The following is a 94,565-nucleotide window of genomic DNA, read 5'->3' as shown; positions in this document are numbered from 1 at the left end:
CCGACTCTATCAGACCGTTTCCGTATCCGATTTCCTCGGTGCTTTCCAGGTTCCCGCTTCCGCGTTTCCCTTTCCGGCGAGTCCGACTCTATCAGTGCTTTTCCTTCTCTCTGACCGCCGTCCCGCAGACATGCGGAACGAGACCCCGAGATAGGATCTGACAAGTTGGGTGCTGCCGGGCAACGACGCTTGGTCACGCCGCTCAGCCTCAAGCAGGGGTCCGACTCTACACGGAGGTCGGGAGCAGGCGCAAATCGTTTGCCCTGTGCCCTACGGCCGCGAACCGTGATCTCTCGTGCGGAAGCGGCACTTCATATGACATACCCTGCTCAAAAGTGTGCCGTCCGGGACAGGCAGTGACGGCCCATATAGATCTCCACCCCTGGGAGGCTTCCCATGACCACAGTGACGTCCCCTCTTGCAGGACGCGCCATCGGACTTGCCGCGGTACCGGACCCCGTGTTCTCCGGGGCGATGGTCGGCCCCGGCACGGCGATCGACCCCGTGCGTGAGCCTTCGGAGGCTGTCGCTCCTGTGGACGGAGTGATTGTCTCGCTCCACCCGCACGCGTTCGTCGTCGTCGACAACGAGGGCCACGGCGTGCTCACGCACCTGGGCATCGACACCGTGCAGCTCAATGGCGAGGGCTTCGAGCTGCTCGTCAACAAGGGGGACACCGTGACGCGCGGCCAGAGCGTCGTGCGGTGGAACCCGGCCGCCGTAGAGGCCGCCGGCAAATCCCCGGTGTGCCCGATCGTGGCCCTCGAAGCCACGGCGGACTCTCTCTCCGACGTTCGCGAGGACGGCGATGTGAAAGCCGGCGACGAGCTCTTCGGCTGGCAGTGACATCAACGCTGTCGTAGACAGCGCGTTCGACAAACCATCACGGCGGCGGACCCGCCGCACTATCGGAGACGGGTGAGATGGAGACAACGCTGCGAGGCGTCGGCGTGAGCCACGGTGTGGCGATCGGCGAGGTTCGGCACATGGGAACGGCGGTTCTTGAACCGCCGGCCAAGCAGATCCCTGCGGAGGACGCGGAGCGCGAACAGGGGCGTGCCCGCAAGGCCGTGGAGGCTGTGGCAGCCGACCTGATTGCGCGCGGCAATCTGGCGGGGGGCGAAGCCCAGGCGGTACTCGAGGCCCAGGCCATGATGGCCCAGGACCCCGAGCTGATGGCCGATGTGGAACGGCGGATCGCCGTCGGCAGCACGGCCGAGCGTGCGGTCTACGACGCGTTCGCCGCGTACCGGGCGCTGCTGGCCGGCGCCGGTGAGTACCTCGCCGGACGTGTGGCCGATCTCGACGACGTGCGGAACCGTATCGTCGCGCGGCTGCTGGGCGTGCCCATGCCGGGCGTCCCGGACAGCGACGAGCCCTACGTACTCATCGCGCGTGACCTCGCGCCGGCCGACACGGCGCTGCTGGACCCGACCCTGGTCCTCGGCTTCGTCACTGAGGAGGGCGGGCCGACCAGCCACAGCGCGATTCTGGCGCGTGCGCTGGGTGTACCGGCCGTCGTGGCACTCCCCGGCGCCGGTGAGCTCGCCGAAGGCACCGTGATCGCGGTGGATGGCAGCACGGGTGAGATCTTCGTGGAGCCGAGCACGGAGAAGAAGGCGCAGATGGCGTCCGCGGCGGCCGAGCGCAAGGCGGCACTCTCCGCCTCGACGGGACCCGGTGCCACCTCCGACGGGCACAAGGTGCCGCTGCTCGCCAACGTCGGCGGTCCTGCGGACGTGCCCGCGGCCGTGGAGGCCGGTGCCGAGGGCGTCGGTCTGTTCCGTACCGAGTTCCTCTTCCTCGACGACAGCAAGCAGGCGCCGTCCGAGGAGAAGCAGGTCGAGGCATACCGACAGGTGCTCGAGGCCTTCCCGGAGGGCCGGGTCGTGGTCCGGGTCCTCGACGCGGGCGCGGACAAGCCGCTAGACTTCCTGACTCCGGCCGACGAACCGAATCCCGCGCTCGGTGTCCGGGGTCTGCGTTCGCTGCTCGACCACCCCGACGTGCTGCGTACGCAGCTCACCGCCCTCGCGAAGGCTTCGGAGGGGCTGCCGGTCTATCTCGAGGTGATGGCTCCGATGGTCGCGGACCGCACGGACGCCAAGGCGTTCACGGACGCGTGCCGTGCGGCCGGGCTGCGGGCGAAGTTCGGCGCGATGGTGGAGATTCCGTCGGCCGCGCTGCGGGCGCGGTCGATCCTGCAGGAGGTCGAGTTCCTCTCCCTGGGGACCAACGACCTCGCGCAGTACACGTTCGCCGCCGACCGGCAGGTGGGCGCGGTGTCCCGTCTGCAGGACCCGTGGCAGCCGGCGCTGCTCGACCTGGTCGCGCTGTCCGCCGAGGCGGCGAAGGCCGAGGGCAAGAGCTGTGGCGTCTGCGGTGAGGCAGCGTCGGACCCGCTGCTCGCCTGTGTGCTGACCGGTCTGGGTGTCACCTCCCTCTCGATGGGTGCTGCGTCGATTCCCTATGTACGGGCCACGCTGGCCAAGTACACGCTGGCCCAGTGCGAGCGCGCCGCCTTGGCCGCACGTGCCACAGACACGGCGGAAGAGGCGCGCACCGCGGCCCAGGCGGTGCTGTCCGGCGAGTAGCCCGTCCCCGCCGTCGACCCCGGCGGCGTCGTTGGCGGTAAAGCGGTAAGCGGTAAGAGGGGCGCTCCATCCACGGATGGGGCGCCCCTTTAGCGTTCAGTGCGTGTGGCCTGTCCCCCTTGCCTCGTCTCCCAGGTCGGGCGGTGCGCAATAGTCGACGCCCGATTCCGGGGAGACCAGGTCGCCGGATTCGACATCGGTGCAATAGGCGTCGAACACCTCCGCGGCGGTGAGGGGCTCCAGGCAGTCGCCGCGCAGACGCCATCCGTAGACGTGGTCGGTGGTGTCGGGTGTGGTGGTGCGCATGACGAGGCCACCGGCGCTCCGGGTGGCGATGCCGAGGGCCAGAACAGTGGTGAATTCGAGGGCTTCGGATTCGTCGAGGCGCGTGGCACCTTCGGCGGGTCCCTCTGCTCGAAGCACGGCGACGAGTGTGTCGGGTGCTGTCGAGACGCTGCATACGAGGTGGAGGTCTCCAGGCCTCGCGGTGTCGACGATGCGGGTCAGCAGCTGGGCGGCTCGGATGAAGGAGGCCCGTCCGATGTCCTCTCCGCAGGTCGCGCAGGTGCCGATGCGGGCGAGGAGTGTGGTCGCGTACTCCCAGGTGGCTCGTCGGACCGCTTCGTCGACGAGATCCGGGACCAGCTGGTCGAGGGGCTGTCCGTCGTAGGGAACGGTGGGGCCGTTCGCTGCCAGGAGCGCGGTGAAGCGGGTTCGGCTGGCCGGGGCGTCGGGTTCCAGGCCGCTTTCGGCGCAGAATTCGGCGTACTCCTCGGGGTCGAAGAGGGCCACCGTGGTGTGGCTGCCCTGGGCGGCGAGGGTCCTGAGGAGGGCTTCGACCTGTTGGAGATAGGTCGTGTGGTCGTCGAAGGCGAAGGTGCGGTAGCGCCGCATCGCCCGGAAGTCCTGTTCGTCGGTCAGCAGGCCGATGGTGCCGGCGATCTCGCGGCGCAGGACGCGTCGCATGGTGTGGTGCTGGGTGTGCGCCATTTTTCCCCCTGTGCACAGTCGATCAATGCTCACTCACAGTAACGGGCGGCACTGACAATGCGGGGTGGGAGAGCCGGTCACGCACGACGCGATGCTGAAACAGGCAGGTCAAAGCTATGGTCGCGCCGAAGAGGGGCCAACCGAGGGGGCCGGCGGCGATTGCCGCGGTGACGGCGAGTGGTCCGAGGCTGCGTTGCACGGCCTGGGCCAGTCCGTGGACGCCGAGGTAGGCGCCCTGTGCGGTGTCGGGGGCCAGAGCCACGGAGAGCTCCCAGGAGACGGTGGCGTGCAGCATCTCCGCCACGGTGAAGGCCGTGGCCGCTGCGGTCAGGAAGAGGGTTGCGGTCACGACTCCCCCCGTCGCGGAGAGTGCCATCGTGAGGCCTCCGATGGCGAAGACGGCGGAGAGCGGGATGAGCAGTGCCCGGGCCGCGGTCGTGGTCGCGCCGAACCGGGCCAGGGGGACCTGGAGGGTCACGACCATCACGTTGTTGAGGACCATCAGCAGAGGTGCGAGGCCGTGGGGTGCACGGTCGGAGTGGGCGATCCACAAGGGCAGTCCGACCTTGAACACGGCGTCGTCGAGGAAGAGGACGGTCTCGGTGGCCACGTAGGCGAGGTACGTGCGGTCGCGCCAGGGACTGGCCGGTCGCGTCGCGGGGGCGGAGTCCTTCGATGTGGCGATCGTGCGGGTGGCCGAGGGCGGTTCGCCGCAGCGGGCGGTCGCGAGGGCGACGGCCACGAACGAGACGGCGTCGCCCGCGAGCAGCCACTGGTACGCGGCGGTGGTGCCGATGGTGAGGGCCCCGGCCGCGACGAGGCCTCCGAGGGCCCAGCCGGCGTTGGCGACGGTTCGGTTGACCGCTTGGTAGCGGACACGGTCGGGTCCCGAGACGCGGATGGCGTAGAGCTTGGTGAGGACGTTCGCGGCACGGTCGCCGAGGCTGCCCGCGGCGGAGAACGTCAGGAGGAGGGCGTAGTTGTCGGTGGTCAGCAGCGCGAAGGAGGCGAGGGCGCGCAGGAGTTGGAGCGCGATCAGGACGTGGGTGAGCGGCAGACGGTCGGCGAGGCGCCCGCCGAGGGGTGCGCCCGCTATGCCGACGGCTCCGGCCGCGGCGACGAGGGTGCCGATCTGCGCGACCGAGAGACCGGTGACGTAAGTGAAGTACAGGACGGAGACGGATGCCCACAGGCCGCTGCCGATGCGGTCGATCAGGGCGATCCAGAGCATTCTGCGGCCGTCGGGGCCTCCTGGAATTCGTGTCGACCATGCGGCTGCGTGGCGCATCGGACTCACTGCTCCCCCTTGCCTCAGATTATGTATTGATACATACTCAGCAACGTGGCAACACAATATAGGATCAGTGGTACGACGGCCAAGGGAATTGCCGCGTCCGTCGAACGAGGCGTGGCTGAAGGTGCTTTGGAGCCGGGCACGGCACTGCCTCCGGTGCGGATCCTGGCCGAACGGCTCGGCGTGAGCCCGGGGACGGTCGCGACGGCGTACAAGGAACTGCGGCGGCGCGCGATCGTGGTGACCCGCGGGCGCGGCGGGACCGTGGTCGCTGCCGCGCCCGCGGTGGCGTCACGGCGTCCGCCCCGTGTGCCCGACGGGCTGCGCGACGTGGCGGGCGGGCATCCGGACCCCGAACTGCTCCCCCGTCTGGTTCCGCCGTCGCGGCTCTCTCCCGGTGCGCGCTCGCATCGCGGCACACCGCGTCTGGAGCGGTTGGAGCAGGCGGTGCGCGCCTGGCTGGAGCCGGACGGAGTGCCGGCGGAGCACGTGACGTTCGCTCATGGTGCGCTGGATCTGATCGGGCGGCTGCTGTCGGTGGAGTTGCGTCCGGGGGACGCGGTCGCGATGGAGGACCCCGGCTATCACCATCTGCTGGATCTGGTCACGGCGCTGGGACTGCGCACCGTTCCGGTGGCCGTGGACGACCAGGGCGTCCGCCCCGAGGCCCTGCGTGCGGCCCTACGGGCGGGAGTACGCGCGGTGGTGTGCAGTCCGCGAGCGCAGAATCCGTACGGCGGCAGCTTCTCGAGGGCACGGCGGGACGCCCTCGTCGAGGTGCTGCAGGAGGAGCCCGATGTGCTGGTCGTGGAGAACGATCACGCGTCGTCGGTCGCCGACGCGCCGCTGCACACCCTGACCGCGGGCGGCCTGACGCGCTGGGTCCATGTGCGGACGGTGAGCAAGTTCCTGGGGACCGATCTGCGCTGGGCGGCCGCGGCGTGCGATCCCACGACTCTGGCCCGGCACGACGGTCGCCTGCTGTTGACGTCGGGCTGGGTCAGTCATCTGCTGCAGGAGACGGTGCACGGGCTGATGACGGACGAGGGCACGCGCGCGTTGGTGGCGCGCGCCCAGGAGACGTACGCGCTGCGCCGCGGTGCCCTCGTCCGTGAGCTCGCCGACCGCGGCATCGAGGCCCACGGCGTGAGCGGACTGAACGTCTGGGTACCCGTGCGGGACGAGTCGGCCGTGGTGAACGGGCTGCGTTCGTACGGATGGTGGGTCGCGGCGGGTGCGCGCTTCCGGACCTCGGCCGCGCCCGGCGTACGCATCTCGGTCGCGGAGCTCACACCCGCCGACGCCCTGCGCCTGGCCTCGGACTTCGCCGCGGTGCTCGGCGAGTCCGAGGCCACCTACGGAGGCTGATCAGCCGCGCTTGCGGGCCAGCTCCTCGTAGAAGCGCAGGAGCTCGACGTTGTCCACGGAGCCGACGTTGACCGCCTTCTCCATGGGGGCGCCCTGGAGAAGGCGCTTGACCGGCACCTCGATGCGCTTGCCGGTGAGGGTGTGGGGCACTCCGGGTACCTCGATGACCTCGTCCGGGACGTGGCGCGGGGAGAGCTGCTCGCGGATCGTCTGCTTGATGCGGTTCAGGAGCGCCTCGTCCAGGACGGCTCCGGGCGCGAGATGGACGAACAGGGGCATCCAGTAGCCGCCGTCGGGCTGCTCGATGCCGATGACGAGCGATTCCTTGATCTCGGGGAGTCGCTCGACGGCTTCGTAGATGTCGGCCGAGCCCATGCGCACGCCCTGCCGGTTGAGCGTCGAATCGGAGCGGCCGTGGATGACGACCGAGCCTCGGGAGGTGATGGTGATCCAGTCGCCGTGGCGCCACACTCCGGGATACGTGTCGAAGTAACTGTCGTGGTAGCGGCTGCCATCGGGGTCGTTCCAGAAGCGGATCGGCATCGAGGGCATCGGGTTGGTGACGACCAGCTCGCCGACCTCGTCGATGAGGGGCTTTCCGCTGGGGTCCCAGGACTGGAGGTCGGTGCCGAGGCCGGCGGCCTGGAGTTCGCCGACGTGGACCGGGAGCGTCGGTACCGCTCCCGCGAAGCAGGAGCACACATCGGTGCCACCGCTGACTGAGGCGATCCACAGGTCGTCGCGGACCTCGTCGTGCAGCCAGCGGAATCCGTCGGGCGGCAGGGGCGAGCCGGTGGTGGCGACACACCGCACGCGCGCGAGGTCGAAATCGCGCGAGGGGTGGACGCCCGCCTTGCGACAGGCCATGACGTAGGCGGCGGACGTGCCGTAGAGGGTCGCTCCCGTGCGTTCGGCGATGCGCCACTGGGCGCCCGTGTCCGGGTACCCGGGGCTGCCGTCGTACAGGACGATCGTGGTGCCCGTGAGCAGGCCGGAGACGAGGAAGTTCCACATCATCCAGCCGGTGGACGTGTACCAGAAGAAGCGGTCCTCGGGGCCCAGGTCGCAGTGCAGGCCGAGCTGCTTGAGGTGCTCGACGAGGATGCCGCCCTGGGACTGGACGATGGCCTTGGGGAGGCCGGTCGTCCCGGAGGAGTAGAGCACCCACAGAGGGTGGTCGAAGGGGACCGGTTCGAAAACGGGCTCCACGTCGGCGGAGGTCAGGGCCGACCAGTCCAGGGCGCCTTCGGGTGCCTCGGTGCCCAGCAGCGGGATGTGCACGACGGCGCGCAGGGTGGGCAGTTCACGGCGCAGTTCGGCGACCGCGTCGCGGCGGTCGTGCTCCTTGCCGCCGTAGCGGTAGCCGTCGACGGTGAAGAGGACCACGGGTTCGACCTGCTGGAAGCGGTCGAGGACGCTGCGGGCGCCGAAGTCGGGGGCGCAGGACGTCCAGACACCGCCCACGGCGGCTGTGGCCAGCAGGGCGACCACGGCCTGGGGGATGTTCGGGAGATAGCCGCTGACGCGGTCTCCCGGGCGTACGCCGAGGGTGCGCAGCTCGGCGGCCAGGGAGCCGACCTGGCGGCGCAGGGCGGACCACGTCACGGGGACGGACTCGTGGCTCTCGTCGACATACAGCAGGGCCGGTTCGTCGGCCCGGGTCTCCGCGGCGCGCAGGGCGTGCTCCGCGTAGTTGAGGGTCCCGTCTGGGAACCATGCCGCGCCGGGCATGGAGCGGTCGCCGAGTACGCGCGCGTAGGGGGTCGAAAACCGTACGTCGAACCACTCGGTGACGGCTTTCCAGAAGGTGTCCAGCTCATCGACCGACCAGCGGTGCAGGGCCGCGTAGCCGCCCTCGGACGGGGCTCCGTGCCGTTCGGCCGCCCAGGCCTGGAACTTCGTGATCTGCGCCTGGGCGATGACCTCATCGTTGGGCTGCCAGAGCGGTGCGGGCTGGGTGGACATGGGGCGGCTCCCGGACTGTGCGCGTCGTGTGCGTCGGTCGCGCACGAGCGGGGGTGTGCGCGTCACGCGGCTGACACGGACGATGCCATGTGATCGACTTCTGCACCAGGGCACGCCACACATAGTCCGCCACATGAAGATGTGGCGTCGCTACAGGTGAACGGCAGTTGAACGGCTCACTCATCGGGCGCCGATAGTGGCAGGGTGAGCAGCATGGACGGTCGTGACCTGGTGCGTTCGGTGAAAGCGGTCGGCTCGGGGGGTGCCACTCAGGGGTTGCTCACAGTGCGGGCCGCGTGGCGTAGGAGGCGTGCCGACGCCACCGGGTTGCCGCAGCGGGGCGCCGAGCGGGCGCGGGTGCCCGGGCCGGTGCTCGGGGTGGAGCCGGGCCCCGGCGGCGGAGTCGTCCGCTTCACGCGGTCGGAGCTGCGGATCACGGTCGCGGTGGGCGGAGCGGTGTTCTGGGGCTGGGACGCGGTGGCGCCGGAGCCGTCGTACGCCCTCGCGGGCCGCTGCCCCGAGCCGGACCCGAGGGCTGTCCTGGAACCGGACAAGGACGGCGGCTGGCGGGTCGTGGCCGAGCGGGTCACGGTCGTGGTCTCACGGCACGGCGAGGTCCAAGTACTCACCCCCGGAGGGGTGACCCTGCGTCGCGATCTGCCGCCCCGGTGGTGGGAGCCCGTCGACGGCGGCGCGGCCCGCTGGATGCAGCGCTCCGAAGTGGCGGCCGACGCCCGTTTCTTCGGTCTGGGCGGGCGAGCGGCGGGTTCCCGGCTGCGCGACGGGACGTACCGGTTGTGGAACACGGACCCCGGGCAGGCCTTCGGTCCTGGCGACGATCCGCTGTACATCACGATGCCCGTGCAGATGGTGGTCGCCGACGCGGCCACGCACCTGGTGTTCCACGACACCACGTGGGACGGCACCGTGACCTTGCGCGAGGGCAAGGAGGGCGCCGGCTCCGGGCACGACCGGGCCGGATCGTGCGAGCTGCGCATGGACGGCGGCCCGCTGCGCTGCTGGGTGATGGTGGGGACTCCCGCGCGCGTGCTGCACGCCTGGGCGTCGCTGACCGGCCCGGCCGCGCTGCCGCCCGCATGGGCACTGGGGCACCAGCACGCACGGTGGGGCTTCGGCACCGAGCAGGAGGTGCGGCGGATCGTGGCGGGCTACCAGGAGCGCGGCCTGCCGCTGGACGCCGTGCACCTGGACATCGACCACTACGACGCCCATCAGGTGTTCACCGTCGATCGCGACAACTTCCCGAAGCTTCCCGTGCTTGCTGAGGAACTGCGGCGCGACGGAATCCGTCTGGTGTCGATCATCGACCCGGCGGTCAAGGCCGAGCCGGGCAACGCCGTGTACGACAGCGGCCTGGCCGAGGACGCCTTCGTGCGGGATGCCTCGGGGCAGCTCGTACGGGGGGTCGTGTGGCCCGGAGAGTCCGTCTATCCGGACTTCACGCACGCGGGGACTCGTGCGTGGTGGGGCGGGCTCTACAAGGAGCGGCTCGCGCAGGGGTTCGCGGGGTTCTGGCACGACATGAACGAGCCGACGTCGTTCACGGCCTTCGGGGAGTCGACGCTGCCGCGTTCAGCCCGGCACTCCCTGGAGGGCCGCGGCGGTGACCACCGTGAGGCGCACAACGTGTACGCGCTGGGCATGGCCCGGGCCGCCTACGAGGGGCTGCGTGAACTGGTGCCCCAGGAGCGGCCGTTCCTCTTCTCGCGCTCCGGGTGGGCGGGACTGCAGCGCTACGGAGGGACCTGGTCGGGGGACGTGGCCACGGGCTGGCCGGGGTTGCGGGCGTCGTTGTCCCTGGTGATGGGGCTCGGGCTGTGCGGGGTGCCCTATTCGGGACCCGACGTGGGCGGCTTCGACGGCAGCCCGTCGCCCGAGCTGTATCTGCGGTGGTTCCAGCTCGGGGCCTACCTCCCGCTGTTCCGTACCCACGCGAGCCTGCGGGCCGGGCGCCGGGAGCCCTGGGAGTTCGGGGACGAGGTTCTGGAGCACGCGCGCGTGGCGCTCGTCGAACGGCGGCGGCTGCTCCCGTACTTCATGACGCTGGCGCACATGGCGCGCCGCACGGGTGCCCCTTATGTCCGGCCGTTGTGGTGGGGTGCGCCTGAGGACCGGGCGCTGCGCGACTGCGAGGACGCCTTCCTGCTCGGCGACAGCCTCCTCGTGGCACCGGTACTGGACCATGGGGCGGACCGGCGGGCGGTGCAGCTGCCGCGGGGGCGTTGGTACGACACGGCCACCGAGGAGGCGTACGAGGGGGCGGGGCAGGTGCTGATCGACGCCCCCCTGTCGCGGATTCCGGTGCTCGCGCGGGCCGGTACCGTCCTGCCCGTCCGCGGTGGGGACGGTGGGCTGGAGCTGGAGGCGTGGGCTCCCGCGCGCGGGCGCAGCGGAGGTGGGCTCGTCGTACCGGACACGGGCGACGGTTGGGAGGAATCCGAGGCCGAACGCTACGTGACCCGTTGGGAAGGGGATGAGGTGGTGGTGCGACGGGCCGGCGGCCAAGGGGGCCTCAGCGAGCCGCCGTATCCCGTACGAGTGCGGGGGCTCGGGGCACACTGACCGTCAGATGTACCGCCCCTCGAACCAGGCCCGGGCCGCCAGCGTGTGGAGCGGGAAGGCGAGTTCGGCCGGCCTGCGCAGCAGATGCCAGCCTTCCGTCTCGTCCGTGCCCGCGGACTGCGGCAGTTCGGCGGCGGGGCGTTCCGGGAGGAGCCCGAAGAGCAGGAGATGGCCCGCGGGAGAGCTCATGGCGTCGGCGAGCCGCACTTCCCTGCTCGGCGCGTCGATGCCCGTCTCCTCCTTGAGTTCACGCACGACGGCGTGCCGCCAGTCCTCCCGGTGGTCGATGAACCCCCCGGGCAGGGCCACTCCCCCGCGCGCGGGAGGGATGGTCCGGGTGATGACGACCAGGGCGGTGCCCCGGTCGTCGTACACGGGCTGGAGGGCCACGGCGACCGGCAACGGATTGCGGTAGGCCACCGTGCCGCAGGCGGCGCAGGTGCGAGGCCAGCCGGAGATGCCCTCGCCGTAGCGGGCGCCACAGCTCGAGCAGTGTGAATCGGGCGCGAAGTCGGCGGGTGGGTGCGGGGTTGCGGACACGCCGCGGACTGTAGCCGATCACCGGACGGACGTCTTCAGGACGGCCGGAGAACGGTCGTCATCGGGGTGGCTCGGACGAGGTGGCCGGAACCACCCCCGTGCGCCCCGGCCGTCCCGACGGGTACTGAGACGCCGCGCGGCTCCCGTTCGTTCGCCCCGGCGGCCTGGAGCCCTGCCGTCCTGCCCTGCCCAATTCTCGTTGCCCGTGGCACACTTCTGACGTCCCGTCAGATCCAGTGTCGTGGAGGGATTTTGTCGCGCACACGCACACCCGTGGTCGCCGGATGGTTCACCGGCGAAGGGAACGACTTCCGTCTGCTCGGCACCCGTTGCTCGATGTGCACCTCGGTCTTCTTCCCCCGCGAGGACGCCTTCTGCCGCAATCCGGGGTGTCCGGGCGATGAGCTGGCCGAGGTGGCACTGTCCCCCCGTGGCCGCGTCTGGTCGTACACGGACAGCCGGTACCGACCCCCGTCACCCTATGTGACCGATCCGGAACTCTCCTGGAAGCCCTACGCGTTGATCGCTGTGGAGCTGGAATCCGAGCGCCTCGTGGTCCTCGGCCAGGCGGCTCCCGGGATCACTGTCGCCGACCTGGCGGTGGGCATGGAGGTGGAGGTCGTCCCCGGTGTGCTGCACGAGGACACGGAGACGACCTGGACGACTTGGCACTGGCGGCCGACCGGGGTGACGGCATGAGGGACGCGGGGCGGACGGGGGTGGCGGCGTGACCGGTGATGTGGCGGTGCTCGGCGTGGGGATGCACCCGTGGGGCAAGTGGGGGCGGAGTTTCGTCGAGTACGGGGTTGTGGCGGCGCGCGCGGCACTGGCCGACGCGGAGATCGACTGGCGGGACGTCGACTCGATCGTGGGCGCGGACACCGTGCGCGGAGGCTATCCGGGGTACGTGGCGGGGGCGACGTTCGCGAAGGCGCTCGGTTGGCAGGGAGCGCGCGTCGCGAGCGTGTACGCGGCATGCGCGTCCGGGGCGCAGGCACTCGGCACGGCGCGTGCGCAGATCCTCTCGGGTCTCGCGGACGTGGTCCTCGTGGTGGGCGCCGACGCGGCACCCAAGGGGTTCTTCCGCCCCGCGGGCGGAGACCGGCCGGACGATCCGGACTGGCTGCGGTTCCGTGTCCTCGGGGCGACGAATCCGACGTACTTCGGGCTGTACGCGCGCCGCCGGATGGCTCTGTACGGAGACACTCCGGATGACTTCGCCCAGGTCAAGGTGAAGAACGCGGCGCTGGGAGCGCTCAACCCCTACGCGCGCTACCGCAAGAGGGTCACCGCCGAGGAGGTCTCAGAATCGGCCGTGGTCTCCGATCCGCTGCGGCTGCTCGACATCTGCGCGACCTCCGACGGTGGTGCGGCCGTGGTGCTGGCCGGCATGGAGTTCGCGCGCCGGCACGGGGCATCGGAGCCCGTGAGGATCCGCGCGGTGTCGACCGTGACGCCGCGCTATCCCAGCACGGTGCTGGATCTTCCGGACATCGCCACGGACTCCGCGGTCGCGGTGGAACCGGCGGCCGGCACGTTCCGGGCGTCGATCGCCCGCGCGGCGTACGAGGAGGCGGGTATCGGTCCCGAGGATGTCTCCTTCGCCGAGGTGTACGACCTGTCGACCGCCCTGGAGCTCCAGTGGTACGAGGACCTCGGACTCTGCGGGGAGGGCGAGGCCGCGAAGCTGCTGCGAGAGGGGGCCACGACGCTCGGCGGGCACATACCGGTGAACGTCAGCGGCGGGCTCGCATCCTTCGGAGAGGCCGTTCCGGCGCAGGCCATCGCCCAGGTGTGCGAGCTGACGTGGCAATTGCGGGGCGGCGCGGGTGACCGGCAGGTCGCGGGGGCGCGTGTGGGGATCACCGCGAACCAGGGGCTGTTCGGACACGGCTCCTCGGTTGTGGCGGTGCGGTAACCCCGCGTGGGTCCGCGCCGGTTCTGAGAAGGACTGGTCCTTCCACTGCCGACCACGAGGGTCGCCCCTGTGCCCCTCCTCACCCGGGCGAAGCCGCGCTCACCACCTGTCCCGGTGGACGGTGTACGCGGCGCGTCCGGACACGCGTACGCACACATCGTTACGACCTCGAAATCCTGCGTGAACACCTTATGAATCGCGCACCGGCGTACGCCAGTAGCGGCACTATGATGCTGTGCCCTCCTGGACGGATACTGTCCGCTTCGCCTTCCAGCCGGTCGTCAATCTGACGACCGGAGGGGTCGCGGCGCTGGAGATACTCGCCCGTCCGGAATCCGGAGACATCCTGGCGCAGGCCCGCCGTGACCCCGAACTCGACGGCCGGCTGGCCGCGTTGGCGATCCGGGCCGCCGCCCGCAAGGAGACGCTGCTCCCCCTGCATGTCAACGTGTTCGCCGGAACCCTGGCCGATCTGGGCAGGCTCTCGGCACTGCGGAACGAGGTGCGGGAAGCCGGGCGGCTGCCCTGGGAGGTCACGGTCGACATCGGCCCCCCGTACACGCACGTGCCGCAGCACGCCCTCCTGGAGGCGGTGGCCGCGGTGCGCGGCGAGGGCTTCCGGATCTGCGCGGACGGGATCGGGGACGGCGACGTACCGCTGCGGCTGCTGACGGACCTCGCGCCCGAACTGATGAAGCTGGACGTGTCCCTGCTGTCCCGGCCCGCCGCTGTGCGCGCGATGCGGACCCTCTGCGAACAGCTGGGCGCGCTGCTGTCGGTCGAAGGCGTCGAGACGGAACTGCAGTGCGCCGCCGCGGTGTCGGCGGGCGCGCAACTCGCGCAGGGCGAACTGTTCGCGCCGCCCGCCCGGCTGCCATCGGCGGACGTATACGTTCCGGCGCTGCCGCCCGGCGTCGGCACCTCGCCCCGGTCCGGGCCGTCCGTACGGCAGTTCGTACGCCCGGCCGCGCTGCTGCCGACCACGGCATCGGCCGGTCAGGTCAGAGCACTGCTCACCGGGTCGCCCGACGTGTCCGGGGTGCTGCTCGTGGACCCTTCCGGGATTCCGCTCCGGTCGGTGCACCGGTCACGGTTCCTCTTGTCGATGTCCGGGCGCTACGGGCACGCGCTGTACGCCGATCGACCGGCCGCCAAGCTCGGTGATCCACCGCGTACGGTCGGCGTCGACGCCACGGCCTGGGAAGTGCTCGACGTCGTCGCGGACGGGGATCGGGACCGTACGTCCGACGATGTCGCGGTCGTCGACCGGTACGGGCGGTGCGTGGGCGTCGTACGCCTCGCGGACCTCGTACGGGCGCTGTCCGAGAACCGGGTCGAAGAGGCGGCGGGGCTCAACCCGCTGACCCGGTTGCCCGGTTCGGACGCGATCACCGGGGAGGTGGACCGGCGGATCTCGGACGGCCGGGTGTTCGCGCTGAGCTGGCTGGACGTCGACCACTTCAAGCAGGTCAACGACGGAGCGGGGTTCGCGGCCGGCGACGAGCTGATCCGGGCGGTGGGGCGGGCGTTGCAGCTCGTGGCGTCCGAGGCGACGCGCGTCGGGCACATCGGCGGCGACGACTTCCTGGTCCTCGCGGACCCGGCCGCCCTCGATCCGCTGGCGGCCTCGGTGCTCGACACACCCTGGGCCGCGGGCGGCCGCGCCGTCACCCTTTCGCTGGCCACGGTGCTGTGCGCCCCCGGCACTGTGAGCGACCACCGGCAGGCGGCCGCTTGCCTGGCCCCCCTCAAGCAAGCCGCCAAGGCTCTGGACGGGGCGAGTTGGGTGCTGGGGCGCGCGGGGCTGCCCGGTCATGAGATCCGCCGCGGCACGGGAGCCGCGCCGATGGAGCCGTACGGGCAGACGCTGACCGGCTGACCGGAAATGGTCCACAACCATGACGCCGGCGTCCCTCCGTACCGCGTCCTCTTTGCGCCCTGGAACCGTTGCGGTCCGCGACCTTGACGCCCCCTGGGCGCCGGTGAACACTTCCGGGTGTCAGTCGGCATCGCCGCATTCGGGCGTCTTCAAGCACCGCACCGCTCGGGTCTCCGACCTGTACCCAGGCCGTCCCCCACGGGCGATTCCGCTGCGACGGCACGCTCGTCACGGACGCCGGGCGGGGCGCGGGATCTCCCTGCCTTCGGCTGAAGTAGCCATGGGAAACGCACCCCTGCACGGTGGCCCGGAGCGGATCGCCCCGGGCGAGGCCTAGGAGCCGCCATGAGCAACGGAGACATTTTTGTCGGCGAGTTGATCGGCACCGCGATTCTGATTCTCTTCGGCGCGGGTGTGTGCGCCGCTGTCACCCTGAACAAGTCCAAGGCCCAGGGAGCGGGTTGGGTCGTCATCGCCTTCGGGTGGGGCTTCGGCGTCCTCGCCGGCGCGTACACCTCGGCGCCGCTGTCGGGAGGCCAGATCAACCCGGCGGTCACCATCGGATTCGCGATCGAGGGTTCCACGAAGTGGGAGGACGTGCCCTTCTACATCCTCGGGCAGTTCGCCGGAGCCATCATCGGCGCGGTCCTGTGCTGGCTGCTCTACCTCGGCCAGTTCAACCTCAACGCCGAGGAGGACAAGGCCATCGAGACACTGGGAATCTTCTCGACGCGACCCGAGATCGACAACCCGGTGCAGAACCTGATCACCGAGATCATCGCCACCGCCGCCCTGATGCTGCCCATTCTCGGGCTGGTAGGCGGCAGCAAGCACGTCGCGGGCATCGGCAACGCGGGCCTGCCGGTCCTGCTCATCTCCTTCCTCGTCGTCGGGATCGGCCTCTCGCTGGGCGGCCCCACCGGGTACGCCATCAACCCGGCCCGCGACCTGGGGCCGCGCCTCACCCACGCACTGCTGCCGATTCCCAACAAGGGCACCTCGGAGTGGAGATACTCCTGGATTCCGGTCGTCGGCCCGATCGCGGGTGCCGCCCTCGGCGCCGTGATCTACAACGCAGCCTTCTGACGAAGCGCAGCCTGCCCGAAAACACAGCCTCCTGACGAGAACGCAGCCTCCTGACGAAGAACACGTAAGGGGACGTCATGACGGACAACGCCGAGAAATACGTCGCCGCAATCGACCAGGGCACCACCTCGAGCCGCTGCATCATCTTCAACCACGCCGGCGCGATCGTCGCCGTCGACCAGCGCGAGCACCGCCAGATCTTCCCCAAACCGGGCTGGGTGGAACACGACGCCACCGAGATCTGGTCCAAGGTGCAGGCCGTGGTCGCGGGAGCGATCGCCAAGGCCGGCCTGCGCGCCGACCAGCTGAGCGCGCTCGGCATCACCAACCAGCGTGAGACGACGGTGCTGTGGGACCGCGCCACCGGCAAGCCCGTCCACAACGCGATCGTCTGGCAGGACACCCGTACATCGGCGCTCTGCAACGAACTGGGCGGCTCGGACGGCCAGGACCGCTTCCGCGAACAGACCGGCCTGCCCCTGGCGAGCTACTTCTCGGGGCCCAAGGCCGCCTGGCTGCTCGACAACGTCCCGGGCCTGCGCGCGCGTGCCGAGCGCGGTGAGATCGCCTTCGGCACCATCGACTCGTGGCTCATCTGGAACCTGACCGGCGGCACGGACGGCGGGCGGCACGTCACCGACGTGACCAACGCCGGACGCACCATGCTGATGAACCTGGAAACCCTCCAGTGGGACCCGTCCATCCTCTCCGCGATGAACGTCCCCGAAGCGGTGCTCCCCGAGATCAGGTCCTCCGCCGAGGTGTACGGGACCGCCGTGGGCCAACTGGGCGGTGTGCCGGTCGCGTCGGCGCTCGGCGACCAGCAGGCGGCGGTCTTCGGGCAGGCCTGCTACGACGTCGGCACGGCCAAGAACACCTACGGCACGGGCAGCTTCCTGCTGCTGAACACCGGAAACCGTCCCGTTCCCTCCAAGAACGGACTGCTGACGACCATGGGCTACAAGATCGGCACCGAGGCGCCGGTCTACTGCCTCGAAGGATCGATCGCGATCACGGGCGCGCTGGTGCAGTGGTTCCGCGACCAGTTGGGCATCATCCGTTCCGCCGACGAGATCGAGACGCTGGCGGCGAGCGTCGAGGACAACGGCGGCGCGTACATCGTGCCCGCCTTCTCCGGCCTGTTCGCCCCGTACTGGCGCTCGGACGCGCGCGGCGTGATCACCGGTCTCACGCGGTACGTCACGAAGGCGCACCTCGCGCGCGCGGTTCTGGAGGCGACGAGCTGGCAGACGCGTGAAGTCGTGGACGCCATGTACCAGGACTCCGGGGTGCAGATCACCACCCTGAAGGTGGACGGCGGAATGACCAAGAACAATCTGCTGATGCAGCACCAGGCGGATGTTCTCGGCGTGCCGGTGATCCGTCCGAAGGTCTCCGAGACGACCTGCCTGGGCGCCGCGTACGCGGCGGGACTCGCGACCGGGGTGTGGAACGACCTCGACGAGCTGAAGACGCACTGGCAGAAGGACGTCGAATGGACACCGGCCATGGAGGCCTCGGTGCGCGACCGCGAGTACCACAACTGGCGCAAGGCGGTGGAGAAGAGCTTCGGCTGGCACGACGACGCCATCGGCTGATCCAGACGTCCGTGCCCGCGCAGGTGGGCGCGGAACAGGTGTCCACGCGCGCGTGCGTCTCGCGTGACCACGCGCGCGTGACATGACCGCGGCCCGTACCCCGGTCGGTGGGGGTACGGGCCGCATCCGTGTGACGACGGCGGCGCCGCGCGGGTGTCAGGTCGCGACGGCCTCCCGGCGGGCGGCCGCGTATGCCATCGCATGCTGGACGACGCGGATGAGAACCTCCTTGACGGACTCCCGGTCCCGCGCGTCGCAGAGGACGACAGGCACCCCCGGGTCGAGGTCGAGGGCCTGGCGGACGTCCTCCGCGGGATAGCGGGAGGCTTCCTCGAAGCAGTTGACTCCGACCACGAAGGGTATGGAGCGCCGTTCGAAGTAGTCGACCGCGGCGAAGCAGTCCTCCAGGCGGCGGGTGTCGGCCAGCACGACGGCGCCCAGGGCGCCGGTGGCGAGCTCGTCCCAGAGGAACCAGAAACGGTCCTGGCCGGGGGTTCCGAACAGGTAGAGCACCAAGTCCTCGCGGAGCGTGATCCGGCCGAAGTCCATGGCGACAGTGGTGGTGTGCTTGCCTTCCACACCACTGATGTCGTCGATGGGCCGGCCCGCCTCGGTGAGGAGTTCCTCGGTTCGCAGCGGTTTGATCTCGCTGACCGCGCCGACGAGGGTCGTCTTGCCCACGCCGAAGCCGCCGGCCACCAGGATCTTGAGCGTGACGGGCTCGACCGGAGGCTTGCCGCGCTCAGAACGCCCGAAGATCATCGATCTCTTCTCCTGCTTGATGGGGGTCGCGCGGTGGTGGGCCGTAGCCCCCGCCGCCGGGGGTTTCGATGACGAGTACGTCGCCGGGGCCGACGTCCGCCGCGTCGCTTCCGCCGAGTGCCGTGACGGTGCCGTCGGCGCGCTCCACCCGGTTGGCTCCGAGAGCGCCGGGCTCGCCGCCCGCCATGCCGTACGGCGGCACTCTGCGGTGCTGGGAGAGCGTCGAGACGGTCATCGGCTCGAGGAACCGGATGCGGCGTACGGCGCCGTCGCCGCCTCGCCAGTGTCCGGGGCCGCCGCTGCCGCGTCGAATCGCGAACTCGTCGAGCCGGACGGGCAGTCGCCACTCAAGGACCTCGGGGTCGGTGAGCCGCGAGTTGGTCATGTGCGTCTGAACGACAGGAGCGCCCGGGAAACCGTCGCCCGCGCCCGAACCGGAGGCAACGGTCTCGTAGTACTGGTGGCGCTCGTTGCCGAAGGTGACGTTGTTCATGGTGCCGGAGCCCTCGGCCTGCACACCCAGGGCCGCGTAGAGGGCGCCGGTGATCGCCTGGGACGTCTCCACGTTGCCGGCGACCACGGCGGCCGGGGGCTCGGGGGCGAGCATCGATCCCGGCGGCACCACGATGCGGAGGGGGCGCAGACAGCCGTCGTTGAGGGGGATGTCGTCGTCCACCAGGGTGCGGAAGACGTACAGGACCGCGGCGTTGACCACGGCGAAGGGCGCGTTGAAGTTGGTGGTGAGCTGCGCGGACGTACCCGTGAAGTCGACGGTGGCGGCGCGTCGCTCGTGGTTCACGGAGATACGGACACGGATGACCGCCCCCGAGTCGGTCTCGTAGGCGAACTCGCCGTCCTGGAGTGTGTCGATGACGCGGCGTACCGCTTCCTCCGCGTTGTCCTGGACGTGCTTCATGTACGCCTGGACGACGTCGAGTCCGAAGTCCTCGATCATGCGGCCGACTTCGTCGACGCCCTTCCGGTTGGCGGCGATCTGGGCGCGCAGGTCGGCGAGGTTCGTCTTCGGGTTGCGCGAGGGGTGGGGCGGCTCGGTGAGGAGGGCCAGTGTCTCGGCCTCACGGAAGCGGCCGTTCTCGGCGAGCAGCCAGTTGTCGAAGAGGACGCCCTCCTCGTCGATGGTGCGGCTGTTCGCGGGCATGGACCCCGGGGCGATGCCGCCGATCTCGGCATGGTGGCCGCGCGAGGCGACGTAGAACAGGATCCGGTCACCCTCCGTGTCGAAGACCGGGGTGATCACGGTGACGTCAGGGAGGTGGGTGCCGCCGTGGTAAGGATCGTTGACGGCGTAGGTGTCGCCCGGCCGCATGCCATCGCCGCGCCGCCGGACGACCTCCTGCACGCTCGTCCCCATCGAGCCCAGGTGGACCGGGATGTGGGGGGCGTTGGCCACCAGGTTGCCGTCGGGATCGAAGAGGGCGCAGGAAAAGTCCAGGCGCTCCTTGATGTTGACGGACTGGGCGGTCGATTCCAGGCGGGCGCCCATCTGTTCCGCGATGGACATGAAGAGGTTGTTGAAGACCTCGAGCAGTACGGGATCCGCTCGCGTACCGAGATCGGAACTCTCCGTGATCGCCGCGCGTTCCATGACCAGCTGCCCGTCGTGGGTCGTCGCGGCCCGCCAGCCGTCGTCGACGACGGTCGTGGCGCCGGCTTCGGCGATGATCGCGGGCCCGGTCACGGTCTCGCCGGGCGGGAGGTTCTCGCGGCGGTGCAGGGGCACGTCGCGCCAGGTGCCGCCCGTGTGGAGGCTGACCGTCTCCGATGGGGCCGAGCGGAATGTGGCTGCCTCGTACGGGGCGAGTGCGGACAGATCGGGGGGGTCGGTGAGACCGGTGGCTTCCACGGAGAGGGCTTCGACGACGACCGGGCGGTCGAGGGTGAAGGAGTAGGTGGCGCGATGACGTTCTTCGAAGGCGTGGGTCATGGAGCTGGGCTCGGTGAGCTCGACGGTCAGCGCTGTGTCCGTGCCGTCATAGCGGAGCTGGGCCCGGCGGGTGATCCGGATTCGGTGCTCGGGGACGTCCTCGGCGAGGAGTTCGGCACGGGCGGCACCCTCCAGGTCGTCGGCCGTCTTCAGGATGCCGGGCATCGAGGACGGTTCCAGGGGGACCTCGACGGACTGTTCACGCATGGCTGTCGTGTCGGCGAGTCCGATGCCGAGGGCGGACAGGACGCCTGCCATGGGCGGGACCAGGACGGTGCGGATGCCGAGGGAGTCGGCGACCATGCACGCGTGCTGGCCACCGGCGCCGCCGAAGGTGGTCAGCGCGTAGCGGGTGACGTCGTGGCCCTTCTGGACGGAGATCCGCTTGACCGCGTTGGCGATGTTGGCCACGGCGATCTGGAGGTAGCCCTCGGCGACCTGCTCCGGGGTGCGGTCGTCGCCGGTCCTCTCGCGGATCTCGCGCGCGAGGGCGGTGAACAGATCGCGGACCAGGGCGCCGTCGAGGGGCTGGTCCCCGCCGGGGCCGAACACCTTCGGGAAGTGGCCGGGCTGGACGCGGCCGAGTGCCACGTTGGCGTCGGTGACCGTCAGCGGGCCACCGCCCCGGTAGCACGCGGGCCCGGGGGCGGCGCCGGCCGAGTCGGGGCCCACGCGGTAGCGGGAGCCGTCGAAGTGGAGCACGGATCCGCCGCCCGCCGCGACGGTGTGGATGTCCAGCATGGGGGCGCGCAGCCGGACCCCGGCGATCCGGGTGGTGAAGATCCGCTCGTACTCTCCGGCGAAGTGGGAGACGTCCGTGGACGTACCACCCATGTCGAAGCCGATGACGCGGTCGAAGCCGGCGAGCTGCGACATCCGGGCCATGCCGACGATGCCGCCCGCGGGGCCGGACAGGATGGCGTCCTTCCCGCGGAACTGGCCGGCCTCGGCGAGGCCTCCGTTGGACTGCATGAACATCAGCCGTACGCCTTGGAGTTCATCGGCGACGTGCTGGACGTAGCGGCGCAGCACGGGCGACAGGTAGGCGTCGACGACGGCCGTGTCACCGCGGGGGACCAGCTTCATCAGCGGGCTGACCTCGCTGGAGAGAGAGATCTGCGGGAAGCCGACGCGGGCCGCCAGCTCACCCACGGCTTGTTCGTGGGCGGGGTGGAGGTGGCTGTGCATGCAGACCACTGCGACCGCGCGAATCCCGTCGTCGTACGCCTCCTGGAGTTCTGCGGCGAGGGCGTCCAGGTCGGGGGCGCGCAGGACGGTGCCGTCGGCGGCGATCCGTTCGTCGACCTCGACGACCCGCTCGTGGAGCGGTTCGGGGAGTTCGATCGAGCGGGCGAAGATCCGGGGGCGGTTCTGGTAGGCGATGCGCAGGGCGTCTCGGAAGCCCCGGGTGGTGACGAGGAGCGTGCGCTCGCCCTTGCGTTCCAGGAGAGCGTTGGTCGCGACGGTGGTGCCCATGCGGACGGCGTCGACCGGGGCGCCCGCGGCGTCCCCTTCGCCGCCGAGGAGTTCACGGACGCCCGCGACAGCCGCGTCGGCGTAGCGGGCCGGATTGTCGGACAAGAGTTTGTGCGTGAGCAGACGGCCGTCGGGCCGCCGCGCGACGATGTCCGTGAAGGTACCGCCCCGGTCGACCCAGAACTGCCAGCCTGTCACGTCTGTTCCCCGTTTCCGCCCAGCTCAGAGTGCCCGGAGGCCGCTGATCACGTCGCGCAGAATACTCTCGTCCGGCAGCTCGGCAGGGGGTACGGGACGTGTCACATGGACCATTTCGTCGTCCACGAGGTCCCCGATGAGGACCCGCACCACTCCGATGGGCAGATCGAGTTCGGCTGCAAGTTCGGCGACCGACTGGGGGGTGTCACGGCAGAGTTCGACGATGTCCACGTGTTCCGGGGACAGCGTGTGGTCCGCCTCCGGGTCCTCGGCGTGCTGTTCCGTGACCACCACGGCGATCAGATCAAGGCGATGCTGGGCCGCGCTGGTGGTGCGGCCGCGTGTCATGGCGTACGGACGGACCACCGGTCCGGCCTCGTCGTCGAACCAGTGGCGCGTTCCCTGACCGTCTCCGCTCATGTCATCCCACTACCCGCCCGAAGGCAGATCGGTGCGCGGACTGGCGGCCAGATGTACGCCGACCCGCTTGACGAGGAGCGTCATTTCGTACGCGACCTGGCCCACATCCGAGTCGGCGTCCGAGAGGACGGCGAGGCAACTGCCGTCGCCGGCGGCCGTGACAAACAGGAAGGCCTCGTCGAGTTCGACGACGGTCTGCCGGACGCTGCCCGCCTCGAAGTGCCGGCCGACGCCCTTGGCGAGGCTGTGGAAGCCGGAGGCGACGGCGGCCAGGTGCTCACTGTCCTCCCGGGTGAGGTCCTTCGAGGCCCCGGTGGGAAGGCCGTCGCCGGAGAGCACGATCGCCTTGTGGATGCTGGCGACGCGGTCCACGAGTTCGTCGAGCAGCCAGTTCAGCTCGCCGGTCACCTTGCTGGTCGCGGTGGGCCCTGCGGCCTTCGATGCGGTCATCGACCGTCCCCCTTTGTGGTTCGTCCTGCTGAGCCGTCCTGGGCCTGGTCGCCCACGGCGTTCTCTTCGCGGCCGCGCTGCCAGCCCCGCTGGAGCGAGGCCATCCGGCTGCGTACTTCGTCGGCGTCCCGCTCGGCGGGGTCCGCCCCCGTGCCGCCGCGGGCCTCGCGCTCTGCGAGCCGCGCCGGTCCATCCTTCAACTGCGGGGCCAGACTGGCCTGCCGGACGCGCCGGGGCAGCGGGGCCGCACTCGATTCTGCCTCCCCCGCCGTGGCGTCGCGTCGCGGGGTGGTGTCGTCCGGGCCCGCCGCCGCGGCGGTGCCGCGGGTGCGCCGGGGCAGCGCCGGGGCATCCGGATGGCCGGGAGACCCACGGAGGCCGGGCGCAGGGCGAAGTTCGGGTGCCTCACGAAGGCCGGGTCGCTCGGATGCGCCACGCGGGCCGGGGACACCGGGGCGTTCGCCGCGCCGGGCCGACGGCGTGGATCGCTCGCCACGCCGCCTGGGCAGTGGATTCGCGCCCTCACGTTCCGACGCACGACGTTCCGGGCGATCCGCGCTCCCCAGCGGCTCCGGGTCCGACGGGGTACCCAGGCTCTGCACCGGCTCCAGGTTCTGGGCCGATTCGAGGTCCGGGGCCGTGTCGTCGTCCGCCTGGTCACGCAGCGACCTGGCCTGGGTGACGGGACGGCCGTGGGAGCTGACGAGCTTCGGCGTCCGGCGGCGCGGCAGCGGGACGGAAGCGGTGCCCGGGCGATCGCCGTCACCGGAGCGGGTGGGGTCCTCTCCTCTGTCACCGGCCTGCTGGTGTTGTCCTGCGGGGACTCCCGCGATGGAGCGCCGCGGGCGGAACAGGCCTCCGCGTTCGCTGTCGTCGTCGCCGAGGGCGCCGGGGAAGCCGGTGAGCGTGTCCAGGTCGACGGGCGCCTCCAGCTCGACCGGGCCGTCCAGGATCGAGGCGGGCAGTCCCGGCAGACGCGGCTGCGCCTGGTTGAGCGCGGTTCTGCGGCTCTCCGCGGTCTCGCCCTCCTTGGTGGGCAGGGTGCGATCGAGGCGGAATCCGATGCCGTTGGTGTCCGGCACGTCGTCGGTGAGCAGGGCGTCCGGCATGAAGACGACCGCGGTGGTACCGCCGTACGGGGACGGCTGGAGCGAGACGCGAACGTTCTGCCGCTGGGCGAGCCTGCTGACCACGAAGAGGCCGAGCCGGTCGGTGTCGGAGAGTTCGAACTCGGGGGTCTCGGCGAGCCTCAGGTTGGCGTCGAGCAGCGCCTCGGCCGCCATTCCGAGGCCCCGGTCGTGGATCTCCAGGGTGAATCCGTTGGCGACGCGCTCCCCGACGACGTGAACGGCCGTGTGCGGGGGCGAGAACACCGTGGCGTTCTCGAGGAGCTCGGCCACGAGATGGGTGATGTCGGCGACGGCGGGGCCCGTGACGGCGACGCGCGGCAGCCGGCGTACCTCGATGCGCTCGTAGTCCTCGACCTCGGCGACGGCGGCGCGGACGATGTCCATGAGCTGGACCGGCTTGCGCCACTGCCGGGACGGCGCGGCGCCGGACAGGATGACCAGGCCCTCGGCATGGCGGCGCATACGGGTGGTCAGGTGGTCGAGCCGGAACAGGTCGGCCAGCTCGTCGGTGTCCTCGGTCCTGCGCTCCATGGTGTCGAGGAGAGTGAGCTGCTTGTGCAGCAGTACCTGGCTGCGGCGCGCGAGATTGACGAAGACCTCGGAGACGCCCTCGCGCAGTTCGGACTGCTTGACGGCTGCCTCGACGGCGGCGCGCTGGAGGGTGTTCAGGGCTTGGCCGACCTCGCCCATCTCGTTCCTGTCGTACTCCAGGCGCGGCACTTCGGTCTCGACGTCGACCTGCTCACCGGCGGAGAGACGGCGCATGACGCTGGGCAGCCGTACACCGGACGCCTCGTGGGCCTCCAGGCGCAGCCGCCGCAGGTCGCGGATGAGGCTTCGGCCGATCCGCACGGACATCACGAGCGAGATCAGCAGGGCGATCAGACCGATCACGCCCGCGACGACCGCCTTGAGGATGACGCCCATGGCCACGGGCCTGACCCGGTCCTGGTAGTGGTCGCCCGCCCGGTCCTCGAGCTTGCCGAGTTCAGCGAGCACATGCCCGGCCGCGCCGTCCCAGCTCTTCGCGGTGACGCCGCGCGGCGAGCCGGCCGTGGAACCGACGACGGCCTGTTCCGCCACGCGCAGGGGAGCCGTGCCGGCGTTCTTCCAGTAGCGCTCGAAGCGTTGGCGTTCCGAGGAGGGCAGCAACGGCAGGCTGATGTCGTACAGCAGGGTGCGCTGGGCCACGAGGTCGGAGATGTCGCGGAGTTCGTCCCGGGTGAGGTGACCGGCGACCAGTGCGGAGCCGAGGAGTGCGTCCTCACGGGAGAGCAGTTCACGGGCGCGGGACACATGGACGAGAGCGCGGCCCTGCGTGTCCAGCTCCACGTCGTCGACCACGTGCAGGTTGGCCATCAGGACGTAGCAGGGGTCGATCAGACGGTTGTAGAGGCCGAGGGCCTGCGCCCGGTCGACGGTGCCTTCCTCGACGCCGTTGCGCAGCGAGGCGATCCCGTCGACCGCGTCGAGGAGGGAGGTGAGGCGCTCCGAGGTGCCCCCGCTCAGCTCCTTGCGCACGTCCTTGTCCTTGGCGTTCCTACGGACCTTCGCCACGACGCGGTCCGTGGCGTTCCGGGTGCGCTTGAGCGCCGCGAGCCCGTCGGACGCGCGAGGATCGGCCAAGTAGACGAGCGTCTGGCGGCGTTCCTGCTGGAGGACCCTGACGGTGTCCTCGGTCGGGTAGCCGATCTTCTCGACGATGTCGGACACGCTGAAGAGCTGGCTGGCCTCGCGTCCCGTGATCACGGTCGCAAAGGCCCAGATCCCGGTCAGGGACACCAGAGGCACGAGGAGCAGCGCCACAATCTTCCGGCGGATGGACTTCCCGCGAAAGCGCATGGCCTCCCCCAGTCGACCCCCTCCGGCCGGGGGTACACATGTGCGTCAACAAACGGCGTGAGCCTACTACTGACCCACAGGTAACTCGAAGACCCGTCCGGTCGCGTTCCAGCCCTACGGGGAACGAGACATGGGGAGTTGTCCGTTCATTGGGGGAGATCGCCTCCCTGAATCCGGCACTTGGGGCCGGATCGCAACGGAGCGGGGAACTTCGTCAGTTGGCCGGAATTCTTCGCTCTGCGGGAATCTTCAGGGCAGGTTGTTCGTCTTTCTGTACGGGAATTGAGGGCGGAATCGGCTACAGGCGCCGCATCCCGCGCTCAGGCGGCGTAAAAGAGCGCAAGCCGGGCAGCCACTGGGGAGCGGGAGTCGCGAGACATCCGTGCGAGAGGCCTGCTGGGCGGTGGGGAGTGACAAGTTGATGGGCACGGCGGAGCGGAGCGGGGCACCCGGGACAGGGGTTGCGACGCGCGAGGCGGCACAACTGGCCACGCAGGCACCGGATCGCGACATTCCGGCAGCCGGTCAGGGCCAGTCGGACAGTCGGCGGGCCGCGCGGGGCGGCCGCGAGACGGCGGAGGTCCGGGACACCGCCACGGACAGGTGCGGCCGGGCCGATGAGAAGGGCGCTGCCACGGACGGATACGAGGGCCGCGAAGAGCAGGCTTACTACCGGCCGCTGTGGATCGAGGAGCCCGCGCGCAGGCGCCGGCTGCCTGATCCGGTGCGCACGTCGGCCGTGCGCGCGGTGATCATCATCGCGGTGACGCTGACACAGGCCGTGGTGGCCTTCCTGTGCACGATGGCGGGGTCCTGGCTGGCCTTTCCGATGGTCCTGAGCAGCGTGGCCAGTACCGTCGTCGCCACATGGGCCGCCCTGGACGTCTGGGTGACACGACAGGTGTGGAACCAGCGGAACGGCGTGGTGTCGGTACCCAGCAGCACCGCGCGAGCCCTCCGGCGGGAGCGCCGCAAGGCCAGGCGTCAGGCACGGATCTCCGCGCGGGCTCAGGAGCGGATACGCAGGCGGGGCGGGGCCGGACAGCTGTCGCACTCGTAGAGAAGCGGCACCTTCTCCGCCCTGACCCCGGGTGCGGGCAGGAGCTGCACCACGCGATCTGATGGGCGGCGGAGCTTTGTTCATCCCGCTCGGCAGCTGTGGAGCACGACGCGGTGTTCGGTGCTTCGCCACCCACGCACCAGGCCGGCGCAGGGGAGAGGGACGAACCTCCACCCCTCGCACTGACGACCACCGGTCGGGCGGTCACCGACGTCACGCCGTCACAGTGCCGCCGACTCCAACGGGTCCCCGCTGCGCGCCAGTTCACGGCGGACGCGCAGGAAGGGCCGGGGACGGTCGACGCTGAGCACCGCCGTCGTACGGCCGGCGCGCTCGTAGAGGGCGAGGAAGCCGCCCTCGGCCGGTCCGCCTTCGTCGAGGGCGCCCTCGACGATCCGGACCGTGTCCGAGTCCCGCCGCCGCCCCGCGAACTGGATCCGCGCACCGTACTGGTCGGACCAGAAGTAGGGCAGGGAGCGCAGGGTTCCCACGGTGCGTCCGGCGAGCAGGTTGCCCACCGCGACGCGGGGTTGCTCGGTGGCGGAGGTCCAGTGTTCGGTGCGGGTGCCGCCGACCCTGGCGACGTCACCGACGGCGACCACCTGCGGGAGACCGGTCGCGCAGCCGTCGTCGCAGAGCACGCCGTCGTTCAGGGCGAGCGTCGAGCCTGCCAGCCAGCCGGTGTTCGGGGCGGCGCCGATACCCACTATCACGACATCGGCGGGCAGGGAGCGGCCGTCGGACAGTTCCACTCCGGTGACCGCGCCAGGAGAGGTGCCGCCGCTCCCCCGGAACCCTGCGACGCCCGTTCCGGCGATGAGGCGGGTGTCCGCGCGCCGGTGCAGTGCGGCGCACACGGCGGCCATGTCCGGGCCGAGTTGAGGAAGGAGGGGCAGCGGGGCGGCCTCGACGACGGTGACCTCATGGCCGAGGGCGGCGCACGAGGACGCAGTCTCGGCGCCGATGAAGCCGCCGCCGATGACGACGACGCGGCGCTGTCCCGCGGTGAGTTCCACGCGCAGGGCACGGGCGTCGTCGAGGGTGCGCAGGGTGTGCACGCCGGCGAGGTCGTCACCGGGAAGGTGGCGGGCGGAGGCGCCCGTGGCGATGACCACTCCGTCCGTGGACACGGTGCGGCCGTCGTCCAGGACGACGGTGCGGCCACGGGTGTCGAGGCCGCGGGCGCGTACGCCGAGGAGCCAATCGGCGTCGAGCTCCGCGCTCTCCTCGGCGTCGGTGAGGGCGATTTGATCCTCGTCCGCGCGACCGGTGAGGAAGTCCTTGGAGAGGGGAGGCCTGTCGTAGGGACGATGGGGTTCGTCGCCAACGATCACCAGTCGTCCGTCGAAGCCCTGGGAGCGCAGCTCACGGGCCGCGTACAGACCGGAGAGGGAGGCACCGACGACGGTCACGGTCCTCATGCGGCGGTGCCCTCCTCCGCGGCGAGATGGACGTGGATGATTCCGTCGTCGACGGTGACGCGGTGGGTGCGGACGGGGCGGCGAGCCGGGAGACACGTCGGCCGGCCCGTGCGCAGATCGAACAAGGCGGCGTGCAGCGGGCATTCGATCAGACAGCCCTCCAGCCAGCCCTCCGAGAGGGAGGCGTCCTGGTGGGTGCAGGTGTCGTCGATGGCGTAGAGCTCACCGTCGGCGTTGAACACGGCGACCGGTGGTGTGGTCTCGACACGGACGGATTCGCCCTCGGGGAGGTCTTCAAGGCGGCAGACGGGAATCATGGGCCCCCCTCTCGGTCCGGACGTTTCGTCCGCGACCTCTCAGGTCCAGGTCGTCGGGAACCTTCCGGGTTCCGGACGCTTCGGTAACATGATGTTTCGTATGGCGCACGAGGGAGCGCTATGCGCAACAGAATCCGCGCGGGGATCCCGTCACGTCAAGGGCTTCCCGCAGATGCGGCCCGAACAGGGCCGGCAGGTGGTGAGAGTTGACCTATGACCCGCACGCAGAAGGCTGAACGCACCGAGGACACCCCCGAGAAGCAGAGCGGCAGGGGCGCGGGCAGCGCCGTCCAGTCGGTGGACCGCGCCGTGAGCGTGCTGGAGATCCTCGCCCGCCTCGGCGAAGCGGGCGTCACCGAGATCGCCGAGGAGCTGGACGTGCACAAGTCCACGGCGTTCCGACTGCTCGGCGTCCTGGAGAACCGCGGCCTGGTCGCACAGGCCAAGGACCGCGGCAAGTACTACCTGGGAGCCGCCGTGCTGCGTCTCGCGGGGGCGGCGGCAGTGCGCCTCGACATCTCCCAGGAGGGCGTCCCGGTCTGCCGCGAACTCGCCGACGAACTGGGCGAGACCGTCAACATCGCGGTCCTGGACGACGACGCGGCGGTCAACATCATGCAGGCCCGCGGCACGGCGTCGGTCACGGCGCAGAACTGGCTGGGCAGACGGACTCCCCTGCACGCCACGTCCAGCGGGAAAGTACTGCTCGCCCACATGCCGCCCACGATGCGTGAGGGCCTGCTGGCCCGCCCCCTGCCGCGCTTCACGGAACGCACGATCACCGGGCCCTCCACCCTGCGCAGCGAGCTGGAGGCCGTGATCGAGCAGGGGTACGGCATCACCCTCGAGGAGCTGGAGCTGGGCCTCGCCGCCGTGGCCGCGCCGGTGCGGGCGCACGACGGCAAGGTGATCGCCGCGATCAGCGTGTCGGGACCGGTGTACCGGCTGAACGCGGACCGCCTGCCGGAGCTTTCCAAGCGGACGGTGGCGGCGGGAGCCGAGCTGTCGCGCCGGATGGGCTACGGCTTCTGAGGCAGCACTCGGCCACCACCGCTCGCGCCCGCTGACGAGGACGCCTCCCCATGACGCGGGGCCGGAAGTCTCCCGGACCCCGCGTCCTCGTGTGTCGGCCACGTTTCGGGCCTCGCGTTCCTTTTGCCAAGGGTTAACTCCCACCTCTTGACGGCCGCCTGACGGCGTTCTCAATATGTTCCTCATCACGCAACCCATCGTGCAATGCGCAACAGCAGAGGAGCTTGTCGTGCCCCACGAGGTCCGTGCCGTAGTCGCCGTCAAGAAGGGCGCACCCGTCGAGGTGCGGACGATCGTCGTTCCCGACCCGGGCCCCGGCGAGGTGCTCGTCAACGTCCAGGCCTGCGGGGTCTGCCACACGGATCTGCACTACCGGGAAGGCGCGATCAACGACGAATTCCCCTTCCTGCTGGGCCATGAGGCGGCCGGCACCATCGAGGCGATCGGCGAAGGCGTCACCGATCTGGCCCCCGGCGACTATGTGGTCCTCGCCTGGCGCGCCCCCTGCGGAAGCTGCCGCTCCTGTCGCCGTGGCCGCCCCTGGTACTGCTTCGACTCCCGCAACGCCGCCCAGCCGATGACCCTCCTCGACGGCACCCCCCTCAGCAACGCCCTCGGTATCGGCGCCTTCGCCGAGAAGACCCTGGTCGCGGCCGGACAGGCGGTGAAGATCGACCCGGCGGCACGGCCGGAGGCCGCGGGACTGATCGGCTGTGGCGTGATGGCCGGATACGGCGCCGCCGTCAACACCGGCAACGTCGGGCGCGGCGACACCGTCGCCGTCATCGGCTGCGGCGGCGTGGGCAACGCCGCCATCGCGGGCGCCTGCCTGAACGGCGCGATGAAGGTCATCGCCGTCGACATCGACGACAAGAAACTCGACCTGGCCGAGAGGTTCGGCGCCACCCACACCGTCAACTCACGGGGAACGGACCCGGTCGAGGCGGTCCGCGCGCTGACCGACGGCTTCGGAGTCGACATCGCCATCGACGCCGTGGGACGGCCGGAGACGTACAAGCAGGCCTTCTACATGCGCGACCACGCCGGTGTGCTCGTCCAGGTCGGCGTGCCCGACCCCGAAATGAAGATCGACCTGCCGCTGATCGACCTGTTCTCGCGCGGCGGCGCCCTGAAGTCCTCCTGGTACGGCGACTGTCTGCCGAGCCGCGACTTCCCCTTCCTCATCGACCAGTACCTGTACGGACTGCTGGACCTCAACGCCTTCGTCAGCGAGACGATCTCACTCGACCAGGTCGAGGAGGCGTTCGCGAAGATGCACCGGGGCGAGGTCCTCCGGTCGGTGGTGGTCCTGTGAACATCCGGGGCGCCGTACAGGTCGAACACGGCGTCCCCTCCCGCACGTTCAACCCGACCGCCCGGCCGTACACGGACCGGCCGGCCATCGAGGTCTCCGTCCGCGACCGGCTCCTCGGCCTCCCCGGCGGCACGCTCGTCCGCACCGGAGACGGCGCGGACACCACCGACGCCGCCGAGCGGCCCGACGTCCCGGCCACCTGAGCGCGTTCACTCCCCCACCCCGGCAAGGAGGGGCATGTCCAGTACGCCCGCACCCCGTCCCCGTGTCGTCGTCATCGGCGCCGGCATCGTCGGCTGCTCCCTCGCCGACGAACTGACCGCCCGTGGCTGGACCGACGTCACCGTTCTCGAACAGGGCCCGCTGCCCGCCCCGGGCGGCTCCACCTCGCACGCGCCGGGCCTGGTGTTCCAGACCAGCCCCTCCAGGACGCTGACCGCGTTCGCCCGCTACACGGTCGAGAAGTTCTCCTCCCTTCAGGTGGACGGCGTCTCCTGCTTCAACCAGGTGGGTGGGCTGGAACTCGCGACCACCCCCGAGCGCCTGGCCGACCTGCACCGCAAGGCCGGTTACGCGGCCTCCTGGGGGGTCCGCGGCGAGATCGTCAGCACCGACCGGTGCAAGGAACTCTGGCCGCTCATCGACCGGTCGGCCGTCCTCGGCGGCTTCCACACCCCGGACGACGGGCTGGCGCGCGCCCTGCTCGCGGCCCGCGCCCAGATGGAGCGCGCGACCGAACGGGGCGCCCGCTTCCTCGACCGTCACACCGTCACCGGTATCGAGAAGGCCGACGGCTCGGTCACCGGCGTCGTCACCGACCGGGGCACGTTCCCCGCCGATCACGTCGTCTCCGCCGCCGGCTTCTGGGGTCCTGTCATCGGACACATGGCCGGAGTCGACGTACCCCTGCAACCGCTCGCACACCAGTACGCGAAGACCCGGCCGCTCCCCGAACTCACCGGAGCGGAGTCCGAGGCCTCGATGCCCATCCTCCGCTTCCAGGACCGCGACCTCTACTTCCGCGAGCACCACGACCGCATCGGCGTCGGCAGCTACGCCCACCGGCCGCTGCCGGTCGACCCGTTCGGGATCCTGCCGTACGACGAGGCACGGGCGAACGACATGGCGATGCCGTCCTCGTACCCGTTCACCGAGGAGGACTGGGCGCCGAGCTGGGACGACTGCCGCCGACTGCTGCCCGCCCTGTGCGACACGGAGATCGAGGAGGGCTTCAACGGGGTCTTCTCCTTCACCCCGGACGGTATGCCGGTGCTCGGGGAGTCCCGGCGGCTCCGCGGTTTCTGGCTGGCCGAGGCCGTCTGGGTCACCCACTCCGCCGGTGTGGCGAAGGCGGTCGCTGAGTGGATGGTCGACGGGCGCGCGTCCATCGACCTGCACGAGTGCGACCTCGCCCGTTTCGAGGACGTACAGCGTTCACCGTCGTACGTTCTCGAACGCGGTTCGCAGCAGTTCGTCGAGGTGTACGACATCCTGCACCCCCTCCAGCCGATGGAGCAGCCGCGGCCCCTGCGCGTCAGCCCCTTCTACGCCCGGCAGCAGCAACTCGGCGCGCGCTTCCTGGAGGGCGGCGGCTGGGAGCGGCCGCAGTGGTACGAGGCGAACGCCCCGCTCGTCGACTCGATCGGTCCCCTCCCCGAACGCGACGCCTGGTCGGCCCGCTACTGGTCCCCCATCGCCGCCGCCGAGGCGAGGACGACCCGCGAGAAGGTCGCCCTGTACGACATGACCCCGCTGCGCCGTCTCGACGTCACCGGGCCCGGCGCCCTCGCCTTCCTCCAGCGCATGACCACCAACAACCTCCGCAAGAAGCCCGGCGCGGTCACGTACACGCTGCTCCTCGACGAGAGCGGGGGCGTACGTTCCGACCTCACCGTCGCCCGGCTGGCCCCCGACCGCTTCCAGGTCGGCGCCAACTCCCCCGCCGACCTGGACTGGCTCCTGCGACACGCGCCGCAGGACGTGCACATCAGCGACCTCACCTACGGCACCTGCTGCATCGGTGTGTGGGGGCCGCTCGCCCGGGACCTCGTCCAGCCGCTGACCCGCGACGACTTCTCGCACGAGGGCTTCGGCTACTTCCGTGCGAAGGAGACGTACGTCGGGCATGTCCCCGTCACCGCCCTGCGGTTGAGCTACGTCGGGGAGCTCGGCTGGGAGCTGTACACCACGGCCGACCTGGGGCTCAGGCTCTGGGACACGCTCTGGGAGGCGGGCGGCAGCCACGGCGTGATCGCGGCCGGGCGTTCGGCGTTCAACTCCCTGCGCCTGGAGAAGGGGTACCGGGCCTGGGGCACCGACATGACCGACGAGCACAACCCGTACGAGGCGGGCGTCGGCTTCGCCGTCCGCATGGACAAGGACGGATTCGTCGGCCAGGAAGCCTTGCAGGGCCTCGTGGCACAAGAGCCGGCGCGCAGGCTCACCCCGCTCCTCCTCGACGACCCCTCCGCCGTCGTCCTCGGCAAGGAGCCCGTCTACGTCGACGGCGCCCCCGCCGGCTACGTCACCAGCGCCTCGTACGGCTACTCGCTCGGCCGCTGTGTCGCCTACGCCTGGCTGCCGGCGCTGGCCACCGGAACGGGCGTGCACATCGGCTACTTCGGCGAGAAGGTCCCGGCGACCGTCTCCGAGGAACCACTCTTCGATCCCAAGATGAACCGAATCCGCCGTTGAATCCGATGAGGAGTCAAGAGCCGGACAAAAGGCATGAGGAGGCCCTGTGTCCCCCAGCTATGACGTGATCGTGATCGGTCTCGGCGGCATGGGCAGCGCCGCCGCGCACCATCTGTCCGCCCGCGGCGTCCGAGTGCTCGGGCTGGAGAAATTCGGCCCCGTGCACAGCCGGGGCTCCAGCCACGGCGGCTCCCGCATCACGCGGCAGTCCTACTTCGAGGACCCGGCGTACGTCCCGCTGCTGCTGCGCTCCTACGAGCTGTACGACGAGCTGGAGCGGGCGACGGGCCGCGACATCGCCACCCTGTGCGGCGGCGTGATGGTCGGGCCCCCGGACTCGCGGACCGTCTCCGGTTCGCTGCGCTCGGCACAGCAGTGGGACCTGCCCCACGAGATGCTGGACGCGACGGAGATCCGGCGACGCTTCCCGACCCTGAATCCGCTCGACGACGAGGTCGCGCTGTTCGAGGCGCGGGCGGGACTGGTCCGCCCCGAGAACACGGTCGCCGCGCACCTCCAGCTCGCCACCCGGCAGGGCGCCGACCTGAACTTCGACGAGCCGATGACACGCTGGGAGCCGTACCGGGACGGCGTGCGGGTGCACACGGCGGAGAATACGTACACGGCCGGTCAGCTGGTGATCTGCCCGGGAGCCTGGGCGCCGCGGCTGCTCACCGATCTCGGGGTGCCCTTCCGGATCGAACGGCAGGTCATGTACTGGTTCCAGCCGACGGGCGGGGTGCGGCCGTTCATGCCCGAGCGGCATCCGATCTACATCTGGGAGGACGCGGCCGGAGTCCAGGTCTACGGCTTCCCGTCCATCGACGGACCGGAACTGGGCACGAAGGTCGCCTTCTTCCGCAAGGGCGTCGAGTGCACCCCGGAGAACATCGACCGGACCGTTCACGAGGAAGAGATCCGGGCCATGGCGGACCAAATGTCCCGCTGCATCCCCGATCTGCCCGGCACCTTCCTCAAGGCCGCCACCTGTATGTACTCCAACACCCCCGACGAGCACTTCGTCATCGCCCGCCATCCCGCTCACCCGGAGTCCGTCACCGTGGCCTGCGGGTTCTCCGGGCACGGCTTCAAATTCGTACCGGTCGTCGGTGAGATCCTCGCCGACCTCGCCCTGGACGGCTCCACCGAGCACCCCATCGGCCTGTTCGACCCCCACCGCCTCGCCGCCGCGCCCGCCGGAGGAGTACGCACGTGACGACGACCCCCGTCTCCCCTTCCCCCAGCCTGATCGCCACGCTGCCCGGGCACTACTACACCGACCCGGACATCTTCCGGCAGGAGCAGGAACTGCTCTTCGAGTCGATGTGGTTCTGCGCGGTGCGCTCCGCGGATCTCGCGAGGCCCGGAGCCTTCCGCACGGTCCAGGTCGGCCGGGAGAGCGTCCTGGTCACCCGTTCCCGGACAGGTGAGCTGCGCGCCTTCCTCAACATCTGCCGTCACCGGGGTGCCCGGCTGTGCACCGAGGAGTCGGGCGAGGTACGGCGCAACCTCCAGTGCCCGTACCACGCCTGGACGTACGGCCTCGACGGCAAGCTGGTCGCGGCACCGAACCTGGCGAAGATGCCGGACGTCGACCGCGTCGAGTACGGCCTGGTCAAGGTCGCCCTGCGCGAGTGGCTCGGCTACGCCTGGGTGTGCCTGGCCGACGAGCCCCCCTCGTTCGAGGAGACGGTGGTGGGCGCGGCCGTGGAGCGGCTCGGCACCACCGCGGCCATCGAGCACTACGGCACCGAGAGCCTCGCACTCGGCCGGCGCATCACCTACGACGTCCGGGCGAACTGGAAGCTGATCGTCGAGAACTTCATGGAGTGCTACCACTGCGCGACGATCCACCCCGAACTGACGGAGGTGCTCCCGGAGTTCGCGGAGGGGTACGCGGCGCAGTACTACGTGGGCCACGGCGCCGAGTTCGGTCAGGAGATCAAGGGCTTCACGGTCGACGGCAGCGAGGGCTTCGCCAAGCTGCCCCAGGTCGCGGACGACCAGGACCGCCGCTACTACGCGATCACCGTGAAACCGACGGTCTTCGTCAATCTGGTCCCGGACCATGTCATCCTGCACCGCATGTTCCCGCTCGCGGAGGACCGCACGGTCGTCGAGTGCGACTGGCTCTACGCCCCGGAGGTCGTCGAGTCGGGCGCGGACGTGTCCAAGTCGGTGGAACTCTTCCACCGGGTGAACGAACAGGACTTCGCAGCCTGCGAGAGGACACAGCCGGCGATGGCGTCACGGGCCTATCGCCACGGCGGTGTCCTGGTTCCGACCGAGCATCACATCGGGGTCTTCCACGCGTGGTTGATCGCACGATTGGGAGGCCCACGTGCCTGACCTGTACATCGACGGAACATGGCGGGGCGCGCTGGACGAGCGCACCCGCGAGATCCGCTGTCCCGCCGACGGCTCGCTGGTCGGAGTCGTCGACGAGGCGGGCGGAAAGGACACGGTGGAGGCGATCGCCGCCGCGCGCCGCGCCTTCGACGAGGGTCCCTGGCCCACGACCCCGTCGGCGGACCGCGGCGATCTGCTGCTGCGCGTCGCCGACCTCCTCGCCCGCGACAAGGACGCCCTCGCCCGCTCGGAGTCGCTCGACACCGGCAAGCGGCTCGTCGAGAGCGAGTACGACATCGACGACATCGCCAACTGCTTCCGCTACTTCGGCCGGCTGGCCGCCGCCGATGCGGGCCGCGTCGTCGAGACGGGCACGGCGAGCGTCGACAGCCGCGTCGTATACGAACCCGTCGGGGTCTGCGCGCTGATCACCCCGTGGAACTACCCGCTCCTGCAGACGGCCTGGAAGGTGGCTCCGGCACTCGCGGCGGGCAACACCTTCGTCCTCAAGCCGAGCGAGCTGACCCCGCACACGGCGATCCATCTGATGCGGCTCCTCGAAGAGGCGGGAGTACCGCCGGGCGTCGCCAATCTGGTGCTGGGCGCGGGCCCCGAGGCGGGCGCCCCGCTCGCCGACCATCCGGACGTGGACCTGGTCTCCTTCACCGGGGGCCTCGCGACCGGGCGTGCGCTCATGGCGGCCGCGGCCGGGACGGTGAAGAAGGTCGCCCTCGAACTCGGCGGCAAGAACCCGAACATCGTCTTCGCCGACGCCGACTTCGAGACGGCCGTCGACATGGCGCTGACCGCGGTCTTCCTCCACTCCGGGCAGGTCTGCTCGGCGGGCGCGCGCCTGCTGGTCGAAGACACGCTGCACGACCGGTTCGTCGACGAGGTCGTACGCCGGGCCTCGGAGATCAGACTGGGCGGACCGTTCGACGAGCGGGCGCAGACCGGGCCGCTGATCTCCGCGGAGCATCGCGCCAAGGTCGAGGCGTACGTCGCCAAGGGCCTGGCCGAGGGAGCGGTGCTCCGCTGCGGCGGCGCCCGGCCGAGGGAACCCGGCCTCGACACGGGCTTCTACTATCCGCCGACGGTCCTCGACGAGTGCAGCGGCGACATGTCCGTGGTCCAGGACGAGTCGTTCGGACCTGTGCTCACCGTGGAGCGGTTCAGCGGCGAAGCGGAGGCCGTGCGCCTGGCCAACGACACGATCTACGGACTGGCGGGCGCCGTCTTCACCACCGACGAGGCCAAGGCCCAGCGCGTCGCGGCCCGGCTGCGCACCGGCACGGTGTGGATCAACGACTACCACCCCTACGTCCCCCAGGCCGAGTGGGGAGGCTTCAAGCAGTCCGGCTCCGGGCGCGAACTCGGGCCCTCGGGGCTGGCCGAGTACCGCGAGCCCAAGCACATCTGGCGCAACACCGACCCGTCCCCGCAAGGCTGGTTCGACTGATCCCGATCGTCCGGGGCGGCCCGCCCCGTCCCGGCGCACCGACGCGGACATGGCACCCGCGTACCACCCCTCAGAGACCCGGCACCCGCACGAGCCGCTCCCTCACCCCGCCCCCAGGCCCACCTGGAGTCCCCTCATGACGACCACCGACCGACCGTCCGGCCCACACCATCACGACGACGCCGAGCTCGCCGAGTTCGGTTACAGACCCGAACTGAAGCGCACCCTCGGCAACTTCCACACCTTCGCCGCCGGCATCAGCTACATCTCCATCCTCACCGGCACCTTCCAGCTCTTCTACTTCGGCTACGCCAGTGGCGGCTCCGCCTACTGGTGGTCCTGGCCGATGGTCTTCGCCGGGCAGTTCATGGTCGCGCTCTGTTTCGCGGAGCTGGCCGCCCGCTATCCCGTCGCGGGCTCCGTCTACAACTGGTCGAAGAAGATAGGCAATCCGCATCTCGGCTGGCTGGCCGGCTGGATGATGCTGATCGCCTCCATCGTGACGATCTCGGCGGTGGCGCTCGCCTATCAGCTGACGCTCCCGCAGATCTCCTCCGTCTTCCAGTTCGTCGGGGACGGGACCGGGAAGTACGACGTCGCGACCAACGCGGTCGTCCTGGCCACGGTGCTCATCCTCTTCACGACTCTGGTCAACGCCTTCGGCGTGAAGCTGATGGCCACCATCAACAGCGCGGGCGTGTTCATCGAGCTGATCGCCACCGTCGTCCTCATCGTGCTGTTCGCCGTCCACATCACCCGAGGGCCGCAGGTGGTCACGGAGACCGCGGGCACGGGCGCCGGGCACTCGACCGGCTATCTGGGCGCGTTCCTGGTGGCCTCGCTGGCGTCGGCGTACGTGATGTACGGCTTCGACACGGCGGCCTCCCTCGGCGAGGAGTCCCTGGATCCCTCCCGCAACGCTCCGCGGGCCATCATCCGCGCGATCGTCGCCTCGTTCGTCCTGGGCGGACTGGTGCTGCTGCTCGCGCTGATGAGCGTCTCCAGCCTGAAGGGCGAGAAGCTGTCCACGGAGGGTCTGCAGTACATCGTGCTCGACGTGCTCGGCCCGACGGCCGGCAAGGCGATGCTGTGGTGCGTGCTGATCGCGGTCACGGTGTGCGCGCTCGCGGTGCACACGGCGGCGATCCGGCTGGCCTTCGCGATGTCCCGGGACAACAACCTGCCCGGGTCCTCCCTGATGGCCCGGGTCAGCCCGCGCTTCAAGACCCCGGTGCTGCCGGCGGTGATCATCGGCGTCCTCGCCGTCGCGATCCTCGTCGTGAACATCCGCCAGCCGCAGATCTTCACCGTGGTCACGAGTATCGGCATCGTCATGATCTATCTCGCCTACCTCGGCGTGACCGTGCCGATGCTGGTGTCCCGGCTGCGCGGCACGTGGCAGCCCGCGGGTGACGGCAAGTTCTCGCTGGGCCGCTGGGGCCTTCTCGTCAACATCGTCGCCGTGGTCTGGGGCGCGGCCATGACGGTCAACCTGATCTGGCCGCGCGCCGAGGTGTACAACGCCGCCGCGCCGTTCCACTGGTATCTGCGCTGGGGCGCGGTGCTGTTCGTCGCGGTCATCTCCGGCGGCGGCTTCGCCTACTACTGGTTCATCCAGCGGCACCGCACCGGTGTGCTCGACGAGCACCGGCTGCAACCGGCCGTCACGGCTCCGCTCACCGCTCCGGCGGCCGACTGAAGGGGGTCAACACCTCATGAGCGAAGATGAGTTCGACTATGTCGTGGTCGGCGGCGGTACGGCGGGCAATGTGGTCGCGGCCCGCCTGTCCGAGGACCCGTCCGTCACCGTGTGCGTGCTGGAGGCCGGGCCCAGTGATGTGGGCGACGACGACATCCTCAGACTGGACCGCTGGATGGGCCTGCTGGAATCCGGCTACGACTGGGACTACCCGGTCGAACCGCAGGCCACCGGCAACAGCTTCATGCGGCACGCCCGCGCCAAGGTGCTCGGCGGCTGCTCCTCGCACAACTCCTGCATCGCCTTCTGGGCTCCCGCGGAGGACCTGGACGACTGGGCCGCCGCGGGCTGTACGGGCTGGAGTTCGGCCGAACTCTTCCCGCTCTACCGGCGGCTGGAGTCCAACGACGCTCCGGGCGACCATCACGGCCGTACCGGCCCGGTGAAGCTGCGCACGCTGAAGGGCGAAGACCCCTGCGGTGTCGCCCTGTTGGAGGCGTGCGCGCAGGCGGGCATCCCGACCACCTCGTTCAACAGCGGCACGACGGTGGTGCGGGGCGCCAACTGGTTCCAGGTCAACTCCGACGAGAACAACATCCGGCAGTCCTCGTCGGTCGCGTACCTCCACCCGGTCATGGGCAAGCGGCCGAACCTCTCGGTACGGACGGGGGTGCGGGCGAAGAAGCTGGTCCTGGAAGGACGGAGGTGTGTCGGCGCCGAGTACCTCGACCCGGATCTGATCCACACCAGGACGGTCCGGGCCCGGCGCGAGGTGATCGTGTCCTGCGGTTCCATCGACACGCCGAAGCTGCTGATGCTGTCGGGCATCGGGCCCGCGGGACATCTGCGCGAGGTCGGGGTCGACGTGGTCGTGGACGCGCCGGGCGTCGGCGAGAACCTCCAGGACCATCCCGAGGGCGTCATCATGTGGGAGGCGAAGCAGCCCATGCCCACCACGTCCAGCCAGTGGTGGGAGGCGGGCATCTTCTACGACACCGAACCGGGCCTGGACCGGCCGGACCTGATGTTCCACTACGGCTCGGTGCCGTTCGACATGAACACCGCGCGGCACGGATTCCCCACGTCGGAGAACGCGTTCTGCCTCACCCCGAACGTCACGCGCGCGAAGTCCCGCGGCACCGTGCGGCTGCGCACCCGCGACTACCGGGACAAGCCGATGGTCGACCCGCGCTACTTCACGCACGAACACGACGTGCGGGTCATGACGTACGGGCTGAAGCTGGCACGGCGGATCGCCTCACAGCCCGCGCTGAGCGGCTGGGCGGGCGCGGAACTGGCCCCCGGGCCGGACATCCGGTCCGACGACGAGCTGCTGGGCTACATCCACCAGACCCACAACACCGTCTACCACCCGTCCTGCACCGTGAAGATGGGCGCGGACGACGACGCCTCGGCCCCGCTCGACGCACGGCTGCGGGTCAAGGGGGTCGAGGGTCTGCGGGTCGCGGACGGCTCGGCGATGCCGGATCTGATCTCCGTGAACCCGTGCATCACCACCATGATGATCGGCGAGAAGTGCGCCGACATGCTGAAGGAGGACGCGTAGACGAGCGCCCCGTGAGGGGCGCCGGGCTGTAGCGACATGCGGCTCCGCCGCGTGGGCGCGGCCGGCCACGAACGGCCCGCGGTTCCCCCACCGCCCCGTCCCTACGGGGCTACGGTGCGATGGGGGCCGGGCGCTTGAACATCCGCGTCGCCGTGATCTCGGTGTGCACGGTTTCCCCGGCGGGCGCCTCACGCGGCAGTCCCGGCCGGAGATGCTCCTCGACGCTGATGTACTTCAGCCCGGCGCGAAGGTCGGCGTCGTTGCGCAAGCGGATGACGAGAGGGAACTCGGCGAGCGCGGTCGTGTCGAACAGGCCGGTCGTGTAGAGGAGCTGGACGCCGAGCGCGTCCGAGACGGCCCGCTGGAGCTCCAGCAGATACGTCGCGTTGGCGCGCCCGATGGGGTTGTCGAGGAACAGGGTGCCTGCGTGCCGGTGCTTGTCACGGCCGCGGTCGTTGCTTCGCAGCGCGGCCATCGTGCAGTACAGCGCGATGGCCGCGGTGAGCAGCTGACCACCGGAGAACACATCGCCCATCTGCCCGACTGGGACGCGTTCGGCGCGCAGCACGGCGTCCGGCTTGAGGATCTCCACGGCGACGCCCTTGGGCTGGAGCGCGGCGCCGACCCCGCGCAGCAGCAGCGACATGCCGTCGCGCCGCATGTCGGAGTTCTTCTTGACCGCCGCGCGGGTGGCCTCGTCGACCACCTCGCCGAGCCGCTCGGTGAGGGTGGCCTGGTCGGGCTCCTCGAAGCGGATGCGCAGGAACTCCTGCCCGGACCACTCCCCGAGCCCTTCCGGCAGCCGGGAGAGCCGCTGCGCGGACCGCAGCGTGGCGAGGGCGGACTCCACGAGACCGCGCAGCCGGTCCACGATCGAGTCCCGGTTACGCTCCAGCTGCTCCAGTTCATCGGTCAGCACCCGCAGCCGGGGCGCGAACGCGTCCGCCCACTTCTGTGCGTGCTCGGGCAGCGAGGAGGCGGGCAGCTCGCGGATCTGCTGCCGGGCGGGGGTCCGCACCTGCTCGTAGCGCGTGGAGTTGGCGTGCCGTACGAGGATGTCGCTCGCCTCGCGGACGGAGGCCTCGGCGGCGGAGAGGTCGGCGGCGCAGCCGCGCAGCGAGCGGCGGCTCTCAGCGGCGGAGTTCCGCGCCTCGTCGAGGGTGCCGGGGTAGGGCTCGGGTTCGTCCTGCTCCTCGTCGGAGTGTTCCCGGATCAGGTCCCTGAGCAGGGCGGACGTCTCGTCGAAGCCGCCGGCCGCGTCCTCGGCGGACCGGTGGGCGTCGAGGAACTCGGCGTGTGCCTCCCGGGCCTGGTCCAACGCCTCGGTGCGGGAGGCGAGTTCGGTCGTGGCGGTGCGCAGCAGGGCCTGTGCGTGCTCGGCGTCGCCCGGAACCAGTTCCGGTGCCAGCTCGGTGTGCGCCTCGCCGTCCTCGGGCGCGTGCCGCTCGGCCTCGCCGCGCAGCCGCCCGAGCTGTTCGCTCGCGGTCGACATCCGGGTCTCCAGCAGTTGCACCAGCTCTTCGGCCCGCGCCGCGGCGGCCTGCCGGGAGGGGCTGTCGGAGCCGTCGGGCGACTCCAGGAGCTGTGCGGCGCGTGTGCGCACCTTGTTGCTGAGCCGGTCCAGCTCCGCGAGTGCCGCGCTCTCGTCGCTCTCGGCCCGGGTCTGCTCGGCCCGCAGGTCGGCACCCACGCCGACCTGCTCGTACAGCTGCGACGCGGCCCGGTAGGCCTCGCGCAGGGCGGGCAGCGAGGCCTTGGCCGCCGTCTCGTCCTGCTTCACGTCGTCGGGGGCGCCCGCGATCTCCGCGCGCTCGGCGCGCAGCGCGCGGGCCGTGCGGCGGGCGTCGTCGGCGGCACGCTGGGTGGCGCGGCGGTCCTCGTCGGCGGCGCGGGCGCGCTCCAGGCAGACCTGGGCGCGGGCCTCCGACTCCGCTGCCTCGTCGGCGAGTTCCCGCAGCTTGACCTGCCAGCCGGAGCGTTCGCGCAGCCGGAAGGCGAGTCCGGCGAGGGCGTCGGCGGCGCGCCGGGCCTTCTGCGCGGCCTCCTGCCGCTCGTCGCGTACTTGGGCCGCGTCGGCGGCCGTCTCGTCGGCCTCGGCGCGGACGGTGCGGGCCTCGGCCAGCTCGGCCTCGGCGTCCTCCGCGAACGCGCGCGCGTCCCCGGCGGTCGCGGCCAGCTCGGTGAGACGCCCGGCGGGGCAGCCGGTGCGCCAGGACGCGAGCCGCGCGGCGAGCTCCCGGTCCTTGCCGAGGCGGGCGGCGAGGGTACGGATCTCCTCGTCCCGCAGGCCCGTGCGGGCCCGCAGCGTCTGGCGCTCCTCGTCGGCCGCGTGCTCGTCGTGCATGGCCGGGTTCGGCGGCACGAGGAAGACGCCGAAGCCACCGATGCCACCCTCGTCTCCCGCGTCGGAGGCCGGGGTCGGGGCGAGCAGGGCGGCGGCCGTGCCGACGGCCACCGCCGAGCGCGGCAGCAGTGCCGCGTCGGTGAGGACCTCGCGGGCCCGCGCATGGGTGTCCGGGTCGGTGATGATCACACCGTCGACGAGTTCGGGCCGGGCGGCCAGTACGCGCGCGTGGTCGACGGGGTCGACGGCCTGTGCGAGGTAGCGCCATCCGGGCAGCGCGGGGATGCCGTGCTCGCCCAGGTATTCGACGGTGGCGAGGACGTCCGGGCCGGGCGGCAGCAGCCCACCGTCACCGAGCGCGCCGAGGATCCGCGCGTCGTCGGCCGCGGCGGTGCGCAGTTCGAAGAGCTGCCGTTCGGCGGAGGCGACCCCGTCGTCGAGGAGTTCGCGGAGGTCGTCGGCGTACCGGTCGAGCTCTTCGGCGCTCAGCGGCGGACCGCTCGACGAGCCGGCCGGAACGTCGGCCTCCTCGTCGCGGCGGGGCTGCGGAACGCCGCGGTGGGTTTTGGAGCCCGGCAGGCTGAGCAGTTCCGCGAGCCGCTCCTCCTCCGCGAGCGCCTGGGCCGTGCGCCGTTCCGCTTCGTACGAGCGCTCCGCGGCCGTCGCCGCGTCCGCCGCGCGGGCCGCCGTCAGTTCGGCGCGGGATTCTGCGGACGCCGCCTCCCGCGCATGGTCCGCGGCGCGTCGTGAGGCCTCGCGGGCGGTGTCCCAGGCGGCGACGGCGGTCTTCTCCGCGTCGCTGGCGGCGAGGGCGGCGCGGGCCGGGTCGGCGTCGGGTGCGCTGTCGTCGAGCCAGCCGGCGCGGACCGCCTCGGCGGTCTCCTGCTCGACCTCGGTCAGGCGCTGACGCAGATGCCCGACTTCGCTGCGGGCGCGCTGGGCGGCGGTGGCGGCGGACGTCGAGTCGGCGTGCGCCGTCTCGCCGGCCTCCTGGAGGCCGGCGGACCGCTCCTCCTCCTCGTTGGCGAGCGACTCCGCGCCTTCGGCGGCCCGGTGCAGGGCGCGTACGAGGTCGACGGCGGCCCTGGCGCGGGCGGCGAGCGCGGGAGCGGCGTCGCGTTCGGCCTCGCGGATCGCGTCGGCCACGCGGGTGGAGCGGTCGGTGGCGGCACGGTGGCGCAGCACGACCTCGGCGGCCTGCCAGGCCGCGTGCAGGGTGCGCGCGTCGGCGAGTTCGCGCTTCTGCGCGGCCGCCGACTTCTCCGCGCCGGCGAGGGCCAGCGAGGCGTGGCGGTAGGCGAGTTCGGCGGCGATCAGCGCGCTGCGCTCGCGGGCGCCCTCGGCATGGGTGACGCCGTACGCGGCGGCGGTCACGCGCTGGGCGAGCTCACCGGCGCGCACCCGCTCCCGCACGGCTCGCGCGGACAGTCGGCGCGCCAGCGTCCTCGTCCGCCGTTCGGCGCCGGTGTGGATGTCACGCGCGCGTGCCCGTGTCTCGGCGGCGTCGACGATCCGGCCGAGCAGGTCCACGGAACCGCCGGTGAATTCGCGCTCGGCGATGAGTTCGGCGCGTCGCCCCAGCTTGTTGCCGAAGCCGCCGACCAGGTCGGCGAGCCCGTCGGTGTCGCGGGTGTCGGTGACCGCGCGCAGCAGGAGATCGGTGAAGTCGGAGTCCTTCTTGACCGCGAAGAGGCCGGCTGCCTCGCCCTCGTCCGCGTTCATCTCCCGCTGGTAGCGGAAGAGTTCGGGGTCGAGGCCCAGGTCACCGAGGTGTTCGTTCCAGCGGTCGTGGATCTCCTCCCAGTGCACCTCGAGGTGCGGGTACGCCTTGCCCGCCTCGGTGATCGCGTCGCGGAAGCCCTTCATGGTGCGCCGCCGCCCCTGCGCGCCGGAGGCACCCTCGACGGGTGGCCGTACCGCGGTGGCCTCGGCGACGGGCAGGTTGTCCAGGCTGAGTCCCGGTCCTGGCCGGAACGAGTACCAGGCTTCGGCGAACTTCCGCGGGTCGTTCGAGACCTGCCGCCCCCGCCACTCGCTCGCCTTGCCGACCACCACGCACTCACCGGTCAGTGTGTGCTGCCACTCCAGCGCGACGTGTCCGCAGTCGTCGGCGAGGAGGAACTTGCGCAGTACGCCGGAGCTGGCGCCGCCGAGGGTGTTGCGGTGGCCCGGGAGCATCACCGAGAAGATCAGCTTGAGCAGGACCGACTTGCCGCCGCCGTTCTCCAGGAAGAGCACGCCTGCGGGCGCGGGGCGGCGCGGCGGGCCGACCGGCTCCTCCTGGAAGAACTCCGCCTGGGTGGGTGCGGGGTCGGGCACGGGCTCGCCGACACCGCGCAGGTCCAGCACGGTGTCGGCATAGCGCGCACCGGCGGGCCCGATGGAGTAGAGGCGGACCCGGGACAGCTCGTACATGGCGGCGGACTCTCGTAGTCGTGGAGGTGAGGTCGTGGGAGGAGGCCGGGGGCGGCAGGCGGACGTCAGGAGTGGAAGGGCAGCCCGGCTCCGGCCGCCAGCTCCAGGTCGTCGGTGTCCTCGGCGGGCAGCAGGGTCGCCGTGCCATCGGTCACCGGGACGATGCCCAGCTCCAGCAGTTCCGTCAGGGCCGCGCTGCCCGCCAGGTCGCGGACCTGGAGCTGATAGCGCGCCGTCGTCCGGAACGTCCCGCCGGATTCGTCGCCGGTGCGCTGGAGGAACCCGGAGTCGGTGAGGAAGGCGACGGCCTTGGCGATGATGCCCGTCGTCGAGCCGGCCAGTCTTCGCGCGTCCTTGGTGGCGCCGGTGGAGCTGCGCCGCGCCCAGATCCGCCAGGCCGCCTCCAGGCCCGGCGCGTCGGTCGCCGGGTCGGTGTTCTCGCCGGTCTCCTCGGCCCGCTCCTCCAGGCGCCGGCAGGCCTGCCGTACGAACGCGTCGACGCCGTTGACCGAGACGCGCCCGATGTAACCGTCGTCCGCGAGGTCCTCGGGGCGCGGGAAGGCCATGGCGGCCACGGCGAGGTGGGCGAGTCCGTGCAGGAAACGGTCCCCGGAGTCGGCCGAGGCGCGACGCGCGTAGTCGCCCATGCGGACGGCGAAGACCGAGTCCTCGGCGGCGGTCACCGCCATCCCCGCGCGCGGGGACACCTCCAGAACGATCAGCCCGAGACCGGCGGCGACCGCGTCGGCGAGCCGCGCGAAGGGCGGGTCCTCGCGATAGCGGCGCAGCAGGTCGGCGTATTCCTGGTCGCGGGCGGGCTGGAGCTTGGGCTGCAGTCCGAAGGACACGAGCCGCGCCGCGTCGGCGGCGTCGGCAGGGGTGACGGGGGCGTTCACCGGCGCGGCGGTGGCCTCCGGTTCACTCCATTCGACGTGCTCGGTCACGACTGGGGCTCCTTGTTCGGACTTACGACGGTAGGGACGGTATTGACGGGGGTGCGGGCGAATGCCCTGTGCGGGGGACGACGGCGGGACGGGTGGGGCTTCGTCGCGCGGTCGCTGCCGGCCGTACTGGACGCGCGGGCCGGGGGTGACCCTCGGTCCCCGAGGTCTCGCGGCGGAGCGTTCATGCCCGGTCCGCCTTCATCCCGGCCGCGTCGAGCAGGGCCATGCCCACGATCAGATCGGCCCCGCCGAATTCCGGATCGTCCAGCTCGGTCCCGTCGTCCACGGCGAACAGAAGGCGCTCTTCGCCCTGCCGGTAGGCGGTGCCGACCGGCGGGCTCGCGGCGTGCACGGCCAGCAGAGCCACCAGGTAGGGCAGCTCGGGATCTCGGCGGCGCGCCTCCGCGAGCAGCCCGGACAACCGGCGCGGCGCGTCGGGGGAAAGATTGAGCAGTTCCATGGCGGAGGCGAGCTGCTCCTCGCTGAACCGGCTGTCGTCCGGTGTGGCGATCAGGTCGGGCTCGGGCATCTCCGCACCGAGGTGTTCCCGCTCCAGCGGCGGCGTCAGCAGAATGTCGACGAGGTCCGCGACGCGTACGGCGACGGGTGTCCGCAGGCCGGTCCCGCGCGCGAAGAAGGCGTCGGTGACGCGCAGCGCCCGCTCCACGGGCAGGGGCAGCACCGGGGCGACCAGATGGCCGTAGAGGTCGATCCCCGAGGTCGTCATGGGGGTCCCGAAGGCCTGCCGGTCCTGCTCGGCGCGGAACAGCGGGCCGGCCTCCAGGAGGCGGGACTGGAGCTGGGTGTGCCTGCGGATGCAGTCCTTGACTATGTCGACGAGCTCTGCGGCGCGCCGCTTCTGCTCGGGGTCCTCGGACTCGTCCCGGGCCTTGCGGATGTTGGTGAGGATCGCGTTCTCGTGGCGGTAACGGTCGGCGACGTGGTCCAGGGCCTCGGCGATCATGTCGGGCACGGCCTGGAGCCAGTCGACGGCCCGCACATTGCGCCGGGTCGCGTCGAGAGCCCTGCGGAGCGTCTCGGCGTACTGCACGGTCCGGTAGCGGGCCTGCTCGGCGGCGAGCTGCGCGTCGGCCAGCCGGCCGCGGCTGATCAGGACCTCCAGCTTGACCTCGGCGGCGATCTGCGCGCTGGTGACGTCGGTGTCGAGGGCGCCGACGAGGACGTTGACCGCTTCGTCGGTCGTACGGAGGTAGACACTTCCCCCGTAGCCCGGGACCTCCTCGATCAGCTTGAAGTCGTAGTCGCGGCGCACATAGGTGCCGTCGGGGGCGAAGGTGCCGTACACGGCCCGGAAGCCCCGGTCGACGCTGCCGACGTTGATCAGGTTCTCCAGGACCCAGCGGGCCACGCGCTCGTGCTCGACGACCGGGCGCCGGGGTGCCTGGGCCGCGATGCGCGGGATGAGCCTGGCCACTATCTGATCGTGGTCGGCGCCCGTGTCGAAGTCCATGTTCAGTGTGACGAGGTCGATGGCGGCGAGGGCGACCTCGGCCATGCCGTACACCGTGTACTCGCCCGCGAGGTTCGCCTTGCGCACGTCCAGGTCGTGCAGCGGCGCGGTGCAGGCGAGCGCGCGCAGCCGCCGCGCCAGGCCCTCGTCGGCGGCCGGGCCCGGAGCCGGGCGCGGCCCCGCGCTGAGCTGGCGCGGAACGCTGTCCGTCGATGCAGGCGAAGTCACGGTGCACAGACTAGGTCCTCGGTCCGACAACGGTCGAAACGGCGCAGAAGCGACCGCCGTCCCCGGCACCGCCACGAAACCGCCGCCCCGGCCGTACCCCACACGCACCGCACAGCCCCCACACGCGGGCCCCGCAACGCAGCGGCCGATCCCCTGCCCCCGGTCGGCCGCGGCCGGGCCGGCCAGTCGCGCACCTGCCCCACATGGCCGACGCCACACACCGGCGCGGCGACCCGAGGCCCGAACACCTGCCCAGGTCAGCCGTGCCTCGCCCGCCTGAGCCAGGCACTCGCCCGGAGCGGCCTTGGACGCGACGCCTGCGGTTCCCGCGCCCCACGCCGGAGGCGCCCCGCGTCAGCCGACGCCCTGTCCCCCGTCGGCCACGCGTCGCGCGTACACCTCGACGAGGTTCTTGAGCGAGTCGTCGAGGTAGCCCGCGAGGAGGCGCTCCGCTCCGTCGCGGTCTCCCGCCTGGAGGGTCTGGAGGATCTCGTGGTTGCGCACGAGGTAGGGCTCGTGGAGCCGCTGCGGATCGTCCACGACGTGGAAGGCGAGACGCAGCTCCGCGAAGACGCTGCGCATCACCTCGTCGGTGCGGGCGCTGCCCGCGAGCGCGACCAGCTCGCGGTGGAAGTGGATGTTGGCGGTCGACATCCCTTTCCAGTCACCTTCGCGGGCCGCCCGCTGCCCGTCGGAGACGGCCCTGGCGAGCCCGACCACGGCGTACGGCGGGCTGCCGAGCCCGCGGACCACGGCGCACTCGACGAGGGCCCGGGTGCGGTAGATGTCCTCGACGTCCTCGACGGTGAGCACCCGCACGAAGACCCCGCGATTGAGCTCGTGCACCAGCAGCCGCTCGTGCGTGAGCAGCCGGAACGCCTCCCGCAGCGTGTTCCGCGAGACACCGAGCGCGCCGCCGATGCTGTCCTCGGACAGCCGCGTCCCGGGCGGGAAGAAGCCCTCGGCGATCCGGCTCCTGAGGATGTCCGAGACACGCTCGGCGGTGCTTGTACGCCCCAACAGGGCGCGATCGTCGGCCAGTTCCGTCAGCTCTGCCATGCCCGGAATTCAACCGCAGATACAAGAACGAAACAACATGGGTATTGAGGGATCGTTCAACGATCCTCTACGTTGTCGGGCAGGCGCTCACCGCACCACGGCTGGTGCACACCTCTCGGCATGGCTCTGCGTACCACTGTCCGCACCGCTCTCCGCACCGCCCAGGCGCCCACGGCTTCCGCACGGCACGGCACGGCTCGGTCCTCAAGCACTCTCCGTCCCTCACTGCGAGGTGCCCATGAGCACGACCCCTCCATCCCAGGCCCTGACCGCCGGCTCCCCACCCGTCGCGGGTGAACCCACCGTTCACGACGGCGCGTTCGGCTGGCTGCGCGCACTCGGCCCGCGGGGCCGCCGCGCCTTCGGCGGCGCGTTCGGCGGCTACGGCCTCGACTCGTACGACTACTTCACCCTGCCGCTGAGCATGGTCGCCCTCGCGGCGTACTTCGGCCTCGACAGCGGCCAGACCGGCCTGTTCACGACGGTCACGCTGGTCGTCTCCGCGGTCGGCGGCGCCGTCGCCGGGGTGGTCGCGGACCGGATCGGACGCGTCAAGGCACTGATGATCACCGTGATCACCTACGCGGTGTTCACGGTGGCCTGCGGCTTCGCGCCCAACTACGAGACGCTGCTGGTGTTCCGCGCCCTCCAGGGCCTCGGTTTCGGCGGCGAGTGGGCGGTCGGAGCGATCCTGGTCGCCGAATACGCGAGCCCCCGGCACCGGGGGCGCACACTCGGCGCGGTCCAGAGCGCGTGGGCCGTCGGCTGGGGCCTGGCGGTGGTCGTCTACACACTGGTCTTCCAGTACCTCGACGACGACATCGCCTGGCGCGTGATGTTCTGGACCGGCGCGCTGCCCGCGCTGCTCGTGGTCTGGGTCCGGCGCCGTGTACAGGACGCCCCCGAGGCGGCCGCGGTACGCGAGAAGAGCGCGGACAAGGGGTCGTTCACCACGATCTTCAGGCCCGGTACGGCCAAGGCCCCGGGTCTGCTGCGCACCACGTTCTTCGCGGTCCTGCTCTCCACCGGTGTCCAGGGCGGCTACTACACACTCGCCACCTGGGTGCCCACCTATCTGAAGACGGAGCGCGGACTGTCCGTCGTCGGCACCGGCGGCTACCTGACGCTCCTGATATCCGGAGCCTTCCTCGGCTATCTGACGGGCGGTCTGCTCACCGACAGACTGGGCCGCAAGCGCAACATCCTGCTCTTCGCGATCCTCTCCGCGGCGTGCATCCTCACGTACGCGAACATCCCCAGCGGCGCCAACACCCTTCTCCTGGTGCTCGGTTTCCCTCTCGGTTTCTGCATGTCGGCGATCTTCAGCGGCTTCGGCTCGTTCCTCAGCGAGCTGTACCCGGCGTCGGTGCGGGGCACGGGACAGGGCTTCACCTACAACACCGGGCGCGCCGTCGGCGCGGCCTTCCCCACCACGGTCGGATTCCTGGCCGACAGCTGGGGTGTGGGCGGCGCGCTGGTGTTCGGCGCGATCGGCTACGCCCTCGCCGCGGTCGCCCTGATCGGACTCCCCGAGACGCGTGGCCAGGAGCTCCTGTGAACGACACCGTCCAGGTCCGACCGCCGGCCTCCACCGGGGACCGCACACCGAGCCCGCCGGCGATCGACGGCCACGCGCACGCGTGGACCCCCGGGAAGGCCCGCCGCCGGTTCCGTGCGGGGCTGTCCGTCCCCACCGCCGGAATCGCCGCGGGACACACCCAGGCGAACCTGATCTCGGTGCCCGCCGACTGGGCGTACGAGATGCTGCTGTTCTGCCAGCGCAACCCGAAGCCGTGCCCCGTCCTCGACGTCACCGACGCCGGTTCCTGGACCACTCCGCTCGCGGTGGGCGCGGACCTGCGGACGGACCTGCCGCGCTACCGGGTGTGGGAGCACGGCGCGTTGGTCGCCGAGCCCACGGACGTCGTCGCGTACTGGCGGTCCGACCTGGTGTCCTTCCTGATCGGGTGCAGCTTCACCTTCGAGTGGGCACTGAGTTCGGCGGGCGTCCCGATGCGCCACATCGAGCAGGGCCGCAACGTCTCCATGTACGTCACGGCGCGGCAGTGCCGTCCGGCGGGGCGGCTGCACGGCCCGATGGTCGTGTCGATGCGTCCGGTGCCGCCCGAGCACCTGGCCGCGGCGATCCGGGAGAGCAGTCTGCTGCCCGCGGTGCACGGCAGTCCGGTGCACTGCGGTGAGCCGTCGGGGCTGGGCATCGAGAACCTCTCGCGCCCCGACTTCGGCGATCCGGTGGTCGCCGCCCCGGACGACATCCCGGTCTTCTGGGCGTGCGGAGTGACGCCCCAGGCGGCCGTCATGGCGTCCCGCCCGCCGTTCGCGATCACCCACGCGCCCGGGCAGATGTTCCTCACGGACACCCGCGACGAGCAGTACCGAGTGGCCTGAAGAGGCCGGAAGAGGAGCGACGGCAGATCATGACCCACATCGATCTCAACGCCGATCTCGGCGAGGGCTTCGGCCGCTGGCGGCTGACCGACGACGAACAGCTGTTGTCCGTCGTCACCAGTGCCAACGTGGCCTGTGGTTTCCACGCCGGGGACGCGGCCACCATGCGGCGGGTGTGCGAGCTGGCGGCTGCGCGGGGCGTACGGATCGGCGCCCAGGTCTCCTACCGAGACCTGGCGGGGTTCGGGCGGCGCGCGATGGACGTGCCGCCCGACGAGCTGGCGGCCGAAGTGGCCTACCAGATCGGCGCCCTGGAGGTCTTCGCGCGCGCGGCGGGCTCGCGCGTGGCGTACGTGAAGCCGCACGGCGCGCTCTACAACCGCGTCGTGCACGACGAGGAGCAGGCCGCGGCGGTCGTCGAGGGCGTCGTGCTCGCCGGCGGCTCTCTGCCCGTCCTCGGTCTGCCGTCCTCGCGGTTCCTGAAGGTGGCCGAGCGGGCCGGACTGCCCGTCGTCACCGAGGCGTTCGCGGACCGCGCGTACACCGAGGAGGGCACTCTGGTGCCGCGCACCCAGGAGGGCGCGGTGATCACGGAGGCCGAGACGGTCGTCGAACGCTCGCTCGGCCTGGCCCGGTTCGGGGTGGTCACGTCCCACTCCGGGGAACGTGTTCCGGTCCGCGCGCGCTCCCTGTGCCTGCACGGGGACACCCCGGGCGCGGTCGGCCTGGCCCGCCGGGTGCGCGCCCGACTGGAGTCCTCGGGCGTGCGCGTGGAGGCGTTCGCATGAGGGCGCGGCCCGTCGACGACGGCACGGACCCGGACCCCGCCGACGACGCCGACGACGCCGACGCCGACGACGACGCCGACGACGACGCCGACAGCATGAAGGCCCTGCCCGTCGGTGACCGGGCGCTGCTCGTCGAGGTCTCCTCGGGGCAGGCGGCCCAGGCCCTGCACGCCGAGCTGCTGCGGCGCCGCGCGGAGGGCTCACTGTCCGTGCGGGAGATCGTCCCGGCGGCCCGCACGGTGCTCCTGGACGGCCTGGACGACCCCGCGCGTCTCGCGGAGCGGCTGCCCGGCTGGGAGATCCCGCCGCTGAACGCGCGCGCGGACGACGCCGTCGAGATCCCGGTACGGTACGACGGTCCCGACCTGGCGGACGTGGCGGCTCTTTGGGGGGTGGCGGTGCACGACGTGCCCCGGATCCACGCGGCGGCCGAGTTCCGGGTCGCCTTCTGCGGGTTCGCGCCCGGCTTCGGCTACCTCACGGGACTGCCGACGCGGTACGACGTGCCGCGCCGGGCGACCCCACGGACGGCGGTTCCCGCGGGCTCCGTGGCGCTCGCGGGCCCGTACACCGGTGTGTACCCGCGCAGTTCGCCGGGCGGCTGGCAGCTGATCGGCACGACGGACGCGGTGCTGTGGGACCACGCACGCGTACCGGCCGCGCTGCTGGCACCCGGCACGCGGGTCCGCTTCGTACCGGCGGGGCGTCCATGAGCGACCGGGCCCTCGCGGTGGTGCGCGCCGGGGCCCTGACCACCGTCCAGGATCAGGGGCGCCCGGGCCACGCGCACCTCGGCGTACCGCGCTCCGGAGCGCTGGACGCCCCCGCGGCGGCGCTGGCCAACCGGCTCGTCGCCAATCCCGCCGAGGCGGCCGTGCTGGAGACGACGCTCAACGGCTGTGCCCTGCGCCCCCGTTCGACGATCACGGTGGCGGTGACCGGAGCGCCCTGCCCGGTCACCATGGACGGTCGCCCGGCCGCGTGGGGTGCTCCCGTCCGGGTGCCCGCCGGGGCGCTCCTGGACGTCGGTCCCGCGCGCGCGGGCCTACGGAGCTACGTGGCCGTGTCCGGCGGCGTGGCGGTCGATCCGGTGCTCGGCAGCCGCTCGACCGATCTCCTCTCGGGGCTCGGCCCCGCGCCCCTCACTGACGGCGCGGTGCTTCCCCTGGGGTGCCCCGGTGTCCTTCACACGCGCGTGGACGCCGTTCCGCACAGCGCACCGCCCGCCGAGCTGGTCCTGCGCGTGACCCTCGGCCCGCGCGACGACTGGTTCACGGCGTCGGCCGTACGGACGCTCACGACGCGCGCCTACCGGGTGTCGTCGGCGAGCAACCGCATCGGCCTGCGCACGGAAGGGCCCTCGCTGGAGAGGGCCGTCTCCGGCGAACTCCCCAGCGAGGGCATGGTCCTGGGTGCCGTCCAGGTGCCGCCCGACGGCAGCCCGGTCGTCTTCCTCGCCGACCATCCGACCACCGGGGGGTACCCGGTGATCGCGGTCGTCCGTGGCACCGACCTCCCCGCCGCCGCTCAGGCGGTCCCGGGAACCCCGGTGCGCTTCGTGGCCGTACGCCGCCGCTGAGGACCTCAGGGGTCCGCACTCCGTCGGGCCGAACGCCGGGCCCGCGAGCGCCCCGCACGTCCCGCGCACCCCCGCCCGCCCGTCATGCCGGGTCCGGCTGTTCGGCCACCGACAGGGCGGCCAGGGCGGACGCGACGGCGTGCGAGGCGCTCAGGTCGAGGCGGGCGCTGGTGCCCCGGGCCCGGTGGCGCACCTCGGACGCGGCCAGGGTGAGCAGTTGGGGCAGCAGGTCCGTGCAGCGCCGGGCCACCCACCCCGTTCCCGCGGTGGCCAGCCACAGGAGGCTCGCCGAGCGGGTCGGCGCGGGGAACTCGGGCTCGGCCGAGGGCGTGATCCCGGTGGCGATGCCGTCCTCGGTGAGCAGGGCGTGGAAGCGCAGGGCGAGTTGGCGATGCCCCCGCTCCCCCGGGTGCAGCCGGTCCGCGCTCCATATGGCGCGGTCGCTCAGCCACTCCTCCTCCGCGGCGTGCAGATGCATCGCCCCGTGCCGCTCGGAGAGCGCGTGCACGACCGTGTTGACCGCGCGCTGCCGCCTGGCCAGCGGGCGGGCCAGCGACCCCGGTAGCCCGAGCATCGAGCCCGGGTCCGGGAGGCAGGCCGTCATCACGACCGTGTCCCGCGCGCGGAACGCCGCGTACACCTTGTCGAGCCGTTCGGCCACCGCGTGGATGTCGAAGGTGTACCGCAGGGTGTCGTTGACGCCGATCACGACGGAGACGAGGTCGGGCTCCAGGGCGAGCGCCGCCGGGGTCTGCCGCTCGAGTACGTCGCGTGTCTGCGCCCCGCTGACCGCGAGGTTGGTGAACTCCACGGGCGCGTCCGCCGGCGCGATCCCGGGGGCGAGCAACTCGGCCCACCCCCGCCACCGGTCCCCGACGGGGTCGCCCACGCCTTCCGTGAGCGAGTCCCCGAGGGCGACGAACCGAACCGGTCTCATGCCACGCCCTCCTGGAGACGCGGCCGTGCCTCGACCACCGCGTCGTGCGCGGCGAGGAAGCCCGCCACGGCGGCGTCCCAGCCGAAGCACTCGGCACGCGCGCGTGCGGCCTGCCTGCGTTCGCTCTCGGTGCGGCCGAGCAGCAGCCGTACCGCGTCCGCGAAGGAGTCCCCGTTGTCACCGGCGGTGGCTCCGGCGGAGCCGACGATCTCCGGCAGGGCGGAGAGCGAGCTGGCGACCACGGGGGTGCCGCACGCCATGGCCTCCAGGGCGGCGAGCCCGAAGGTCTCCGCGGGCCCGGGTGCCAGGCACACGTCGGCCGAGGCCTGGAGCGAACCGAGCAGGGTGCGGTCGGCTATGTGCCCGAGGAAGGTGACGGGGAGCCTGCGCTCCCTGGCCCGCTGTTCGAGACGGGCCCTGAGCGGTCCGTCCCCGGCGACGACGAGCACGGCCCGCTCACCGCGCCGCAGCAGCGCCTCCAGCGCGTCGAGTGCCGTTCCGGGACGCTTCTCGACCGAGAGCCGCGAGCACATCACGAGCAGGGACTGGTCCGCGCGCGCGTAGCGGGCACGCAGCGCCGGGTCCCGCAGTGCCGGGTGCCGGTTCACCAGGTCGACGCCCAGGGGGGCGCGTACGACATTGCGGGCGCCGATGCGCACGAACTCGCGCTCGGCGAACTCCGTGGTGCACACCACGCGCGCGTAGGTGTGCGCGGTACGGACGTTGAGGGCGTCGGCGGTCCGCCGGGCCATCCCCTCGGACAGTCCCCAGGTCCGCAGCACACCGTCGGCGGTCTCGTGGGAGACCATCACCGCGGGTACCCGGGCCCGTCGCGCCCAGACCCCGGTCCAGCGCAGGGTCGTGCGGTCGGAGACCTCGAGGCGGTCGGGGGCGAGCGACTCCAGGAGCCGGGCCACCCGCCGTTTGTCCGTGAGGACGCGGTAGCCGCCGGTCCCGGGCAGCAGCGGCCCCGGCAGCGTGATCACCCGTCCCTGCTCGGTGTCGCGGTCGCTCGCGCGCTCTCCGGGAATGATGAGCACCGGTTCGTGGCCGGCCGCCAGGTAGCCGGTGCCCAGCTCCCGCAGCGCGGTGCGCAGGCCCCCGGAGGCGGGGGCGACGAAGTTGGCGAGCCGTACGATGCGCAGACTCATGCCGCCACCAGCTTCCGTGCGGAGAGCACGTCGTTGTAGTGGCCGATGAGCTGGTCGCCCACCGCGGCCCAGGTGCGGCCCTCGACCATGGCGTGCCCAGCGGCGCCGTAGGCCGCCCGCAGCGCGGGATCGGCAGCCAGGGTGCGCACCGCGTCCCGTACGGCGTCGCTGTCGCGCGGCGGGACCAGCAGGCCGGTGCGCCCGTGGTCGACCAGGTCCAGCGGTCCGCCGGCTGCGGGAGCGATGACGGGCACTCCGCTGGCCATGGCCTCCTGCACGGTCTGGCAGAAGGTCTCGAAGGGGCCGGTGTGCGCGAAGACGTCCAGTGAGGCGAAGATCCGGGCGAGTTCGTCGCCGGTGCGCCGGCCGAGGAAGACCGCTCCGGGGAGCGCGCCTCGCAGGGTCGCTTCGCTGGGTCCGTCGCCGACCACGACGACGCGGACGCCGTCCAGTCCGCAGACTCCGGAGAGCAGTTCGACCTGCTTCTCGGGGGCGAGCCGGCCGACGTAGCCGACGATCAGCTCACCGTTCGGCGCCAGTTCGCGGCGGAGCGCCTCGTCCCGGTGGTCGGGGCGGAAGCGGACCGTGTCGACGCCGCGCGCCCACAGCCGTACCCGGGGCACGCCGTGTGCCTCCAGGTCGTGCAGGGCCGCGCTGGACGGCGCGAGCGTCCGGTCGGCCGCGGCGTGCACGGAGCGGATGCGCCGCCACGCGGTGGCCTCACCGGCGCTGATGTACGTACGGGCGTATCCGGCGAGGTCGGTCTGGTAGACGGCCACGGCGGGGATGCCGAGCCGGGAGGCGGCCGCCATGCCGCGGACGCCGAGGATGAAGGGGCTGGCCAGGTGGACGATGTCGGCGCGGTGTTCGGTGATGGCCGCGGCGACGCGTCGGCTGGGGAGGGCGACGCGGACCTGGGGGTAGCCCGGGAGCGGAAGGGAGGGGACACGGACGACCGGGCACGGCGCCGAGGCGTCGGGCCCGTTCCCGGCCGAGGTGGCCGGGGCGACGACGAGGGGAGCGTGACCGCGATCGACGAGGTGCCGGGCGGTCTGGAGCGCGCAGTGGGCCACGCCGTTCACATCGGGGGGAAAGGATTCGGTCACGATGACGACACGCATACGGGTGTTCTCGCCGCACCGGACGTGGCCGCGTCAACGTGGATCTATGCGAACGATGAACGTCCCGTGAGCGTTGCGCTCCGCACCCGTCCAGGTCAGCCCCCGTCCACGCGCTCCTGACTCCCGGGTCACCGAACGTTCATACGGCCGGCATGTCGGGCCCGATCCGGCTCCGTACCGCTGTCTGGACTTCGGCCTCCTCGGCCGGATCCGCTGCCAGCCGACGCAGTTGATCCACCACGCGCGCGTCACCGGTCTCGGCGTGCCGGGCGGCGATCTCGCGGGTGGTCTCCTCGCAGTCCCACAGGCACTCGACGGCGAAGCCGGCGGGGAAGGAGGGATCGGTGGCGGCCAGGGCACGGGCGGCGCGCTGACGCAGATGCGATGACGCGGTCTCCCGGTAGATGTGCCGGAGCACAGGGGCGGCGCAGGCGATGCCGAGCCGTCCGGTGCCGTCGACGAGGGTCCACAGGGTCGGCGCGTCGGGGCCCTCGCCGCGTACCGCCTCGCGCAGGGCGGCCAGTACGAGGTCGCGGTCCTGTGCCCCGCCCCGGCAGGCGAGCATGCGGCCGGCGGCGGCGCCGAGGGCGTCGGGCCGGCGGGCCCAGCCGCGTGCCCGGTCGACGGCGGCGACGCTCCGCATCCGTTCGAAGGCGTCGACGGCGGCCTCGGCGACGGCCGTCGGACCGGCCGCGACCGCCCCCTCGATCAGGTCGAGGGCGTCCGGGTCATTGCCGTCGGCGAGATAGCGCAGGGCTGTGCACCGCGCCCCCTCCCCGCCGTGGCGCGCGGCCTCGACGATCTCGGGACGGTCCTCCGGTCCGGCGACGGCGGTGAGGCATCGGGCGGCCGGGACATGCAGCGCGGCTCCCCGGTCGATGCCCTGCTGGGCCCACTCGAAGACGGCGCGGACGCTCCACCCCGGGCGGGGTCCGGACGGCCGCATCTGGCGCTGCCAGCGGTCGAAGGACCCGGCTTCCTGGGCGGCACGCACGCGTGTGGCGATGGACGCGCGCGGATCGTCGGCCCACAGGCGCCAGGGCCGTGGCTCGAACGCGTCGCGTACGACGGCGGCGAGGGCGGCCTCGCCCTCCGCGTCGGACGGGAACCGGGCGAGCACGGGGGCGGCGAGGGCGCGCAGGCCCGCGTCGTCGTCGCGCAGGGCCAGTTCGTCGAGGGCCCAGGCCCAGCTGGTGCCGACGGCGGCGTACCTGCGCAGCAGCGCGAGCGCGTCCCGCCTGCCGTAGGAGGCGAGGTGTCCGAGGACCGCGAGGGCGAGCCCCGTGCGTGACTCGCAGTCGTCGAGGACGTCCTCGGCATCGAAGAGGTGCCGCTCGATCTCGTCGAGCTCACCGCTCAGGTCGAGGTAGAGACGGGCGTAGTACAGGGACCGGTTCTCCACCTGCCAGTCGTGGCGGGGGTCCCTCAGCACACAGTGGTTCAGTGCCGCGAGCGCTTCGGCGCGCGGTGCGGTGAGCGCGTGCAGCGTACCGTCGCCGCGGCCCCTCTGGAGCAGGCCGAGCAGTGTTCCGCTGGGCGCTATGACCGGATCGAACATGGGAAACAGCCTCACATCAAGCGTCGACGCAACCGGGATCCTGCATTACCTGGCCGCGTGACAACACGTCGGAGCGCCCGCCGTCTCTTGCTTGCTGTAGACCATCTTCCTCTGCCTCTCGTCGGTGGCCCATACGGGCCGCGTCACGGCCCGCGCGGTGCGGCAACTTCTGCCCAGCCATCGCGTCCGTGAATCACGTCGTCATGATGACTCGGCGGTTCTTCCTGCCGCGACCGTATTTCCGGCGGCCCCGTACCGCCTCCCCTTTTTCCTGCGTATCGCCTGGTCAGAACGTTTGGGTCAGGGTGCGCCGAACAACTTGAGCACGTCCGTCTTGGCGAACATGCGCGCCGTGTCGACGGCCGAGGGGGTGCCCGCGGCCGGATCGGCGCCGGCGGCCAGGAGTACCCGGACGACGGCTTCCTCGCCCTTGAAGACGGCTCCGGCGAGCGGTGTCTGACCCCGGTCGTTGACGCGGTCGGCCTCGGCGCCGCGCTCCAGGAGGGCGCGGACCGCCTCCGCGTGGCCGTGGTAGGCGGCGAGCATCACGAGCGAGTCGCCGCGGTCGTTGGTGAGGTCGGCCGGAACACCCGCGTCGACATACGCCACGAGGGTCTCCGTCTCGCCGCGTCGCGCCAGATCGAAGATCTTGGTCGCCAGCTCCACGACCTCGGGGTCGGGGGCTTCACTCATCGGCCGGACCGCCTCTCACTGCAACCGTTCGGGTGAATCGACAGGGTACTGGCTCCGGCGGCACATGACAGGCATCGTCCGCGGCAAAGATCACAAAGGGTGCATCGGGCGCAACAGACCAGCTCAGGCAGCCCAAGACGGCTCCACCGCGCGAGTGAAATCTGCCGAAATTCACCCAGTTGCACCTTTTATCGTATGGATACATGCTGTGATCCTGGAACAACTCATGGTGACTGTCCCCACGAACCAGGAGAGCACAAATGATTCTGTCCATGTCAGGCGTCGTCCTTCTCGGCATCATCGTCTTCCTCTTCTTCAAGAAGGACGGACTGAAGGCGTCGCACGCCCTGGTGGCCGCACTCTTCGGCTTCTACCTCGCGAGCACGGCCATCGCGCCGAGCATCAAGGCCGGCGGGGAGAGCCTGGCGGGCCTCCTCGGCGGGATCAAGTTCTGACGACGTCCCCCACCTCGTACGCACCTTCAGGAGACAGCAGTGGCTCGGCGCCCTCTCCCCCGCATCCTCAGCAACGGCACCGCACAGATCGCCAAGAGCCGGGAGCTGGCCCGGACGGCAGCCGACAGCGCCACCGATGTCCTCCATCCACTGATCACGGTCACCCGTGGACTGCGCCGGCTGGCAGCGGCCGGACGGCGCAAGTGGGCCGCCACCCCCAAGGACCGGCGCGGACCGCTGCTGTTCCTGGTGGCCTCGGTGATCCTGGTCGTGGCCCTGGTGCCGTACGGACCGCTGCTCGCCGTCATCAGCCTGATGGCGGCGGCAGCCTGGACCGGCCGGGAGCGCACCCCACCGCCCGCGACCGGTCCCGACGAGGCGCAGACCGGACGTCTCCAGTCCCTCTACGAGGCCCTCGTCCCGTACTTCTCGGCCGCCGAGGACCCCGCCCCCCTCTACGCCCACGGCGGCGACTGGGAGAAGGCCTTCGACTCGTACGACTTCGACGACGACGGACGGGTCTCCCGTCTGCTCATCCGCTACCCGGCGTACTTCACGGACGGCGAGCCGGACTCCCGCGCCCGTATCGAGCAGCTCCTGCACGCCAAGTCGGGCCGCGGCCGTGAGTATCACTTCGACTGGGACGAGGAGGGCAACGAACTCACCGTCACGGTCCTGCCGCCCCTGCCCACCGACATCGCCGCCCAGCGCTTCGTCACCGCGCCCGGCGAGACGGTCCTCGGCTTCACCGACCCGGCCGACGTCCAGCGCACGCTCCCGCTCACCCACGGCGAGGAACGGCGCGACGTTCCGCCGGTCGTCTGGCGCACGGGCGCCCGCTCCACCGAACCGCACCTGCTGATCACGGGCGAACCGGGCACCGGTACGACCACCCTCCTGCGCTCCATCGCCCTGCAGTCCCTCCAGTACGGCGATGTCGTCATCGTCGACGGCGGCGGCACCGGCGAGTACGCGTGCCTGACCGGGCGGGACGGTGTGCTGGCCGTCGAGTGCGCGGCCGGCGGGGCGCTCGGCAGTCTGGAATGGGCGGCGCACGAGACGGAGCGGCGGCTGATCGCCGCGAACCGCGCCCGTCAGGCGGGGCATCCGGCTCCCGACGACATCAAGAACCCGCTCTGGATCCTGCTGGACCGTCCGACCGCGCTCGGCCATCTGGCCGCCGCCGACGGACGGGGGGACCCGCAGGCGCTGCTCCAGGTTCCGCTCCGGCACGGCCGCGCGGCGGGCGTCACGGTCGTGGTCGCCGAGCACTTCGAGAACCTCGACTTCCTCAGCGACGCGGTACGGCAGCACACCCGCGCGCGCGTGGTGCTCGGCCCCGCCTCGGCCGCCCAGCTGGAGTCGATCCTGGGAGCGCCCCCGCACACGACCCCGACCCGGGACGTGCCGCCCGGACGCGGCTACGCCCGCCTGGGCACGGGGCCCGTCCTGCGCCTCCAGGTCCCGGCCACACCGGACCCCTACGACGACGCGACGAGCGAGACGCACCGGCGGGCGGTGCTCGACCTTCTCCCGGAGCGGACCACGCCGGGAGACGCGGAACAGGCGCCCTCGCAGGCCGCCGGGGTCGCGGTGGTGGCGGAGGGGTAGGTTCGCCGCCCCCAGGTCTTCGCGTACGGACGGCGGACGGGCCGGAAACCCAACAGGGTTTCCGGCCCGTCCGCCGTCGTCCGTGCAGCCGTCCGTGCAGCCGTCCCTCCGGCTACGCCACGAACGTCCGCGGACTCTCGTCCCCTCCGCTCGCGCCGGTCTCCACCAGCCGGGCCGCCGCGGCCAGCCGCGCCGCCGCCTCCTCCGCGACCGCGCCGCCCACGGTGAACGGCAGCCGCACATACCCCTCGAAGGCGCCGTCCACCCCGAACCGGGGCCCCGAGGGCACCCGCACGCCCACCCGCTCACCGACCTCGGCCAGCCGCGACCCGGACAGACCGCCCGTGCGCACCCACAGGGTGAGGCCTCCACGCGGGACCGAGAACTCCCATCGGGGCAGCTCCCTGCGGACGGCCGCGACGAGGGCGTCGCGGTTCTCACGGGCCTGGCCGCGCCGGATGTCCACCGCCTGCTCCCAGCCCCCCGTGCTGAGCAGCCAGTTCACGGCGAGCTGTTCCAGCACGGGCGTGCCGAGGTCGGCGTACGCGCGCGCGGCGACCAGGCTGCGGATGACGTCGGGGGCGGCCCGCACCCAGCCGATCCGCATGCCGGCCCAGAAGGCCTTGCTCGCCGAACCCACGGTGATCACGGTCGAGCCCGCCGGGTCGAAGCTGCACACGGGGCGCGGCATGTCCAGGCCCTCGTCCAGGTGCAGTTCGCTCATCGTCTCGTCGACGACGAGGACCGTGCCCGCCGAGCGCGCCGCGTCCACGAGCCCGCGCCGCTGGTCCTCGCCGGCTAGCGCCCCGGTGGGGTTGTGGAAGTCGGCGACGACGTACGCGAGCCGGGGCGCCGCGTCGCGCAGGACCTGGCGCCAGCGGTCCATGTCCCAGCCGGCGAGTCCCTCGGCCATCGCTACGGGGACCAGCCGGGCACCGGCCTCGCGCATCAGCTGGAGGATGTTGGCGTAGGAGGGCGACTCGACGGCGATGCGCTCGCCCCGGCCCGCGAAGAGATGACAGATCGCGTCGATCGCGCCCATCGCTCCGGTGGTCACCATGATCTGCTCGGGCATCGTCGGGATGCCGCGCGCCGTGTACCGCTCGGCGAGCATGGCACGCAGCGCGGGCAGTCCGGCGGGGTAGTCGCCGTGCGTGTGCGCGTACGGCGGCAGCTCCTCCAGGGCGCCCCGCACACTGCGGGTCAGCCACGGCTCGGGCGCGGGCAGCGCCGCGCAGCCCAGGTCGATCATCGAACCCAGGGTCTCGGGAGGCAGGGGTTCCAGACCGCGTGCGGGCAGCGGGTTCCCGGCGGGAACCGCGGTCCAGCTGCCGGCTCCGCGGCGGGACTCCAGGAAGCCCTCCGAGCGCAGCGCCTCATAGGCCGCGGCGACGGTCGTACGGCTGACGGACAGGGCCAGCGCCAGTTCCCGCTCGGCGGGCAGCCGCGCGGCGACCGGCACCCGCCCTTCGAGCACGAGCAGCCGCACTCCGTCGGCGAGCGCGCGATACGCGGGCGGACGCCGGGTCCCCGGGCCCGCCGGGCGCTCCTGCTGGGAGTTGAGAAGCCGGGCGAGCTGCGCGGCCCCTATCGCCGAAGTCCACTGCGCCATGATTCCAGTCCACCTTCCCCGAATTGGCCATGGATGAAGCCAGTTCCCCAGCCACAGAGTGTCACGGGCAAGGCCACTACCACCACTGGGGGGCATCCCGTGTCCACACGCTCCGAGTCCGCACCTGCCGAGGCTCCCGGGTCCGGGCGGCTTCCGCGCCGTCTCGTCCAGCTGTACGCCGGCCTGGCCCTGTACGGCGCGAGTTCGGCGCTCCTCGTGGAGGCGGGTCTCGGACTGGAGCCGTGGAACGTGCTGCACCAGGGTCTCGCCGAGCTGACCGGCCTCACGATCGGCGTGGTGTCGATCATCGTGGGCGCCGCGGTGCTGCTCCTGTGGATCCCGTTGCGCCAGCGCCCCGGCCTCGGCACCGTCTCCAACGTCTTCGTCGTCGGCATCGCCATGGACGGCACCCTCGCGCTGGTCCCTGACGCGCACGCGCTGGCCGTACGGATTCCGCTGCTGGTGGCGGGCGTCCTGCTGAACGGTGTGGCGACGGGCCTGTACATCTCCGCCCGCTTCGGCCCGGGTCCCCGCGACGGTCTGATGACCGGACTGCACCGGCGTACGAGCCGCTCTGTCCGTCTGGTGCGCACGGTTCTCGAGGTGGCCGTCGTCGCGACCGGCTTCGCGCTGGGCGGCACGGTCGGCGTCGGCACGGTGCTGTACGCCGTCGCCATCGGGCCGCTCGCCCAGCTCTTCCTGCGCGTGTTCGCCGCCCGTCCGGCACCGGTCGTCAGCGCCGTCGTTGCCACAGGTCAACCGGAGGGGGCCATACTGCCCGGGTGAGCACGCGCATCAGCCACCCATACCTCGACCATCCCGGCCCGATCCCCTTCGCGCACCGCGGCGGATCGGCGGACGGTCTGGAGAACACCCTGACCCAGTTCCGGCGCGCCGTGAACGCCGGGTACCGCTACATCGAGACCGATGTGCACGCCACGGCGGACGGCACGCTGGTCGCCTTCCACGACGCCACCCTCGACCGGGTGACGGACGGCGCGGGCCGGATCGCGGACCTTCCCTGGGACGACGTGCGCCACGCGCGCGTGGCGGGCAAGGAGCCGGTCCCCCTCTTCGAGGAACTGCTCGAGACCTTCCCCGAGGTGCGCTGGAACATCGACGTCAAGGCCGAACCCGCCCTCCTGCCGCTGCTCGACCTGATCGGCCGCACCGACGCCTGGGACCGCGTGTGCGTCGGTTCGTTCTCCGAGGCCCGCGTGGTCCGCGCCCAGCATCTGGCCGGGCCGCGCCTCGCCACGTCGTTCGGCACGCGCGGGGTGCTCAACCTGCGGCTCCGCTCATGGGGCGTACCGGCCGCGGTGCGCCGCTCCGCCGTGGCGGCCCAGGTTCCCGAGTCGCAGTCGGGGGTGCCGGTTGTCGACCTTCGCTTCGTACGGGCGGCCCACGCGCGCGGGCTGCACGTGCACGTGTGGACCGTGAACGAACCGGAACGCATGCACCGGCTCCTGGACCTGGGAGTCGATGGCATCATGACCGATCACATCGACACGCTGCGCAAGGTCCTGGAAGACCGGGGCACCTGGTTCTGAGCCTCCTCGCGCGGTCCGTTCACGGAGAAGCGAGGGCACGGGTGAGCACGGACACCGTGCGGACGGAGGCGGCCGAGGAGGCCGCCGAGCGCCGGCGAGAACAACGTGGCTGGTACTTCTACGACTGGGCCTGCTCCGTCTATTCGACGAGCGTGCTCACCGTGTTCCTCGGCCCTTATCTGACAGCGGTGGCCAAGCACGCGGCGGACGCGGACGGGTTCGTGCATCCGCTGGGAGTACCGGTCCGCGCCGGTTCCTTCTTCGCGTACGCGGTCTCCGCCTCGGTCATCCTGTCGATCTTCGTGATGCCGATGGCGGGCGCCGCCGCCGACCGCACGGGCCGCAAGAAGCCGCTGCTCGCCATGGCGGCCTACCTGGGCGCCGGAGCCACCGCGGGCATGTTCTTCCTGGACGGCGACCGCTATCTGCTGGGCGGACTGCTGCTGATCGTCGCGAACGCCTCGCTGGCCGTGTCGATGGTCGTCTACAACTCCTACCTGCCCCAGATCGCCCCGCCCGAGGAGCGCGACGCCGTCTCCTCCCGGGGCTGGGCCTTCGGGTACGCGGCGGGCTCGGTGGTGCTGGTCGCGAACCTGATCCTCTTCACCGCCCATGACAGCTTCGGGGTCTCCGAGTCGATGGCCGTGCGGATCTGTCTGGCCTCGGCGGGCATCTGGTGGGGCGCCTTCACCCTCGTACCGCTGAGGCGGCTGCGCGACCGCCGTACCCCCTCCGCGGAGCGGGCGTCCGCGCACGGATGGCGGCAGCTGGCCGCCACGGTGCGCGACATGCGCGGCAAACCGCTCACGCTCTCGTTCCTGCTCGCCTACCTCATCTACAACGACGGCATCCAGACGGTCATCTCGCAGGCCTCGGTCTACGGCTCCGAGGAGCTGGGCCTCAGCCAGTCGACCCTGATCGTGGCCGTGCTCCTGGTTCAGGTGCTCGCGGTCGGGGGCGCATTGGGCATGGGCAGGCTGGCCCGCACGTACGGCGCGAAGCGCACCATTCTCGGCTCGCTCGTCGCCTGGACCATCACCCTGGGGGCCGGGTACTTCCTGCCCGCGGGCGCGCCCATGTGGTTCTTCGTCCTCGCTTCCGGCATCGGACTGGTCCTGGGCGGCAGTCAGGCGCTGTCGCGCTCCCTGTTCTCGCATCTCGTGCCGAGCGGCAAGGAGGCCGAGTACTTCTCCGCGTACGAGATGAGCGACCGCGGAATGAGCTGGCTCGGCCCTCTGCTGTTCGGGTTGACCTACCAGCTGACGGGAAGTTATCGGGACGCGATCATCTCGCTCGTCGCCTTCTTCGCCATCGGATTCGTGCTGCTCGCGCGGGTCCCGGTGCGCCAGGCGGTGCGCGACGCGGGCAATCCCGTACCCGACAGGATTTAGCGTCCGGGGCCAAAGAGCGGTAGTGTACGCGTTTGGCCTGCCTGGCGTACCGTTACTGCGCGTCAATGATACTGAAGCGTTGGGTGACATCTGATGCCAGATGTGACAAACCGGGCGACGGTGGGTACAACAAGGGGCGGCTACGACGGCGACGCATGACCCACAACGGGAATCTTTACCGCCGACCGGACGTTGACCGGATGACGACGACAGCGACACCTGTCCTGTGGGCGACAAGCCCGGGAGGCACGATTCATGAGTGAGCGAGCTCTTCGCGGCACACGCCTCGTAGTGACCAGCTATGAGACGGACCGCGGCATCGACTTGGCCCCGCGCCAGGCCGTGGAGTACGCATGCGAGAAGGGGCACCGTTTTGAGATGCCCTTCTCGGTGGAGGCCGAAATTCCGGCGGAGTGGGAGTGCAAGGTCTGCGGGGCCCAGGCACTTCTCGTCGACGGCGACGGCCCTGAGGAAAAGAAGGCGAAGCCCGCGCGCACGCACTGGGACATGCTGATGGAGCGGCGCACTCGCGAGGAGCTCGAAGAGGTCCTCGAGGAGCGTCTGGCCGTTCTTCGCTCCGGCGCGATGAACATCGCGGTGCATCCGCGGGACAGCCGCAAGTCCGCCTGACCCTTCCGAGGGTTGAGCGGCATACACCGCACGCCGAGACCGCGGGCACCGTACGTCACGTACGGGGTCCGCGGTCTCGTGCGTTCCGGTGCATTCCGGGGCGCCGTTTCTCGCATTCCGGGGCGCCGTTTCCCTACGCCGTGGCCCCGCTCATCGCGCTGGTCGGCCGCGGCGCGGCGCCGGGGTTTCCAGCCGTTCAGCGGCCGGGGTCTCTAGCCGTTCAGCGGGGGATAGTGCCCGCCGGGCTGCTGCGGGTCCTCGTCCCTGATGACCTCACCCTGGACCACCTTGCCGTCGGGGCGGTGGATACGGGCCTGCTGGAAGGCGTCGCCGACGGTACCGGGGGCGGCCACCCGCATCTTGCGCTCGAAGGCACGCTGCGCGAAGCGGCTGAGGCCCTTCTGAACGGGCGGGACCAGCAGGAGCAGGCCGACCGCGTCGGAGATCAGACCCGGGATCATCAGCAGCAGGCCGCCGAGCATCATCAGGCCGTTGCCCCGGCCGCTCTCGCTCGTGGGCGTGACACCGCTCTGGGTCTGTTGCAGGGTCTGGCTCAGGTTCCGGAAGGCGCGGCGGCCGGCCCGCTTGATGACCACGGCGCCCAGCACGAACCCGGCGACCAGCAACAGGAACACCGTGAGGCCGCTCGTGGCGTGCGCGACCATCGTCAGCAGCCAGATCTCCAGCACCAGCCACACCGCGACACCGAGCGGCAGGAACCTGCGCAGCCGCGAGCGCCGCGGACGGACGGGGTGGGTGGGGGTCGGAACGCCTGTCGTCATGCTCCCAGTGTGCCTGGGCGCGCCTCAGTACGGGATAAGCGGTTGATCAGGCCCGGTTGCGGCTCCGGGTCGGCTCCGGGCGTCAGGACCGCTTGCGGCCCGTGATCCGGCCGACCCGCTCCCCCACACCCCAGGTGGTGACGCGCCACAGCGCCTCCACGAGGATGTCGCGGCTCATCTTGGAGTCGCCCAGTTCGCGTTCGACGAAGGTGATCGGGACCTCGACGACGTGGTAGCCGGCCTTCACGGCGCGGCGGGCCAGGTCGACCTGGAAGCAGTAGCCCTGGGAGGCGACCTCACCGAGGCCGAGGCCTTCGAGGGTCTCGCTGCGGAAGGCACGGTAGCCGCCGGTCACGTCCCGGATCGGTACGTCGAGCAAAACGCGGGAGTAGAGGCTGCCGCCGCGCGAGATGAACTCGCGGGACTTCGGCCAGTTCACCACCCGGCCGCCCGGCACCCAGCGCGAACCGAGCACGAGGTCGGCGCCCTTGAGGGCGGTCAGCAGGCGGGGAAGTTCCTCCGGCTGGTGCGAGCCGTCGGCGTCCATCTCGATGAGTACGCCGTACCCGTGCTCCAGGCCCCAGCGGAAGCCCGCGAGGTAGGCGGCGCCGAGGCCTTCCTTGCCCTTGCGGTGCAACACCTGGACGTTCTCGTCGTCGGCGGCCAGCTCGTCGGCGAGCTTGCCCGTGCCGTCGGGGCTGTTGTCGTCCGCCACCAGAACGTGCGCCTCGGGCACGGCGGAGCGCACCCGGCCGACGATCTTCTTGATGTTCTCCGCCTCGTTGTAGGTCGGAATGATCACCAAGGCCGTGCCGAGCGGGCCGAACTGCCTCCCCTGGGCTTCCGCCGCGAGGGTCCCGTCGCCGTCGTTCACTGCTGCCCCTTCGTATCCGTACGCAGAGGTCCACCATAGTGGGCCCAACCTGCGCTGCTGTGTCGCAGCGTCCCCACGGGGGTGTCGAATCCGCAAGAGCCGGGTAGGAACGGGCGCGCGAAGGCGGAAAACGCGTCCTGCGGATCGGGGCCCGGCGCCCTTCGGGCCGACCAGGGACCCGCTGGCTGCGGGTCGACCGAAAGCCGTTGTCTACTGAACGTCCGGGCCCCACCCGGGTCGCACCTGCCGACGTGTCGGAACGTTCCCTCGCCTCGTGGCGCGGGCGCTGGGCCTGGCTCCCAGTGGCGGTGCGCCGGTGCGGCACACCACCCCTGACCCAGCGGCGCTGCGAGGCCGTGCGGGAGTTCCCCGGCCGGCCGTCCGGTGGTGGACCCGGCCGAACCTACCGGCCTCCTGCTGTCGGCTGTCAACACTGGCTTGATCTGCGCCTTTCCCGACAAAGCCCTGGTCAGCACGGACGATGCGCAGGTGGCGCAACGGGATGGCGGGCGGTGATCTCAGCCGTGGGACCCGGGGACATCACTCGTTAGGCCGTACGAATACCGTCCGTCCGCCGACCACGGTGCGCAGGCAGACGGGCAGGTCGTTCCCGGGGGTCAGATCGGGCAGTCCGGGGGTTCCGGATCGGGGGTCGGTGGACCAGCGCGCCACCCGGTCGTCGGGGGCCTGCACGACGAGCTCCTCGGTGCGCCACACGGCGTAGTCCGCGGGCGCGCCCGGCACCAGGACGCCCCCGTCGTCCCGTCCGACGGCCCGCCAGCCGCCCCGCGTATGGGCCGTGAAGGCGGCGCGCACGGACACCCGGTGCTCGGGCGTCCGGTGGAAGGCCGCCGCCCGGACGGTGCCCCACGGATCGAGCGGGGTCACGGGACTGTCGGATCCGAACGCCAGCGGCACACCGGTGCGCAGCAGGGCCGCGAAGGGGTTGAGCGTGCGGGCCCGTTCGGCACCGAGGAGCTGGGCGTACATGCCCTCCTCGCCGCCCCACAGCGCGTCGAAGGCGGGCTGCACGGAGGCGGTGAGCCCTAGTTCCGCGAAACCGGCGACCGTCTCCGGGGTGAGCATCTCGGCGTGCTCGACCCGGTGCCGGGCGGCGCGTACGCGGGCCAGACCGACCTTCTCGGCGGCTGCGCGGACACCCTCGACCACGGAGGCCACCGCGGCGTCCCCGATGGCGTGGAAGCCCGCCTGGAGGCCCGCCTCGGTACAGGCGACCACATGTGCGGCGACGCCGTCGGCGTCGAGGTGGGCGACGCCCGTGTGGTCGGCGTCGAGGTACGGCTGGTGCAGGCAGGCGGTGTGCGAGCCGAGGGAGCCGTCGACGAAGAGATCGCCGGCCGCGCCGAGGGCGCCGAGGGCCAGCGCCCTCTCGACGTCGCGCTCGGCCCAGTAGCCGACGACCCGGGGTCCGGGCTCCTCGGCGGCGAGCCGCAGCAGGCCGGTGAAGTCGTCCTCGGAGGAGATCTCGGGGCCCGCGCATTCGTGCACGGAGCCGATGCCGAGCGAGGCGGCGTGGGCGAGCGCGGCGCGCTGGGCCTCGGTGCGCTGCTCGCCGCCGACCGCGCCGAGGGCCGCGGCGCGCACAGCGTGGTGGGCGTCGCGGGTCAACGGGCCGTCCGCGGCGTACCCGGCACGCGCCGTGACGCCGGGAACCAGATCCAGGAGCGCGCTGGTGGCCACCGCGGAGTGCACGTCGATACGGGAGAGGTAGAGCGGGCGCCCGCCGGTCGCCTCGTCGAGTTCGGCGCGGGTCGGGGGGCGACCGCCGGGCCAGCGGGCCGCGTCCCAGCCGTGGCCGAGGAGCACCCGGTCGGCCGGACGGGCGGCGGCGAAGTCCCGTACGAGGGCGAGCGCCGCGTCCAGGGACGGCGCGTCGGACAGGTCGAGGCCGGTGAGCGCGAGCCCGGTGGCGGTGGTGTGCACATGGGCGTCGGTGAACGCCGGGGTGACCAGGGCTCCTTCGAGGTCCACGACCTCGTCGACCCCGTCGGCGAAGGCGTCGGCGGCTCCTTCCGAGCCGACCCAGGCGACTTGACCCCGTTCTACGACCATGGCGGTGGCGAAGGGATCGGCGGGGCTGTGGACTTCTCCACCGCGCAGCAGCACGGTGTCCGACGGGGCGGTGCTCTCACTCATGGAAGACAGTCTCGCGCCTGCCGCCGCCGGGCCGCCGCCGGGGTGGGCTCGGCGCGGTCGCCCGGGCGGGGCCGTGTGCCGTCCGCACGGGTCCGCCTGATCAGCCTCTCGGGCTGCGTGATCACCCCTGTGGTGCTGCGTGATCGCCCCGGGCGGTGTGCGGATGCCCCGGCCGGGGGGCGCTTCATCGCCCGGGCACGGTCCGCGTGGCCCCTGGGCGGGTCGGCGTGGCAGCTCTGGGCGGTTCGCGTGGCCGTGCGGACGTGTGTCCGCGTGTTCCGTCCGGGCGGGGCGTGCGGTCGCCCGGGCGCGTGCGTCCGGGCGACCTGCGGGTCCCTCGGAGGCGTCGGGGCCTAGCGGGTCGGTCAGATCCGGGGCGGACGGGCCTCGTAAGGCGTCGACAGGACGACCGTCGTCCGCGTCGACACGCCCGCGAGCGCCCGCAGCCGCCCGAGGAGTTCCTCGAGTTCGTGCGGGGTGGAGACGCGCACCTTGAGGATGTAGTTCTCGTCGCCCGCGACACTGTGGCAGGCCTCGATCTCCGGGACGCCCGCGAGGCGTTCGGCGATGTCGTCGGGGGCACTGGGGTCGAACGGCTTCACCGAGATGAACGCGGTCAGGGGCAGCCCGACGGACTCCGGGTCCACGACCGCGGCGTAGCCCCGGATGACGCCACGCTGCTCCAGCCGACGCACCCGCTGGTGCACGGCGGACGTGGACAGGCCCGTGGCCTTGCCCAGGTCGGTGTAACTCATCCGCCCGTCTGCGACGAGCAGCTGCACGATCTGTCGGTCCAGCTCCTCCATGAAGCAAGAACCTACAGGGCCGTTGATCCCACGGGATACCTCAGCGGTGCAGGTCATACCCGCTTTGTGATGTGGCTTAGAGTCAGTCGCGCGCCACCCGGTGGAGAAATTCCGCCGGGCCAGGCACCTGCGGGCGGCATGTGACGAACGACACACGGATGCAACCGGGTCCGTGATGTTCACGTGATTACCGCAGAGACGGGACGGGAAGTGCTTGCTGTGGTCGAGGTCGCAGCGCCTTGTCGGCCCACCCGAGGGGGAGAATCCCATGCAGAGTCTTAAGCGCCCTGGTCGTACCGCACCCAAGCGGCAGCAGTCCGTTGTCGAGCCCGAGCCGGAGGGTGTCGAACCCGACGCCCTGGACGGCGACGAGTTCGACGCGTACGACACCTTCGAGATGTACCGGGTGATCTGCCCGGACTGTGCGCAGCCCATCGCGCTGCTCGCGGACGAGGAGATCCTGCCGGAGCACGCCCTGTGCGCCTCGCCGTGGAACCCGTTCGGGCTCACGGTCTGCTCGGGCACGGGCCGCACGGCTGCCGACGCACCGCCGGCGGAGGACGAGTCCGCGGAACTCCAGGAGCAGGACACGGCCCTCCTGTTGACGCTGCCTCAGGGCCTCGACTGGCGGACGCAGCCGTTCTCCCACGTGGGCGGCCCGGGCTCGCGCCCGATGCGCGTTCCCGAGATGCGGCGCCAGGCCGCCTGACCCGTCCGGCGCTCAGCGGGCGACGCCCGGTTCATCCCAGTAGCTGCCCTGCACCATGGCTCGCAGGCTGCCGTGGTGCAGGATCAGTGTGTCCGGGTCCGGGGGGACGGTCACCTCGCCGAAGTGCGCCTGGCGGTAGGCGATGCGCAGCATGACGATCGCGTGCCGCAGGGCGGCGTACAGCGTGTAGAAGTCCATGTCGCGCGGTGTGTGGCCGGTGAGGCGGGCGTAGTGGGCCTCGACGCGGTCGCGGCGCAGGAAGCCGGGCAGCCCCGGCTGTCCGAAACCCTCGGTCAGGTCCTGGAAGAAGCGGTGCAGATAGACGGTCCAGCCGAGGTCGACCTCGCGCGGGGCCGGCGCCGCCATCTCCCAGTCGAGGACCGCGACGGGGTCGAAGCCGTCGTAGATGACGTTCCCGATGCGCGCGTCGCCCCAGTTGAGCACCGTCTCGCCCTCGTCGCGCGGCCACAGCGTGTCGAGCCGGTCGAAGGCGCTCTCGATGAGCGGCGAACGCGACCGCCCGTCGATCACCCATGCGTAGTAGGCGCGTTGGGACGCGACGTGCCGGCGCAGTGGGCTGCCGTCGCCGGGCAGGGCGAGGAAGTCGGCGTCCTTCGAGGGGACTTGGTCGTGGAGGCGGGCGAGCAGCGCGATCGAGGCCGCCTCCAGGTGCTCGCGTTCGCGGTCGCTCGCGGCGTGCAGCCAGTTGCCTTCGTACGTGTAGGGCATGACGTCCGGCGGCACACGCCCGGCGACGCGTTCCATCACGAAGAACGGCGTGCCGAGCGGTCCGGGGTCCTCCTCCAGCCAGCGGACCCGCGGCACGGGCAGATCGCTGCGCTCGCCGACCAGACGCATCGTGCGGTACTGCCGCACCATGTCGTACACGGGGAACACGCTGTACGCGGCCGGGTCCGCCGCGAGTCTCAACGCACAGGCGCGCAGCGGCGGTTCGGGATGTTCGATATCGAAGAGCAGGGTCTCGCTGGACATGCCGTTGGACTCGGGGACGGTCACGTTCACCGCCTCGGCGCCCGGGAGTCGCGTGCCCAGCCAGGCGGTCAGCCGGTGCGCGAGCTCCTCGGGGTCACGGGTGGTCGTACGCGGGCGGGGCGCGGTGGCCATCTCGCCACTCCTCTCAGGGCGCGACCGAGTCGAACCCGGTGAAACCGCTCGGATCATGGCGGCCGAACGAGCCGTGCTCGAAGATTCCGTACCCGACCTGCCCGTCGAGGGTGAAGCGGGCGGCGTGGTCGGTGACCCCGTAGCCGGCCAGGGGATGGGCCGCCGGGTCGGAGAGGTCGTAGACGCGGTGGTCGGTCCACGCGGGGCCGCGCCACGTACCGTGCTGCCAGTCGTCGGCCGGCGGATATCCCGCGCCGACCGCGAGCGGGGACGAGGCCAGCACCTCCACCCCCAGCTCCAGCGGCTTGCGGTCCACGGGGCGGATGAGATGGAGTACGGCCGAGGTGGGCTGCCGGGTTCCGGAGCGGTAGGTGATGTCGGCCTGGGGCCAGCCGAGTTGGAGGTCCCGCTCGCCGTCGCGCACGAGGGTCGCGTCGTTGAGCGAGCGGTACCCGTCGGCGTCCTCCTGGACCACGACCATCAGGAAGCGGTCCTCGAAGCGCACCGGGCACCAGATCCAGTGGAATCCCTCGGTCGGGTTCTCGGCGGCGAGCCGGCCGCCCTCCTCGCCCGGAATCGGCCGCACCCCCCAGCTGCGGTCCCGGGTGCCGGTCCACTCCCCCGGACCGACGGGTATCTCGTCGCCGTCGACGCGGATGACACCCTCGACACCGCCCGCCTGCACGAAGCGACGACCCTCCAGGGTGAGCCGGCCGCCGCGGCGCTGAACGTGGTGCGGCTCCCAGAGGGCGGGGAAGTCCGCGGTCCAGGTGATGTCGTACGAGAGGGCGTCGTCGTCCGAGCGGAGCCGCAGCCGGCGCAGCGGCTCCTCGACGGTGATCCGCAGGGGCCCCACGGCCAGGTTCATCCGGTCGTCGCCGAGCGCGTCGGACGCGCGGACCGCGTGCAGACGGTCGCCGAGGCGCAGCGTGGCGTACGCGTCGATCACACCGACGTTCGGATAGACGCCGAGGCCGAGGATCAGCAGGGCCCGGCCCCGGTGGTCGAGGACGTGGAAGATGCAGCGGTCGTACGCGTTCCGGTCACCGCCGGCGACATGCTTCATGGACAGCGGGACCTGGTGCACGGGGTACTCGTCGAGGGGGACGGGGCGGTCGTCGGTCACGTCAAGCCTCCCTGGGCTCAGGACAGTTGACGTCGCCCGGAGGGTACGGCCCCCGGCGGCAGACTTGACGGTACGTCAGATACGGGTCCGGGACCAGACAGCGCGCTCCGAGGCGGACCCCTCAGGGGGCCGGTCGCGAACGCACGCCCGATTCCGCGGGCCGGTGACCTGTCCACCCGCCCGCGCGTTGCCCCGGCATGAGCCCCACACCTTCCGCGACCGGGCGTCGACGCCGGATCCTCGTCCCGGCACCGGCAGAATCGGTTCACCGGGTGCCCCTCCCGCCACCGCCCCCACCGGCCCAGGATCCGCCCATCTACCGAGCCCTGATGCGCACATGGGCCGATCGCGGGCGCACACTGCCGGGCCGCCACGACCCCGAGTGGGCGCGGCTGGCGGCACCCTCGGTCATGTACGGGTACGGGCAGTTCGTCGTCGGCACCGACCCGCGGGGGGAGCCACGCTCCACCCCGGGCCGGGACGCGCGCGGCGAGGGCCAGTACGCCCCGCCCCGGGACCCGCGCAACGAGTTCGGCGTGAGCTCGGACCCGCGGGACGAGTCGGGCTGAGTGCGGGACCCCGGGGCGAGTCGGGGTGAGTGCGGGACCCCGGGGCGAGTCGGGGTGAACGCGGGCCCACCGGGCGAGTCGCGCCGAGTGCGGGACCCCCGGGGTGACTCGGCGCGAGTGCGGTCGCGCGAGGTGCGGTCGGCGCGCACCGGGACCCGCGAAGTGCCTCAGCGGGACTCGGGACCCACGAGGTGGCGTGCGATGACCATGCGCTGGATCTGATTGGTGCCTTCGACGATCTGGAGGACCTTCGCCTCGCGCAGGTAACGCTCTGCGGGGAAGTCGGCGGTGTAGCCGTACCCGCCCAGCACCTGGACGGCGTCCGTGGTGACCCTCATCGCGGTGTCCGTGCAGTGCAGCTTCGCCATGGCCGCCTGCGGGGAGAAGGGCCGGCCGGCATCGCGCAACCGCGCCGCGGCCAGGCAGAGCGCGCGGCCGGCCTCGATCTGGGTGGCCATGTCCGCGAGCATGAAGCGCAGCCCCTGGAAGTCCGAGATCGGCCGCCCGAACTGGCGCCGGCCGGTGGCGTACGAGACGGCCTCGTCCAGCGCGGCCTGGGCCACGCCGGTCGCGCAGGCCGCGATCCCGAGCCGCCCGGAGTCGAGCGCCGACAGGGCGATCGCGAAGCCCTGGCCCTCGTCGCCGAGGCGCCGGCCGTCGGCGACCCGCACCCCGTCGAAGTGGACCTGCGCGGTCGGCGAACCCTTCAGGCCCATCTTCCTCTCGGGCGGCGCGGCGCCCAGCCCCTCGGCGTCGCCGGGCACCAGGAAGGCCGTGATGCCGCGCGAGCCCTCGCCGCCGGTACGCGCGAACACGGTGTAGAAGTCGGCCACCCCGCCGTGCGTCGTCCACGCCTTGGTGCCGGTGATCACCCAGTCGTCCCCCTGCCGCACCGCCTTCGTCCGCAGGGAGGCGGCGTCCGAGCCCGAGGACGGCTCGGAGAGGCAGTACGCCCCGAGGAGGCCGCCGCCGAGCATCGCGGGGAGGTGCTCGGCCCGCTGCTCCTCGGTGCCGTAGTTCGCGAGGGCGTGGCAGGCCAGGGTGTGGACGCTGACGCCGAGGCCGACGGTGAGGCGGGCCGAGGCGAGCTCTTCGAGGACCTGGAGGTAGACCTCGTAAGGCTGGTCACCGCCGCCGTGGGCGGAGCCGTACGGCAGTCCGAGCAGTCCGGACTCCGAGAGCAGCGCGAAGACCTCGCGCGGAAAGCGCCCGGCGTCCTCCTCCTCGGCCGCCTTCGGCGCGATCTCGCGCCGCGCGATGTCGCGGACGAGCGAGATCAGCTCCCGGGCCTCGTCCGTGGGCAGTCGACGGTCCACCGGCGGTGGGACGCGGTCGGGCATGGCGACACTCCTCCCTGTTGGGGCACATCGGCGAACCCGCACCTGGGTGGAGCGGCGCCGCCGGGTCTCACCCGGCCCGGCCGATGCTCCCGGTCCGGATCACGGAACCCGCCGACCAGCGGCTGTGGCGCGGCGACTATGCCCGAACGGAGGCACGCCCTCACCGGATGACGACCGCCGCCGACAGGACGGGAATTGGTCCGAACCATTGACGCAATGGTCTAGTCCTCCTAGGGTTCCCTCAACGCATCACCGCGTTCATGCCAAGCAGCAATCGGCGGGCCGCTCTCGCGACCTCTGGCAGGTCACAGCACCAGCCCCCACGCTCCCCTCCCCCAAGAGGAGAACCGATGCTCCGACCGCACCGATCCCGCGCTCTCCCTCACGTCCTCGACTCCGTTCGTTTCAGAGGCACTTCACTCCGGTCGCTGGTCTCCGCCGCCTGTTGCGCCGTCCTCGGCGCGGGGCTGCTGGCGGGTGCCGGCACGGCGACGGCCGGCGAGACCGGCACCGCGGGTACCTCACGTACCGTCGCAACGGCGAAGGCCGCCGCGGCCGGCTCCAAGGTCGTCGGCTACTTCACCGAGTGGGGCGTCTACGGCCGGAACTACCACGTCAAGAACGTCGAGACGTCCGGCTCGGCCGCCAAGCTGACCCACATCAACTACGCCTTCGGCAACGTCACCGGCGGCAAGTGCGCCATGGGCGACGCGTACGCGGCGACCGACAAGGCGTACACCGCCGACCAGTCCGTGAACGGCACCGCCGACACCTGGGACCAGCCCCTGCGCGGCAACTTCAACCAGCTGCGCGAGCTGAAGAAGAAGCACCCGAACCTCAAGGTCCTGTGGTCCTTCGGCGGTTGGACCTGGTCGGGCGGCTTCGCCGAGGCCGCCCGGAACCCGGCGGCGTTCGCCCAGTCCTGCTACGACCTGGTCGAGAACTCCAAGTGGGCGGACGTCTTCGACGGCATCGACATCGACTGGGAGTACCCCAACTCCTGCGGCCTGTCCTGCGACACCAGCGGCAGGGCGGCGTTCAAGAACCTGATGGGGGCGCTGCGGGCGAAGTTCGGCAGCGGCAACCTGGTCACCGCGGCGATCACGGCCGACGCCACCGCGGGCGGCAAGATCGACGCGGCGGACTACGCGGGCGCCGCCCAGTACGTCAACTGGTACAACCCGATGACATACGACTTCTTCGGCGCCTGGGACGCGGCGGGCCCGACGGCTCCGCACTCGCCGCTCAACTCCTACACCGGTATCCCGAAGGCGGGTTACTACACCTCGGCGACGATCGCGAAGCTCAAGGGGCTGGGCATACCCACCTCGAAGCTGCTGCTCGGCATCGGCTTCTACGGGCGCGGCTGGACCGGCGTGACCCAGGCGGCACCGGGCGGCACGGCGACCGGCCCGGCGGCGGGCACGTACGAGCAGGGCATCGACGACTACAAGGTGCTCAGGACGAAGTGCCCCGCGACCGGCACGATCGCCGGCACCGCGTACGCCAAGTGCGGCAGCAACTGGTGGAGCTACGACACCCCGTCGACCATCGCGGGCAAGATGAGCTACAAGAACGCGCAAGGTCTGGGCGGCACCTTCTTCTGGGAACTGAGCGGCGACACCTCGAACGGCGAACTGATCAGGTCGATCAACTAGCCCCTGCCGAACGAGACTTGACGAGACCTGGGGCGGACACCGGTGACGGGGTCCGCCCCAGGTCTCGCCGACTCCCGGGGCGCCACCACGGTGTGCACCCATCCCGGCCGCCCTGCCGGGCGCCTTCGCCCGCTGCCCTGCCGGGCGCCTTCGCCCGCTGCCCTGCCGGGCGCCTCCGTCAGCCGTCCCGCCGGGCGTCGGGCGGCGCGACGTACGTGGGGTCGAGCTCCTCGACGGCACGCATCGTGCCCCCCAGCATCTTCACCAGCAGCTCGCGCATCGTGTCGCGCGGCAGCGTCTGGTGACCGATCCAGTCGAGGGTGGCCCCCTCCACGCTGTGCAGCCAGCCGAGCAGGGCGATGCGGGGCAGCGGCCCGATCCTGCCCCGGCCGTACGCCCCTTCGGCGATCGTCTCGACGATGACCTCGCGCACGCCCTCGCGTATCGACTGCACTTCGGTGTCGAAGCCCACGCCACCGGCGATGATCGTCCGATAGGCGGCCTGGTTGTGCTCGGCGTAGCGGAGATAGGCGTCGATGGTGCGGTGGACCCGCTCCACCGGAGGCAGCTCCATACCGTCGGCCGCCCGGGAGACCAGGTCCGCGACCGAGTCCTCGACGATGGCGAGGTAGTAGCCGCGCTTGGACTTGAAGTAGTAGTAGATCAACCCCTTGGCGACATGCGCCTGACGTGCGATGTCATCCATCGACAGTGCGTCGTACGACGTGTCGGCGAACAACTTCCGCCCGATGGCGATGAGTTCGGCGCGGCGCGCCTGTGAGCGGTCGGTGCCCCGCGCCCGGGGGCGGTCGAGGCCGCGCTGTTGACTATTATTCAATTTCGGCCCTGGTCTCCAACTGCCGACGGAACATGCGCAGTATGGCAGAACCATGCCGACCGCTCATTCGGGTGCGATCGGGAACCCGGTCGCCTCAGAGCAGACCGAGCTGCGTCACCAGCATCGCCACGGCCACCACGAGGATCCAGCCCACGACGTGCTCGACGATCTTCGGGCCGTCGTCCTTGGGGCCGCCGGTGCGCGCGCGGAGACGAGGGGCGGTGGCGGAGCTCGCGGTCATGGCATCTCGCTGACGTAGTGGTGCGGTGGAACCCCCCGCCTCCCGTCGGCTCCCCACCGACCCGACCACCTTGCCACCGGACCCGCCGCCACCGGTAGAGACCTGGGTCACGTGCACACTTCGACCAGCTTCGAATCCCGCGGAATTCCACAACGGCGGGCGAAGGGTGTGCGTCTCATCACATGACTGTGGTCAGCCAACCGAAAGGTTCCCGATGAGCACGTTCCGGACGCCTCGCCGCAGAGCCCGCCTGATCCTGGCGGCGGCGATCACCGTGGCGGCCGCCTTCACGGGTCCGGTCTCGCGGGCCGCCTCCTCGCCCTCCGATGTCCCCTCCCCGGGAGCGGCGGGCCTCGGCGACCCGGTCTTCCCGCTGGACGGCAACGGCGGCTACGAGGTGAGCCGCTACATCCTCGACTTCGACTGGCAGGCACCGAAGACGCCCTTCGAGGCGTCCACGACGATCAGGGCGACCGCGACCCAGGCCCTGTCCCGCTTCGATCTGGACTTCGCCGGCAACACCCTGCACACGGTGACCGTGAACGGGAGGACGGCCGCCGCCGAGCGCGACGGCGACGAGCTGGTGATCACCCCGAAGACACCCCTCGCCCGGGGCAGGGCCTTCACCGTCAAGGTCACCTACACCGCCGACCCGACACGGATACGCCACCGCGACGACGCGATCGAGGACTACGGGTGGATCCCGACGCCGGACGGCACGGTGCTCTACCCGCAGCCCGACGGCGCAAAGATGATCTTCCCGTCGAACGACCATCCCAGCCGGCGTGCCCCGATCACCTTCCGGGTCACCACGCCGGCCGGGCTCACGGCCGTGGCGGGCGGCAGGCTCACCGACCGCGCCGAGCAGGCCGATGGGCGCGTGCGGTGGACGTACGACTCCGAGCAGCCGGTCGCCACCCAGCTCGCCCAGCTGGCGATCGGCCGGTTCACCTTCGTCGACAGCACCGGGCCGCACGGGCTGCCGATCCGTGACGTGGTCCCGGACGACCTGGTCGCCCCGACGGCGCGGTACCGGGGGCTCACCGCCGAGCACATCGCGTGGCTGGAGGAGCGGCTCGGCCCGTACCCCTTCGACCGGTACGGCCTGCTCGTCGGGGACACCGACCTGGGGGTGGCCCTGGAGACGCAGACGCTCTCCCTGATCCCCAAGGCCGACCTGCTCGGGGACCGGGTCGGCGCCGAGCGGAACCTGGTCCATGAGCTGGCCCACCAGTGGACCGGCGACAGCGTCGGCATCAGGACCTGGTCCGACCTGTGGCTGAGCGAGGGACACGCGCGGTTCTACGAGCGGCTGTACTCCGAGGCGCACGGCGGCGTGAGCTTCGAGGAGACCATGAGGACGGCGTACGCGAGCCACGACCAGTGGCGCCACGACTACGGCGCCCCGGCCGAACCGACCGAGCCGAACCTCTTCAAGCGCATGCGGTACGACGGCTCGGCTCTCGTCCTGTACGCGCTGCGCGAGAAGGTCGGCGAGGAGACGTTCGGGAAGATCGAGCGGGCCTGGGTCACCAAGTACCGCGGCAGGACCGCGAGTACGCGGGACTACATCGACCTGGCCTCGAAGGTCGCCGGTCAGGAGCTCGACGGCTTCCTGCGCCCGTGGCTGTACGGCGCGAAGACCCCGCCGATGCCGAACCACCCGGACTGGGTGGTCGATCCGGTCCAGGGCTGAGCCCGGCCGGGCGGCCCCCACTGCCGGGGGCCGCCCGCCGGATCACCGGACGCCCACCGCCGCGAGCGCCTTGCGCTGCCGCGCCGAGGGATGCGCCGGGAAGTACAGGTAGCAGACCCCGCCGGTTCCGGAGACGACCTTTCCGGAGGCGTTGTAGCGCTTGGTCCGCAGCCAGATGTTCTCCCACTCGGTGCGCTTGTAGATCCTGCGCACCGCGTCGTCGCCGGGCGACGCCGGGTCGTTGGCGATCACATCGCCGTCCGCGGTGAACCCTATGACCGTCATCAGGTGGCCCGAGGTGCCGTAACCCGCCCCCGTCAGCTCGGACTTGAGGAACGACTGGGACGTTATGGCCGGGATGCCGGCGGCGATCAGCGTCTCCAGGTCGGTGAGCGAGCCGAGCCGGGTCACCACGCCCTGGAGGTCCTTGTACGTCGAGGCGTAGGCGGCGTTGAAGGGCCAGTTGCCGCAGCCGGCGTACTGGTAGTCGTACGTGTAGCGGGCCGCGTGGCACACCTGCGGGTCGCTGAACGTCGGGTCGACCCAGGCGAGTTGCTCGGCAGTGGGCCTGCGTCCCCAGTACTCGATGATCATCTGCGAGGAGGTGGGGCTGCACCAGGCCTCGCCGCCGTTGTCGTACTCGGGGTACTGGCCGGCGTGGATCTCCTGCGAGTAGCGCGGAACCTTCAGCTCCTGGGCGAGCCCCGGTGTCGACGCCGGGACGGTGAACCGGTCCGGGATGTCGGAGCCCATCGCGCCGAGCCTCCACACGGTGGGCGTGATCCTGGAGCCCGGGGTGCGGTAGAGCGTCAGGCGCAGCCGGTACGAGACGAGGCGCAGACCGGAGGCGGTGTCGTCGATGGAGAAGGTGTCCGTCCAGATGCTGCTGCGGCCGTCGCTCTGGTCGTCCACCGAGGTGCGCCTGATGTCCTGCTCGCCGGAGGCCCAGCGGCCCATCACGTACCAGGGGGTGTCCGTGCCGTCGGAGTAGGTGCCGGTCAGCTCGACCTGAAGCCAGGTGCCGGCCGGGGTGTGCGCGTTCCAGGAGGCGATGGCCTCCGTGGCGGGGACGGCTAGCCGGTGGACCGGCGTGGTCCAGGTCGCGTACTCCCAGGTGGCGGTCTTGCCGGTGTGCGGGTCGGTGTAGTCCGCGGTTCCGGCCGGGGCGGCGATCACCAGGCCGGGGCGCGCGCCGGGAACGGCCCGCGTGCCGCGTGCGGTACCGCCGCGCCAGTCGCTGTACGAGGTCCAGGCGCGGTTGTCGACGAGGCCGCCGGACGCCTTGGCCTGCCGGGCCGGGGCGGCGGCGGCCGACGGGCCGACGGTCCCCACCGCTGCCGCGGCGACCGCGGCGGCCAGGACGATTCTGCGGGACGGCTGTTCGGCTCTGCTCATGGGTGGAGAACCCCCAGGTGTCCGGAACGGGCGGGGCCAGTGCTCGGTCGTTCGCCAACTATGGACGCCGCGGGCCGACTTCTGCCAGCACTTCGGCCCGTGCCGCGCCCACCAATATTGGTCGGGACCACTGGCATGACCTGCGGCGCCTCGGCCCCGGCGGGTGCCGGGGCCAAGGCGAGCGATGGATCGGACGAGCTCCGGGCGGTGGATCAGACGAGGTCCATGGCGGCGACCTCGTCGGGGCGTCCGTAGCTGACGGGGCCCTGGAAGCGGCGGCGCGCCGTGGCGAACCACCACACCGTGGCGACGATCAGTACGACGGCCAGGGCGATCGAGGCGTAGTTGAAGGTGTCCCCGGTGATCGGTGAGACCTGCGGCAGCATGAAGAGCACGCTGCTGGCGAGGATCCAGATCACGGCCACCCAGCCGACGGGCTTGCTCCAGCGACCGAGGTGCCAGGGGCCGGGCTGGAACTCGTCACCGAGCCGCAGCCGCAGGAAGATCGGCACGGCGTAGGCCAGGAAGAGGCCGACGACGTTGACGCTGACGATGGCGGTGAAGGCGGTGTGCGACCACCAGCCGGGCAGGACGAGGGCCAGCGAGCAGGCGACGGCCAGCCAGACGGCCTTGACGGGTGTACGGGTGCGCGGCGAGACGGAGTGCCACCAGCGGGATCCGGGCATCGCGCCGTCCCGGGAGAAGGCGAAGATCTGCCGGGTGTTGCTGGTCAGGTTGGCCAGACCGCAGAAGAGCATGGACCCGATCACGATCAACAGAATGAACTTCGCCATGCCCATGCCAAGTCCATCGATGAGGATCTGGACGGGCGGCGCCGAGGAACCGGCGACCTGGTCATAATCATGAATGCTGTACACAAGGGCGAGCATCAGGATGAGTCCGGTGATCGCCGAATAGCCGATCGCACGGGTGATCCCCTTCGGCGCGTTGACCGTGGCCCGGACCGTTTCCTCGGACATGTGGAAGCTGCCGTCGAAGCCGGTGAAGGTCCAGCTGGTGACCAGCAGACCGAGCATCCCTCCGTAAATCCCGTTCGTGAAACCGGTGTTGTTCGCGAAATGCGTGACGAACGAGGCCGACTGATGGTCGTCGGGCATCACGATGAGTGTGCTCACGATCACTACGAGCCCGATCAGCAGCCACCAGACGGAGATCCGGTTGACCAGGGCGACCAGCTGGACCGTGTAGGTATTGGCCAAACCCTGGAGCACGATGATCAGCGCGGTGATCAGGACCGTCTGCTGGGCGGTCGGCTCGTACGAGTGCCACTGCAGGGCGATGAACGCCTGGATGAAGGTGGCGGCCGCGTATCCGGTGGCGGCCGTGCCGCCCACCTGACCCACGAAATTCAGCCACCCGGTGTACCAGGACCAGGCGCCCTTGTGCCGCTTGGCGAGCTTTCCGGCGGAGAAATAGAGCGCCCCACTGGTCGGATAGGCGGAGGCGACTTCCGCCATCGCGGCACCGATGAAGAGCACCATCACGGAGACGCCGATCCAGCCGAACACGAGAATTCGCGGACCGCCGGCATTCATCCCGAATCCGAAGGACGAGAAAATACCCGATATGATGTTGATGATGGTGAAGGATATCGCGAAATTGTCGAACGCCTGGAATCGGCGGGTGAGTTTTCGCGGATATCCCATCGCGTGCAGCGTCGCGTCGTCGTCGAGGGCGACGGAATCCTCTCCGGCGCGGGCTCGGGGGCGTGAGGCCGATATCCGTTCTGACACAACTGACCTTTCTCTCGGGGGGGGTTCAGGACGTCAGGGAGGGCGTGGGCGGCGGGTCAGGCGGCTCCCGGCACGGGCAGGCCGCAGGCACGGCGGGCGCGGGAGAGCTGCTCCTCGGGCTCACCGAAAGCGCTCCACGGCATACGGCAGGCGTACGGCCCCATGGCCATGAGGACCGCACGCGCCTCGAACTCGCGCTGCGCCATGAACAGCGCGTGCGCCAGATAAGCCAGGTCGAGCACCGGTGTGAAGCGGTATCCGGAGGCCGCCGGCAGCCAGTTCTGATAGATCGCGAGCGCCGTGGAGCGCCACTGCGGCTGCTCCCAGGTGCGGTCGACCAGCAACTGCGAGGGGTTGTAGCTCTCCACCAGGGCCACCAGCGGCAGCAGTCGCAGCGGTGAGGAGGCGGGGGCGCGCTGGCTCAGGAAGGCGGCGACGTCCCAGGCGGCGTTCACGGAACCGCCGTAGCGCGTGAAGAAGAACGCCAGGAACCGGTGATGACCCTCACGGTTCCACGGGTCGAGACGGAGAATGTGCGAGAACAGGCGCCAGGGGCCGGGCGGTTGCGTCAGCAACCCCTGCGGAGCGGGGTCGCGCAGATCGTGCAGCCGGGCCATGGACAGCCGGGCGACCCAGGGCGTGGGATCGGCCCGGTCCATCGCCGCCGCCCGGTCGCAGGCGGTCAGCGCTATGCGTTCCAGGGCCTCGGCCCGGTCGTCCTTGGCGTCGGCCGCGCGCAGCGCCCGCAGCACCGCGACGCGCGCCCACAGCAGCGCGGCCTCGGGGGTCTGCTCCTCGGCCAGCCAGCGTTCGGCGAGGTCGGAGTCGGCGGCCTCGGAGGCGACGACCAGCGAGCGATGAGCCCGTAATCCGAAGTCGGCGCGCGTCTCCGCCAGAGCTTCGTGGGCGCTCAGATAGCGGCCCGCCCGGACATCCACACAGACGCTCGCGAGTCTGCGGTCGTCGGCCGCCGGATGCCACACATACTGCCCCTCGAATAACCCCGCGGCCATCTTCCCCTGTCCATCCCCGACGACGCTTCGCCGTTGCGCAACAGGAACCCTACTCAGCATCCCGGAGTACTGGAACGGCATATCTGAAATACCTGGTTCCGCGTGGCCGGGAATCTTTGGCGGCGGTCGAGATGATTGCTGAGGATTGTTCAATGAATGGTTCAATACGGCACTACCCTGAACCCGTGGATCCACTGTGAACGGCACCTCGATAGAATGTTCCACAGGACTATGCCCACCTCGCATCTCACCCCGGGAAGCCCCATTCACGACCTCGCCTCGCGGCTGCGCAGGCTGCCGCCCTCCTGCGGTCCCGTCCGCCTGATCGGCGTGGACGGCCACGCGGGCTCCGGAAAGACCACGTTCGCCGGGAAGTTGGCGACGGCGCTGGGCGGCGCACCCGTACTGCACCTCGACGACATCGCCACCCACGAGGAGCTCTTCGCCTGGACCGGGCGCCTGTTGAGCCGGGTGATCGAGCCGCTCGGGCGCGGCGAGACGGCGCACTACGCCCCGTACGACTGGACCGCCCGGGAGTTCGGGCCGGTCCGCGAACTGCCGGCCGCACCCGTGGTGCTCCTGGAGGGCGTCGGCGCGGGACGCCGCGCACTGCGCCCATGGCTCGCGCGGCTCCTGTGGATGGAGTTGCCGCACGAGGAGGCCTGGGCGCGGGGGCGGCGACGGGACGGGGAGGCGCAGAGCGACTTCTGGGCCGAGTGGGTCCGTGCGGAGCGCCGGCACTTCGCCGAGGACCCCACGCGACCGTTCGCGGACCATGTGGTGCGCCAGCGTCCGGAGGGATACGAGGTGCTCCCGGGACCTGTTGAGACGTCTGGACCGGACCAGTTCATCACTCACCGTGAGGGACCATCCGCAGTGTGCTGAACTGGTGAAGGACGGGACCGCTGAAGTTTTCTCAGTGCCTCAACTCTGCTTGACCAGGGGGCCGTACAGGACTTACGTTCTGAATGAGCGGCCTTTGGGAGCCGCCCGCAGTCGCGAAGCCCCCGGTTGTTCCCCCGTGATCGGGGGCTTCGTTCTGCCCACACCCTCCCTTTCCGGACGCCGCCCGGCCTGATTCGCTCACCCTGGGTCACCGTCCGATGTGCGCCCCATCTGCTCCCACCTCGTGGAACGGGGTGTGCTGCACCCTTCGGCAGGCCCATGCACCGCAGGTACGATGCCTCTCGGTGCGACCTTCGGACGGCTGCTCTGCGCACCACAGCAACTCCCGTCCGCGGCACAGTCGTTCGACCAGAGCTGCCGACGGGCACCGGCCCGGCGGCAAGGGGGGTGTCCTGATCCGCGAGGCACTCCCCGACCATCGGGGGCACGGTTTGTGGGGGACGTGATGGACTTCGGCACGCAGGGCCCCGAGGCCCCGGCCGACCTCGCCTGGCTGCGAGGTGTGGATGCCTACACGATGGGCGCCTACCCGCAGGCGGAGGAGGAGTTCCGCGCCGCGGTCCGGATGGACCCCGGTATGGCGGACGGCTGGCTCGGACTGCACGCGCTACGGGTGGACACGACGACCGCGCTGCTGCGGATGTTCCGGCACCGGGACCGCTTCGGCGAGCAGCGCACCCGCCACCGCCGCACCCTCAACTCCTGGTACTGGCTGGGCTGGTGGGTGCAGCCGGTGCTGGAGAGCCCGCGCGACCTGCTGCTCGCGCACGCCTCGCACTGGCTCGACGGACGTCATGTCCCCGAACTGGACCGGGCGTTGGCCGGTCTGCCGCCGGTCGACGCGGACCACCAGGTGCGGTTCCTGCACGCGTGCCGCGCCTATCTGGTCAAGGACTGGGAGCAGTTGGTGCGGCACACCGATCCGCTGATCAACGATCCCATGCTCGGTATAGAGGCCGGCCTGTTCGGCGGCATGGCGCGGGTCCGGCTGGAGATGTACGGGCAGGCGGAGCCGCTGCTGTCGTCCGCGCTGATGCGCTGCCGCAGCGAGCAGCCGCAGCGCAAGGAGCTGCGGTACTGGCTGGCCCGCGCCCACGAGGGCACCGGACGGTCCGCCGCCGCGCTGCCCCTGTACCGGGCGGTGCACCGGGTCGACCCCTCCTTCATGGACACCTCGGCGCGGCTCGCGGCCATATCCGAGGGGGACGGGTACGACGACGCCGCGGCCGATCTCGCGGCGATCACGCTCGCCGGGATCGGGCAGGACGTGCTGGAGGGCCCGGACGGCGTGGATCCGCTGTTCGGCTCCGAGGGCCGCGACCTGAAGCTGTCGGAGCCCGATCCGTCACCGCCCGGCGGGCTGCCGGCCCAGAGCGACGGCTTCCGGGAGAAGGCCATGGTGCCGGTGCAGCCGCTGCCCGCGGGACCGACCGACCCCGCCTTACTCGAGGAGGCGCTCGCCGAGCTGGAGCGCATGGTGGGCCTGGAGCCCGTGAAACGACAGGTCAAGGCGCTGTCCGCGCAGTTGAACATGGCACGGCTGCGCACCGGACAGGGCCTCCCGGTGCAGCCGCCCAAACGGCACTTCGTCTTCTCCGGCCCCTCCGGCACCGGCAAGACCACGGTGGCCCGCATCCTCGGCCGGGTCTTCTACGCCCTCGGGCTGCTCGGCGGCGACCATCTGGTCGAGGCCCAGCGAGCCGACCTGGTCGGCGAGTACCTCGGCCAGACGGCCGTGAAGGCCAACGAGCTGATCGACTCGGCGATCGGCGGCGTCCTGTTCGTGGACGAGGCGTACTCCCTGTCCAACTCCGGCTATGGCAAGGGCGACGCGTACGGCGACGAGGCCCTCCAGGTCCTGCTGAAGCGGGCCGAGGACAACCGCGATCACCTGGTCGTCATCCTCGCCGGTTATCCCGAGGGCATGGACCGTCTGCTCGCCGCCAACCCCGGCCTCTCCTCCCGCTTCACCAGCCGCGTGGACTTCCCCTCCTACCGCCCCCTCGAACTGACCTCCATCGGTGAGGTACTGGCCGCGGAGAACGGCGACATATGGGACGAGGAGGCGCTGGACGAGCTGCGCTCGATCGCCGGCCACGTCGTCGACCAGGGCTGGATCGACGAACTCGGCAACGGCCGCTTCCTGCGCACCCTGTACGAGAAGAGCTGCGCGTATCGCGATCTGCGGCTGTCGGGATACCCCGGCACACCGTCGCGCGACGACCTGTCGACCCTGCGGCTGCCGGACCTGATGCAGGCCTACGGGGAGGTCCTGTCGGGACGGGGCCCGCAGGATCCGTCGGCGATGTGAGAAGGCCCCGGGTCCGCCGGAGCCGTACGACCCGTCACTTCGGTCGCACGGCCGCCGGGAACCCGGGGCCCACGCTCACGATCAGCTCGCCAGCGCCTCCTCGGGGGCCGGGCTCGGACGCGGCTCCGCGACGCGTACCGGCGCGACATCCCGGTGTGCCGGGTCCCGCACCTCGCCGACCAGCAGTTCCAGTACGTCCTCCAGCGCCACGAGGCCGAGGACCTTGCCGGAGGCGTCGGCGACCTGGGCGAGGTGGGTGGCGGCGCGGCGCATCACGGTGAGGGCGTCGTCCAGGGGCAGTTCGGACCGCAGGGTGGTCATGGGGCGCCACAGCTGCTGCGGGACCGCGCGGTCGGACTCCTCCAGGTCGAGGACGTCCTTCACATGGAGATAGCAGCCCATGAAGGCGCCGTTCTCCGCGACCACCGGGAAGCGGGAGTACCCGGTGCGTGCGGTGAGCGCGACGACCTGGCCCGGGGTGACCGTGGGGTCCACGGTGACCAGCGAGCCGCCGTCGAGCAGGACGTCGGTGACCAATCGGGAGCCGAGCTCCAGGGCGTCCTCGAGGCGCTCCTGCTCCTCGGGGTCGAGGAGGCCCGCCTGCCGCGAGTCCTCGACGAGCCGGTTGAGCTGCTCGCTGGTGAAGACCGCTTCCACCTCGTCCCTGGGCTCGACCCGGAACAGCTTGAGGATCAGCCGCGCGCAGGCGCCGAGGCCCACCGTGACCGGCCGGCACAGCCGCGCGAAGGCGACCAGTCCGGGGCTGAGCCACAGGGCCGTCTTCTCCGGCGCGGCCATCGCCAGGTTCTTCGGGACCATCTCGCCGATGACGAGATGGAAGAAGACGACGAGGGCGAGCGCGATCACATAGCCGAGCGGGTGGATCACCCCGTCCGGCAGATGGACCGCCTCGAAGACCGGCTCCAGCAGATGGGCGACCGTGGGCTCGGCGACCGCGCCGAGCGTCAGCGAACACATGGTGATGCCGAACTGGGCCGCCGCCATCATCTGCGGGAGCCGCTCCAGGCCGTACAGCACCTGCCGGGAGCGCGCGGTGCCCAGCGGTTCGATCTGGCTGCGCCGTACGGACACCAGCGCGAACTCGGCGCCGACGAAGAAGCCGTTGGCGAGCACCAGCAGGCCCGCGAACAGGAGTTGGAGCACGCTCATCGGACCGCCTCCGGGGCGAGCGCGGTCCGCACCAGGCGGACGCGTTCGGCACGGTAGTGCCCGACCTGGCGCACCGACAGGCGCCAGCCCGGAAGCTCGGCCTTGTCGCCGGGGGCCGGGATCCTGCCGAGCAGGTCGGCGACGAGGCCCGCCACGGTCTCGTACGGTCCCTCGGGCACGTCGAGGCCTATGCGTTGCAGGATGTCCACCCGGCAGCTGCCGTCGGCGTCCCAGGCCGGCCTGCCGTCCTCGGGCGGAGCGGCCGCGAGCTCGGGCGGTTCGCCGAGCACGTCGTCGTGCTCGTCGCGGACCTCGCCGACGAGTTCCTCGACGATGTCCTCCAGGGTGACCACGCCGGCCGTGCCGCCGTACTCGTCGACGACGACGGCGATCGGCTGCTCACTGCGCAGCTGCTCCAGGAGGGGCTGCACGGGCAGCGTCTCCGGGACGAGCAGCGGGGCCTGGGCGATCCGGCCGACGGGGGTGCGCAGCCGGTCGTGCGAGGGGATCGCGAGGGCGTCCTTGAGGTGCACCATGCCGACGATCTCGTCGATCCGCTCCCGGTAGACGGGGAAGCGGGACAGACCGGTGGCACGGGTGAGGTTGACCACGTCCTCGGCGGTCGCCGACGACTGGAGGGCGCTGACCTTCACCCGCGGCGTCATGACGTGCTGCGCGGTGAGGTCGGCGAGCGACATGATGCGGACGAAGAGGTCGGCGGTGTCCTGTTCCAGGGCGCCCGCCCGGGCCGAGTGACGGGCCAGGGAGACGAGTTCGCCGGGGGTGCGGGCCGAGGCCAGCTCCTCGGCGGGTTCGACGCCGAGGGCCCGGACGAGCCGGTTGGCGACCGTGTTGAGCGCGGCGATCACCGGCCGGAACAGACGGGAGAAGACGTGCTGCGGGCCGGCCACGAACCGGGCGACCTGGAGCGGCTTGGACACGGCCCAGTTCTTGGGCACGAGTTCACCGACCACCATCTGCACGGCGGAGGCCAGCAGCATGCCGACCACCACGGCGACGCCGGGAACCGCACCGTCGGGCAGCCCGATCGCGGTGAACGGGCCGTTCAGCAGTTGGGCGAGAGCCGGTTCGGCGAGCATACCGACCACGAGTGAGGTGATGGTGATGCCGAGCTGGGTGCCGGAGAGCTGGAACGACAGTTCCTTGAGCGACTCGACGACCGTACCGGCGCGTTTGTCTCCGTCGGCGGCGGCCTTCTCGGCGTCCGGGCGTTCGACCGTGACGAGGCCGAACTCCGCCGCCACGAAGAAGCCGTTGGCGAGAATCAGCAGGAACGCCGCGCCAAGGAGCAACAGGGGGATGGTCATGCCGCCGCCTCGATATGTCGGAAGGGGGCGGCGCAGGTACTACAGGACGATCCGTCCATCGCTGGAGGGAGTCACTCCTCGGGTAGCAGGGAGCCTCTGAGGGCTGGGGGCACATCGGAGGCGGAGGCGCGATGAAAACGCCTCCGCCAACAGATTAATCAAGACATGGGCCCTCAGGGCAGGGTGGAAGGCCGAGAGTCAGCCCTGATGTTCGTCGCGGTGCCCGTCGGGCTCGCGCAGGGCGCGGTCCTCCACGAGCGCGCGCAGGGTGCGGGCGTCCTCGATGGCGCGCTGTCTGGCGATGCCCGGCTGGATGCCGAGCGCCGGCAGGCTGGTGCCGTCGCTGAGGTCGAGGAACACCCAGGGGTCGCCGGGGCGCAGGTTGACCTGGAGGATCTCCGCCCAGTCCAGGTGCCGCCGGCTCGCGATGTTGACGACGGTGACCCCGGTCTCGTCGGCGACGACCTTGGGCCGTGAGAGCAGCAGGAGCACTCCGAAGAGCAGGGCCGCGGTGAAGATGAAGCTGAGCCGCTCCCCCGGGCCGAGTTGTTCCAGGAGCATCGCGACCGTGGTGATGACCACGAGGATCGCGGCGCCCGCGGTGAGCAGCACGGCCCGAGTACGGGAGGGGCGGAAGGTGACGGGAAGGGCGGGGAGGTCTGGCATGTCCGAGAATCCCGTCAGAGCCGGCAGGCGTGGATGGCCGTGGTCAGGATGGCCCGCGCGCCGAGCTCGTACAGGTCGTCCATGATCCGCTGGGCTTCCTTGGAGGGGACCATGGCACGGACGGCGACCCAGCCCTCGTTGTGCAGCGGCGAGATGGTCGGCGACTCCAGGCCGGGAGTGAGCGCGACGGCCTTCTCCAGGTGCTCGGCGCGGCAGTCGTAGTCCATCATCACGTACGTCCGGGCGACCAGGACGCCCTGGAGCCGGCGCAGGAACTGCTGGACCTTGGGCTCGGCGTCCTCGCTGAGGTCGGCTCCGACGCGGCGGATGACGACGGCCTCGGACTTCATGATCGGGTCGCCGAAGACCTCCAGGCCGGCGTTGCGCAGCGAGGTGCCGGTCTCGACGACGTCCGCGATGACCTCGGCGACACCGAGTTCGATGGCGGTCTCGACGGCGCCGTCGAGGTGCACGACGGAGGCGTCGATGCCCTGGTCGGCGAGGTGCTTGGCGACGATGCCCTCGTAGGAGGTGGCGACCGTCATGCCGTTCAGGTCCGCGACGCCGTTCGCCGTGCCCGGCTTGGTGGCGAAGCGGAAGGTGGAACGGGCGAAGCCGAGCGGGAGGATCTCCTCCGCGTTGGCTCCGGAGTCGATCAGGAGGTCGCGGCCGGTGATGCCGATGTCGAGACGGCCCGAGGAGACGTAGATCGCGATGTCGCGGGGGCGGAGGTAGAAGAACTCGACCTCGTTGCCCGGGTCGACGATCCTGAGCTCCTTGGACTCCCGGCGCTGCTGGTAGCCGGCCTCATGCAGCATGTCCGCCGCAGGTCCTGACAGGGAACCCTTGTTGGGGACGGCGATGCGCAGCATGAGGTCGGCTTCCTTTGCGTGAGGTTGTTCAGGAGTGGGTGGGTCGGGCGGACGTGCTCGGTGCGGGGGCGATGCGGAGATCGGCCCCTACAGATGCGCGTACACGTCGTCGAGGGAGATCCCGCGCGCGACCATCATCACCTGGACGTGGTAGAGCAGCTGCGAGATTTCCTCGGCGGCGGCGTCCTTGCCCTCGTACTCGGCGGCCATCCAGACCTCTGCGGCCTCTTCGACGACCTTCTTGCCGATGGCATGAACGCCCTTGCCGACCAGCTCGGCGGTGCGCGAAGTGGCCGGATCGCCCGTGGCGGCCTTCTGCTGGAGCTCGGTGAAGAGCTCCTCGAACGTCTTATTGGACATGGTGGTCCTCACCCTACGCGCTCGGTGCCGTACCTCAGTGCCAGGGTTCGGATACTGAGCGGAGGGTGGCCGCCGTCGCCACGGCGGCCGTCACCGCCTCGTGCCCCTTGTCCTCGTTGGAGCCCTCGATGCCCGCGCGGTCCAGGGCCTGCTCCTCGGTGTCACAGGTCAGCACACCGAAGCCGATGGGGACGCCGGTGTCGATGGAGACCTGGGTGAGGCCCTGGGTGACGCCCTGGCACACGTACTCGAAGTGGGGTGTTCCACCGCGGATGACGACGCCGAGCGCGACGATCGCGTCGTAGCCACGGCCCGCCAGGACCTTGGCGGCGACCGGCAGCTCGAAGCTGCCGGGGACCCGCAGCAGGGTCGGCTCGTCGATTCCCAGCTCGTGCAGGGCGCGCAGCGCGCCGTCGACGAGTCCGTCCATCACCTTGTCGTGCCACTGTGCCGCGATGACCGCGACCCGCAGGTCGCCGCAGTTGCGTACGGACAGTTCAGGTGCACCCTTGCCGCTCACGTCTCTCCTCAGTCCCGCTGTGCTGTGTTGCCGATGGTGCTGTTGTCGTGCGGTGGTACCGGTCGTGCGGTGTCACTGGCTCCCGCAGGCCGACACGGTGGTCGTGTCCAGCCAGGGCAGGTCGTGTCCCATCCGGTCCCGCTTGGTGCGCAGGTAGCGCAGGTTGTGCTCGCCCGCCAGTACGGGCATCGGCTCCCGTCCGGTGACCCGCAGGCCGTGCCGGACGAGCGCGTCGGTCTTGTCGGGGTTGTTGGTCATCAGGCGCAGGCTGCGGACGCCGAGGTCCTCCAGGATCTGCGCGCTCGCGCCGTAGTCCCGGGCGTCGGCGGGCAGGCCGAGTTCCAGGTTGGCGTCGAGGGTGTCGCGGCCGCGCTCCTGGAGCTCGTACGCGCGGAGTTTGGAGAGCAGGCCGATGCCGCGTCCCTCGTGGCCGCGCAGGTAGACCACGATGCCGCGGCCCTCGGTCTGGATGCGCTCCATGGACGTCTGCAGCTGGGGGCCGCAGTCGCAGCGCTCGGAGTGGAACACGTCGCCGGTGAGGCATTCGGAGTGGACGCGGACGAGGACGTCCTCGCCGTCGCCGATCTCACCGTGGACGAGGGCGACGTGCTCGACGCCGTCGGTGGTGGAACGGTAGCCGAACGCCGTGAACTCGCCGAAGGCGGTGGGCAGATGGACCTCTGCCTCGCGGCGGACGGTGGGTCCGGCGAGAAGTGCCCCGTTCCCGGGCGCCGTCGAGAGCTCCATGGAGCGGCGGTAGGCGATCAGGTCCTCGATGGAGATGATCGTCAGTCCGTGCTTGCGGGCGAAGGGGATCAGCTCGGGCAGCCGGAGCATCCGGCCGTCCTCGCCGGCGATCTCGACGATCGCTCCGGCCGGGCGCAGACCGGCCAGCCGGGCGAGGTCGACGGCGGCCTCGGTGTGGCCGTTGCGGGCCAGGACGCCGCCGGGCCGCGCGCGGAGCGGGAAGACGTGGCCGGGGCGCACGAAGTCGTCGGCCTGCGAGACGCCGTCCGCGAGGAGGCGCAGTGTGGCGGCTCGGTCGGCGGCCGAGATGCCGGTGCTCACCCCGTGCGCGGCGGACGCGTCCACCGACACCGTGAACGCGGTCTTCATCGACTCGGTGTTGTCGTCGACCATCTGCGGGAGGCGCAGCCGGTCGAGTTCGTCGCCCTCCATGGGGGCGCAGATCAGCCCGCGGCACTCGCTCATCATGAAGGCGACGATCTCGGGGGTCGCCTTCTCGGCGGCGACGACGAGGTCGCCCTCGTTCTCGCGGTCCTCGTCGTCGACGACCACGATCGGGCGGCCGGCCGCGATGTCGGCGATGGCCTGCTCGACGGGGTCGAGCGCGAAGTCCGAGGCGTCTTGATCGTGCCCGGTGCTGTACCAAACCGGCGCCGTTGTCATGCCGGAGCTCCTTCCAGGACGGGCTGCCCGGCCGTGCGGGAA

77 protein-coding genes (1 of these 77 only partly in view) are annotated in these 94,565 nt (G+C 71.3%); 36 read left to right on the top strand and 41 right to left on the bottom strand.

From position 1 onward, the window contains the following. The first annotated feature begins 396 nt into the window (after nucleotides 1–396). Both ABZX90_RS27045 and ptsP read left to right on the top strand, forming a co-directional pair. Nucleotides 397–846 carry a PTS glucose transporter subunit IIA gene (locus ABZX90_RS27045; protein ID WP_351132381.1) on the top strand — a complete coding sequence of 150 codons (450 nt, stop codon included), beginning with the start codon at nucleotides 397–399 and terminating at the stop codon, nucleotides 844–846. 77 nt (nucleotides 847–923) lie between these two features. Next, complete coding sequence (gene ptsP / locus ABZX90_RS27040; RefSeq protein ID WP_355208879.1) at nucleotides 924–2,594, top strand: phosphoenolpyruvate--protein phosphotransferase; 1,671 nt, start codon at nucleotides 924–926, stop codon at nucleotides 2,592–2,594. A gap of 96 nt (nucleotides 2,595–2,690) precedes the next feature. Here ptsP and ABZX90_RS27035 read toward each other — a convergent pair whose 3' ends face one another. After that, nucleotides 2,691–3,584: a hypothetical protein gene (locus ABZX90_RS27035; protein WP_355208876.1), complete on the bottom strand. Its 894-nt coding sequence runs from the start codon at nucleotides 3,582–3,584 to the stop codon at nucleotides 2,691–2,693. Between the two features lie 22 nt (nucleotides 3,585–3,606). Continuing rightward, on the bottom strand, nucleotides 3,607–4,815 hold the full coding sequence (locus tag ABZX90_RS27030) for an MFS transporter (protein ID WP_355208873.1): 1,209 nt from the start codon (nucleotides 4,813–4,815) through the stop codon (nucleotides 3,607–3,609). Between the two features lie 111 nt (nucleotides 4,816–4,926). On the opposite strand from ABZX90_RS27030, the gene ABZX90_RS27025 reads away from it, so the two are divergent. Continuing rightward, nucleotides 4,927–6,246 (top strand): aminotransferase class I/II-fold pyridoxal phosphate-dependent enzyme, encoded by a 1,320-nt coding sequence (locus ABZX90_RS27025; protein ID WP_355208870.1) that lies wholly within the window; start codon nucleotides 4,927–4,929, stop codon nucleotides 6,244–6,246. Here ABZX90_RS27025 and ABZX90_RS27020 read toward each other — a convergent pair whose 3' ends face one another. Then, on the bottom strand, nucleotides 6,247–8,211 hold the full coding sequence (locus ABZX90_RS27020) for an acetoacetate--CoA ligase (RefSeq protein ID WP_355208867.1): 1,965 nt from the start codon (nucleotides 8,209–8,211) through the stop codon (nucleotides 6,247–6,249). It lies immediately after the preceding gene. Nucleotides 8,212–8,424: 213 nt separating this feature from the next. On the opposite strand from ABZX90_RS27020, the gene ABZX90_RS27015 reads away from it, so the two are divergent. After that, on the top strand, nucleotides 8,425–10,794 hold the full coding sequence (locus ABZX90_RS27015) for a TIM-barrel domain-containing protein (RefSeq protein ID WP_355208887.1): 2,370 nt from the start codon (nucleotides 8,425–8,427) through the stop codon (nucleotides 10,792–10,794). A gap of 3 nt (nucleotides 10,795–10,797) precedes the next feature. On the opposite strand, the gene ABZX90_RS27010 is transcribed toward ABZX90_RS27015, so the two are convergent. Beyond that, a complete protein-coding gene (locus ABZX90_RS27010) occupies nucleotides 10,798–11,334 on the bottom strand; it encodes an NUDIX domain-containing protein (RefSeq protein ID WP_355208864.1) in 537 nt (178 codons plus the stop codon). Between the two features lie 273 nt (nucleotides 11,335–11,607). Between ABZX90_RS27010 and ABZX90_RS27005 the strand changes: the two genes are divergently transcribed. The 5 genes from ABZX90_RS27005 (at nucleotide 11,608) to glpK (ending at nucleotide 17,815) form a co-directional block, all read left to right on the top strand. After that, complete coding sequence (locus ABZX90_RS27005) at nucleotides 11,608–12,033, top strand: zinc ribbon domain-containing protein (protein ID WP_351132465.1); 426 nt, start codon at nucleotides 11,608–11,610, stop codon at nucleotides 12,031–12,033. Nucleotides 12,034–12,061: 28 nt separating this feature from the next. Further along, nucleotides 12,062–13,252, top strand: a complete 1,191-nt coding sequence (locus ABZX90_RS27000) for a lipid-transfer protein (RefSeq protein ID WP_351132395.1) — start codon at nucleotides 12,062–12,064, stop codon at nucleotides 13,250–13,252. Nucleotides 13,253–13,487: 235 nt separating this feature from the next. Next, a complete protein-coding gene (locus tag ABZX90_RS26995; protein WP_355208861.1) occupies nucleotides 13,488–15,131 on the top strand; it encodes a GGDEF domain-containing protein in 1,644 nt (547 codons plus the stop codon). Nucleotides 15,132–15,476: 345 nt separating this feature from the next. Next, nucleotides 15,477–16,217: an MIP/aquaporin family protein gene (locus ABZX90_RS26990; RefSeq protein ID WP_351132399.1), complete on the top strand. Its 741-nt coding sequence runs from the start codon at nucleotides 15,477–15,479 to the stop codon at nucleotides 16,215–16,217. A gap of 77 nt (nucleotides 16,218–16,294) precedes the next feature. Then, nucleotides 16,295–17,815, top strand: coding sequence for a glycerol kinase GlpK (gene glpK, locus ABZX90_RS26985; protein ID WP_351132401.1), 1,521 nt, complete (start codon nucleotides 16,295–16,297; stop codon nucleotides 17,813–17,815). A 156-nt stretch (nucleotides 17,816–17,971) separates the two neighbouring features. On the opposite strand, the gene ABZX90_RS26980 is transcribed toward glpK, so the two are convergent. Genes ABZX90_RS26980 through ABZX90_RS26960 form a run of 5 tightly spaced genes read right to left on the bottom strand, consistent with a single transcriptional unit; the run spans nucleotide 17,972 to nucleotide 26,038 of the window. Beyond that, entirely contained in the window at nucleotides 17,972–18,577 is a 606-nt protein-coding gene (locus tag ABZX90_RS26980; protein ID WP_351132403.1) for an ATP/GTP-binding protein, read from the bottom strand. Then, on the bottom strand, nucleotides 18,558–22,196 hold the full coding sequence (locus tag ABZX90_RS26975) for a hydantoinase B/oxoprolinase family protein (RefSeq protein WP_355208857.1): 3,639 nt from the start codon (nucleotides 22,194–22,196) through the stop codon (nucleotides 18,558–18,560). Before ABZX90_RS26975 ends, ABZX90_RS26980 begins: the two co-directional genes overlap by 20 nt. Before the next feature lie 24 nt (nucleotides 22,197–22,220). Further along, nucleotides 22,221–22,616 (bottom strand): DUF742 domain-containing protein, encoded by a 396-nt coding sequence (locus ABZX90_RS26970; protein ID WP_351132407.1) that lies wholly within the window; start codon nucleotides 22,614–22,616, stop codon nucleotides 22,221–22,223. Between the two features lie 9 nt (nucleotides 22,617–22,625). Further along, nucleotides 22,626–23,066 (bottom strand): roadblock/LC7 domain-containing protein, encoded by a 441-nt coding sequence (locus tag ABZX90_RS26965; protein ID WP_351132409.1) that lies wholly within the window; start codon nucleotides 23,064–23,066, stop codon nucleotides 22,626–22,628. Further along, nucleotides 23,063–26,038 (bottom strand): nitrate- and nitrite sensing domain-containing protein, encoded by a 2,976-nt coding sequence (locus tag ABZX90_RS26960; protein WP_355208853.1) that lies wholly within the window; start codon nucleotides 26,036–26,038, stop codon nucleotides 23,063–23,065. The genes ABZX90_RS26965 and ABZX90_RS26960 overlap by 4 nt, the downstream gene beginning before the upstream one ends. 421 nt (nucleotides 26,039–26,459) lie before the next feature. On the opposite strand from ABZX90_RS26960, the gene ABZX90_RS26955 reads away from it, so the two are divergent. Continuing rightward, nucleotides 26,460–27,098: a hypothetical protein gene (locus tag ABZX90_RS26955; protein ID WP_355208850.1), complete on the top strand. Its 639-nt coding sequence runs from the start codon at nucleotides 26,460–26,462 to the stop codon at nucleotides 27,096–27,098. Nucleotides 27,099–27,319: 221 nt separating this feature from the next. Here the strand turns inward: ABZX90_RS26955 and ABZX90_RS26950 are convergent, their stop codons facing one another. Continuing rightward, entirely contained in the window at nucleotides 27,320–28,519 is a 1,200-nt protein-coding gene (locus tag ABZX90_RS26950; RefSeq protein ID WP_355208847.1) for an FAD-dependent oxidoreductase, read from the bottom strand. Beyond that, entirely contained in the window at nucleotides 28,516–28,836 is a 321-nt protein-coding gene (locus ABZX90_RS26945; protein WP_355208845.1) for a bifunctional 3-phenylpropionate/cinnamic acid dioxygenase ferredoxin subunit, read from the bottom strand. Before ABZX90_RS26945 ends, ABZX90_RS26950 begins: the two co-directional genes overlap by 4 nt. 213 nt (nucleotides 28,837–29,049) lie before the next feature. Between ABZX90_RS26945 and ABZX90_RS26940 the strand changes: the two genes are divergently transcribed. The 9 genes from ABZX90_RS26940 (at nucleotide 29,050) to ABZX90_RS26900 (ending at nucleotide 40,951) form a co-directional block, all read left to right on the top strand. Then, nucleotides 29,050–29,868 (top strand): IclR family transcriptional regulator, encoded by an 819-nt coding sequence (locus ABZX90_RS26940; RefSeq protein WP_355208842.1) that lies wholly within the window; start codon nucleotides 29,050–29,052, stop codon nucleotides 29,866–29,868. 229 nt (nucleotides 29,869–30,097) lie between these two features. Next, nucleotides 30,098–31,183: an S-(hydroxymethyl)mycothiol dehydrogenase gene (locus tag ABZX90_RS26935; RefSeq protein WP_351132421.1), complete on the top strand. Its 1,086-nt coding sequence runs from the start codon at nucleotides 30,098–30,100 to the stop codon at nucleotides 31,181–31,183. Further along, on the top strand, nucleotides 31,180–31,386 hold the full coding sequence (locus ABZX90_RS26930) for a hypothetical protein (RefSeq protein ID WP_355208839.1): 207 nt from the start codon (nucleotides 31,180–31,182) through the stop codon (nucleotides 31,384–31,386). The genes ABZX90_RS26935 and ABZX90_RS26930 overlap by 4 nt, the downstream gene beginning before the upstream one ends. 34 nt (nucleotides 31,387–31,420) lie before the next feature. Continuing rightward, complete coding sequence (locus tag ABZX90_RS26925) at nucleotides 31,421–33,877, top strand: FAD-dependent oxidoreductase (RefSeq protein ID WP_355208836.1); 2,457 nt, start codon at nucleotides 31,421–31,423, stop codon at nucleotides 33,875–33,877. A 46-nt stretch (nucleotides 33,878–33,923) separates the two neighbouring features. Continuing rightward, a complete protein-coding gene (gene solA, locus ABZX90_RS26920; protein WP_355208833.1) occupies nucleotides 33,924–35,093 on the top strand; it encodes an N-methyl-L-tryptophan oxidase in 1,170 nt (389 codons plus the stop codon). Continuing rightward, nucleotides 35,090–36,226, top strand: a complete 1,137-nt coding sequence (locus ABZX90_RS26915) for an aromatic ring-hydroxylating dioxygenase subunit alpha (protein WP_355208830.1) — start codon at nucleotides 35,090–35,092, stop codon at nucleotides 36,224–36,226. Before solA ends, ABZX90_RS26915 begins: the two co-directional genes overlap by 4 nt. Beyond that, nucleotides 36,219–37,685 carry an aldehyde dehydrogenase family protein gene (locus ABZX90_RS26910; protein WP_355208827.1) on the top strand — a complete coding sequence of 489 codons (1,467 nt, stop codon included), beginning with the start codon at nucleotides 36,219–36,221 and terminating at the stop codon, nucleotides 37,683–37,685. Before ABZX90_RS26915 ends, ABZX90_RS26910 begins: the two co-directional genes overlap by 8 nt. Before the next feature lie 136 nt (nucleotides 37,686–37,821). Then, nucleotides 37,822–39,384, top strand: coding sequence for an amino acid permease (locus ABZX90_RS26905; protein WP_351132433.1), 1,563 nt, complete (start codon nucleotides 37,822–37,824; stop codon nucleotides 39,382–39,384). Between the two features lie 16 nt (nucleotides 39,385–39,400). Next, nucleotides 39,401–40,951 carry a GMC family oxidoreductase N-terminal domain-containing protein gene (locus ABZX90_RS26900; RefSeq protein ID WP_355208824.1) on the top strand — a complete coding sequence of 517 codons (1,551 nt, stop codon included), beginning with the start codon at nucleotides 39,401–39,403 and terminating at the stop codon, nucleotides 40,949–40,951. A 109-nt stretch (nucleotides 40,952–41,060) separates the two neighbouring features. On the opposite strand, the gene ABZX90_RS26895 is transcribed toward ABZX90_RS26900, so the two are convergent. The 4 genes from ABZX90_RS26895 to ABZX90_RS26880 form a co-directional block, all read right to left on the bottom strand. Further along, complete coding sequence (locus ABZX90_RS26895; protein ID WP_355208822.1) at nucleotides 41,061–45,710, bottom strand: hypothetical protein; 4,650 nt, start codon at nucleotides 45,708–45,710, stop codon at nucleotides 41,061–41,063. Between the two features lie 65 nt (nucleotides 45,711–45,775). Further along, nucleotides 45,776–46,654, bottom strand: a complete 879-nt coding sequence (locus ABZX90_RS26890) for a hypothetical protein (protein ID WP_355208819.1) — start codon at nucleotides 46,652–46,654, stop codon at nucleotides 45,776–45,778. Between the two features lie 181 nt (nucleotides 46,655–46,835). Further along, nucleotides 46,836–48,353, bottom strand: a complete 1,518-nt coding sequence (locus tag ABZX90_RS26885) for a hypothetical protein (protein WP_351132441.1) — start codon at nucleotides 48,351–48,353, stop codon at nucleotides 46,836–46,838. A 354-nt stretch (nucleotides 48,354–48,707) separates the two neighbouring features. After that, nucleotides 48,708–49,412 (bottom strand): GntR family transcriptional regulator, encoded by a 705-nt coding sequence (locus ABZX90_RS26880; protein ID WP_355208815.1) that lies wholly within the window; start codon nucleotides 49,410–49,412, stop codon nucleotides 48,708–48,710. A gap of 238 nt (nucleotides 49,413–49,650) precedes the next feature. Here ABZX90_RS26880 and ABZX90_RS26875 point away from each other — a divergent pair, with 238 nt between their 5' ends. From ABZX90_RS26875 to ABZX90_RS26855, 5 genes are all read left to right on the top strand, one after another. Continuing rightward, complete coding sequence (locus ABZX90_RS26875) at nucleotides 49,651–50,970, top strand: MFS transporter (protein WP_355208813.1); 1,320 nt, start codon at nucleotides 49,651–49,653, stop codon at nucleotides 50,968–50,970. Nucleotides 50,971–51,032: 62 nt separating this feature from the next. Further along, nucleotides 51,033–51,821 carry a putative hydro-lyase gene (locus ABZX90_RS26870; RefSeq protein WP_351132467.1) on the top strand — a complete coding sequence of 263 codons (789 nt, stop codon included), beginning with the start codon at nucleotides 51,033–51,035 and terminating at the stop codon, nucleotides 51,819–51,821. 29 nt (nucleotides 51,822–51,850) lie between these two features. Next, on the top strand, nucleotides 51,851–52,609 hold the full coding sequence (locus tag ABZX90_RS26865) for a 5-oxoprolinase subunit PxpA (protein WP_351132447.1): 759 nt from the start codon (nucleotides 51,851–51,853) through the stop codon (nucleotides 52,607–52,609). A gap of 95 nt (nucleotides 52,610–52,704) precedes the next feature. Continuing rightward, nucleotides 52,705–53,322 (top strand): allophanate hydrolase subunit 1, encoded by a 618-nt coding sequence (locus ABZX90_RS26860; RefSeq protein ID WP_355208883.1) that lies wholly within the window; start codon nucleotides 52,705–52,707, stop codon nucleotides 53,320–53,322. Beyond that, a complete protein-coding gene (locus ABZX90_RS26855; RefSeq protein ID WP_355208809.1) occupies nucleotides 53,319–54,188 on the top strand; it encodes a biotin-dependent carboxyltransferase family protein in 870 nt (289 codons plus the stop codon). The genes ABZX90_RS26860 and ABZX90_RS26855 overlap by 4 nt, the downstream gene beginning before the upstream one ends. An 82-nt stretch (nucleotides 54,189–54,270) precedes the next feature. Here the strand turns inward: ABZX90_RS26855 and ABZX90_RS26850 are convergent, their stop codons facing one another. The 5 genes from ABZX90_RS26850 to ABZX90_RS26830 all read right to left on the bottom strand — a co-directional run bounded on the left by ABZX90_RS26850 (nucleotide 54,271) and on the right by ABZX90_RS26830 (nucleotide 59,648). Further along, nucleotides 54,271–55,125, bottom strand: a complete 855-nt coding sequence (locus tag ABZX90_RS26850) for an SGNH/GDSL hydrolase family protein (RefSeq protein ID WP_351132451.1) — start codon at nucleotides 55,123–55,125, stop codon at nucleotides 54,271–54,273. After that, complete coding sequence (locus ABZX90_RS26845; protein WP_351132453.1) at nucleotides 55,122–56,276, bottom strand: glycosyltransferase; 1,155 nt, start codon at nucleotides 56,274–56,276, stop codon at nucleotides 55,122–55,124. The genes ABZX90_RS26850 and ABZX90_RS26845 overlap by 4 nt, the downstream gene beginning before the upstream one ends. After that, the gene (locus ABZX90_RS26840; protein ID WP_351132455.1) at nucleotides 56,273–57,397 is read right to left on the bottom strand and encodes a glycosyltransferase family 1 protein; all 1,125 of its coding nucleotides are present in this window, start codon (nucleotides 57,395–57,397) and stop codon (nucleotides 56,273–56,275) included. The genes ABZX90_RS26845 and ABZX90_RS26840 overlap by 4 nt, the downstream gene beginning before the upstream one ends. 139 nt (nucleotides 57,398–57,536) lie before the next feature. Further along, a complete protein-coding gene (locus tag ABZX90_RS26835) occupies nucleotides 57,537–58,955 on the bottom strand; it encodes a HEAT repeat domain-containing protein (RefSeq protein WP_355208804.1) in 1,419 nt (472 codons plus the stop codon). Between the two features lie 300 nt (nucleotides 58,956–59,255). Next, complete coding sequence (locus ABZX90_RS26830; RefSeq protein ID WP_355208801.1) at nucleotides 59,256–59,648, bottom strand: ankyrin repeat domain-containing protein; 393 nt, start codon at nucleotides 59,646–59,648, stop codon at nucleotides 59,256–59,258. Between the two features lie 260 nt (nucleotides 59,649–59,908). Between ABZX90_RS26830 and ABZX90_RS26825 the strand changes: the two genes are divergently transcribed. Beyond that, nucleotides 59,909–60,103 carry a hypothetical protein gene (locus ABZX90_RS26825; RefSeq protein ID WP_037621052.1) on the top strand — a complete coding sequence of 65 codons (195 nt, stop codon included), beginning with the start codon at nucleotides 59,909–59,911 and terminating at the stop codon, nucleotides 60,101–60,103. A gap of 39 nt (nucleotides 60,104–60,142) precedes the next feature. Continuing rightward, entirely contained in the window at nucleotides 60,143–61,714 is a 1,572-nt protein-coding gene (locus ABZX90_RS26820) for a hypothetical protein (RefSeq protein ID WP_351132461.1), read from the top strand. A 112-nt stretch (nucleotides 61,715–61,826) separates the two neighbouring features. Here the strand turns inward: ABZX90_RS26820 and ABZX90_RS26815 are convergent, their stop codons facing one another. Continuing rightward, complete coding sequence (locus ABZX90_RS26815; protein WP_351130974.1) at nucleotides 61,827–63,326, bottom strand: PLP-dependent aminotransferase family protein; 1,500 nt, start codon at nucleotides 63,324–63,326, stop codon at nucleotides 61,827–61,829. A 33-nt stretch (nucleotides 63,327–63,359) separates the two neighbouring features. Here ABZX90_RS26815 and ABZX90_RS26810 point away from each other — a divergent pair, with 33 nt between their 5' ends. The 4 genes from ABZX90_RS26810 (at nucleotide 63,360) to ABZX90_RS26795 (ending at nucleotide 66,897) form a co-directional block, all read left to right on the top strand. After that, the gene (locus ABZX90_RS26810; RefSeq protein ID WP_351130975.1) at nucleotides 63,360–64,112 is read left to right on the top strand and encodes a hypothetical protein; all 753 of its coding nucleotides are present in this window, start codon (nucleotides 63,360–63,362) and stop codon (nucleotides 64,110–64,112) included. Next, nucleotides 64,109–64,876, top strand: a complete 768-nt coding sequence (locus ABZX90_RS26805; protein WP_355208796.1) for a glycerophosphodiester phosphodiesterase — start codon at nucleotides 64,109–64,111, stop codon at nucleotides 64,874–64,876. The genes ABZX90_RS26810 and ABZX90_RS26805 overlap by 4 nt, the downstream gene beginning before the upstream one ends. 41 nt (nucleotides 64,877–64,917) lie before the next feature. Further along, the gene (locus ABZX90_RS26800; protein WP_355208794.1) at nucleotides 64,918–66,267 is read left to right on the top strand and encodes an MFS transporter; all 1,350 of its coding nucleotides are present in this window, start codon (nucleotides 64,918–64,920) and stop codon (nucleotides 66,265–66,267) included. A gap of 255 nt (nucleotides 66,268–66,522) precedes the next feature. After that, nucleotides 66,523–66,897, top strand: coding sequence for an RNA polymerase-binding protein RbpA (locus tag ABZX90_RS26795; protein WP_081223278.1), 375 nt, complete (start codon nucleotides 66,523–66,525; stop codon nucleotides 66,895–66,897). Between the two features lie 212 nt (nucleotides 66,898–67,109). Here ABZX90_RS26795 and fxsA read toward each other — a convergent pair whose 3' ends face one another. The 4 genes from fxsA to ABZX90_RS26775 form a co-directional block, all read right to left on the bottom strand. Beyond that, nucleotides 67,110–67,679, bottom strand: coding sequence for an FxsA family membrane protein (gene fxsA / locus ABZX90_RS26790; protein ID WP_351130980.1), 570 nt, complete (start codon nucleotides 67,677–67,679; stop codon nucleotides 67,110–67,112). An 82-nt stretch (nucleotides 67,680–67,761) separates the two neighbouring features. Beyond that, nucleotides 67,762–68,553 (bottom strand): polyprenol monophosphomannose synthase, encoded by a 792-nt coding sequence (locus ABZX90_RS26785; RefSeq protein ID WP_351130982.1) that lies wholly within the window; start codon nucleotides 68,551–68,553, stop codon nucleotides 67,762–67,764. Between the two features lie 540 nt (nucleotides 68,554–69,093). Further along, nucleotides 69,094–70,710, bottom strand: a complete 1,617-nt coding sequence (locus ABZX90_RS26780) for an amidohydrolase (protein WP_355208790.1) — start codon at nucleotides 70,708–70,710, stop codon at nucleotides 69,094–69,096. Nucleotides 70,711–71,075: 365 nt separating this feature from the next. Further along, nucleotides 71,076–71,516, bottom strand: coding sequence for an Lrp/AsnC family transcriptional regulator (locus ABZX90_RS26775; RefSeq protein WP_351130985.1), 441 nt, complete (start codon nucleotides 71,514–71,516; stop codon nucleotides 71,076–71,078). A gap of 268 nt (nucleotides 71,517–71,784) precedes the next feature. On the opposite strand from ABZX90_RS26775, the gene ABZX90_RS26770 reads away from it, so the two are divergent. Further along, complete coding sequence (locus ABZX90_RS26770) at nucleotides 71,785–72,225, top strand: hypothetical protein (protein WP_351130986.1); 441 nt, start codon at nucleotides 71,785–71,787, stop codon at nucleotides 72,223–72,225. A gap of 12 nt (nucleotides 72,226–72,237) precedes the next feature. Here ABZX90_RS26770 and ABZX90_RS26765 read toward each other — a convergent pair whose 3' ends face one another. Further along, nucleotides 72,238–73,350 carry a phosphotransferase family protein gene (locus tag ABZX90_RS26765; RefSeq protein ID WP_355208786.1) on the bottom strand — a complete coding sequence of 371 codons (1,113 nt, stop codon included), beginning with the start codon at nucleotides 73,348–73,350 and terminating at the stop codon, nucleotides 72,238–72,240. Nucleotides 73,351–73,363: 13 nt separating this feature from the next. Beyond that, complete coding sequence (locus ABZX90_RS26760) at nucleotides 73,364–74,476, bottom strand: hypothetical protein (protein ID WP_351130989.1); 1,113 nt, start codon at nucleotides 74,474–74,476, stop codon at nucleotides 73,364–73,366. Nucleotides 74,477–74,673: 197 nt separating this feature from the next. Here ABZX90_RS26760 and ABZX90_RS26755 point away from each other — a divergent pair, with 197 nt between their 5' ends. Next, a complete protein-coding gene (locus ABZX90_RS26755; RefSeq protein ID WP_351130991.1) occupies nucleotides 74,674–75,045 on the top strand; it encodes a hypothetical protein in 372 nt (123 codons plus the stop codon). Nucleotides 75,046–75,212: 167 nt separating this feature from the next. On the opposite strand, the gene ABZX90_RS26750 is transcribed toward ABZX90_RS26755, so the two are convergent. Continuing rightward, nucleotides 75,213–76,385 (bottom strand): acyl-CoA dehydrogenase family protein, encoded by a 1,173-nt coding sequence (locus tag ABZX90_RS26750; RefSeq protein ID WP_351130992.1) that lies wholly within the window; start codon nucleotides 76,383–76,385, stop codon nucleotides 75,213–75,215. A gap of 350 nt (nucleotides 76,386–76,735) precedes the next feature. Between ABZX90_RS26750 and ABZX90_RS26745 the strand changes: the two genes are divergently transcribed. Further along, the gene (locus ABZX90_RS26745) at nucleotides 76,736–78,043 is read left to right on the top strand and encodes a glycoside hydrolase family 18 protein (protein ID WP_355208781.1); all 1,308 of its coding nucleotides are present in this window, start codon (nucleotides 76,736–76,738) and stop codon (nucleotides 78,041–78,043) included. A 178-nt stretch (nucleotides 78,044–78,221) separates the two neighbouring features. Here ABZX90_RS26745 and ABZX90_RS26740 read toward each other — a convergent pair whose 3' ends face one another. After that, entirely contained in the window at nucleotides 78,222–78,881 is a 660-nt protein-coding gene (locus ABZX90_RS26740) for a TetR/AcrR family transcriptional regulator (RefSeq protein ID WP_351130994.1), read from the bottom strand. A 94-nt stretch (nucleotides 78,882–78,975) separates the two neighbouring features. Then, complete coding sequence (locus ABZX90_RS26735) at nucleotides 78,976–79,122, bottom strand: SCO1431 family membrane protein (protein ID WP_351130995.1); 147 nt, start codon at nucleotides 79,120–79,122, stop codon at nucleotides 78,976–78,978. 214 nt (nucleotides 79,123–79,336) lie between these two features. Here ABZX90_RS26735 and ABZX90_RS26730 point away from each other — a divergent pair, with 214 nt between their 5' ends. Beyond that, a complete protein-coding gene (locus tag ABZX90_RS26730) occupies nucleotides 79,337–80,818 on the top strand; it encodes a M1 family metallopeptidase (protein ID WP_355208777.1) in 1,482 nt (493 codons plus the stop codon). A 42-nt stretch (nucleotides 80,819–80,860) separates the two neighbouring features. On the opposite strand, the gene ABZX90_RS26725 is transcribed toward ABZX90_RS26730, so the two are convergent. From ABZX90_RS26725 to ABZX90_RS26715, 3 genes are all read right to left on the bottom strand, one after another. Beyond that, a complete protein-coding gene (locus tag ABZX90_RS26725; RefSeq protein ID WP_351130998.1) occupies nucleotides 80,861–82,213 on the bottom strand; it encodes a peptidase C39 family protein in 1,353 nt (450 codons plus the stop codon). 212 nt (nucleotides 82,214–82,425) lie between these two features. After that, nucleotides 82,426–83,967: an amino acid permease gene (locus ABZX90_RS26720; RefSeq protein ID WP_355208773.1), complete on the bottom strand. Its 1,542-nt coding sequence runs from the start codon at nucleotides 83,965–83,967 to the stop codon at nucleotides 82,426–82,428. Nucleotides 83,968–84,023: 56 nt separating this feature from the next. Next, nucleotides 84,024–84,980 carry a hypothetical protein gene (locus ABZX90_RS26715; protein ID WP_351131001.1) on the bottom strand — a complete coding sequence of 319 codons (957 nt, stop codon included), beginning with the start codon at nucleotides 84,978–84,980 and terminating at the stop codon, nucleotides 84,024–84,026. A 231-nt stretch (nucleotides 84,981–85,211) separates the two neighbouring features. Here ABZX90_RS26715 and ABZX90_RS26710 point away from each other — a divergent pair, with 231 nt between their 5' ends. Next, entirely contained in the window at nucleotides 85,212–85,865 is a 654-nt protein-coding gene (locus ABZX90_RS26710; RefSeq protein ID WP_355208770.1) for a hypothetical protein, read from the top strand. 466 nt (nucleotides 85,866–86,331) lie between these two features. Beyond that, nucleotides 86,332–88,197 carry an AAA family ATPase gene (locus ABZX90_RS26705; RefSeq protein WP_351131003.1) on the top strand — a complete coding sequence of 622 codons (1,866 nt, stop codon included), beginning with the start codon at nucleotides 86,332–86,334 and terminating at the stop codon, nucleotides 88,195–88,197. Between the two features lie 81 nt (nucleotides 88,198–88,278). Here ABZX90_RS26705 and ABZX90_RS26700 read toward each other — a convergent pair whose 3' ends face one another. The 8 genes from ABZX90_RS26700 to ABZX90_RS26665 all read right to left on the bottom strand — a co-directional run. Further along, entirely contained in the window at nucleotides 88,279–89,367 is a 1,089-nt protein-coding gene (locus ABZX90_RS26700; RefSeq protein WP_351131005.1) for a hemolysin family protein, read from the bottom strand. Further along, nucleotides 89,364–90,695 (bottom strand): hemolysin family protein, encoded by a 1,332-nt coding sequence (locus tag ABZX90_RS26695; protein WP_351131007.1) that lies wholly within the window; start codon nucleotides 90,693–90,695, stop codon nucleotides 89,364–89,366. The genes ABZX90_RS26700 and ABZX90_RS26695 overlap by 4 nt, the downstream gene beginning before the upstream one ends. A gap of 198 nt (nucleotides 90,696–90,893) precedes the next feature. Continuing rightward, nucleotides 90,894–91,361, bottom strand: coding sequence for a PH domain-containing protein (locus tag ABZX90_RS26690; RefSeq protein ID WP_351131008.1), 468 nt, complete (start codon nucleotides 91,359–91,361; stop codon nucleotides 90,894–90,896). 14 nt (nucleotides 91,362–91,375) lie between these two features. After that, nucleotides 91,376–92,233, bottom strand: coding sequence for an ATP phosphoribosyltransferase (hisG, locus tag ABZX90_RS26685; RefSeq protein WP_351131009.1), 858 nt, complete (start codon nucleotides 92,231–92,233; stop codon nucleotides 91,376–91,378). 87 nt (nucleotides 92,234–92,320) lie between these two features. Beyond that, complete coding sequence (locus ABZX90_RS26680; RefSeq protein WP_111665608.1) at nucleotides 92,321–92,593, bottom strand: phosphoribosyl-ATP diphosphatase; 273 nt, start codon at nucleotides 92,591–92,593, stop codon at nucleotides 92,321–92,323. Nucleotides 92,594–92,627: 34 nt separating this feature from the next. Continuing rightward, entirely contained in the window at nucleotides 92,628–93,113 is a 486-nt protein-coding gene (gene ribH / locus ABZX90_RS26675; protein WP_328556700.1) for a 6,7-dimethyl-8-ribityllumazine synthase, read from the bottom strand. Nucleotides 93,114–93,185: 72 nt separating this feature from the next. After that, nucleotides 93,186–94,523 (bottom strand): bifunctional 3,4-dihydroxy-2-butanone-4-phosphate synthase/GTP cyclohydrolase II, encoded by a 1,338-nt coding sequence (locus ABZX90_RS26670; RefSeq protein ID WP_355208762.1) that lies wholly within the window; start codon nucleotides 94,521–94,523, stop codon nucleotides 93,186–93,188. Then, a protein-coding gene (locus ABZX90_RS26665) for a nicotinamide mononucleotide transporter family protein (RefSeq protein WP_355208759.1) crosses the window boundary here: on the bottom strand, nucleotides 94,520–94,565 show its 3' end. The gene runs 590 nt beyond the window's last position; only the last 46 of its 636 coding nucleotides appear in the window; the start codon falls outside the window, past its right edge — the gene reads right to left on this strand; it ends in the stop codon at nucleotides 94,520–94,522. The genes ABZX90_RS26670 and ABZX90_RS26665 overlap by 4 nt, the downstream gene beginning before the upstream one ends.

This window comes from Streptomyces sp. NPDC002935, from assembly GCF_040611295.1.
GTDB lineage: Bacteria > Actinomycetota > Actinomycetes > Streptomycetales > Streptomycetaceae > Streptomyces.
The sequence above is the reverse complement of the archived record's forward strand: the minus strand, read 5'-3'. Positions and strand labels throughout refer to the sequence as shown.

Excerpts from the sequence above, each read along its gene's own strand:
- ABZX90_RS26840 (WP_351132455.1), bottom strand. The coding sequence starts at position 57,397 with ATGCGTGTCGTCATCGTGACCGAATCCTTTCCCCCCGATGTGAACGGC.
- ABZX90_RS26980 (WP_351132403.1), bottom strand. The coding sequence starts at position 18,577 with ATGATCTTCGGGCGTTCTGAGCGCGGCAAGCCTCCGGTCGAGCCCGTC.
- ABZX90_RS27035 (WP_355208876.1), bottom strand. The coding sequence starts at position 3,584 with ATGGCGCACACCCAGCACCACACCATGCGACGCGTCCTGCGCCGCGAG.
- ABZX90_RS26905 (WP_351132433.1), top strand. The coding sequence starts at position 37,822 with ATGACGACCACCGACCGACCGTCCGGCCCACACCATCACGACGACGCC.
- ABZX90_RS26835 (WP_355208804.1), bottom strand. The coding sequence starts at position 58,955 with ATGTTCGATCCGGTCATAGCGCCCAGCGGAACACTGCTCGGCCTGCTC.
- fxsA (WP_351130980.1), bottom strand. The coding sequence starts at position 67,679 with ATGACGACAGGCGTTCCGACCCCCACCCACCCCGTCCGTCCGCGGCGC.
- ABZX90_RS26965 (WP_351132409.1), bottom strand. The coding sequence starts at position 23,066 with ATGACCGCATCGAAGGCCGCAGGGCCCACCGCGACCAGCAAGGTGACC.
- ABZX90_RS26700 (WP_351131005.1), bottom strand. The coding sequence starts at position 89,367 with ATGAGCGTGCTCCAACTCCTGTTCGCGGGCCTGCTGGTGCTCGCCAAC.
- ABZX90_RS26770 (WP_351130986.1), top strand. The coding sequence starts at position 71,785 with ATGCAGAGTCTTAAGCGCCCTGGTCGTACCGCACCCAAGCGGCAGCAG.
- ABZX90_RS26950 (WP_355208847.1), bottom strand. The coding sequence starts at position 28,519 with ATGAGGACCGTGACCGTCGTCGGTGCCTCCCTCTCCGGTCTGTACGCG.
- ABZX90_RS26900 (WP_355208824.1), top strand. The coding sequence starts at position 39,401 with ATGAGCGAAGATGAGTTCGACTATGTCGTGGTCGGCGGCGGTACGGCG.
- ABZX90_RS26695 (WP_351131007.1), bottom strand. The coding sequence starts at position 90,695 with ATGACCATCCCCCTGTTGCTCCTTGGCGCGGCGTTCCTGCTGATTCTC.
- ABZX90_RS26715 (WP_351131001.1), bottom strand. The coding sequence starts at position 84,980 with ATGGCCGCGGGGTTATTCGAGGGGCAGTATGTGTGGCATCCGGCGGCC.
- ABZX90_RS26780 (WP_355208790.1), bottom strand. The coding sequence starts at position 70,710 with ATGAGTGAGAGCACCGCCCCGTCGGACACCGTGCTGCTGCGCGGTGGA.
- ABZX90_RS26750 (WP_351130992.1), bottom strand. The coding sequence starts at position 76,385 with ATGCCCGACCGCGTCCCACCGCCGGTGGACCGTCGACTGCCCACGGAC.
- ABZX90_RS26895 (WP_355208822.1), bottom strand. The coding sequence starts at position 45,710 with ATGTACGAGCTGTCCCGGGTCCGCCTCTACTCCATCGGGCCCGCCGGT.
- ABZX90_RS27045 (WP_351132381.1), top strand. The coding sequence starts at position 397 with ATGACCACAGTGACGTCCCCTCTTGCAGGACGCGCCATCGGACTTGCC.
- ABZX90_RS26850 (WP_351132451.1), bottom strand. The coding sequence starts at position 55,125 with ATGAGACCGGTTCGGTTCGTCGCCCTCGGGGACTCGCTCACGGAAGGC.
- ABZX90_RS26710 (WP_355208770.1), top strand. The coding sequence starts at position 85,212 with ATGCCCACCTCGCATCTCACCCCGGGAAGCCCCATTCACGACCTCGCC.
- ABZX90_RS26815 (WP_351130974.1), bottom strand. The coding sequence starts at position 63,326 with ATGGCGCAGTGGACTTCGGCGATAGGGGCCGCGCAGCTCGCCCGGCTT.
- ABZX90_RS26690 (WP_351131008.1), bottom strand. The coding sequence starts at position 91,361 with ATGCCAGACCTCCCCGCCCTTCCCGTCACCTTCCGCCCCTCCCGTACT.
- ABZX90_RS26960 (WP_355208853.1), bottom strand. The coding sequence starts at position 26,038 with ATGCGCTTTCGCGGGAAGTCCATCCGCCGGAAGATTGTGGCGCTGCTC.
- ABZX90_RS26990 (WP_351132399.1), top strand. The coding sequence starts at position 15,477 with ATGAGCAACGGAGACATTTTTGTCGGCGAGTTGATCGGCACCGCGATT.
- ABZX90_RS26860 (WP_355208883.1), top strand. The coding sequence starts at position 52,705 with ATGAAGGCCCTGCCCGTCGGTGACCGGGCGCTGCTCGTCGAGGTCTCC.
- ABZX90_RS26880 (WP_355208815.1), bottom strand. The coding sequence starts at position 49,412 with ATGGCAGAGCTGACGGAACTGGCCGACGATCGCGCCCTGTTGGGGCGT.
- ABZX90_RS26955 (WP_355208850.1), top strand. The coding sequence starts at position 26,460 with ATGGGCACGGCGGAGCGGAGCGGGGCACCCGGGACAGGGGTTGCGACG.
- ABZX90_RS26795 (WP_081223278.1), top strand. The coding sequence starts at position 66,523 with ATGAGTGAGCGAGCTCTTCGCGGCACACGCCTCGTAGTGACCAGCTAT.
- ABZX90_RS26735 (WP_351130995.1), bottom strand. The coding sequence starts at position 79,122 with ATGACCGCGAGCTCCGCCACCGCCCCTCGTCTCCGCGCGCGCACCGGC.
- ABZX90_RS26845 (WP_351132453.1), bottom strand. The coding sequence starts at position 56,276 with ATGAGTCTGCGCATCGTACGGCTCGCCAACTTCGTCGCCCCCGCCTCC.
- ABZX90_RS26765 (WP_355208786.1), bottom strand. The coding sequence starts at position 73,350 with ATGGCCACCGCGCCCCGCCCGCGTACGACCACCCGTGACCCCGAGGAG.
- ABZX90_RS27015 (WP_355208887.1), top strand. The coding sequence starts at position 8,425 with ATGGACGGTCGTGACCTGGTGCGTTCGGTGAAAGCGGTCGGCTCGGGG.
- ABZX90_RS26970 (WP_351132407.1), bottom strand. The coding sequence starts at position 22,616 with ATGAGCGGAGACGGTCAGGGAACGCGCCACTGGTTCGACGACGAGGCC.
- ABZX90_RS26875 (WP_355208813.1), top strand. The coding sequence starts at position 49,651 with ATGAGCACGACCCCTCCATCCCAGGCCCTGACCGCCGGCTCCCCACCC.
- ABZX90_RS26855 (WP_355208809.1), top strand. The coding sequence starts at position 53,319 with ATGAGCGACCGGGCCCTCGCGGTGGTGCGCGCCGGGGCCCTGACCACC.
- ABZX90_RS26810 (WP_351130975.1), top strand. The coding sequence starts at position 63,360 with ATGAAGCCAGTTCCCCAGCCACAGAGTGTCACGGGCAAGGCCACTACC.
- ABZX90_RS26670 (WP_355208762.1), bottom strand. The coding sequence starts at position 94,523 with ATGACAACGGCGCCGGTTTGGTACAGCACCGGGCACGATCAAGACGCC.
- ABZX90_RS26940 (WP_355208842.1), top strand. The coding sequence starts at position 29,050 with ATGACCCGCACGCAGAAGGCTGAACGCACCGAGGACACCCCCGAGAAG.
- hisG (WP_351131009.1), bottom strand. The coding sequence starts at position 92,233 with ATGCTGCGCATCGCCGTCCCCAACAAGGGTTCCCTGTCAGGACCTGCG.
- ABZX90_RS26825 (WP_037621052.1), top strand. The coding sequence starts at position 59,909 with ATGATTCTGTCCATGTCAGGCGTCGTCCTTCTCGGCATCATCGTCTTC.
- ABZX90_RS26945 (WP_355208845.1), bottom strand. The coding sequence starts at position 28,836 with ATGATTCCCGTCTGCCGCCTTGAAGACCTCCCCGAGGGCGAATCCGTC.
- glpK (WP_351132401.1), top strand. The coding sequence starts at position 16,295 with ATGACGGACAACGCCGAGAAATACGTCGCCGCAATCGACCAGGGCACC.
- ptsP (WP_355208879.1), top strand. The coding sequence starts at position 924 with ATGGAGACAACGCTGCGAGGCGTCGGCGTGAGCCACGGTGTGGCGATC.
- ABZX90_RS26830 (WP_355208801.1), bottom strand. The coding sequence starts at position 59,648 with ATGAGTGAAGCCCCCGACCCCGAGGTCGTGGAGCTGGCGACCAAGATC.
- ABZX90_RS26725 (WP_351130998.1), bottom strand. The coding sequence starts at position 82,213 with ATGAGCAGAGCCGAACAGCCGTCCCGCAGAATCGTCCTGGCCGCCGCG.
- ABZX90_RS26775 (WP_351130985.1), bottom strand. The coding sequence starts at position 71,516 with ATGGAGGAGCTGGACCGACAGATCGTGCAGCTGCTCGTCGCAGACGGG.
- ABZX90_RS26745 (WP_355208781.1), top strand. The coding sequence starts at position 76,736 with ATGCTCCGACCGCACCGATCCCGCGCTCTCCCTCACGTCCTCGACTCC.
- ABZX90_RS27030 (WP_355208873.1), bottom strand. The coding sequence starts at position 4,815 with ATGCTCTGGATCGCCCTGATCGACCGCATCGGCAGCGGCCTGTGGGCA.
- ABZX90_RS26755 (WP_351130991.1), top strand. The coding sequence starts at position 74,674 with ATGAGCCCCACACCTTCCGCGACCGGGCGTCGACGCCGGATCCTCGTC.
- ABZX90_RS26925 (WP_355208836.1), top strand. The coding sequence starts at position 31,421 with ATGTCCAGTACGCCCGCACCCCGTCCCCGTGTCGTCGTCATCGGCGCC.
- ABZX90_RS27020 (WP_355208867.1), bottom strand. The coding sequence starts at position 8,211 with ATGTCCACCCAGCCCGCACCGCTCTGGCAGCCCAACGATGAGGTCATC.
- ABZX90_RS26865 (WP_351132447.1), top strand. The coding sequence starts at position 51,851 with ATGACCCACATCGATCTCAACGCCGATCTCGGCGAGGGCTTCGGCCGC.
- ABZX90_RS26730 (WP_355208777.1), top strand. The coding sequence starts at position 79,337 with ATGAGCACGTTCCGGACGCCTCGCCGCAGAGCCCGCCTGATCCTGGCG.
- ABZX90_RS26705 (WP_351131003.1), top strand. The coding sequence starts at position 86,332 with ATGGACTTCGGCACGCAGGGCCCCGAGGCCCCGGCCGACCTCGCCTGG.
- ABZX90_RS26680 (WP_111665608.1), bottom strand. The coding sequence starts at position 92,593 with ATGTCCAATAAGACGTTCGAGGAGCTCTTCACCGAGCTCCAGCAGAAG.